This is a genomic window from Psychroflexus montanilacus (genome assembly GCF_020164535.1).
Lineage (GTDB): Bacteria > Bacteroidota > Bacteroidia > Flavobacteriales > Flavobacteriaceae > Psychroflexus > Psychroflexus montanilacus.
This window is the reverse complement of record NZ_JAIQZC010000001.1, coordinates 1-115343: the sequence shown is the minus strand read 5'-3', so window position 1 is coordinate 115343 and position 115343 is coordinate 1. Positions and strand designations below refer to the sequence as shown.

The 115343-nt window shown below is 35.8% G+C and carries 111 protein-coding genes, 1 tRNA gene and 1 rRNA gene (1 of these 113 running past the window's edge); 51 read left to right on the top strand and 62 right to left on the bottom strand.

All coding sequences use genetic code 11. The features are described 5' to 3' along the window. Window positions 1-15 carry the start of a transglycosylase domain-containing protein gene (locus LB454_RS00565; protein ID WP_224462363.1) on the bottom strand. The gene continues 2298 nt to the left of window position 1, outside the view, so 15 of the gene's 2313 nt are visible here — the first part of the coding sequence; its start codon is at window positions 13-15; its stop codon lies off the left edge, out of view. A gap of 123 nt (window positions 16-138) precedes the next feature. Here LB454_RS00565 and LB454_RS00560 point away from each other — a divergent pair, with 123 nt between their 5' ends. Next, window positions 139-852 (top strand): SDR family oxidoreductase, encoded by a 714-nt coding sequence (locus LB454_RS00560; RefSeq protein WP_224462362.1) that lies wholly within the window; start codon window positions 139-141, stop codon window positions 850-852. 243 nt (window positions 853-1095) lie between these two features. Here LB454_RS00560 and LB454_RS00555 read toward each other — a convergent pair whose 3' ends face one another. The 5 genes from LB454_RS00555 to LB454_RS00535 all read right to left on the bottom strand — a co-directional run bounded on the left by LB454_RS00555 (window position 1096) and on the right by LB454_RS00535 (window position 4095). Continuing rightward, a complete protein-coding gene (locus tag LB454_RS00555) occupies window positions 1096-1962 on the bottom strand; it encodes a sigma-70 family RNA polymerase sigma factor (RefSeq protein WP_224462361.1) in 867 nt (288 codons plus the stop codon). Between the two features lie 116 nt (window positions 1963-2078). Further along, window positions 2079-2507, bottom strand: a complete 429-nt coding sequence (locus tag LB454_RS00550; protein WP_224462360.1) for a hypothetical protein — start codon at window positions 2505-2507, stop codon at window positions 2079-2081. Further along, window positions 2504-2893, bottom strand: a complete 390-nt coding sequence (locus LB454_RS00545; protein WP_224462359.1) for an alkyl hydroperoxide reductase — start codon at window positions 2891-2893, stop codon at window positions 2504-2506. Before LB454_RS00545 ends, LB454_RS00550 begins: the two co-directional genes overlap by 4 nt. A 113-nt stretch (window positions 2894-3006) precedes the next feature. Then, complete coding sequence (locus LB454_RS00540) at window positions 3007-3552, bottom strand: carboxymuconolactone decarboxylase family protein (RefSeq protein WP_224462358.1); 546 nt, start codon at window positions 3550-3552, stop codon at window positions 3007-3009. 108 nt (window positions 3553-3660) lie between these two features. Then, window positions 3661-4095, bottom strand: coding sequence for an FKBP-type peptidyl-prolyl cis-trans isomerase (locus LB454_RS00535; protein WP_224462357.1), 435 nt, complete (start codon window positions 4093-4095; stop codon window positions 3661-3663). A 184-nt stretch (window positions 4096-4279) separates the two neighbouring features. Here LB454_RS00535 and LB454_RS00530 point away from each other — a divergent pair, with 184 nt between their 5' ends. Then, the gene (locus LB454_RS00530) at window positions 4280-4723 is read left to right on the top strand and encodes a DUF2452 domain-containing protein (protein ID WP_224462356.1); all 444 of its coding nucleotides are present in this window, start codon (window positions 4280-4282) and stop codon (window positions 4721-4723) included. Next, complete coding sequence (locus tag LB454_RS00525) at window positions 4720-5574, top strand: dienelactone hydrolase family protein (protein WP_224462355.1); 855 nt, start codon at window positions 4720-4722, stop codon at window positions 5572-5574. The genes LB454_RS00530 and LB454_RS00525 overlap by 4 nt, the downstream gene beginning before the upstream one ends. 78 nt (window positions 5575-5652) lie before the next feature. Here LB454_RS00525 and LB454_RS00520 read toward each other — a convergent pair whose 3' ends face one another. Together LB454_RS00520 and upp are read right to left on the bottom strand one after the other, a co-directional pair. Beyond that, the gene (locus tag LB454_RS00520; RefSeq protein ID WP_224462354.1) at window positions 5653-6498 is read right to left on the bottom strand and encodes an OmpA/MotB family protein; all 846 of its coding nucleotides are present in this window, start codon (window positions 6496-6498) and stop codon (window positions 5653-5655) included. Window positions 6499-6543: 45 nt separating this feature from the next. After that, a complete protein-coding gene (gene upp / locus LB454_RS00515) occupies window positions 6544-7206 on the bottom strand; it encodes a uracil phosphoribosyltransferase (protein WP_224462353.1) in 663 nt (220 codons plus the stop codon). Window positions 7207-7351: 145 nt separating this feature from the next. On the opposite strand from upp, the gene LB454_RS00510 reads away from it, so the two are divergent. Beyond that, a complete protein-coding gene (locus tag LB454_RS00510; protein WP_224462352.1) occupies window positions 7352-9313 on the top strand; it encodes an aconitate hydratase in 1962 nt (653 codons plus the stop codon). A 72-nt stretch (window positions 9314-9385) separates the two neighbouring features. On the opposite strand, the gene LB454_RS00505 is transcribed toward LB454_RS00510, so the two are convergent. Then, window positions 9386-9802, bottom strand: a complete 417-nt coding sequence (locus LB454_RS00505) for an arsenate reductase family protein (RefSeq protein WP_224462351.1) — start codon at window positions 9800-9802, stop codon at window positions 9386-9388. A 117-nt stretch (window positions 9803-9919) separates the two neighbouring features. Between LB454_RS00505 and LB454_RS00500 the strand changes: the two genes are divergently transcribed. Together LB454_RS00500 and LB454_RS00495 are read left to right on the top strand one after the other, a co-directional pair. Then, on the top strand, window positions 9920-11164 hold the full coding sequence (locus tag LB454_RS00500; protein ID WP_224462350.1) for an NAD(P)/FAD-dependent oxidoreductase: 1245 nt from the start codon (window positions 9920-9922) through the stop codon (window positions 11162-11164). A gap of 21 nt (window positions 11165-11185) precedes the next feature. Continuing rightward, window positions 11186-11758 carry a DUF4251 domain-containing protein gene (locus LB454_RS00495; RefSeq protein WP_224462349.1) on the top strand — a complete coding sequence of 191 codons (573 nt, stop codon included), beginning with the start codon at window positions 11186-11188 and terminating at the stop codon, window positions 11756-11758. Between the two features lie 270 nt (window positions 11759-12028). On the opposite strand, the gene LB454_RS00490 is transcribed toward LB454_RS00495, so the two are convergent. After that, window positions 12029-12754, bottom strand: a complete 726-nt coding sequence (locus LB454_RS00490; RefSeq protein ID WP_224462348.1) for a class I SAM-dependent methyltransferase — start codon at window positions 12752-12754, stop codon at window positions 12029-12031. 490 nt (window positions 12755-13244) lie between these two features. On the opposite strand from LB454_RS00490, the gene LB454_RS00485 reads away from it, so the two are divergent. Both LB454_RS00485 and LB454_RS00480 read left to right on the top strand, forming a co-directional pair. Beyond that, a complete protein-coding gene (locus tag LB454_RS00485) occupies window positions 13245-13814 on the top strand; it encodes a Crp/Fnr family transcriptional regulator (protein WP_224462347.1) in 570 nt (189 codons plus the stop codon). 69 nt (window positions 13815-13883) lie between these two features. Next, window positions 13884-14624 carry an acyl-CoA desaturase gene (locus LB454_RS00480; RefSeq protein WP_224462346.1) on the top strand — a complete coding sequence of 247 codons (741 nt, stop codon included), beginning with the start codon at window positions 13884-13886 and terminating at the stop codon, window positions 14622-14624. Between the two features lie 257 nt (window positions 14625-14881). Here LB454_RS00480 and LB454_RS00475 read toward each other — a convergent pair whose 3' ends face one another. From LB454_RS00475 to ychF, 6 genes are all read right to left on the bottom strand, one after another. Further along, window positions 14882-15262: a GxxExxY protein gene (locus LB454_RS00475; RefSeq protein WP_224462345.1), complete on the bottom strand. Its 381-nt coding sequence runs from the start codon at window positions 15260-15262 to the stop codon at window positions 14882-14884. A 285-nt stretch (window positions 15263-15547) separates the two neighbouring features. Further along, window positions 15548-15994, bottom strand: coding sequence for a KTSC domain-containing protein (locus tag LB454_RS00470; protein ID WP_224462344.1), 447 nt, complete (start codon window positions 15992-15994; stop codon window positions 15548-15550). A 333-nt stretch (window positions 15995-16327) separates the two neighbouring features. Next, complete coding sequence (locus LB454_RS00465; protein WP_224463849.1) at window positions 16328-18139, bottom strand: ABC transporter ATP-binding protein; 1812 nt, start codon at window positions 18137-18139, stop codon at window positions 16328-16330. A 315-nt stretch (window positions 18140-18454) separates the two neighbouring features. Next, window positions 18455-19771, bottom strand: a complete 1317-nt coding sequence (locus LB454_RS00460; RefSeq protein WP_224462343.1) for a DEAD/DEAH box helicase — start codon at window positions 19769-19771, stop codon at window positions 18455-18457. Between the two features lie 7 nt (window positions 19772-19778). Next, window positions 19779-21107 carry a DEAD/DEAH box helicase gene (locus LB454_RS00455; protein WP_224462342.1) on the bottom strand — a complete coding sequence of 443 codons (1329 nt, stop codon included), beginning with the start codon at window positions 21105-21107 and terminating at the stop codon, window positions 19779-19781. 315 nt (window positions 21108-21422) lie between these two features. After that, complete coding sequence (gene ychF, locus LB454_RS00450) at window positions 21423-22517, bottom strand: redox-regulated ATPase YchF (protein WP_224462341.1); 1095 nt, start codon at window positions 22515-22517, stop codon at window positions 21423-21425. 502 nt (window positions 22518-23019) lie between these two features. Here ychF and LB454_RS00445 point away from each other — a divergent pair. Both LB454_RS00445 and LB454_RS00440 read left to right on the top strand, forming a co-directional pair. After that, window positions 23020-23259 carry a ribbon-helix-helix domain-containing protein gene (locus LB454_RS00445; protein ID WP_224462340.1) on the top strand — a complete coding sequence of 80 codons (240 nt, stop codon included), beginning with the start codon at window positions 23020-23022 and terminating at the stop codon, window positions 23257-23259. Continuing rightward, a complete protein-coding gene (locus LB454_RS00440; RefSeq protein ID WP_224462339.1) occupies window positions 23252-23539 on the top strand; it encodes a type II toxin-antitoxin system RelE/ParE family toxin in 288 nt (95 codons plus the stop codon). The genes LB454_RS00445 and LB454_RS00440 overlap by 8 nt, the downstream gene beginning before the upstream one ends. Before the next feature lie 9 nt (window positions 23540-23548). Here LB454_RS00440 and LB454_RS00435 read toward each other — a convergent pair whose 3' ends face one another. From LB454_RS00435 to LB454_RS00425, 3 genes are all read right to left on the bottom strand, one after another. Continuing rightward, complete coding sequence (locus LB454_RS00435) at window positions 23549-24865, bottom strand: Y-family DNA polymerase (RefSeq protein ID WP_224462338.1); 1317 nt, start codon at window positions 24863-24865, stop codon at window positions 23549-23551. After that, window positions 24865-25317 (bottom strand): LexA family protein, encoded by a 453-nt coding sequence (locus LB454_RS00430; protein ID WP_224462337.1) that lies wholly within the window; start codon window positions 25315-25317, stop codon window positions 24865-24867. The genes LB454_RS00435 and LB454_RS00430 overlap by 1 nt, the downstream gene beginning before the upstream one ends. 139 nt (window positions 25318-25456) lie before the next feature. Continuing rightward, a complete protein-coding gene (locus tag LB454_RS00425; protein WP_224462336.1) occupies window positions 25457-26785 on the bottom strand; it encodes a DUF2254 domain-containing protein in 1329 nt (442 codons plus the stop codon). A 77-nt stretch (window positions 26786-26862) separates the two neighbouring features. On the opposite strand from LB454_RS00425, the gene LB454_RS00420 reads away from it, so the two are divergent. Continuing rightward, window positions 26863-27429: a class I SAM-dependent methyltransferase gene (locus LB454_RS00420; RefSeq protein ID WP_224462335.1), complete on the top strand. Its 567-nt coding sequence runs from the start codon at window positions 26863-26865 to the stop codon at window positions 27427-27429. A 1-nt stretch (window position 27430) separates the two neighbouring features. Here LB454_RS00420 and murA read toward each other — a convergent pair whose 3' ends face one another. From murA to LB454_RS00405, 3 genes are read right to left on the bottom strand one after another with little or no spacing between them, the layout of a single operon-like run. Then, window positions 27431-28744 carry a UDP-N-acetylglucosamine 1-carboxyvinyltransferase gene (murA, locus tag LB454_RS00415; RefSeq protein WP_224462334.1) on the bottom strand — a complete coding sequence of 438 codons (1314 nt, stop codon included), beginning with the start codon at window positions 28742-28744 and terminating at the stop codon, window positions 27431-27433. After that, window positions 28745-29389 (bottom strand): DUF4290 domain-containing protein, encoded by a 645-nt coding sequence (locus LB454_RS00410; RefSeq protein WP_224462333.1) that lies wholly within the window; start codon window positions 29387-29389, stop codon window positions 28745-28747. A 53-nt stretch (window positions 29390-29442) separates the two neighbouring features. Further along, a complete protein-coding gene (locus LB454_RS00405; RefSeq protein ID WP_224462332.1) occupies window positions 29443-29739 on the bottom strand; it encodes a DUF493 family protein in 297 nt (98 codons plus the stop codon). A 65-nt stretch (window positions 29740-29804) separates the two neighbouring features. Between LB454_RS00405 and LB454_RS00400 the strand changes: the two genes are divergently transcribed. The 5 genes from LB454_RS00400 (at window position 29805) to LB454_RS00380 (ending at window position 34330) form a co-directional block, all read left to right on the top strand. Then, on the top strand, window positions 29805-30356 hold the full coding sequence (locus tag LB454_RS00400) for an AAA family ATPase (RefSeq protein WP_224462331.1): 552 nt from the start codon (window positions 29805-29807) through the stop codon (window positions 30354-30356). After that, window positions 30353-32269, top strand: a complete 1917-nt coding sequence (locus LB454_RS00395) for a RecQ family ATP-dependent DNA helicase (RefSeq protein ID WP_224462330.1) — start codon at window positions 30353-30355, stop codon at window positions 32267-32269. Before LB454_RS00400 ends, LB454_RS00395 begins: the two co-directional genes overlap by 4 nt. Then, entirely contained in the window at window positions 32266-33219 is a 954-nt protein-coding gene (gene fmt / locus LB454_RS00390) for a methionyl-tRNA formyltransferase (RefSeq protein WP_224462329.1), read from the top strand. The genes LB454_RS00395 and fmt overlap by 4 nt, the downstream gene beginning before the upstream one ends. Window positions 33220-33384: 165 nt before the next feature. After that, window positions 33385-33657, top strand: a complete 273-nt coding sequence (locus LB454_RS00385) for an HU family DNA-binding protein (protein WP_003438613.1) — start codon at window positions 33385-33387, stop codon at window positions 33655-33657. Window positions 33658-33766: 109 nt separating this feature from the next. Continuing rightward, on the top strand, window positions 33767-34330 hold the full coding sequence (locus LB454_RS00380) for a YqgE/AlgH family protein (RefSeq protein ID WP_224462328.1): 564 nt from the start codon (window positions 33767-33769) through the stop codon (window positions 34328-34330). Here the strand turns inward: LB454_RS00380 and LB454_RS00375 are convergent. Both LB454_RS00375 and LB454_RS00370 read right to left on the bottom strand, forming a co-directional pair. Next, a complete protein-coding gene (locus tag LB454_RS00375) occupies window positions 34327-35181 on the bottom strand; it encodes an aminotransferase class IV (RefSeq protein ID WP_224462327.1) in 855 nt (284 codons plus the stop codon). The genes LB454_RS00380 and LB454_RS00375 overlap by 4 nt on opposite strands. Before the next feature lie 13 nt (window positions 35182-35194). Next, a complete protein-coding gene (locus LB454_RS00370; protein ID WP_224462326.1) occupies window positions 35195-35587 on the bottom strand; it encodes an START-like domain-containing protein in 393 nt (130 codons plus the stop codon). Between the two features lie 129 nt (window positions 35588-35716). Here LB454_RS00370 and LB454_RS00365 point away from each other — a divergent pair. Further along, window positions 35717-35790, top strand: a tRNA-Met gene (locus LB454_RS00365). Window positions 35791-35871: 81 nt separating this feature from the next. On the opposite strand, the gene LB454_RS00360 is transcribed toward LB454_RS00365, so the two are convergent. The 6 genes from LB454_RS00360 to rpsF form a co-directional block, all read right to left on the bottom strand. Beyond that, on the bottom strand, window positions 35872-36066 hold the full coding sequence (locus LB454_RS00360; RefSeq protein ID WP_224462325.1) for a hypothetical protein: 195 nt from the start codon (window positions 36064-36066) through the stop codon (window positions 35872-35874). Between the two features lie 69 nt (window positions 36067-36135). Then, window positions 36136-37512: a histidine--tRNA ligase gene (gene hisS / locus LB454_RS00355; RefSeq protein WP_224462324.1), complete on the bottom strand. Its 1377-nt coding sequence runs from the start codon at window positions 37510-37512 to the stop codon at window positions 36136-36138. 38 nt (window positions 37513-37550) lie between these two features. Next, window positions 37551-38024, bottom strand: coding sequence for a DUF6495 family protein (locus LB454_RS00350; protein WP_224462323.1), 474 nt, complete (start codon window positions 38022-38024; stop codon window positions 37551-37553). Between the two features lie 119 nt (window positions 38025-38143). Then, on the bottom strand, window positions 38144-38593 hold the full coding sequence (gene rplI / locus LB454_RS00345) for a 50S ribosomal protein L9 (RefSeq protein WP_224462322.1): 450 nt from the start codon (window positions 38591-38593) through the stop codon (window positions 38144-38146). A 12-nt stretch (window positions 38594-38605) separates the two neighbouring features. Next, window positions 38606-38902, bottom strand: coding sequence for a 30S ribosomal protein S18 (gene rpsR / locus LB454_RS00340; RefSeq protein ID WP_003438584.1), 297 nt, complete (start codon window positions 38900-38902; stop codon window positions 38606-38608). A gap of 2 nt (window positions 38903-38904) precedes the next feature. Then, complete coding sequence (gene rpsF, locus LB454_RS00335; RefSeq protein WP_224462321.1) at window positions 38905-39243, bottom strand: 30S ribosomal protein S6; 339 nt, start codon at window positions 39241-39243, stop codon at window positions 38905-38907. Window positions 39244-39383: 140 nt separating this feature from the next. Between rpsF and deoC the strand changes: the two genes are divergently transcribed. The 3 genes from deoC to LB454_RS00320 are packed head-to-tail and all read left to right on the top strand — an operon-like array spanning window position 39384 to window position 41587. After that, the gene (gene deoC, locus LB454_RS00330; protein WP_224462320.1) at window positions 39384-40040 is read left to right on the top strand and encodes a deoxyribose-phosphate aldolase; all 657 of its coding nucleotides are present in this window, start codon (window positions 39384-39386) and stop codon (window positions 40038-40040) included. A gap of 10 nt (window positions 40041-40050) precedes the next feature. Beyond that, a complete protein-coding gene (gene deoD / locus LB454_RS00325; protein WP_224462319.1) occupies window positions 40051-40752 on the top strand; it encodes a purine-nucleoside phosphorylase in 702 nt (233 codons plus the stop codon). Continuing rightward, complete coding sequence (locus tag LB454_RS00320; protein ID WP_224462318.1) at window positions 40742-41587, top strand: DUF1853 family protein; 846 nt, start codon at window positions 40742-40744, stop codon at window positions 41585-41587. The genes deoD and LB454_RS00320 overlap by 11 nt, the downstream gene beginning before the upstream one ends. A 4-nt stretch (window positions 41588-41591) precedes the next feature. Here LB454_RS00320 and LB454_RS00315 read toward each other — a convergent pair whose 3' ends face one another. Beyond that, entirely contained in the window at window positions 41592-42152 is a 561-nt protein-coding gene (locus LB454_RS00315) for a pseudouridine synthase (protein WP_224462317.1), read from the bottom strand. Between the two features lie 49 nt (window positions 42153-42201). Here LB454_RS00315 and LB454_RS00310 point away from each other — a divergent pair, with 49 nt between their 5' ends. The 5 genes from LB454_RS00310 (at window position 42202) to LB454_RS00290 (ending at window position 46294) form a co-directional block, all read left to right on the top strand. Then, a complete protein-coding gene (locus LB454_RS00310; protein ID WP_224462316.1) occupies window positions 42202-42837 on the top strand; it encodes a Crp/Fnr family transcriptional regulator in 636 nt (211 codons plus the stop codon). 148 nt (window positions 42838-42985) lie between these two features. Further along, window positions 42986-43255, top strand: coding sequence for a heavy-metal-associated domain-containing protein (locus LB454_RS00305; protein ID WP_224462315.1), 270 nt, complete (start codon window positions 42986-42988; stop codon window positions 43253-43255). 17 nt (window positions 43256-43272) lie between these two features. Next, complete coding sequence (locus LB454_RS00300; RefSeq protein WP_224462314.1) at window positions 43273-44616, top strand: rhodanese-like domain-containing protein; 1344 nt, start codon at window positions 43273-43275, stop codon at window positions 44614-44616. 73 nt (window positions 44617-44689) lie between these two features. Beyond that, on the top strand, window positions 44690-45739 hold the full coding sequence (locus LB454_RS00295) for a TlpA disulfide reductase family protein (RefSeq protein WP_224462313.1): 1050 nt from the start codon (window positions 44690-44692) through the stop codon (window positions 45737-45739). A 33-nt stretch (window positions 45740-45772) separates the two neighbouring features. Beyond that, window positions 45773-46294, top strand: coding sequence for an outer membrane beta-barrel protein (locus LB454_RS00290; RefSeq protein ID WP_224462312.1), 522 nt, complete (start codon window positions 45773-45775; stop codon window positions 46292-46294). Here LB454_RS00290 and LB454_RS00285 read toward each other — a convergent pair. Further along, the gene (locus LB454_RS00285) at window positions 46260-46568 is read right to left on the bottom strand and encodes a carboxypeptidase-like regulatory domain-containing protein (protein ID WP_224462311.1); all 309 of its coding nucleotides are present in this window, start codon (window positions 46566-46568) and stop codon (window positions 46260-46262) included. The genes LB454_RS00290 and LB454_RS00285 overlap by 35 nt on opposite strands. Window positions 46569-46598: 30 nt before the next feature. Between LB454_RS00285 and LB454_RS00280 the strand changes: the two genes are divergently transcribed. After that, a complete protein-coding gene (locus tag LB454_RS00280) occupies window positions 46599-48251 on the top strand; it encodes a M1 family metallopeptidase (RefSeq protein ID WP_224462310.1) in 1653 nt (550 codons plus the stop codon). Window positions 48252-48253: 2 nt separating this feature from the next. Here the strand turns inward: LB454_RS00280 and LB454_RS00275 are convergent, their stop codons facing one another. From LB454_RS00275 to LB454_RS00225, 11 genes are all read right to left on the bottom strand, one after another. Then, complete coding sequence (locus tag LB454_RS00275) at window positions 48254-49348, bottom strand: AMP-binding protein (protein WP_224462309.1); 1095 nt, start codon at window positions 49346-49348, stop codon at window positions 48254-48256. Between the two features lie 72 nt (window positions 49349-49420). Then, window positions 49421-50365 carry a CPBP family intramembrane glutamic endopeptidase gene (locus LB454_RS00270; RefSeq protein ID WP_224462308.1) on the bottom strand — a complete coding sequence of 315 codons (945 nt, stop codon included), beginning with the start codon at window positions 50363-50365 and terminating at the stop codon, window positions 49421-49423. Beyond that, the gene (locus tag LB454_RS00265; protein WP_224462307.1) at window positions 50362-51402 is read right to left on the bottom strand and encodes an o-succinylbenzoate synthase; all 1041 of its coding nucleotides are present in this window, start codon (window positions 51400-51402) and stop codon (window positions 50362-50364) included. Before LB454_RS00265 ends, LB454_RS00270 begins: the two co-directional genes overlap by 4 nt. Before the next feature lie 73 nt (window positions 51403-51475). After that, a complete protein-coding gene (locus tag LB454_RS00260) occupies window positions 51476-53428 on the bottom strand; it encodes an endonuclease (RefSeq protein ID WP_224462306.1) in 1953 nt (650 codons plus the stop codon). 113 nt (window positions 53429-53541) lie between these two features. Further along, complete coding sequence (ettA, locus tag LB454_RS00255) at window positions 53542-55233, bottom strand: energy-dependent translational throttle protein EttA (protein ID WP_224462305.1); 1692 nt, start codon at window positions 55231-55233, stop codon at window positions 53542-53544. 15 nt (window positions 55234-55248) lie between these two features. Further along, complete coding sequence (locus LB454_RS00250; RefSeq protein ID WP_224462304.1) at window positions 55249-55425, bottom strand: CAL67264 family membrane protein; 177 nt, start codon at window positions 55423-55425, stop codon at window positions 55249-55251. A gap of 87 nt (window positions 55426-55512) precedes the next feature. Further along, window positions 55513-56199: an N-formylglutamate amidohydrolase gene (locus LB454_RS00245; protein WP_224462303.1), complete on the bottom strand. Its 687-nt coding sequence runs from the start codon at window positions 56197-56199 to the stop codon at window positions 55513-55515. Then, window positions 56196-57419, bottom strand: a complete 1224-nt coding sequence (locus LB454_RS00240; RefSeq protein WP_224462302.1) for a glutamate-cysteine ligase family protein — start codon at window positions 57417-57419, stop codon at window positions 56196-56198. Before LB454_RS00240 ends, LB454_RS00245 begins: the two co-directional genes overlap by 4 nt. Further along, complete coding sequence (locus LB454_RS00235; RefSeq protein WP_224462301.1) at window positions 57416-58876, bottom strand: RimK family protein; 1461 nt, start codon at window positions 58874-58876, stop codon at window positions 57416-57418. The genes LB454_RS00240 and LB454_RS00235 overlap by 4 nt, the downstream gene beginning before the upstream one ends. Window positions 58877-58944: 68 nt before the next feature. Beyond that, on the bottom strand, window positions 58945-61440 hold the full coding sequence (locus LB454_RS00230; RefSeq protein WP_224462300.1) for a hybrid sensor histidine kinase/response regulator: 2496 nt from the start codon (window positions 61438-61440) through the stop codon (window positions 58945-58947). Window positions 61441-61443: 3 nt separating this feature from the next. Further along, window positions 61444-61800, bottom strand: a complete 357-nt coding sequence (locus LB454_RS00225) for a response regulator (protein ID WP_224462299.1) — start codon at window positions 61798-61800, stop codon at window positions 61444-61446. Between the two features lie 264 nt (window positions 61801-62064). Between LB454_RS00225 and LB454_RS00220 the strand changes: the two genes are divergently transcribed. Beyond that, on the top strand, window positions 62065-63423 hold the full coding sequence (locus tag LB454_RS00220; RefSeq protein WP_224462298.1) for a sigma-54-dependent transcriptional regulator: 1359 nt from the start codon (window positions 62065-62067) through the stop codon (window positions 63421-63423). A gap of 15 nt (window positions 63424-63438) precedes the next feature. Continuing rightward, window positions 63439-63999, top strand: a complete 561-nt coding sequence (locus LB454_RS00215; RefSeq protein ID WP_224462297.1) for a hypothetical protein — start codon at window positions 63439-63441, stop codon at window positions 63997-63999. A gap of 128 nt (window positions 64000-64127) precedes the next feature. Here LB454_RS00215 and LB454_RS00210 read toward each other — a convergent pair whose 3' ends face one another. Both LB454_RS00210 and mtaB read right to left on the bottom strand, forming a co-directional pair. Beyond that, entirely contained in the window at window positions 64128-64754 is a 627-nt protein-coding gene (locus LB454_RS00210) for a peroxiredoxin (protein WP_224462296.1), read from the bottom strand. Between the two features lie 150 nt (window positions 64755-64904). Next, the gene (gene mtaB / locus LB454_RS00205) at window positions 64905-66239 is read right to left on the bottom strand and encodes a tRNA (N(6)-L-threonylcarbamoyladenosine(37)-C(2))-methylthiotransferase MtaB (protein WP_224462295.1); all 1335 of its coding nucleotides are present in this window, start codon (window positions 66237-66239) and stop codon (window positions 64905-64907) included. 102 nt (window positions 66240-66341) lie between these two features. Between mtaB and LB454_RS00200 the strand changes: the two genes are divergently transcribed. From LB454_RS00200 to LB454_RS00180, 5 genes are all read left to right on the top strand, one after another. Further along, window positions 66342-67943, top strand: coding sequence for an ABC transporter substrate-binding protein (locus LB454_RS00200; protein WP_224462294.1), 1602 nt, complete (start codon window positions 66342-66344; stop codon window positions 67941-67943). A gap of 60 nt (window positions 67944-68003) precedes the next feature. Further along, window positions 68004-69329 carry a DNA recombination protein RmuC gene (gene rmuC, locus LB454_RS00195; RefSeq protein ID WP_224462293.1) on the top strand — a complete coding sequence of 442 codons (1326 nt, stop codon included), beginning with the start codon at window positions 68004-68006 and terminating at the stop codon, window positions 69327-69329. A 12-nt stretch (window positions 69330-69341) separates the two neighbouring features. Further along, entirely contained in the window at window positions 69342-69884 is a 543-nt protein-coding gene (locus LB454_RS00190; protein WP_224462292.1) for an acyl-CoA thioesterase, read from the top strand. Window positions 69885-70101: 217 nt separating this feature from the next. Next, window positions 70102-70440 carry a P-II family nitrogen regulator gene (locus tag LB454_RS00185; RefSeq protein ID WP_224462291.1) on the top strand — a complete coding sequence of 113 codons (339 nt, stop codon included), beginning with the start codon at window positions 70102-70104 and terminating at the stop codon, window positions 70438-70440. Window positions 70441-70446: 6 nt separating this feature from the next. Continuing rightward, on the top strand, window positions 70447-71673 hold the full coding sequence (locus LB454_RS00180) for an ammonium transporter (protein ID WP_224462290.1): 1227 nt from the start codon (window positions 70447-70449) through the stop codon (window positions 71671-71673). 1 nt (window position 71674) lies between these two features. On the opposite strand, the gene LB454_RS00175 is transcribed toward LB454_RS00180, so the two are convergent. After that, window positions 71675-72436 carry a DUF4294 domain-containing protein gene (locus LB454_RS00175; protein WP_224462289.1) on the bottom strand — a complete coding sequence of 254 codons (762 nt, stop codon included), beginning with the start codon at window positions 72434-72436 and terminating at the stop codon, window positions 71675-71677. A 71-nt stretch (window positions 72437-72507) separates the two neighbouring features. Here LB454_RS00175 and LB454_RS00170 point away from each other — a divergent pair, with 71 nt between their 5' ends. Continuing rightward, window positions 72508-73578, top strand: a complete 1071-nt coding sequence (locus tag LB454_RS00170; RefSeq protein ID WP_224462288.1) for a M42 family metallopeptidase — start codon at window positions 72508-72510, stop codon at window positions 73576-73578. Between the two features lie 67 nt (window positions 73579-73645). Here the strand turns inward: LB454_RS00170 and LB454_RS00165 are convergent, their stop codons facing one another. From LB454_RS00165 to aroC, 3 genes are read right to left on the bottom strand one after another with little or no spacing between them, the layout of a single operon-like run. Beyond that, window positions 73646-74617, bottom strand: coding sequence for a T9SS type A sorting domain-containing protein (locus LB454_RS00165; RefSeq protein WP_224462287.1), 972 nt, complete (start codon window positions 74615-74617; stop codon window positions 73646-73648). Window positions 74618-74646: 29 nt separating this feature from the next. Next, entirely contained in the window at window positions 74647-75960 is a 1314-nt protein-coding gene (locus LB454_RS00160; protein ID WP_224462286.1) for a dicarboxylate/amino acid:cation symporter, read from the bottom strand. After that, window positions 75961-77019 carry a chorismate synthase gene (gene aroC / locus LB454_RS00155; protein ID WP_224462285.1) on the bottom strand — a complete coding sequence of 353 codons (1059 nt, stop codon included), beginning with the start codon at window positions 77017-77019 and terminating at the stop codon, window positions 75961-75963. It lies immediately after the preceding gene. Window positions 77020-77243: 224 nt separating this feature from the next. On the opposite strand from aroC, the gene LB454_RS00150 reads away from it, so the two are divergent. Together LB454_RS00150 and LB454_RS00145 are read left to right on the top strand one after the other, a co-directional pair. Further along, window positions 77244-78077, top strand: coding sequence for a UDP-2,3-diacylglucosamine diphosphatase (locus LB454_RS00150; RefSeq protein ID WP_224463848.1), 834 nt, complete (start codon window positions 77244-77246; stop codon window positions 78075-78077). A 32-nt stretch (window positions 78078-78109) separates the two neighbouring features. Further along, window positions 78110-78910, top strand: a complete 801-nt coding sequence (locus LB454_RS00145; protein ID WP_224462284.1) for a hypothetical protein — start codon at window positions 78110-78112, stop codon at window positions 78908-78910. Here the strand turns inward: LB454_RS00145 and LB454_RS00140 are convergent. Continuing rightward, window positions 78905-81826, bottom strand: coding sequence for an FAD-binding and (Fe-S)-binding domain-containing protein (locus LB454_RS00140; protein WP_224462283.1), 2922 nt, complete (start codon window positions 81824-81826; stop codon window positions 78905-78907). The two genes, LB454_RS00145 and LB454_RS00140, sit on opposite strands and share 6 nt — an antisense overlap. A gap of 283 nt (window positions 81827-82109) precedes the next feature. Here LB454_RS00140 and hpf point away from each other — a divergent pair, with 283 nt between their 5' ends. Next, the gene (gene hpf / locus LB454_RS00135) at window positions 82110-82412 is read left to right on the top strand and encodes a ribosome hibernation-promoting factor, HPF/YfiA family (protein WP_224462282.1); all 303 of its coding nucleotides are present in this window, start codon (window positions 82110-82112) and stop codon (window positions 82410-82412) included. A gap of 66 nt (window positions 82413-82478) precedes the next feature. Here hpf and LB454_RS00130 read toward each other — a convergent pair whose 3' ends face one another. After that, complete coding sequence (locus LB454_RS00130) at window positions 82479-83747, bottom strand: tetratricopeptide repeat protein (protein WP_224462281.1); 1269 nt, start codon at window positions 83745-83747, stop codon at window positions 82479-82481. A 36-nt stretch (window positions 83748-83783) separates the two neighbouring features. Further along, entirely contained in the window at window positions 83784-86297 is a 2514-nt protein-coding gene (gyrA, locus tag LB454_RS00125; protein WP_224462280.1) for a DNA gyrase subunit A, read from the bottom strand. Between the two features lie 220 nt (window positions 86298-86517). Here gyrA and LB454_RS00120 point away from each other — a divergent pair, with 220 nt between their 5' ends. The 5 genes from LB454_RS00120 to LB454_RS00100 all read left to right on the top strand — a co-directional run bounded on the left by LB454_RS00120 (window position 86518) and on the right by LB454_RS00100 (window position 91609). Further along, window positions 86518-89067, top strand: coding sequence for an ATP-dependent Clp protease ATP-binding subunit (locus tag LB454_RS00120; RefSeq protein ID WP_224462279.1), 2550 nt, complete (start codon window positions 86518-86520; stop codon window positions 89065-89067). A gap of 309 nt (window positions 89068-89376) precedes the next feature. Then, window positions 89377-89676 carry a phosphoribosylpyrophosphate synthetase gene (locus tag LB454_RS00115; protein ID WP_224462278.1) on the top strand — a complete coding sequence of 100 codons (300 nt, stop codon included), beginning with the start codon at window positions 89377-89379 and terminating at the stop codon, window positions 89674-89676. 2 nt (window positions 89677-89678) lie between these two features. Next, window positions 89679-90167, top strand: a complete 489-nt coding sequence (locus tag LB454_RS00110; protein WP_224462277.1) for a Dps family protein — start codon at window positions 89679-89681, stop codon at window positions 90165-90167. 34 nt (window positions 90168-90201) lie between these two features. Then, entirely contained in the window at window positions 90202-90690 is a 489-nt protein-coding gene (locus LB454_RS00105) for a Dps family protein (RefSeq protein ID WP_224462276.1), read from the top strand. A gap of 7 nt (window positions 90691-90697) precedes the next feature. After that, entirely contained in the window at window positions 90698-91609 is a 912-nt protein-coding gene (locus LB454_RS00100) for a mechanosensitive ion channel family protein (RefSeq protein WP_224462275.1), read from the top strand. Between the two features lie 72 nt (window positions 91610-91681). Here the strand turns inward: LB454_RS00100 and bshA are convergent, their stop codons facing one another. From bshA to LB454_RS00060, 8 genes are all read right to left on the bottom strand, one after another. Further along, window positions 91682-92800 carry an N-acetyl-alpha-D-glucosaminyl L-malate synthase BshA gene (gene bshA / locus LB454_RS00095; RefSeq protein WP_224462274.1) on the bottom strand — a complete coding sequence of 373 codons (1119 nt, stop codon included), beginning with the start codon at window positions 92798-92800 and terminating at the stop codon, window positions 91682-91684. 65 nt (window positions 92801-92865) lie between these two features. Further along, the gene (locus LB454_RS00090) at window positions 92866-95742 is read right to left on the bottom strand and encodes a glycoside hydrolase family 3 N-terminal domain-containing protein (protein WP_224462273.1); all 2877 of its coding nucleotides are present in this window, start codon (window positions 95740-95742) and stop codon (window positions 92866-92868) included. A gap of 41 nt (window positions 95743-95783) precedes the next feature. Next, window positions 95784-96266 carry an ABC transporter ATPase gene (locus tag LB454_RS00085; protein ID WP_224462272.1) on the bottom strand — a complete coding sequence of 161 codons (483 nt, stop codon included), beginning with the start codon at window positions 96264-96266 and terminating at the stop codon, window positions 95784-95786. Between the two features lie 5 nt (window positions 96267-96271). Then, the gene (locus LB454_RS00080) at window positions 96272-97063 is read right to left on the bottom strand and encodes a (Fe-S)-binding protein (RefSeq protein WP_224462271.1); all 792 of its coding nucleotides are present in this window, start codon (window positions 97061-97063) and stop codon (window positions 96272-96274) included. Between the two features lie 10 nt (window positions 97064-97073). After that, the gene (locus tag LB454_RS00075; protein ID WP_224462270.1) at window positions 97074-97481 is read right to left on the bottom strand and encodes an LNS2 domain-containing protein; all 408 of its coding nucleotides are present in this window, start codon (window positions 97479-97481) and stop codon (window positions 97074-97076) included. Between the two features lies 1 nt (window position 97482). Then, on the bottom strand, window positions 97483-98826 hold the full coding sequence (locus LB454_RS00070; RefSeq protein ID WP_224463847.1) for a (Fe-S)-binding protein: 1344 nt from the start codon (window positions 98824-98826) through the stop codon (window positions 97483-97485). Between the two features lie 5 nt (window positions 98827-98831). Continuing rightward, window positions 98832-99764: an MlaD family protein gene (locus LB454_RS00065; protein ID WP_224462269.1), complete on the bottom strand. Its 933-nt coding sequence runs from the start codon at window positions 99762-99764 to the stop codon at window positions 98832-98834. A gap of 42 nt (window positions 99765-99806) precedes the next feature. Then, window positions 99807-100922 (bottom strand): N-acetylmuramoyl-L-alanine amidase family protein, encoded by a 1116-nt coding sequence (locus LB454_RS00060; protein WP_224462268.1) that lies wholly within the window; start codon window positions 100920-100922, stop codon window positions 99807-99809. 112 nt (window positions 100923-101034) lie between these two features. Between LB454_RS00060 and LB454_RS00055 the strand changes: the two genes are divergently transcribed. Genes LB454_RS00055 through LB454_RS00045 form a run of 3 tightly spaced genes read left to right on the top strand, consistent with a single transcriptional unit; the run spans window position 101035 to window position 105846 of the window. Next, the gene (locus tag LB454_RS00055; RefSeq protein WP_224462267.1) at window positions 101035-103728 is read left to right on the top strand and encodes a putative LPS assembly protein LptD; all 2694 of its coding nucleotides are present in this window, start codon (window positions 101035-101037) and stop codon (window positions 103726-103728) included. A gap of 6 nt (window positions 103729-103734) precedes the next feature. Next, on the top strand, window positions 103735-104118 hold the full coding sequence (locus tag LB454_RS00050) for a Rid family detoxifying hydrolase (protein WP_224462266.1): 384 nt from the start codon (window positions 103735-103737) through the stop codon (window positions 104116-104118). Between the two features lie 6 nt (window positions 104119-104124). Further along, a complete protein-coding gene (locus tag LB454_RS00045) occupies window positions 104125-105846 on the top strand; it encodes a sodium:solute symporter family protein (RefSeq protein ID WP_224462265.1) in 1722 nt (573 codons plus the stop codon). Here the strand turns inward: LB454_RS00045 and LB454_RS00040 are convergent. After that, entirely contained in the window at window positions 105839-110287 is a 4449-nt protein-coding gene (locus LB454_RS00040) for a translocation/assembly module TamB domain-containing protein (protein ID WP_224462264.1), read from the bottom strand. The genes LB454_RS00045 and LB454_RS00040 overlap by 8 nt on opposite strands. Before the next feature lie 109 nt (window positions 110288-110396). Between LB454_RS00040 and tsaD the strand changes: the two genes are divergently transcribed. From tsaD to LB454_RS00010, 6 genes are read left to right on the top strand one after another with little or no spacing between them, the layout of a single operon-like run. Next, complete coding sequence (tsaD, locus tag LB454_RS00035; RefSeq protein WP_224463846.1) at window positions 110397-111422, top strand: tRNA (adenosine(37)-N6)-threonylcarbamoyltransferase complex transferase subunit TsaD; 1026 nt, start codon at window positions 110397-110399, stop codon at window positions 111420-111422. An 8-nt stretch (window positions 111423-111430) separates the two neighbouring features. Then, on the top strand, window positions 111431-112048 hold the full coding sequence (locus LB454_RS00030) for a peptidylprolyl isomerase (protein ID WP_224462263.1): 618 nt from the start codon (window positions 111431-111433) through the stop codon (window positions 112046-112048). Beyond that, complete coding sequence (locus LB454_RS00025; protein ID WP_224462262.1) at window positions 112048-112749, top strand: 16S rRNA (uracil(1498)-N(3))-methyltransferase; 702 nt, start codon at window positions 112048-112050, stop codon at window positions 112747-112749. The genes LB454_RS00030 and LB454_RS00025 overlap by 1 nt, the downstream gene beginning before the upstream one ends. Then, window positions 112746-113396 carry a DUF4159 domain-containing protein gene (locus LB454_RS00020; protein ID WP_224462261.1) on the top strand — a complete coding sequence of 217 codons (651 nt, stop codon included), beginning with the start codon at window positions 112746-112748 and terminating at the stop codon, window positions 113394-113396. The genes LB454_RS00025 and LB454_RS00020 overlap by 4 nt, the downstream gene beginning before the upstream one ends. Window position 113397: 1 nt before the next feature. Beyond that, window positions 113398-113898: a TrmH family RNA methyltransferase gene (locus LB454_RS00015; RefSeq protein WP_224462260.1), complete on the top strand. Its 501-nt coding sequence runs from the start codon at window positions 113398-113400 to the stop codon at window positions 113896-113898. Then, complete coding sequence (locus LB454_RS00010; protein WP_224462259.1) at window positions 113882-115084, top strand: SAM-dependent methyltransferase; 1203 nt, start codon at window positions 113882-113884, stop codon at window positions 115082-115084. The genes LB454_RS00015 and LB454_RS00010 overlap by 17 nt, the downstream gene beginning before the upstream one ends. 133 nt (window positions 115085-115217) lie before the next feature. On the opposite strand, the gene rrf is transcribed toward LB454_RS00010, so the two are convergent. Next, window positions 115218-115326, bottom strand: a 5S ribosomal RNA gene (gene rrf / locus LB454_RS00005). Between the last annotated feature and the right edge of the window lie 17 nt (window positions 115327-115343).

Genomic DNA, 115343 nt, shown 5'->3' with positions numbered 1-115343 from the left:
CTTCGATTTAGACATATGCAGAAATTTAAATCAAAAGTAGTTTTAAATCTATAATTGATGACGTTAAAACTATTTAAAATGAGAATTGACTTAGGTACTAGACCGTAACTTTAAATCGAATAAAAAATTATAATCAAAATGAAAAATAAAGTAGCATATATTACGGGAGGTAGTAAAGGAATAGGCTTTGGAATTGCAGATGCACTGATGAAGCAGGGCGTGAATGTAGCCATCACCAGCCGGTCTCAATCTTCTGCAAATGAGGCAGTTGAATTACTAAAAAGTTCCAATCCTGAAACTAAAGCCATTGGAATTGAAGCCGATGTAAGACAAATGGCTTCTCAACAAAATGCAGTCGATAAAATTTTAAAAGAGTTTGGTCAGTTAGATTACGTTATTGCTAATGCTGGACTTGGTCACTATCACAGTATTGAAGACCTCACCGAAGACCAGTGGAGAGAAACTATAGATACCAATCTTACTGGTGTATTCTTTTCCATTAAAGCTAGCGTTGATGCTTTGAAGAAAAGCAAGGGTTACTTTATAACTATATCCAGTCTCGCTGGAACCAATTTCTTTGCTAAAGGTTCTGCTTACAATGCGAGTAAATTTGGATTAACAGGGTTTACCCAGGCGGTGATGCTAGACTTAAGGGATCATGGTGTAAATGTTTCTACGATTATGCCAGGTTCTGTCGCCACCCATTTCAATGGAAATACACCTGATGAAAGTGACGCCTGGAAGATTCAGCCAGAAGACATAGGTGAACTCGTGGTCGATTTATTCAAAATGAATCCAAGAACTCTACCAAGTAAAGTAGAAGTGAGACCCTCTCAGCCTTCTAAGAAATAGGCCATACTATTCAAATATAAAGTAGATAATAAATAGGTAAGTTTTGATAGGCTATGAGTTTTAAAAGGTAGGAAAAATAGCAAAGGTTTAGTTTTCAAATTTGGATAGTATTAATGAAATTTGAAATTAATCTTTAAGTAATCTCTAATTTTTTACTTTCTAAAGTCTATCCTTACAGAATCATAAAAATTAAAAAAGCCATTCAATTTTGAATGGCTTTTTTGTTGAATAAAAGTAAAGGGATTACCCTAAATACTTTTTAAGCATCTTATTCTTGGATTGATGTTTCAAACGTCTAATGCCTTTTTCTCTAATTTGTCTCACACGTTCACGACTTAAATCGAAAGTGTCTCCGATCTCCTGAAGTGTCATGGCTGGCTGATTGCCGATTCCATAATTTAAACGAATAACATCGGCTTCACGCTGAGATAAAGTTTCCAAGGCTCTATTGATCTCGATACTCAGCGAATCTCTCATCAACTGATCGTCTGGAGTAGGGGATTCTGCTGAACTCAATACATCGTACAGGTTGGAATCGTTTTCGCCTTCTTTGAAGGGAGCATCCATGGATAAATGGCGTCCAGAGTTTTTGAGAGCCACTTTTACCTGAGATTCACTCATGTCCAGTTCCTTAGCAATTTCAATAGCAGAAGGTGGACGTTCGTTCACTTGCTCTAGGTGTGAAAAAGTCTTATTGATCTTATTGATGACTCCAATTTTATTCAAAGGAAGTCTGACTACACGAGATTGTTCGGCTAGAGCTTGCAAGATGGATTGTCTTATCCACCATACCGCATAAGATATAAATTTGAAACCACGGGTTTCATCAAATCGTTTGGCAGCTTTTACAAGACCAACATTTCCTTCATTGATTAAATCAGGGAGTTTTAGCCCTTGATTTTGATATTGTTTTGCAACTGAGACGACAAACCTTAAATTGGCATTAGTTAATTTTTCCAAAGCCACTTGATCGCCCTCTCTGATACGCTGAGCTAACTCCACCTCCTCTTCAGCAGTAATTAAGTCTACTTTACTAATATCCTGTAGATATTTGTCTAAAGACTTAGATTCACGATTGGTGACTTGTTTGGTAATTTTAAGCTGTCTCATATATAATTTTTATATAATAGTTAATAACTGAAATCTTGCTATAATACGACTTTAAACTCAGAAAGTCAAGTATTGTTGCCTTATAAAGTCATCAATTCCAGTATTTTATTATATAATTAAGAATAGAGAAGATATAAGCCAAAAACAAAGGTCAAAGTCCATTGAAACGTTCGTATCCAATTCCCAGAAGTTAGTTTTTTAGCTGAGGGTTTAATTTCTTGATTTGCTTCAATTTTTTGATGTAAAGGCACAAAATAACTGAATGTGCCTACCCATGTTGAAAGTACGAGTAAGGAATAAGTTAAGTTTGGTATTGAATATTCAAAAAGTAATAAATAGATAGCTATTCCCATTTGAACAAACATCATGGGTGCCACAACTACAGTAATTCTCGGTGTGTAGTATTTATGCCATTTTAAAAGATTCTCATCACTGTAAAAAGAATAGCCTGGATAAACGATAAGCTGCACCATCCATATTAATACTACCAATCCAAAATCTATGACTATTCTGATAGAATGAATATGCTCTAAAATTGGATTCATTTTTCAGAAAGTTTCCAGTTGTAATCTTGATGAACTCTTTTTAAAATAAGGAAAAAAGGGATCCACCAAATGAAATCATTAGTGATTAAAGTGTAAAAGAATTCAAATGGAACTTTGCCTTCGTAGTAATTAAACACAAAACCCAATGGTCCAAATATCTTTCCTAAAAATCCTACGGCAACAATAGGCCAATGCCTTAACGGATCAAAAGAAGCCCACCAATAGCCCAATCCGTAAACACCTATGACCATTCCCATTCCCTGCCAAATCATAGGTTGGGAGGGAAGCTCCATGCCTACAAGTTCAAAAAAATGGTTGGGGAAAATAACTACCCAGGCTCCCCAGAGTATATTGTAAACTGCTGCAAGTTGTAATGTTAATTTCATGCTGGCAAAAATACTCAAGCTGTCATAAACAAGTTTAAATATTTTATAAATTGTTTGAACAAAAAACGCTCAACGTAAAGGTTGAGCGTTTCAATCAGTAAAAGATGCTGAGACTATCTCTCCCATTTAAATTCAGAAAACATGTCGTCTACCTCTGTTTCTGCGATATGATTGATGTAGTTACTCATGGTTTTCATTCCTACCCCCGTAAGAACTCCTGCAATATGCTCATCTGTATACCCTGCATCTTTTAAAGTTTCCATAGTATCTTTTGATGGATACCCTCTTTCTTTGGCTACAGAGATGGCGAATTTTGAAAGAGCATCCAGCTTTGTATCTGGTAATTCTTTTTGTGCTCTTAAGGCTTCCAGGACTTCCGGAGAAACATTACTTTGGTTTTTAGCAATAAAACTATGCGCAGCTACACAATAGCTGCAGCCGTTGTAGGCAGCAACCGATAAAAGAATCACTTCCTGTTCTTGTGGGGTAAAACCTGAATTAGTTCTAAAGGTTTCATCAGCTTTGGTGTATGCATTAAGTAAAGATGGGTTATTAGCCATCATTTTGAACATAATAGGAACGGCTCCCATCTTTGATTTTGTGGCTTCCAAAATTCCTTTAGCAGGTTCTTTAGCATCGTTTATTTCTATAGGTCTCATATGAATATGTTTGTATTTATACTTTTAGTCGAGATCTCTTAAATCATCTTACAAAAAAAAGCCACTCAATTACGAGTGGCTTTAAATAATAATAATTTGAATTTATGTCTAGCTTTTGATTTCTACTAATTCTAATTCAAATGTAAGGTCATGTCCAGCTAAAGGATGATTAGCATCTACTACAATATGATCATCATTCACTTCAGCTACTCTTAATTGACGCTCAGAACCATCAGGATTTTGAGAAACTAATCCCATTCCTACTTCTGGCTTTATTTCTTCTGGAAGCTGATCTTTACCGACTTGTTGAAAAAGATCTTTTCTTACTTCGCCATAAGCTTCTTCTTTAGGAATTTCTATGGTTTTTTTCTCGCTTTCTTTCATATTGAGAACACCTGTTTCAAAACCTGGGATGATAGTACCTTCTCCAAGTGTAAATTCAATTGGTTCTCTTTCCAAAGAACTATCAAATACTTGACCTGTGGAAGCTAACTTACCAGTGTAATGTACTTTTACTGTGTCTTTTTCTTTTACTTGACTCATAATAATAAATTATTGATTTCTAATTAATTAGATTTCTACTTAAATTCATTGCAAAGGTATGATTATGACACCCAAACCCAATTTTATCACTACTTAATTCCTGATTTTAAAGGAATTTTAACCTTAGCGAAGAGGATAGTTGGTATAATTGAATTTAATTTCGCTCAATATATTTAAATATTTTATGGGAGAAAACAGCAAAAAGCCAGATCAGGTGGTTTATAATGAGGAAACCAACAAATACGAAGCAGGGCTATTGCCATATGCAACCAATTCTGGTGCTCCCAAAATTACTCCAACCGACTTAACTGGCTGGAAAAATTCGAATGTGAGTAAAGTCAATCATCAAATCAAAACTGAATACGAAGAGCTAAAAACCAAATATGAGAAGTTGATGGCTCAATATGAGTACAACAATCTTATTTATAGTGCTCAATTTAGTTTTGAACCAATTGTTGGCGAAATTTATCACCTCTACGAAAAGAAAAATGGAAGTATATTTTTATCTATCATTTCCCCTAACGAATGCAATTTTCAGTTTAAGGGTAGTTTTAAATTAAATGAAGATAAAATGTGGATCCACCTTGATAAAGAAACAAACCAAAAACCTATAAACCAAAACTCATGAAAAATTATAAATGGACACTCCTAGCTTTAGCGATAGTTTTCGCAGCTTGCAAATCTGAAACAAAAGATAAAGACAAGGAAGAAGAAAACGTAGAAGTCATTCAGGAAGATAATCCTGTTGAAGTAGTAGGAAAAGAAATTTCTTATGAATCAAATTCAACTGTTATGAATGGATACATTGCTCACAATAGTGTGCTGGAAGGTAGGAGACCTGGGATTATTGTTGTCCATGAATGGTGGGGACACGATAACTTTGCCAGAGAAAAAGCAGATGAACTCGCAGAAATGGGATACGTAGCTTTAGCTGTAGATATGTATGGTGAGGGTAAACAAGCCGAACATCCGGATGAGGCTATGGAGTTTTCTGGTAACGTGATGAAAAATTTTGATACTGCAAAACAAAGGTTCAACGCAGCCATGGAAACCCTAAAAGAAAGTGAATATGTAGATTCTGATAAGATATCTGCTATAGGATTTTGTTTTGGAGGTAGTGTTGCATTAGCCATGGCTAATGCTGGTGCAGATTTAGACGCTGTTGCAGTTTTTCATAGTGGTTTAGGATTGCCAGTAATGCCAAGTGAAGACTTAAAGGCCAAATTATTGATTCAGAATGGTGCAGAAGATATGATGATAACAGATGAGCAAGAAAGTGAGTTTAAAGCTCAACTGGATGCTGTCAATGCCGATTACGAGTACATTGCGTTCGAAGGTGTTAAGCATTCGTATACCAATAAAGATGCTGACAGTATAGCTAAGGAATATGATTTACCTTTAGCTTACGATGAAGAGGCTAGCAAAAAATCATGGGAAAATATGACTTTCTTTTTCAATGAAATTTACAATAGCAACTAGTTAAGTTTGTTGCAAATGAAAAGCCTGCTTGGTATCCTCTAAGCAGGCTTTTCTTATTTTCAAGTACAATTGTGAATTTTATTTATTTAAAATTTCCATGTACCTGTCAATTTTTGGAAGCAATAGAATGGTAGTTCGTCTATTTTTCGCTCTTCCTTCACTTGTAGAATTATCGGCTACAGGGTAATAATGAGATCTCCCGGATGCGATGAGACGATCGCCACCTACTTCAAATTTGTTTTCTAAAGTTCTTACCACAGATGCAGCTCTGCGAATACTTAAATCCCAATTATCTACGATGTAAGATTTTTCCGATAATTTCATATTATCTGCATGGCCTTCCACGCGAATATCCATATTTGGCTCGGAGTTTATAACTTCTGCGATTCTAGCCAGCAAATTATACGCCTTTTTGTCTACCCAGTAACTTCCGCTTTTAAATAGAACTTTATCTGTAAGCGTAATTCTCACTACAGGTTCTGCAACACTTACCTCTATAGCATCGTCAGCTTCTTTGTCTTCATCCTTCATTTGAGTTAGCAAATTGGACTTGATGTTGTAGCCAACTGCCAGGTTGATTGAGTCCTCAAGTGTTTTGGCTTTAGACCTTTGGTCTGCTGGCATTTTTGAAAACACCTTCCTCACATTAGCCTTGGTCGTTTCAGAAACTACTTGACCGTTTTCTGTCAATTCAATTTTGTTTTCTGAGTCTCCTTGCAACTGCGCAATTTTTTGTTTGTAAGACATTACCTCATCTTCAAGCTCAGCGTAATTTTCATTACATTCTTTACTGTCAGATTTCAAATTCGAAATCTCTTCCTGTAAGGCTGTTTTTTGGTTTTCAACTTGATTGTATTTCTTTTTTGATACACAAGCCGTCATTAAAACAGCAAATAAAACTGAAATAGTAGCAATTTTGGTCATAAGTAGTTAGTTTTGAGATAAATGTAAATATTTTTTTAAGAATAATCACAATTTTTTACCATAAGCCAGATCTCCAGCATCACCAAGCCCTGGAATGATATATCCTTTGTCATTCAATTTATCGTCTATAGCAGCAATCCAAAGATGAGCATCATCAGGTAAATAATTATTAATCAAATCAATTCCTGGTTGAGCTCCTACCACAGATAAAACGTGCACAGATTTTGGTTGTCCCATTTTTTGCAGGGCTTTCAATACATTGAGCATCGATAATCCTGTGGCCAGCATAGGATCTGCCAACACCAATATTTTCCCTTCCAGGCTAGGTGAGGAGAGGTATTCCACAATTATTTCAAATTCATCTTCAGTTGTTGCGTCTTCAGAAGTTTTCCTAAAAGCAGAGACGAATGCGCTGTCTGCTTCGTCAAAATAATTTAAAACTCCGTTATGTAAGGGCACTCCAGCTCTTAATATTGAACAGACAACTAAGTCATTGTTGATTTGATTGAAGGTTGATTCGCTTAAAGGTGTTTTGAAAGCTTGGGGTTGAAACCTTAAAGATTTACTCATTTCGTAACTCAAAATTTCACCAATGCGTTCAATATTTCTTCGGAATTTCATTCTGTCTTTCTGAATATTTTCATCTCGAATTTGATGTAGAAAATGATTCAATATAGAGTTGGTTTGACTTAGGTTATGAACTTTCATAGAGTGTTTTTTTTCAAAAGTAATTTATTTTAAGTCCAGAAACCAATGGATCTCAATTGATCTTAAGAGTTTAATCTTTGTTAATTGAATTTGGAATTGTCATGTATTTAGTAATTTGATGATCATTCAAAAAGAAACTAAAGTCATGGCAAAAAATGTAACTCAAAAACTAATTGAATCTCACCTAATTGAAGGTAAATTAAAGCCTGGAGAGGAGATTGGAATCAAGATAGATCAGGCATTGCTTCAGGATGCTACAGGTACTTTAGTACAACTGGAACTTGAAGCTATGGGATTGGACAGAGCAAAAACTGAAGTCGCTGTGCAATATGTGGATCACAACTTACTTCAGACAGATTTTAAAAATGCTGATGATCACAAATTCTTGAAATCAGCAGCTCAGCGATTTGGCCTTTGGTTCAGTCGTCCAGGGAATGGCGTGAGCCATCCTGTACATATGGAACGCTTTGGAAAACCTGGAAAAACTTTGGTGGGATCAGATTCTCACACCTGTGCGGCTGGATCTCTTGGGATGCTGGCCATTGGTACAGGAGGATTAGATGTAGCAGCAGCTATAGCAGGTCAGCCTTATTTTGTTAAAATGCCAAAAGTGATGGGCGTAAAGCTTACAGGAAAACTACCTGACTGGGTGAGTGCAAAAGATGTGGTTCTGGAAATGCTGAGACGACACGATGTCAAAGGTGGCGTAGGTAAAATCATCGAATATTATGGTGACGGACTAAAAGAACTCAGTGCCATGGACCGCCATGTCATCGCCAATATGGGTGCAGAATTGGGTGCTACAACCTCTGTATTTCCTAGTGATGAAGAAACCAAACGATTTTTGAAATCTCAGGAAAGAGAAGATGACTGGATAGAACTTTTGGCAGATGAAGGTTGTGAATACGATTTTCACGAGGAAATAGTTCTAGATGATTTGGTATCGCTTATCGCTTTACCAACCAGTCCTGGCAACGTAGTCCCAGTATCTGAAGTAGCAGGCAAAGCCATAAGCCAGGTAGTTATTGGTTCTTCAGCCAATCCGGGATTACGAGATTTCTGGGTAGCAAGTGCTATCGTGAAAGACAAAAGTGTGAGTCCGGAAGTAAGTTTTGATATTAACCCAACGTCTAGACAAATCATGCAAAACATGATTGAAAATAAAACTTTTGGGAACCTTATAAAATCTGGTGCAAGGTTCCATCAGTCAGGTTGCATGGGATGTATAGGAATGGGACAGGCACCAGCTAGTGGTACCATCAGTTTAAGAACTATGCCACGTAATTTTCCAGATCGTAGTGGGACCAAAGACGATCAGGTTCACCTTTGCAGTCCCGAAACTGCGGCCGCTTCTGCATTGATGGGAAAAATTACAGATCCCAGAGATATGGAAAAAGAATTTGATATGACTTATCCTAAATTTGAATATCCTACCTACGAAATCATTAATACAGATATGCTTGTAGCACCAATTGAGGATAATCAAAATGTGAAGCTGGAAAAAGGACCGAATATCAAGACATTACCAGAAATTCCAGAATTGGAAGATTCCTACAAAGTGCCTGTCTTACTTAAAATGGGAGATAACATTTCAACAGATGAAATTTTAAAGGCCGGAGCAGAAGTACTGCCTTTCAGAAGTAATCTACCAGAAATAAGTAAATATTCATTCATCGTTATCGATGATTCATTTTATGACAGAGCGATGGAAGCCAAAGTTTCCAGAGGTGGACATGTCGTGGTCGCTGCAGAAAATTATGCACAGGGATCTAGCCGTGAGCATGCGGCTTTGGCTCCTAAATATCTGGGTCAGGTGGCAGTCATTGCAAAAAGTTACGCCAGAATCGCGTGGCAAAACTTAGTCAATTTTGGTATTTTACCACTAGAATTTATAGATAAAAGTGATTATGATTTGATTGATCAAGGTGATGATATCGAACTAAAAAACGTTATCAATTCAGTTAAATCAAAAGAACCTATTGAAGTGGTTGTTCATAAAGCTGAAGGTGCCAACAAAGCTTTTAAAGCAAAACATACACTGAGTGATCGCCAAATTGAAGTACTTATCAGGGGTGGAATCATCAATGATTTCAAAGAGAAACTTTAATAGGTGAAATCATATCTCATAAAAAAAGCGCTCAGACGAGCGCTTTTTTTTTGCTATAAATTATTTTAGCTTCTAAGGAAGCTTAGCATCTTTAGAATCCATCTCCTGTAATTTCATAATATCATTGATACCTTCAACTTCAATGACTTTTTTTCCTCTCATCGCAATAGGATGCCTTAAAACCTGCGGATCGTGAACCAAAATCTTCAAAGCCTGATTTTCATCCAAAACAGGCTGCTCACTCAAAGTTTTCTGTATGTAGGGATGGTCTGTGTTAATAAGTTCTGAAGGTTGCTTGTCGAGTAATCTCGAAATTTCTCCCCACTGAGTTTCAGTAAGTTTCACTTCAGCCAAATTGATCAATACCTTTTCAGCTTTTGTAGCCTCCGCGACAGCGATGCTTTGTTTTGCAATTCTATTATCTGGATGATAATATAGTTTTAATTCATTATCACTCTTTGCTATAACTCCCATATCTTTGTTGCTCATGGTTAATACTATTTTTTTTCTAAAATAAACATTAATCCAGGGGTTCAGAAACTTTTAGGAATACTTTGAGGTTTAAAAAGATTAAGATTTTCGAACTTACACTTAAAAGAAAATTCAATGCAAGATCAAAACATAGCAATAGTAGGAGCGGGTCTTAGCGGCCTGGTAGCCGCTATAAATTTGGAACAGGCAGGGTTTAAGCCACAAATTTTTGAAGCAACAGATAGAGTAGGAGGCCGGGTCAAAACAGATTATAGAGACGGCTATCATTTCGACCATGGTTTCCAGGTCCTGCTCACCCAATATCCTGCAACACAGAAATATCTCAATTATGACTTACTGGACCTGCAAGCATTTTATTCTGGAGCTATTATATATAACAAAGGACGAGTCGATAAAATTGGTGATCCATTAAGACAATTCAGCTTGTTATTTCCAACCTTGACCTCCAAAATTGGAAGTGTAGCTGATAAACTGAAAGTTTTAAAACTCAACACCGAACTGAAAAAGAAATCTTTTGATGATATTTTTCTGGCCGAAGAAAAAACCACACTTCAATACCTGAAAGACTATGGTTTTTCTGAAGACATCATTCATAACTTCTTTAAGCCCTTTTTTACTGGTATTTTTCTGGAACATGAATTGAAAACCTCCTCTAGAAAATTTGAATTTGTCTACAAAATGTTTGGTGAGGGGAGTGCTACCATTCCCAAAAAAGGCATTCAGGCTATTCCAAACCAACTGATGGCTCAGCTCAAGCATACTAAAATTCACTTCAACACACCTGTAAAATCCATTCAAGATCAGGAAATTACATTTGGAAACGGTTCAACAGAAACTTTTGATTATGTGATTATCGCTACAGAAGCTTCACACCTCATTTCAAATCTGAACAATCAGCATACACTTTGGAAAAGCGTTGATAATTACTACGTTAGCGTTAAGCAGCGTGCCTTCAAAGAACCTATGATTGCTCTTATTGCTGATGAAGAAGCTCTGGTTAACAACATTTATTATGTATCAAAACCAAATGCTGAAGAACATCTGCTTTCTGTAAGTATTGTGAAACCTCACGAGTTATCCAAAGAAGAGCTGAAAGCTCGAATTACAGCAGATTTAAAAACTTTTGCAGATATTGAAACGATAGAATTTAAACAGTTTTATCACATCGAAAAAGCTTTGCCCGTTATGCAGACGGTAAATTATATGCTGCCAAAGTCGGAAACTCAGCTCAAAGATCAGGTGTTTTTAGCAGGAGATCATCTGGCCAATGGTTCGTTGAATGCGGCTATGCTAAATGGAGAATCTGCTGCTCAGGCGGTGATTTCCAAAATTAAAGACGGCATTATCAATTTGGGCTAATCTTAAAGCTTAACTTTAGGTATGAAATTTAACTTTAAATCTATCCAACTTTTTTTCACCTTACTCGGTGTAGTGGCCATGTTTTCATGTGAAATTCAACGGGAAGTATCATCTGAAGATAAAGCACGTTTAGACAAAATAATAGAAGACAGGTATTTTGAAATTGAAGCTGATGTTGCCAGACCTTTAGTGACTAATGCCTTAAACCAACTGGCAAACGCTGGTTTGTACAGACCAGGTGATAATGCCGCACAAATCAATTTACAGGGCAATTCCAATTATTTCAGATTTGAAGGTGACAGCGTTTCGGCCGATTTACCATACTATGGGGAACGACAAATGGGTGGTGGATATAACAGTAATTCAGGAATTGAGTTTGAAGGCGTTCCCAAAAACCTGAAGATTGAAAAGGAAGCGGATAAGAATGAATATTCTATAAAATTTGATATTAAAGAGGATTCCGAAAATTACCAAGTAACTTTGACGATATACTCAAACCTAAAAGCTTTAATTAACGTGAACAGCTCACAGCGGTTTCCAATTCGCTATGACGGAACCATAAAAGCTTTAGAACTTCCAGAGGAGAAGAAATAAATATAGATTACACAAATGCTGTTGGTTTATAATATTTCTATTTTACATAATATAAATTATAGGACAAACGTATAATTAACGCCATACAGCTAATAGAACTTTTTAAGGTCTGTTTGACATAGTTACAGACATGACTGCCTTTAGGCTCAATCGATTGTAATTATGTAATAGCGGTTAATGCTGTTCAAAATTAAAGATTGTAAGCAAAACTGTAATTTGTAGTATTTAGCGCATGGTAGAATCTTCTCCTATTGACAATTATAAACTAATTTATTTCACTCCAAATATCATACAATGCTGCCACGGTAGATTATCTATATTCTCAATCAGTTGGAATCCGTTAGCTCTAAATTCTTTGACGGCCTGGTCTTCACTCATTTTATGCAGGCGTTTGATAGGCACTGTGGGATCTTCAGCTCTGTATTCGATAAGATAAATTTTACCATCAGCTTTTAGAGCTTTTTTCATAGACGCCAGCATTTCAACTGGATACTCAAACTCGTGATAGACATCCACCATCAGGATTTTATCCACCGAGTTTTCAGGTAAATTCGCACTTTGTTCTGTGCCTTTGATGAATTGAATGTGGTCTTCTTTTGCTTTTTTATTTTTTTCGTTCATCGCCTCTATCATCTCCGACTGGATATCGACGGCAAACACTTCACCATCACTGACTTTAGGAGCTATTTTGAAGACATGATAGCCTGAGCCGGCACCAATATCGGCTACGGCATCGGTGGATTTGAGTTGCATGTTTTTTAAAAGGCTGCTGGTTTCTTCTTCCTGTTCCCGGTCGGAACGTTCCAGCCAGGCCATGCCCTGGTAACCCATAACGTGGGAGATTTCTCGGCCTTTGTACCATTTTCCAATCCCCGAAGGATCGCCATTTTTGAAGTCGTAAGGGTAGTTTTGGGAGTCGGTTTGAGCCTGAACTTTAGTGAGTGGAGACATCAACATCAAAAGGCATAATACAAACAGAGCTTTATTTAGCATCATCGTTTTAATTTTTAGAGGTCAACTAAGTTAAGCACTAGGCGGTGAAAAATTATTAAGGGGAATATAAATTAAAAGTATTGACCACGGAGTCACAGAGGTCACAGAGAACTTTTCCTTTGTCTTCTTTATGCCTTTGTGGTAAAAAAATCATTTGAAAATTATCCAAGGACCTGCCTGCGTTCCATTTTAAACCGCAGACTCGCAGAGGATACAGAGTTAAGTTCACCACGGAGTCACAGAGGTCACAGAGAACTTTTCCTTTGTGTTCTTTGTGCCTTTGTGGTAAAAAAAACATTTAAAAATTATCCACGGATCTGCCTGCGTTCGATTCCGACAGGTAGTGTCACGGAGGCCACAGAAAACTTTAATCCCATTGTGTACTTTTTGGTGGTTTAAAAACTAGTTAGAATATTGCTTTCAATTTGTTAATCCCTCCCTGTAACGACTCTCAAACATTTATATTTATCCTTTCAAATTCGAATGCAACACAGTGGAACAAATCAAAGCTTTTTTAGATCAAATCGTTGACATTTCTCCTTCAGATTGGGCATATTTCACCTCAAAACTACAACCCAGGTCCTTTCCAAAAAAGACTAACTTCTTAAAGCTAAATAAAGTGGAAAATCACATCTCCTTTATAGAATCTGGCGTTGTTCGTCTCTACATCCCCAAAGAAGATCCCGATAAAGAAATCACTTTTGGCTTTTGTTTTAAAGATGAATTTGTAAGTGCTTACGATTCATTTCTCACTCGAAAGCCTTCAGCCTATCAGTTGCAGACCCTTACGGATACAAAAATGATGAGCATTACTTACGAAGACTTGCAGCAAGTCTACAAGCACACGCAAATTGGAAATTTCATTGGTCGGCTCACAGCAGAACGCCTGTTCTTGATCAAATCCAAGCGTGAACAACACCTGCTCAACCTTTCTGCTAAAGAGCGGTATTTGAATTTATTCAAGGAACGACCAGAATTGTTAAAAGAAGTACCGTTGAAGTATATTAGTTCTTACATCGGAGTCACCTCACAAGCCTTAAGCCGAATCAGAAAGCAGCTTTAAGTATCGCTTTTATTGATCTAGGTTCATTGTTTCGGGATCAACAAGCCACTACCTTTGCAAAAAAAGATTATGTGGATCCTTCTTTTCGTTGCGGTACTGTGGTATGGAGGTTTGTTTTTCCAATCCTTCTTTTTACACCGTTACGCAGCTCATCAGGTGTTTACGATGTCCAAATCTATGGAACGCCTTACTTATGTATTAACCTGGATTTTTCAAGGCCCTAGCTATTTGAGTGCTTACGGGTATGGTATTATGCACCGTATGCATCATGCTTACACCGATACCGAAAAAGATCCCCACTCACCTTCTCATGACCCCAATTTGTTTGCGATGATGTGGAAAACCAAAAAAATCTATCAGGAGATCAATACTCAGCAAGTCCCTGTGGATGATCGATTTACGAAAAACGTTCCGCAATGGGAGGGTTTTGACTTGTTTGCCAGTTCCAGGCTGTCGCGTTTACTCTGGGTTGGAGCCTATATTACTTTCTTTACGTTTTTCGCCACAACTTGGTGGGAATGGGCTTTATTACCAATTACTTTTTTGATGGCCCCGATTCACGGAGTGATCATCAATTGGTTTGGTCATATTTTTGGTTATGTGAACCATCAGATGAAAAACACCAGCAAGAACCTCTTTCGTTTTGACTTTTTAATGATGGGGGAAGGTTATCACAACAACCACCATAAACATGCAAGCCGAGCTAATTTTGGAGAAAAGTGGTATGAGATTGACATCACCTACTTAATCATAAGGGTTTTGGATACATTTGGCTTAATTAAACTAAAATCGATAAAAGTTAAGGATTAAGTTTATTTTGAACTTAGTACAAAGACTAGTAATACAGAAGAATTGTTTAACCGCGGAGGCACAAAGAACACTGAGGTATTAAGAATCATAAATATCCATTCAAAACTCCTTTTAGACTATTCTTTAAAAGTAATTCGTAAAATTGATTAGTACTTAATTAAAAAATAATTATTAACTCACCACAGAGGCACAGAGCACACAAAGAATTTTAATCAAATATTAATCGTTGGTTTAATTAGTGGCTTTGCGGTCAACTTTCACAAATAACCGTTCAAAACTCTTTTTAGTCCGTTTTTGAGTAGTACTTCATTGAAATTGATTAACAATCCGAGCTTTAAGTCTTTTAATTTTAAGTAGGTCAATAACTGTGCTGTGTGAATATCAGCAAGTACTTCAACACTTTTAATTTCAATGATAATTTTATTTTCTACCAAAAGGTCAATACTATAATCTGCATTGAGTCTCACCTCTTTGTAAATAACTGGTAAGGCTACTTGTTGCTGTAGGTTAAGTCCGATTTGCTTAAGCTCATAAGCTAAACACGTTTCATAAGTGCTTTCAAGTAATCCTGGACCAAGTTGCCTGTGAACTTCTATAGCAGCCCCAATAATTTTTGTAGCAAGATCATTTTCATACACGAGTTAGAGTATTAAAAGAAAGTCTAATTTACAAATTTTATCTATTTGATTATAACCACAGAGAAACTGAGTTCACAGAGGTTTGAATGTAAAGTTCATTTTTCCCTCTGTGTTCTCCGTGACCCTGCCTTCCAAAGTGAAATGCAGGCAGGTTTGTGGTGAATTAATACTTTATTTAACCAGATAAATATTGAATTCGAAAAGCTTTTTTTAAAGGTTCAGATTCCTATGTGCTATCCTTGAATCTGCAGTGAAACAACTTTTATAAAAAAATAAACTAGAAATCTAAGCCTCTACATTTTCACGTTTGGCCATTCTAAAGGTATAATTTGGATAAATCGAGCGTTTAGCAAAACGGTTCAACTTATTGCTATTAATCATTTTGATAAAGACAGGTTTAGTCACTCCGAAATATTCATAAGTTGTTCCATCCATAAATGTAATTTCCAGCAACATACCTTTATGTTGAAAATCGGCAATTCCTGAATTTATGCTTTTAGAATACTGTTCAGCATTGGCCAAAATCGTTTCTGGTGCAATACTTACTAAAAAATGATACCCGTCGATGATACGTCTGCTTTGGATTTCGGCTTCGGCCTGACGTTCATCACCTGCCTGAAACTTATCTGGATGCCATTCCTTTACCAGAACTCGGTATGCCTTTTTCAAAGGCTTTAACTCGATTTGCCTTTCAACTCCAAAGAGTTTTTTGTATTCTGCTATTCGTTTCATTCGTGTGCTATTAAAGTTTGCAAAAGTAGGCTTAAAAAGCCTATGAAAAACATCCAGTGAATTTTAAGTCTAAGATTTATTTTAATCATAATTCCTCCGCTTTCCGTGGCTAATTAGGCGCTTAAATCAGTATTTAAAATTTACCACAGACCTGCCTGCATTTCACTTCGGAAGGCAGGGACATAAAGGCTACTGAGTTTCTCTTAGCGAACTCAGCGCCATTGCGGTAAAATTATTTTTCAAAGTATCATCACAAAATTACTACGGAACCGTAGTGAGCGTAGGGATAAATTCACCACGGAAGTGCTAAGTAAGTTATTCAACTAATAGCTATTACTCCCGATACCCTTCAGCTTGTAATTCGAATAACTCGGCGTACAATTGTGGTTTAGCCAGTAACTCTTCGTGGGTGCCCATCTCCAGGATTTGTCCATTTTTTAAGACTAAAATTCGATCTGCCATTCTCACCGTGGAGAAGCGATGCGAAATAATGATGCTGGTGCGGTCTTCGGTTAAGGCAATAAATCGCTGAAACACCTGTGATTCTGCTCTGGCATCCAGGGCTGAAGTTGGTTCATCGAGTATGATAATCGGCGCATCCGACATATAGGCTCTGGCCAAAGCGATTTTCTGCCACTGACCACCAGAGAGCTCTGCTCCTTTCCGGAAACGCCGTCCCAAGCCCTGGTTATAGCCTTCGGGCAGACTTTCGATCACATCATTAGCCAGACTTTGCACCGCGGCATTTTTGATTTTTTCGGTATTGTGTTCTTCCTCAATATTCCCCACTGCTATATTGATTTTAGCCGTTAAGTAATACTTCACAAAGTCCTGAAAAATAGCACCTAACATTTTCTGATAGTCTTGTTTGCGGTACTCCTGAACAGGAACGCCGTCCATCAAAATTTGACCTTCAGTGGGATCGTATAGCCGGAGTAACAGTTTAATCAAGGTTGTTTTTCCAGCACCATTCTCCCCTACCAGCGCTAATTTCTCACCTTTGATCAAGTCAAAAGAAATGTTGGTCAACACATTTTTATCTGACTGTGGATACCTGAAACTTACATTTTCAAATCGGATGCTGTGCTTAAACTCCGTCGGGCCTTCACGATACTGCTCTGGATTCTCTCCGCTGAAATCCATATCGATAAACTCAAAGTAATCCTGCAAATACATGGCGCTTTCTGTAATATTAGAAAATCTTGAAAACACGGTCTGCAATTGACTTCGAAGTCGGCTGAACGACCCTGCTAAGAAGGTTAAGTCACCGATAGTGACAAAACCAGCTACAGCTTTAAGTACAATAAATACATATGCGCCATAATAGGCCAAATCTCCTAGGATGTGAAAGGTACCGCCCCACAAACTCTTCTTGATGGATAGTTTTTTGTTCGCTTTGTAATATTTATCGGAGATGCGTTTAAAGGTGTTGCTGATAAAATCTGCCAGACCAAACAGTTTAATTTCTTTAGCGGTGATATCACTGGCACCAATCATTCGCATATAATCCAACTCCCGACGTTCAGGCGTCCAGCTCTTTTGAAGGGAATACGTCGACTGACTGTATTTTAGTTCGTTGATAAACGATGGGATAATAGAAATGACTAATAATAAAATCAGAATAGGATAGAAATAAATCAGTCCGGAAATCAGCGAAATGATGGTAATGATATCCTGAATTTGTGCCAAAACATTGGACATCAGCGACACTCGGCTAGTGGTTTGCTGTCTCGCCCGCTCGAGTTTATCATAAAACTCGGAGTCTTCCAGACTGGCTAATTCAACCTTAGCTGTTTTCTGAATCAGTTCTATGGAGGACGTATTGGAATACAAATCCCCTAAAAGACCATCAGTCAGACCAATTAATCGATTGAACACATCACTGAAAATCGCCAGAACTAGCTCAATACCAATGAGCCAGTAGAGACGTGTTAGGTCTTTGTCATCTAGATCTACCTGAAAAATAACTTCGTCGATGATTTCCTTACCCACCCATAACAAGGCGATAGGAATCAAAGATTTCAGTAGTCTCAAGAACACATTGGCAATAAAAAGCCCCGGATGCGTACGGTAGACTTTACTTAGGAACCTGGGAACAAATTTGAGAGATGCAAAATTGCTCTTTTTCTCGCGAGCTTTAGCCATATATGGGTTATCAATTGTATTGAGTAATTTCACGCAAAGAACGCAAAGCTTATCGCAAAGGTATAAAAGTCAGAAGCATTTCAACTTTACTTTATGCTTTGATGCGTATTTCAAAAATGAATTCTTATAAAATCACTCCATCTACAAATTCACTCACAAACTCACTGACTCAATAACTACTTACTTTAAGTTCATCACCGCTTCACCCATCAAAGCAGACTCTTTGCATTTAAAATTCAGTATGGTCATTTTGAGATGTCTTTTCTCTTTGTTCTATCCTCTTTGTTCTTTTCTCTTTGTTCTTAATTCTCATTCTCAGTCAAGAATCCTAATGCGCACTTTTTTAGTTTTCAACCTGGAGTTGTTTAATTTATCTACTAATTCCTCAGCCAGACTAGAAGGAACACCTACAAATGCACAGTCGGGTTTCAGTTCTATAGTCCCAAGCTGATCTTTATGGAGTCCACCTTGTTTAAAAAACAATCCGGCTATATCGCCTTTTGAAATCTTATCTCTGCGGCCTCCTGAAACAAACAAAGTTTCCCAATGTCTGGGTTTCAGGACTGCTTTTTTAGAGATATCGGCACTGCTCACCTCACCAATAAAATCTGGTAAAGACTCGCGTTCTCCTTTTAAGATATAAGCCGTTCCTTTAGCATCCACTCTGGCTGTTCTCCCATTTCTGTGAATAAATTCTTCCTCGTGACGCGGGAGTTCGTAGTGAATGATAAACTGCATTTCCGGAATATCAATCCCTCTGGAAGCCAGGTCGGTAGCCACTAAGAGTTGTGAGCTTCCATTTCTAAATTTAATCAAGGCCCGTTCCCGGTCTTTTTGCTCCATCATCCCTGAAAAACAGGTATGACTGATATCGTGCTGATTCAGGTAAGTACTCACTTTCTCTATGCTTTCTCTCAAATTACAGAAGACAATGCCCTGACGATTGCCTACATGCTGAACCAGTTCTACCAAGGTTTTTAATTTGTTTGGGTTTGGAGAAATCACTGTTCTAAGGCTTAATTTAGAATTGCGTTTGTTGTCTAAATAGTTCACGATTGTCGGCTTTTCTAAACCCACGAAATTTGGAATTTTAACGCCTTGGGTTGCGGAGGTTAATATCCGCTTAGAGAGGTTGGGCAACTGACCTATAATCGATTTCATGTCCTCTTCAAAGCCCACTTCCAAAGATTTGTCAAACTCATCCAGAACCAGGGTTTTAATGCTTGCTTTAGAAAATTGATCGCGGTTAAAGTGATCTAAAATTCTTCCTGGTGTTCCAATAAGTATAGCGGGATGGTGTTTGATTTCGATTTTATCCTTGGATACAGGCCTGCCTCCGTAAACGGCATTAACTTTATAACCTGAGCCCATCGAACGAATCACCTGTTCAATTTGAATAGCCAATTCTCTGGACGGTACCAAAATTAAAGCCTGAACGTCTGGAGATTCTGGATCCAGCATTTCCAATAAAGGCAATGAAAAGGCCAAAGTTTTACCAGTTCCTGTTGGAGACAACAGCAAGGTATTCGCTTTGGTTTCTATCAAGGGAATAGCTTCCGCCTGCATGGGGTTCAACGTCTGTATATTGAGTTTTTGTAAAATCTCTTCCTGTGACTTTATAGAATTTGCCATTGGCTTTTTATTTTTTAGAAGGTTCAGTGCTTGTGTGCTCAGTCTTAGCTTGCGCCAACTGATAAGCCAGTACTTTATCGATGAGTTCTTCTTTGGTTAAATGATGGAAGATCGATTGGATCTTAGTTCTGAATTCGGAAGAGACCTCCCGATTGGGTTTGGTTTTAAATATCTTTTTAGCCCATAATAAGGCATTGTTTTCTTCAAGACTTTGAGGGTCTGCTTTGGTCACTTCGTGAAAGGTTATTCCCAATTCACTTTCGAAGTTAGCCAACTCCACGACTTCATCCTGCTGTAAAACCGTAAATGAAAGTCCTTCTGCTCCTGCTCTGGCAGTCCGTCCGCTTCTATGGACATAGGCTTCGTATGTATCTGGCAAATGGTAATTGACCACAAAGGAAACCGCCTTCACATCAATGCCCCGAGCTGCGAGATCGGTAGCGACCAAGATGTCAATATGCCCTTCTCTAAACTGTCCCAAAACACGATCCCTTATCCCTTGCGTAAGACTCCCGTGTATAGCTCCTGAAGAAAATTTATTGATGGCTAACTTTTTCGCCAGTTTATTGACCGCCGCTTTAGTCTTACAAAAAATGATGCCTCTTTGCCCAAGTCTGGAATTTAAAAAATACAGTAATACCTCCAGCTTTTCTATGGGTTCCACAACGACATAGCGATGGTCAATGCCTTGGTGACCTACTGTGGACATACCTACATTGATTTGGAGAACATCCGGAGACATGGCATTTTGTATGATTTGTTTTAGGCTTCCTGGAAGCGTAGCTGTAAACAGGAATGTTCTTCTCGTTTTAGGCAAAGCTTTAAGGATCGAGTCCACTTCTGTCTTTAGAGCACTTAGCATTTCGTCCGCTTCATCTAAGACCAAATGTGTAATGCAACTCAAATCTATAGCCTCTCGTTTTACAAGATCCAATAAGCGGCCAGGTGTAGCCACAATAAGAGAGGGAGTCTGCTTTAGGGCTTCTACTTGAGATTTTATAGGCGTTCCGCCAGTTAAAGCTAGCATGGGAAGCGGGTCGGAATACTGAGCAAATGCGACCAGCTGCTGATGAATTTGTTGAGCGAGTTCTCTGGTGGGAGCCAAAACAAGCACCTGCATTTCACTTGTTTTTAACTTGAGTAACTGAAGTAAGGGCAAACCATAGGCCGCTGTTTTTCCTGTTCCCGTTTTGGATAAAACGACAAGATCTTGGTTTTGATTTAAAATATGAGGAATGGTTTCTTTCTGAACCTCCGTAGGTATACTGATCCGTAACTCCGATAAAGCTTTTTGTAAAGACTCCTCTATGTTTAATTCTGAAAACTGCTTTGACATGTAAAAATTTTTGCAAAGGTAAGACTTTGCAAGCCTTAAAAAGCGTTCAGATCAATAATGAATCTAACTGGTTCACAGTTCTTCGTTATCAGTTTATCGGTCGACTTTAATCAGGGAAGTTCAGCTTGTTACTGAGCGTTAAGGATTGAAGCGCTGTAAGTTGTATACGTGTCATTGAGTTGTAGTAATCAGCACCCATTTCTAAGTAATTCTGGTTCCAAAAGTCCTGATTCCTGATTCCTAATTCACAACAGTCAAGACTATTTAGGGAAGCTCAACACTCTTATTACCCAATACCTACAGCCTAAAACCTGTTTAAACGTTAAACCTAAAGTTCATAATATCTCCGTCTTTCACGATGTACTCCTTGCCTTCTACATTTAGTTTTCCGGCATCACGCACTTTGGCTTCACTGCCAAAGTGAACGAAGTCATCATACTTGATCACTTCCGCACGTATAAATCCGCGTTCAAAATCTGTATGGATCACTCCCGCAGCCTGTGGAGCGGTGGCCCCTACCTTCACTGTCCAGGCTCTTACTTCTTTTTTACCAGCAGTAAAATAAGTTTGTTGATTTAGCAATCTGTAAGCAGAACGGATCAATTTGCCGGCTCCAGCCTCTTCAAGACCAATATCTTCAAGGAACATGGTGCGTTCCTCATAGTCATCAAGCTCTGCAATATCGGCCTCGATGCCTACTGCCAGTACTAAAACTTCAGCATTTTCGTCTTTTACGGCTTCCCTCACGCGATCCACATGAGCATTGCCATTCACGGCAGAACCTTCGTCCACATTACAAACGTACATCACAGGTTTGTCGGTAATTAACTGCATTGGCCTTACAAAATCGGCTCTATCTTCTTCAGCTATGCTAAGTGCTCTCACGGATGTTCCGCTTTCCAGACCTGTTTTCAAAGCTTCCAAAACTCCAAATTCGCGTTGCGCTTCTTTGTTACCAGTTTTGGCAGCACGCTTGGTTTTATCCATTTTCTTCTCAACCGATTCCAGGTCTTTTAACTGCAATTCGATGTCGATGGTTTCTTTATCGCGAATCGGGTCGATATTTCCGTCCACGTGCACCACATTATCATCGTCAAAACAACGCAAAACATGCAAAATCGCATCGGTTTCTCTTATGTTTCCCAGAAACTGATTACCCAATCCTTCCCCTTTGCTTGCTCCTTTTACCAGTCCTGCAATATCTACAATCTCTACGGTGGCAGGCACCACACGCTCAGGATTGACGAGGGATTCCAGCTTCTCCAGACGTGGATCTGGCACGTTGACCACCCCGATGTTGGGCTCTATCGTACAAAAGGGAAAGTTCGCACTCTGCGCTTTCGCATTGGAGAGTGAGTTAAATAAAGTCGATTTTCCTACGTTGGGTAAGCCTACAATTCCTGCTTTCATCTAGTTATATTATTTTTTTCAAAGTTTAGATGTAATTCACCATTAATTAGTTTTTATAGAATGGCTCATTTCATATCAAATGATCTTCAAATTTTTAAAGCTGCAAAGCTAAGGTTTTTTGAGCATATGACATTCGGCTTAGGCTTGGCAAATTACAGGATATTTTTCTTCGGAAATTGATACTGCACTTCTTCATAATCTTACCAGTGAGCTTAATGCTTTTCGTTCATTTATTCCTCCGTCCAGACTGTAAAGGTTTTGACTGAAGGCTTTAAGGTGACTTGTAAGTTTGAATAATTTCAGTTCGTAGAAAATATTCTTCTTTGCGTACTTTGCGCATTCTTAGATTGCTTTGCGTGAAATCAAAAAGTTCTAAAAGCTGTTGGCCTAACCCAAGTCAATCCTGTTTCAAATTAATATCAAATTCTTGAAGTATATCAAATAGTTAAAAACTTTTGATTTGGTGCTAATTTGGTGTAATTTTACATCAAATATTTTAATTATGAGCAGACAAAGTATTTCACTTACAGAACCCAACGATGACTGGTTAAAAAATCAAATTGAAAGTAAAGAATACTCTAGCAAAAGTGAACTCATTAACGATTTGATTCGCCAAGCCAGAAATCAGCAAGTTCAAGTGAATTGGATTCAGGCCAAGCTTGAAAAAGCTGAAAATAGCGGATTTACCAATGCTACTAAGGCACAAATATTAGCAGAATCTAAGTCTTCGCTCAATGGCTAATTACAAATTAAGTCGTGTTGCGAAAGATGATTTGATAAGAATTCATCAGTTTGGTGTTCGAAAATTTGGATTGACTCAAGCTGATAAATATTTTGATTCTTTCTTTGAGTATTTTGAGATTATTTCCAAACAACCCTTTTCATTTGAATCTGTTGACTTCATCAAGAAAGGATACAGACGCTGTGTCTGTGGATCTGATAGTATATACTATAGAATAAATAATGATACTGTTGAGATAATGACTATCATTGGCAAGCAAGATTTGAGTAATATTTTATAATTTCTTAGTTTAAAACAAACCCACAAACCTTTCAGAATTGTTATCGCTTTTGTTCTTCTCGTCCTTGCCTACTTTCACTTCTATCACATGGTTCAGACTTGTCGTATAGGCTTGAGAAAGCCGTTCCCTCCGCATTTTCCAGACTCTGCCCAAATCTTGACTCCCCAAACGCACAGCGCCTGTGCCGTAAACTCCGTTTAATCGGTCGATCTTCTGCATCAGTTCTTTGTGCTTCGGATTTTCTGCTGTAAAAAACGCCAGCTGCCGCTGGTCTTCAGGTACCAGACCCATCACAATCACACCTGCTTTTTTGTAGTAATAATCAGGATGATAAATCTTCTTCAGCCCTTCTACAGCAAATTTCACCAAATCTATACTGGAATTGGTAGGATAACCCGTTTGCACCACAATGCTATTCTGATACTGCGGTAAGTCCTGACGAAATTTATTGGTTTTAAGAAACACATACACCATCTGGCAGCAACTCCCCTGCCGTCGCAACTTCTCCGCCGACTTGATGGCAAAACTACTCACCCGCTCCTGGACATAATCGAAGTCTTTGTACTGCTTGTCAAAAGAGCGTGTGGTCGCGATGGCTTTTTTGTTGGCAGGGGTTTCCAGCTCTAGGGTTCGTCGGCCCTGTAATTCTTTCTTAAGGCGTAAACCCACCACGCTCATCTGCTTTCTCACCCATTCGTCAGGCAGTTCTGAAAATGGGTAAGCGGTGTGAATATTGTGCTTTTTGAGGCGCAAGGCATGTTGACGACCAATGCCCCAGACGTCTTCAATTTTCAGCCACTTTAAAGCTTTTATTCTGGCGACATCATCTTTCATAACAAAAACACCTCCAGTGCGTTCGGCAAACTTTTTAGCAATACGATTGGCTATTTTACTCAAGGCTTTTGTAGGCGCTAACCCAATGCTTATGGGAATACCGGTCGATTTTTCGACCACATACTTCATCTTTTCGCAGTAAGCCTGCATGTCGTAATTTTCAAAACCCGTAAATTCTAAAAATGACTCGTCGATGCTGTAAATCTCAATATCTGGTGTAAAACTTGCCAAAATATTCATCACCCGAGAGCTCATATCGCCATACAAAGCATAATTGGAAGAAAACACATGGACACTATGCTGCTTGAATAGCTTTTCAAATTTGTGCGTTGGCGCTCCCATAGGAATGCCCAAAGCTTTGGCTTCATTGCTTCTGGCAATCACACAACCATCGTTATTGGATAGAATCACGACGGGTTTGTCTCGCAGACTGGGATTAAACACCCGCTCGCAGGAGGCATAAAAATTATTGCAATCGACCAGAGCAAACATCAGTCAACTTTTTTAATCACAGTAGTCACCACTCCCCAAATCACAAAGTCGTTGCTGTCATCCACCTTTATCGGGGGATACTCTTTATTTTCTGGCATCAACCAGATGCTGTCTTTTTCTTTTTTGATGCGTTTGACGGTAAATTCACCATCGATGAAACAGACGGCTATTTTTTTGTGTTCGGGTTCCAGACTTCTATCGATAATGAGCAAGTCTCCGTCTCTGAGTCCTGCTCCTATCATGCTACTCCCGCGAACCCGGGCGTAAAACGTAGAATTTGGGTTTTTGATAAACTCTCTGTTCAAATCGATCTTGATGTCTAGAAAATCATCTGCAGGACTAGGAAATCCAGCACTAATACCCTGATTTACAAATGGCAAATCCAGGCTTCTGGATAAATCTGGAGGATAAATTTCCAAGGCGCGCTGCGCCTGATGAACCAAATGCAACATATTGTTTTTTCTACAAATTTAGGATATATTCCATAATGTAGGAATATATCCTAGTTAATTAACGTTTGTAGAATTAAGGTCTAATTAGGAATAAAATCAGGTGAACCTTGAATCGGAAAAATTCAACTTAGAGGTAAATTTATTCTCCTTCAGTTTCTTCCAAAATACATCGACTTCGATCACGCATATCTTCCAGGTCATGGCTTTCTTCAAAAGAATCTTCAGCAACTTTTAGAATCATTTCCGCATGTTCTTTTATAGCTGTTTTATGAATGCGATGTGGTGTGAACTTATGAATTTTGATCATGGATTCCATGAGTCTGATTACAACAGCAGGGCTTCCTTTAGAAAACTGTCTGATCTGTAAAAAGGCTGCATCCAGCATGCTTTGATAAGTCAGGGGTTTAAAAGCATATCGCAACTGACCGTCATCGCCAAATTTATACTTGGAGGGAAATTTAACTTGAGTGAGGTAACACATGGTTGAAGTAAGGTTATCTATACAAGAAATGGCTGTAAAAGGATCGTTTACCCCCGGAGATAGGGCTCTGCAGGCAATCTCGACCATTTGATGAATAGAGTGTTCTGCGTCTTGCTGAGGCGTTCTGGAATTGCCAATGATAAAATTCCCTTCAAAATCAGTGGCAGATTCATCATTAAATTCATTTTTAGAATATATACTTAACAAAGATTCGCCTTTTACGATATAACTGCCAATTCGATGGTGTGAAACAATCACATAGTCGCCAGATAAAGCAGCATTAAAAAGCGACTGATTATGGAGGTATTGCAAATACCCACCTTTAGGAGAACGTAGAGTTTTGGAATTTGAAAACTCCTTTAAATGTTCATCTAAATCTTTAGTATTATGCCCAGCAGAATCGTCCTCTCCTTCTAGTTCTTCAGAAAAAATAGTTTCGATGTTTTTCATCAAAGCAATAGAAATATCAGAAACGACTTTATCTGCTTGAATACTAGTAGAAATGGAGTGTATAAAAATAACTAGCAAAACGATATTTCCAACGGCTGCTAATATGGCTATCAATATAGACAAGGTAGGAATAAAGACTTGGGCATCGTTGTCTTTGACAACATTCAAAACGATGAGACAGTAGACATAGGTAGAGACATAAGTTCCTAAAACGATCTGATTGAGACGCTCATGCATGAAATTTCTCAGCAAACGAGAACCAAATTGAGACGAAGCTAGAGTCAAAGCGACAAGCGTAATTGAAAAAACTGTTCCTGCCACACCTATCATCGCACCAGAAATGGTCGATAAAACACTTCTCGCAGAGTCTGCACTTTCGGTAAGGATATAATTTAAGAATCCTACTGACTTTATATCTACGGTCCTATCCACAAAAATTAGTGCAGAGGCTAATCCTATTGAAAATAAAATGATAAACATAGGAATGAACCAGAAGCTTCCAGTCAATTCTTGCCACAAAAACTTAAGTTTTCCCATAAATTGATTTTAATATTTAAATGTAAACTTTTTAAAGCGTTTATGCGTAGGTCTTTTTAGATTGCGAAAAAAATGACATGTCGTTCAACACTTGGATTACCAATTTTAAAGACAAGCGCAGAAATAGTTCAAAAGCGAAATTGATAGGTGGTTTTTTAAATGACAGCACGACAATTGTAGATATTGGCACTGGTAGCGGCGGATTTGCTCATTTTTTATCTCAAAACAACTTTAAGGTTACTCCTGTAGATGTTGTCGATAAAACAGCCCAAGACGGCATCACTCCTGTTATCTATGATGGTTTGCACCTTCCTTTTAATGATGAAACCTTTGATGCCTCCATGCTTATCACTGTTTTGCATCATTGCCCAAACCCTGAACAGGTGTTTGCTGAAGCAGTTCGCGTCTCCAAAACAAAAATTATTGTTCTTGAAGATGTGTATTCCAATAAAATAATGAAACGACTGACCTGGTTTATGGATTCACTGGTGAATATGGAATTTAAAGGGCACCCCCACTCCAATAAATCTGAAGCCCAATGGGAAGCCTTGTTCCAACAACACAACTTGAAGGTCAAAAAAAAGACCAAAACACAAGTTTTGGCCATTTTCACACAAGTGATGTATCATCTAGAAAAACAATAAGTTAATCGTGACGATTAATTTTTGCTCCGATAGCTTTTAATCTACCATCGATATCTTCATACCCACGGTCAATCTGTTCAATATTGTGAATGGTAGACGTTCCCTTTGCTGAAAGTGCAGCGATGAGCAGTGATATACCAGCTCTAATGTCTGGACTGGTCATAGTGGTAGCTTTCAGCTGAGACTGGAAATCGTGACCAATAACAGTGGCACGGTGTGGATCACAAAGTATGATTTTGGCACCCATATCGATGAGTTTATCCACAAAAAACAATCGGCTTTCAAACATTTTTTGATGAATCAAAACACTTCCTCTGGCTTGTGTTGCTACTACCAAAATAATGCTTAACAAATCGGGAGTAAACCCGGGCCACGGCGCATCGCTGATATTCATAATAGATCCATCAATGAACGTTGCGACTTCATACCCATCGGTATGTGCGGGAATATAGATATCATCTCCCCTTTTTTCGAGTTGAATGCCTAGTTTTCTAAAGGTGACAGGAATAATTCCAAGATTTTCCCAGCTCACATTTTTGATGGTAATTTCACTTTTAGTCATGGCGGCAAGGCCAATCCAGGAACCGATTTCAATCATATCGGGCAAGACCCTGTGAGTACAACCCGTTAATTCTTTAACACCTTTGATCTTCAATAAATTGGAGCCAATGCCTTCGATGTTGGCACCCATGGACACCAGCATTTTGCATAGTTGCTGAATGTAAGGTTCACAGGCTGCATTGTATATAGTTGTGGTTCCTTCAGCGTGAACAGCTGCCATCAAAATATTGGCGGTTCCAGTAACCGAAGCTTCTTCCAGAAGCATGTCGGCCCCTTTTAAACCTTCTGGGGCTTCAACTCCATAAAAACGCTCTTCTTTGTTGTATCTAAATTTTGCTCCAAGATTGATGAAACCACCAAAATGCGTATCTAAACGTCGTCGGCCAATCTTATCTCCGCCCGGTCTTGGAATATATCCCTTACCAAATCGACCAAGGAGCGGACCCACAATCATAATAGACCCTCTAAGGCTACTTCCTTCCTCTTTAAATTTCTGACTTTCCAGATACTCTAAATTCAATTCGTCTGATTTAAACGAATAGCTTCCTTTGCCTAACTTTTGAATTTTTACACCCAGATTTCCGAGAATCTCAATAAGTTTATTGACATCTCTTATGTCTGGAATATTGTGAATTTTGATTTCATCTGGTGTCAATAATACAGCACAAAGGATTTGTAAAGCTTCATTTTTTGCGCCTTGAGGTTGGATTTCACCTTTCAGTTGGTGACCTCCTTCAATTTGGAAAGTTGCCATTTAATATTTGCGTTTGCGGTTGCGGTTGTTGTTATTTTTGAAGTTTTTCTTTTGTGGCTTAGAGCGCTTATTGGCTTGTTTTACCAAAGCATTGGCATCGCTCAACTCCTCATCATCCGCTTTCAAATCTAGTTTACCATCGCTTAAATCCCTTAAATGATCAAAGATAATTTTATCTGAAACAGAATCTTTATTCCAATTCAGATAACATTTTTTCATGTGGTTAGCGATATTGAACATTAAGCCATCTTTCATCTCTCCGTCTTCAATTTTGATGGCTTCATCAATCATACGTTTGATGTTATTGCCATAAAATCTATACTTTGGAAAGTTTTGAGGATAAGCTAAAGGCTCTGGGCGAGCATAAAGCTCTTCTCTGGATGGTTTTGGAAATGGAGATTCCACATCTAGCTCAAAGTTGCTGATAATGAATAATTGATCCCAAAGTTTATGTTGGAAATCTGGCACATCTCTCAAGTGGGGATTCATATTTCCCATCACATCAATGATGCCTTTGGCGGTTCTATTTCGCTTCTCGTCGTCCTCAATGGTTTTGGCGTATTCTACCATTTTTTGGATATGTCTTCCGTATTCAGGTATCTTCAGTTCGTTTCTTTCAGAATTGTATTCAAGATAAGTTATCAATGGTCTTTGTTTTAAATAAGAATTGCAAAATAAGCAATTAATTTTTAGTCTGGTTACAGAGAAATCACATTCTCAATTTTTTCACCAACTTCTTTATACTTTTCTATGACAATATCTGGAGATTTTAGTGTGACATTTATAGAAACGCTGGTATATTTGCCTTTTGAAGATTTTTTTGTTGAAATAACAGCTCCAAGATTATCAAAAATGGAAATCAATTGATCTACATTTTTTTGATCTGAAGATGGTAAAATAAATTTATACAAATAAGGTGCAGGCCAGTCACTCGTTTTTTTGAGTCTTTTGCGCAGCGTTTTATAAAATTCCTCTGAAGATTTATCGGACTTCATTTTCAATAGTTTTATGCAAATATACTGTTATTACCTATTTTTATAAATCTTAGTATCATTAATCTATGTCCAAATTAAAGCCAGTCAAAAATCTACTTATAGGAGGTCCAAGCACTGGAAAATCTACTGTTCTGGAAGCCCTGTCTGATAGAGGCTATTGGTGTTTTTCTGAAATTTCTCGAGAAGTCACCCTGGAAGCCAGACAATTAGGAATTGAACATTTATTTTTAGATGAGCCTCTCAAGTTTAGTGAAATGCTGCTTAAAGGGAGAATCAAACAATTTGAAGAAGCAGAAACTAAAGATACCCATCATGTTTTTATAGACCGGGGCATTCCAGATGTAACAGCTTATATGGATCATTTTGGCGAAACCTATCCGGATGAATTTGTAAAAGCAAATCAAAACTACAGGTATGATAATGTCTTTCTCTTCCCCATTTGGAATGATATTTACATCCAAGATAACGAACGCTTTGAAGATTTGGAACTGGCTAAAAGTCTTCAAGAAGCTTTGAAGAAAACTTACCAGGACCTGGGCTATGAACTCATAGAAGTCCCCAAGTCGAAAATAAATAAACGTATTGACTTCATCTTAGAAACCATTCAGAAAAAATGACACCCACTCCCCTGGACATATTAAAAACCTATTGGGGATACGAAAATTTCAAATCTTCCCAGGAAGTTGCTATATCTTCTGCACTAGAAGGCAAAGACACCTGTGTGTTTTTGCCCACAGGCGGTGGTAAATCCATTTGCTTTCAAGTTCCTGCTTTAGTTTTACCCGGTATTTGCATTGTGATATCGCCTCTAGTCGCGCTGATGCAAGACCAGGTAGAAAATCTTAAGTCCAGAGGTATAAAAGCCCAGTTGCTGAAAAGTGGTATGCCTTATAAGGAAATCGACCAAAAGCTGGACAATTGTGTTTATGGTAATTATAAATTTTTGTACTTGTCTCCAGAGCGTCTTCAGCAAGACTTAGTGCAGCAACGCATAGCCAAAATGAATGTGAACTTTATCGCTGTAGATGAAGCCCACTGTATTTCTCAATGGGGACATGATTTCCGTCCAGCTTATCGTCAAATTCAAATTGTAAAAGAATTACATCCCCAAGTGCCTACCATTGCATTAACGGCTACAGCAACTACTCAGGTCAAAAAAGATATCACTGAAGAATTGGGGCTTAAAGTGCCAACTCTGGTTGAAGATAGTTTTAAAAGGATAAATATTTCTTTTCTGAATGAGTTTTCGAATGATAAAATGAACGATCTATTCATTTTGCTGGAACATTCTGAGCCTAGCAGTATTGTTTACGTAAGAAACCGCTCAGCTTGCATGGAATTATCAGATTTTCTCAATAAAAAAGGCCTGAAATCTACTTTTTTTCACGGAGGTATCTCACAAACTGAAAAACAAAACCGATTAGCATCCTGGCTGAATGAAGCACATCACATCATGATTGCTACCAATGCTTTTGGGATGGGAATAGACAAGGCAAATGTAAGACAGGTAATTCATTATCATCTGCCAGAAAGCATGGAAAGTTATTATCAGGAAGCCGGAAGAGCTGGTAGAGACGGCTATGCATCTAAGGCCATTATTCTTTATAATGAAAGTGATAAGCTAAGACTCAACAATCAGTTCGTGAAGACCATTCCAACCTTTGAAGCGGTACAAGTGGTATATAAAGCGATGATGAGTAATTTTAGAGTGGCTTATGGTGAAGGAGAAAATAAAGTCTTTGATTTTAATTTCCATGAGTTTTGTTCCAGATACAACCTTCATACAATTTTGACCTATAACACTCTTAATTTACTCGATAGATTGAGTGTTATAAGTCTGGACAAGTCCTTTCAGAAAAAAACAAAATTAAAGTTCCTGGTCTCTAGTGAACAGCTGATTCGTTTTATCGACAATCATACCCAATATGCTTTGCTTGTAAGAACCCTATTGAGAACTTACGGTGGCGTTTTTGAACAGGAATTGACTATAAATACTCAATTACTTAAGAAAAAGACAGGCTTAAATGACGCTGAAGTATATTCACAGCTGGAAGATTTAGAAAAGCATGGACTGCTTTCTGCTGAATTTATTAAACAAGATTTAAGCATTACATTGATTCCCCCTCGGGAAGACAAGTATACCCTAAATCCTTTGCGTAAATATGTCGTACAGTATCAGGAAAATAAACTTCAAAAAGCTGAGGCAGTCCTAGATTACATTGGAGAAAGCAACTTATGTTTACAAGCTTTTATCCTGAAATACTTCGGCGAAAAAGACTTCAGCGCTTGTGAAAATTGTAGTAATTGCAACAAGAATCAGGTAAACGCGATAAGAGACCCCAGTTCTAATTATTATAAAAATATTAAGCTGGATATCTTAAAACTATTGAATGGAACGGAATTAAATTCAAAAGAAATTATTCAAAAGATTGAATATCCAAAACAGGCGATTCTTGAGACTTTGCAATGGTTGCTGGATTATGGGAAAATAAAATTGACATCAAAAAACACATACAAGGAAAATCTATGAATACACTTCGAATACTTTTTATGGGAACCCCGGAATTTGCTGTTGGCATTTTAGATCATTTGGTCGCTTCCAAAGTAAATGTGGTAGCTGTAGTGACCGCTCCAGATAAGCCTGCAGGACGAGGGAAACGCTTGCATTCATCTGCTGTAAAGCAATATGCTGAACAACATGATTTGGAAGTTTTACAGCCAACCAATTTAAAATCTGAAGAATTTCAGGACGATTTGAAGAGATTGAACCCAAATCTCATGGTGGTTGTGGCGTTCAGAATGCTTCCAAAAGTAGTCTGGAGTTTTCCAGATTATGGAACCTTCAACCTTCATGCTTCTTTGTTACCTCAATATCGTGGCGCAGCGCCTATCAACTGGGCAATTATAAATGGAGAAAAAGAAACTGGTGTCACCACTTTTTTTATTGATGAAGAGATTGATACAGGACACATCATAGACTCTAAAACAATTCCGATTGCTGCCGAAGACGATGTAGAAAGTCTCCATGATAAGTTAATGGAACTAGGAGCTGGACTAGTTCTAAAAACTGTAAAAGCCATAGAAAGCGGAACTGCTAAAGCAAAAACCCAGAAGTTGAATGCAGCTTTAAAATCAGCTCCAAAATTGACTAGAGAGAACACTAAAGTCAACTGGAATCAATCTGCAGAACAAATTGTTAACTTCGTGAGAGGCCTTACACCTTTCCCAACTGCCTGGACAGAGTTGACGAAAAAAGATGAAATATTGAAAGTGAAAGTCTTCAAGGTATCACCCGAACCAGTAAAACATAATAAAGAGGTAGGAAGTACTTTCTATGATAAAGAGAAGAAAACAATCTGTGTAGCTGTAAATGATGGTTATGTTCACATCAAGGAATTGCAATTACCTGGGAAAAAACGCATGACGTCTCATGCACTAGTTAACGGAATGGGCTGGGAAGCTGACTTTCGATTTTTATAAAATCAGGCAATTAAAGGTATAGATTTACAGAAATCTAACTCAAAAGCCTGTTTTTTGCCTATTCTGCAAGGATTTTATGGGGAAATTCTTGCACAGTAATATTTTCCATATAAATTTGTAATGTGTTAATAAAATGTTTAATCAACAAAATCTAAATTTTACATTATGAACAAAACGAATTTAATCGATGCCATGGCAGAAGATGCTGGTGTTACTAAAGCTGAAGCTAAAAAAGCATTAGAGTCTTTCCTAGAAAACGTTGAAGGTGCCCTTAAAAAAGGAGATCGCGTTTCTTTAGTTGGATTTGGATCTTGGTCTGTATCTAAAAGAGCTGCACGTGAAGGTAGAAACCCACAAACTGGTAAAACTATCAAAATCGCTGCTAAAAATGTAGTAAAATTCAAAGCTGGATCTGATTTGCAAAAAGCAGTCAACTAAGCTGAATTTCTTACATTTCTTTAGAATTTAAAGACCTTTTACTAAAAGGTCTTTTTTTGTTATAATTTTTTATACATTTAGTTAAATTGTTAAATCTAAAACACAAACTATGGAAAGACTTGTACTTAACAGAGGAGATGTATTAGTTTCGGAACCTTCTACAATTGGTGATTTAACGTTTAATCGATCTGTGATATTACTAGCACATCTGGATTCGGAAGGTGCAGTTGGTTTTATAATCAACAAGCCTCTGGACTTTAACCTTGAGGAATTAATTCCAGAAATAGAAGAACACTTCAAAATATTTAATGGCGGACCTGTAGAGCAGGAAAATCTTTATTTTATTCATGATGTCCCCCATCTTATTACTGACAGTATTGAAATAAAAGACGGAATTTATTGGGGAGGTTCTTTTGACACTATCGTAAATCTGATCAATACAAAACAAATTACTCCTGAAAACATTAAATTTTTCCTGGGTTACTCAGGTTGGGATCCAGCACAATTGGAATCTGAAATTGATTTAAAGACTTGGATCATCGATTCTGAAACGACATCCAATGATATCCTTAATTCATTTAAAGATGGTCAATACTGGCAGGAAAAAATGAAAGATCTGGGAGGAGAATATTTGCTATGGTCCAATGCACCGGATAATCCAAATTACAACTAAACCTCTACCAATCTGGCCTTAGCATTGAGTTTGCCAACTAGACTCTTCGCAACCGTATTTGTATAGGTTTTTTTTCTATACTTGGTAATCGACTGAACGCCTTGTATCGCATTGGTATAAAAAATTTCATCAGCCTTCTGGAGTTCAAATGGAGAGATAGATTCTTCTTTCAGAGTGTATTCTTCAGATTTTCCGAGAATTTCTATAAGTTGTTTACGAATGATTCCATTTAAGCAGCCATCAGACAAAGGAGGCGTTTTAATCACATCCCCTTTTACCATAAATATGTTTCCGTTAGTAACTTCAAGAACTGATTTCTTTTCATTGATTAAAAAACAATTGTCAAAGTCATTTTCTTTAGCATAAACACCTGCAAGAATGTTAACCAACTTGTTATTGGATTTAATCGTTGATAACATTCCTGATAATACATAATGGTCTTTAAACAGTTCAACCTCGTAAGGCTCCTCATTTAAAGTAAAAAATGCATTTTCGAGAGGTTGAGTAGAAATTACATAACCTATAGAATTGTCTTCTGGAGTATAATATCCTCCCTCGTTTCTATGGATATTGATCTTTACGCGTACTGAAGCTTTCTCTAAATGATTAGCTTTGATGAGTTCAGCTATTTTCTCTTCTAGATATTCGGGTGAAAATTCCATCGGAATGGTCATTCTCAAAATTCTCATAGAGGACATTAATCTAAAATAGTGTGCTTCCCAAAACATGATTTTGGAATTGATTACTCTCATCGTTTCAAATAAACCATCTCCATAATTATAACCTCTGTTGGTAAGGTTTAATGATGAATTTTCAGTTGATTGTATTTCGCCGTTTACAAAAACGTTCATAGACTCCTAATATTTATGATGAACCTAAAATTTGTTTCAAATCAGATACCATATTTTCCCAAAGCATCTTGCCTTCATCCACTTCATCTTCTTCAGCAAAATCGGTGATCATTAATGACACATCTTTGGTAATTTCATCTACCTGTATTTTCATTTCAAAGTAGTAGCTCAAGCCATCTTCATCATCGGCCGTCCATCTTAACTTCATGCGATCATCTGTTTTTTTAGATAAAAGTTTGGCTTGTTCTTCACTACCTTCCCAGATGAAGGTAAAAAGCTCACCTCTGGAATTGACATTATCAGCAAACCATTCACTCAAACCTGAGGGAGTTGATATATATTGAAATAGTAAAGATGGAGAAGCTTGTATTGGAAATTCTAATTCGTATTTAACTTTATCACTCATTTCACTCTATTTTAGATTGAAAAGCAATATATGGATAATTGAGTGAAGTATAAAAACTTTAATTGAAATTATTCCATAAACAAATTTGCTAAAGCAAAAGATAATATTATCTTTGCAATCCTTTAAAACGGCGTGGTAGCTCAGTTGGTTAGAGCGTCGGATTCATAACCCGGAGGTCACGAGTTCAACTCTCGTCCACGCTACAAAAAAACCCTGCAATCGCAGGGTTTTTTTATATATTATTCCAAAATTAATTCAGCTCAAAACCTATAAAATAAAGGATTTCAACTGTTCTTCATTATGTTTTTCTTTCTCTGAGCTTTTTCAGCTTTTTCCTTGTTGATTTGTTTGTTCCGCTTTGCTTTAGCTAGAATAGACCTGTCAAAATGAACTCCGTCTCCATGCATATCGGCGAGATGCACTTCATTTTCATCTTTAGCGGCATCTTCCCAAGGTTTAATGTTCTTATTTGCTCCCATAATTTTATTTTAAATGTAAAATTAAATTCACATTTACACTACATAAAGAAGCGTTAAAAGCATCAATACTTATGAAATCGTCAACTTTTTAATTAAATCATCCTTTGTATAGGATGCTTGTTCTCCCGTTTTCATATTTTTTAAATTGTAAACTTCAGATTGCATTTCGCTGCCGCCTGCTAAAACTACGTATGGGATACTTCTTTTATCCGCGTAAGTCATCTGTTTCTTCATTTTAGCTGCGTCTGGATACAATTCAGCAGAAACAGATGCCGTTCTCAACTCTGTAATAGCTTTGAGGGCATATAAAGCTTCTTCTTCCCCAAAGTTGATGAATAAGACTTTAGTGGTTTCTTTGATTTCTTCTGGAAATAAATCCAATTCTTCCAGAACTAAATAAATTCTGTCCAAACCGAAAGAGATACCAACTCCACTCATGTTTTTGAGTCCAAAAATACCAGTGAGATCATCGTATCTTCCTCCACCGCCAATGGAGCCCATTTTCACCTTGGCTGGAGCCGAAATCTCAAAAATAGCTCCAGTATAATAATTAAGTCCGCGAGCTAAGGTCACATCAAGATCCAAGGTCGCTGTTTTTAGAGGTAATTCCTGTAAGGCCTTCTGAATGAATTCTAGTTCCTCAATTCCTTGTTGTCCAATTTCAGAGTTTGAAAGAAGAGACTTAAGCAAACTGATTTTAGTTGCAAAATCACCATTAAAATTGAAAATAGGTTGGATGTTTTCGATGGCAGATTCTGAAATGCCTTTGTCCAGCATTTCTTTTTTAACGCCCTCCTCACCTATTTTGTCCAGCTTGTCTAAAGCAACTGTAAAATCGATGAGTTTATCGCTTTCGCCAATGACTTCAGCCAGACCAGAAAGAATTTTTCTGTTGTTCATTTTGATCGTGACCCCTTCTAATTTTAAACTTGTAAAAACCGAGTCGTATAATTGAATAAACTCTACCTCCTGCCATAGACTGTCGCTGCCAATCACATCGGCATCACATTGCGTAAATTCTCTGAACCTTCCTCTCTGTGGACGATCTGCTCTGTATACGTTTTGAATTTGAAAGCGTTTAAAAGGAAAATCAATTTCATTTTGGTGCTGAACGACGTACCTGGCAAATGGAACAGTAAGATCGTACTTCAAGGCTTTTTCTGAAATGGATGAAGCTAACCTAACACTGTCTTTTCCTTGGTATGCTTCTGAATTTGCTTTCTTCAAATAATCCCCAGAATTCAAAATTTTAAAAATCAAGCGATCGCCTTCCTCTCCATATTTACCCATCAAGGTGTCTGAATTTTCAAAGGTTGGGGTTTCAATAGGTTGAAAACCAAAGGTTTTGAAATGTTCTTGAATCGTTGAGCTTATGTATTGTCTCTTGCTGACTTCCAGAGGTGAAAAGTCACGTGTTCCCTTAGGTATTGACGCTTTACTTGCCATGTTTAATTTTAAAAAATTATAAAAACGCTAAAATAAATTTACTTTTCTACCATACCATCAAAATACTGGTAAAGTTTGCCTTTGGTAATGTGCGCTCCTTGCTTGATAAGTGCAAAAATATCTTTATTTCTGTCTTCACTTATGGCTTTTTGTGAGGTGTAAATCTGAACATCTTCATTTAGGAGGTTATCTCGAAGCCATTGGAAACCCTGTTTGGTATTGATATCTATAGCCTCATTTTCGATTTTAAGACCAATCAAATTGATGAATTGATCTGTAAATTCGAATAAAAATAATTGCTGCGGAGAGAAATGCTCAAGATAATTGACGTTGTTGAGCACACCTTCCCAAACCAAATCACTAAAGACATCGAGTTCATCCTCCGCCACCTGAGGTTTGTTGACTTTGATGTTTTCCCACTCCTCTTTGGTGATGGACTGACTCGCCAAAAAATTGATAAATTCTTTGTGCATTTCTTTAAGCTGCTCCTGTGTAAGTCTTTCGTATTTCATGAGTGCAAAAATAAAAAAGATTCATTCCTTCATCCAAATCTGGACAATAGAAAGAAAAATTTGGTTATAAAAAAAGCTGACTCGAAAGTCAGCTTAGTAATTTGATAATTTATAAAGTCTTAGTTCTCTGCAATCACTTCAAAAGTGAAATCCAAAATCACATCTCTGTGAAATCTTAATTTTGCGTCGTACTGACCTAAACGCTTGATGTTACCACCAAGAATAGTAATGTATTTTTTGTCGATGTCTACATCGTGCTTAGCTAATACTTCCTGAAGGTTACCAGCTGTGATGCTTCCGAAAAGTTTATCACCAGCACCTGTTTTAGAAGGTATTTTAATATCAAGATCTTTTGCTTTTTCGGCTAAAGATTTAGCCTCGTCAACAATTTTCTTTTCTTTATAAGCACGTTGCTTAAGGTTTTCTGCCAAAACTTTTCTAGCTGAAGGTGTTGCAAGAACTGCAAGACCTTGAGGAATCAAAAAGTTACGACCGTATCCATTTTTCACAGATACTAAGTCATCGGCAAAACCAAGATTATCTACGTCTTTCTTAAGTATAATTTCCATTTTTTTGCCTTTTTATTTTAATAAATCACCTACGTATGGCATCAAAGCTAAGTGGCGTGAACGCTTGATAGCTTGAGATACTTTTCTTTGGTATTTTAAAGAGGTTCCTGTTAAACGTCTTGGTAAAATTTTACCTTGTTCGTTTACAAATTCCATCAAGAAGTCAGCATTTTTGTAATCTACATACTTGATGCCAGCTCTTTTAAAACGACAAAAACGGGTTTTACTTTTAGTTTCAATGTCTAACGGGGTTAGATATCTGATCTCACCGTCGTTCTTTCCTTTTGATTGTTCTTCAATTGTTGCCATAATTACGCGCCAGTTTTAATTCGTTTAACTCGTTCTTTAGCCCAATCAATAGCATGTTTGTCTAGTTTAACGGTCAAATAACGCATCATTCTCTCGTCTCTTCTGAACATGACTTCCAAAGGCTCGATGGTAGTTCCATCTACTGTGTACTCAAATAAGTGGTAAAAACCACTCTTTTTGTGCTGGATTGGGTAAGCCAATTTCTTTAGGCCCCAATCTTCTTTGTTTACCATCTTTGCACCTTTCGAAACAAGAAAATCTTCGTATTTCTTTACTGTTTCCTTTATCTGGTCTTCAGATAAAACGGGATTCAAGATGAAAACAGTTTCATAATGATTCATAAATATCTATTTTATTTTAATGCCTGCAAAAGTACAACATATTCTTAATATTGCAAACCCCTGCTATTGATATATTTTAGCGATTAGTATTCAGATTCATTTCAAACTTTTATCTTTACTTCAAAATCATTCAAACCCCTATGAATACTTATATAGATCATACTTTACTAAAGGCTGACGCTAGCCTCACCCAGATTCATAATCTCTGTGAAGAAGCTATCGCTTATAAATTTGCTACCGTCTGTATCAACTCCAGTTACGTTGAATCTGCCGTAGACATCCTTAAAGATTCTAATGTGAAAGTTTGTACCGTCGTAGGCTTTCCTCTTGGTGCTTGTTCTACTAAAACTAAAGTTGAAGAAGCCAAACAAGCGATCGCAGATGGGGCTTCAGAAATAGATATGGTCATCCACCAAGGCAAAGTCAAAGAAAAAGACTTTCAATATGTTGAAAATGATATTCGGTTTGTGAAGCAAGCTATAGGAAATCACACCTTGAAGGTTATTCTCGAAATTTGCAATCTTACCAACGATGAAATCGCTAAAGCCAGCCAGCTCGCAGAAAGTGCTGGAGCTGATTATGTCAAAACATCTACTGGATTTGGAAGTTACGGCACTACCGAAGAAGCTGTGGAAATCATGAAAAAAAACACCTCAAGTCGTGTAAGGATAAAAGCCTCTGGAGGCATAAGAGACGCTGAAACTGCCAAAAGATACATTGATCTGGGGGTTTCCAGAATTGGTGCTTCGGCTGGCATCGCTATCGTAGAGGGAACTTCATCTGATTCAAACTATTAAACCTACTATAATGAGTGTACATATCGACGCTAAGAAAGGCGATATCGCCGAAACTATACTTTTACCTGGAGATCCATTGAGAGCCAAATGGATAGCTGAAACCTTCTTAGAAAATGTTACCTGCTACAATGAAGTTCGAGGAATGCTAGGCTATACAGGAACCTATAAAGGGCAACCCATCTCAGTGCAAGGTACCGGGATGGGAATTCCCTCCATAAGCATTTACGCGCACGAGTTGATTTCTGAATTTGGTGTAAAAAACTTGATTCGCGTAGGTAGTGCAGGCGCCATCAAAAAAGAAGTAGAAATGCGTGATGTCGTCATTGCTATGTCGGCCTCTTCCAATTCTTCTCTGAATCGCAACCGATTCAATGGAGGCGACTTCGCCCCTACGGCCAGCTTTAAATTATTCGATAAAGCCATACAAACCGCCAGAGAACTTGATATTTCCTTCAAAGCTGGAAATGTGCTATCCTCAGATTTGTTTTATACCGACGATCCTTTGGATCATGAAATGTGGGCGGCCTACAATGTGCTATGTGTGGAGATGGAAGCTGCCGGGCTCTATTCTATCGCAGCCAAACATAATGTGAATGCTTTGGCGATTTTAACCATCTCTGACTCTTTAATCACTGGTGAAAAAACCTCTGCTGAGGAACGCGAAACTACCTTCAATCAAATGATAAAAATCGCTTTGGAGCTTGGAGACTAAAGATACAGATCTACAGGTTCTAAAGCAATACCAAGGATTCTTGACTACCCGGTTGATGATAGATCAACTTCCAGGTTCCAAAATCACTGCTTTTGAATTTGAGGCTTTGAGCGAAACAAGAGTCATTGAAGACTTCCCCTATGATGAAGCCAGGGTCTTTAACTTTTTGGGGAAACGTGCTGAGATTTTTTTTAAGTATTATCTTCAGCTCTCCAATCCTTATAAACAAATAGCCTACAGCCTTCAGGTGATTGATGAAAAAACCACCCTTGGCGAGTTTGATTTTATTTGTGAGGATAAGGTTTTGGAGGAAACCCTTCATGTGGAATTGGTCAATAAAATTTATCTGTACGATGATAACCTTCACGAGAACCCAGATTATTGCTGGATTGGCCCTAATCGGCGAGATCGGTTTATCGATAAATTGGAAAAATTAAAAACGCAACAATTCCCTTTGCTTTATCATCCCCTGGCAGAATCTTCTTTGAAAGAACTTAATATAGATCCTTGGAAAGTCAAACAAAAACTGTGTTTTAAAGCCATTCTATTTCTTCCAGAATACTGTAATACGCGCTTTTTTACAACCAATCTGGAAGCCGTTGCTGGCTACTTTTATACGCTTGAAGAGTTTTTGAATAAAAAATGGAAAAACAACACATTTTTCATTCCGAAAAAAATAAATTGGTTTACAGACGAATCTCAGCATACCAAATGGAATTCTTACTCAAAAACCCTATTTCAATTGCAGGAATTTATGGAGCAAAAGCAATCTGTAATGCTCTTCAGAAGAAATAAAAAAGGAGAAACTCGCAAATGTTTTGTTGTCTGGTGGTAATTCGCTACTTCAGAATTCGAACTTCTCCTACCTTCATATCTTCAATGGTCTCCTCTCCTATTCTATAACGTATGAGCCTCAAAGTAGGCAACTCTACCTTGGCCGTCATTTTTCTCACTTGTCTGTATTTTCCTTCTGTGAGTGTTATAGACAACCAGGAAGTTTTTCCATGATCATCTTCGTTTCTAATATCTTTGGCCCGTTTTGGTAAATCTTCTGGAGGCTTTATCAATTGGACTTTACAGGGTCTGGTTTGGTAGGGCTTTCCATAAATGCTTATCTCTACACCTTTGGAAAGTTGATCGGCATGATTTTGTGTAGCCACTCCATCTACTTGCGCCCAATATTCCTTCTCGATACCTGTCGATGTAATCTGATGACTGAATTTACCATCGGTAGTTAAAAACAACAAACCTTCAGAATCTTGGTCCAATCGCCCTACAGACATGGTTCCCTCTGGAAAGTCACCAAGCTCACCAAGAAGCCGTTTATTTCTTCTTCGCGACTGGTTATTCACAAACTGACTTAACATGCCGTAAGGTTTAAATATTTTGAAATTCGCCATTCAGTTAAAAGTTCAGGTTTTATCTTTATGCAAAAATACAATTAAGATCATGTTGGAAGAAATAAAAAGAAATTACGGACATATTTTTGAGGAAGATTTACTTCAGGAAATCAATGACATAGCAACAATCAAAACTGTGAACGCAGGTGATGAGTTGATTAGGACAGGTCAATATTTATCGGCCATGCCATTGCTTATAGATGGGGTCATCAAGGTAATGCGAGAAGATGAAGATGGCTTTGAGCTTATGCTTTATTACTTAGAAAAAGGTGAAACCTGTGCTATGACTCTATCCTGTTGTACCGGTTCTGCAGTAAGCGAAATACGAGCCATAGCAGAAACCGAATCTTCTTTGCTGATGATTCCCATTGAAAAGATGGAAGAGTGGCTTGGAAAATATAAATCCTGGCGGAATTTCATTTTTGATAGTTACCATGAACGATTAATGGAGGTTATGGCAACGATTGATAACATTGCCTTCAAAAAAATGGATGAGCGCTTAATAGAATATTTAAAGAATAAGTCTAAATATTACAACGATTCTGAAATCAAAGTGACTCACCAGGACATAGCTTTCGATTTACATACCAGCAGGGTTGTTGTTTCCAGACTTCTAAAACAACTCGAAAAAACAAATCGTATTAAGTTAAACAGGAATTCTATCAAATTGATAGACATCGACTAAAGCGTAACTTTTGTTACTGTATTCATCTCAAAAATTCCATTACTTTGTTTAAAATTTAAAGTGTACTGATTTTTATAAAATCAAATTCATTTTCATTTAAAATTTGAATTTCGAAAATCACATATGCTTTAGTTCAAAATCAAAAACAATGCAAAAAAAAATAGTAGTTCAAAATCTGAAATGTGGAGGTTGTGCAAATACGATTTCAAAACACCTTACCACACTTGAAGATGTATCTAATGTAAATGTGGAAGCTGAATCTTCTTTGGTTTCTTTTTCTTATGAAAACGAATTAGCCGTTTCAAAAGTTGAAGATAAACTGAAACAACTTGGTTACCCAATTATAGGTAATGCCAATACATATCTGAACAAAGCAAAATCATTTATTAGCTGTGCTACAGGTAAGATGAATCAATAATTTTTAAAACAATCAATATGACAATTAAACAATATAACGACAAACCTTTATCTCACCTTTCTTATGCTATCGTAAGCAACGGGAAGATGGCAGTTGTCGATCCTGCCAGGGATCCACAACCATATTATGAATTTGCAGAAGAACATAAAGCCAAAATTGTAGCAGTGTTTGAAACTCATCCACATGCTGACTTTGTAAGTAGTCATTTACAAATTCATAAAGAAACAGGCGCTACTATTTATGTTAGTAATCTCGTGGGTGCGGATTATCCACACCAGGCTTTTGATGAGGGTGATGAATTCAAAATGGAGGACATTACTTTTAAATGTATTCACACTCCTGGTCATTCTCCTGATGGTATTACCATACATGCAGTAGATGACTCCACTACCAAAGAAGCCATCTTCACTGGTGACACTTTATTTATAGGGGATGTAGGTCGTCCGGATTTAAGAGAAAAAGCTGGTAATATGACAGCCAAACGAAAAGAACTGGCACAGGCGATGTACAAAACCATGACGACTAAGTACAATCATTTGTCTGATAATGTTTGGGTTTATCCAGCACATGGAGCGGGAAGTTTGTGTGGCAAGAATATGAGTTCTGACACAACAAGTACATTAGGTAACGAACGTATAGGAAACTGGGCCTTTCAAGAACAGACTGAAGAAGAGTTCTTGAAAGAAATCTTGGAAGGACAACCCTTTATTCCTTCTTATTTTGGACATGATGTCGACATCAACAAAGCTGGAGCTGCCAATTATAAAGCATCCATTTCTGATATTCCTGTACATTTGAATGTAGAATCTTTTGAGGGTGATGCTCCAATTATTGATACAAGGGCTCAAGCTGCTTTTAAAGCCAATCATATAGCGGGAAGCATTAATATTATGGCAAGATCTGAAAATGATAAGATAGAAACCTGGATAGGAGCTATAATTCAACCTAAAGAAGAATTTTATTTGGTCCTGGATTCCATTTCAGATTACGATGATATTGTGTCAAGAATTGCAAAAATTGGTTATGAATCTCAAGTTAAAGGTATATTAACTTTAGGACAAACGCAATTTGAATCCTCTGATGATTTAGACTACTCTGATTTTAAACAGCATCCAGATCAATACACAATTATTGACATAAGAAATGTTAGTGAATTTGAAGAATCTCAGAAATTCGATTCAGCAAAGAATCATCCACTCAATGAATTAAGAGAGTCTGCTAAACATATTCCTACAGATAAACCTATATTGGTACACTGTGCTGGTGGCTATAGAAGTGCTGCTGGAAGTAGTATTATTGAGCGAATATTACCAGAGGCTAAGGTTTATGACTTAAGTGAACGTATCAACGATTTCAATTAAAATAAACCAAATATTCTTTCTAAAAGGGCGATGAAATTTCATCGCCCTTTTATTTTTGCCGTAATTTTGACCTATGGAAAAAATAGCTTTAATACTTTTAAGTTTGGTTCTAGTTTCCTGCATGGAACCCATGAAAGAAAAATCTACAACGCAAAATTATGTTCTAAAAGGCACTATTAATGGCGATTTTGATGAGTATATCAAAATTAAATATAACGATCAAATGGATAGTGTCCAGGTTGATAACAATGCGTTTCAATTTGAAGGTGAGGTAAGTTCTCCAAAAGCTTTTCAATTTGAATTCGATACAATCACCACTTCAGATGTGTTTTATCTCGAAAATGATACGTTGATTTTTGATATAGTCGTGGATGAAGTTAAAGTTGATGACGAATACTTCAACGAATATCAGGTCAAACAGTTAAGTGGTGGAAATACTCAAAAAATTAAGTTAGAAATAAAAGGCTTTTTGAGCGAAATTTCGAAGTCGAAGAAGAATCGGGATATATTATTGAACAAAACTGATAGCTTGATAAAAGCAAATCCAAACCACGATTATTTGGGTAAACTTATTTCACAATTTAGTATGAATCAAGATTTGCTTTATAATGATGTGCGAAGTCTTATTTCTAAACTAGACGTGGACGAATTAAACCCACAAGATGTGTCCATTTTAGAAAATTATCAGCAGAAGCGAAGAAATTTCCAAATCGGTAGTGAAATCCCTGAGTATGAATTGATTTCTATTACTGGTGATAAAGAAAATCTAAAATCCAATTTCGCGAAATACAATCTCATCCAGTTTTGGAACAGCTACTGTAACGACTGCAAATCTCAACAGCGTCAGTTAGTGGAAATCTATGAAAGGTTTAAATTTAGGGGATTTGAGATTATAGGAGTTTCGGTGGATACCAATCAGGAAGATTGGATAAATGATGTTTTAGAAGAATCTGTTCCGTGGAAGTCTTATAGAATTGATAATGGTTTCACAGGAGAAATGGCTTCAGAAATGGGTGTTGTAGATCTGCCTCAGTATTATTTGGTAGATGCGAAAGGAAGAATTATCGAGATAAATCTAAGTATTAACGAACTTAGCACGATTTTGTCTGCCCTGCTAAACTAATTTTGAAATATTGACGTTAATTATAAAAATCTTATGAAGAATTTCATCAAATATTTTGCTTTTAGTATTTGCTTACTCACAGCCATAAATTCAAATTCTCAGAGTCTAAGCCTTGGTGTTAAAGGAGGTATTAACTACGCGTCTATTTCAAATATAAATGCTGATGGTCGCCTTGGATTTACGGGAGGTGCTTTTATTGGGTTACGATTCAACGCCCTAGCTCTGCAAACTGAATTTTTATTTTCTCAACAAGGCGGAAGATTCCTTGAAAATGATATTGAGACCGATTATGCATTGGTACCAGTCATCATGAAACTTCATTTTTTAAGAATTTTCAATCTACAGTTTGGTCCACAATTCAGTTATTTAATCAATGGGTCCCCATTTTTGGAATCCGAGAAGCTTGATTTATCTGGAGCAGTTGGCCTTGGACTGAGTCTTGGGTCTTCACTTCATATTGATGCGAGATACAACTTTGGGTTTACAGATGCCTTTAAAGGTGCTTCAGGAAATAACCGTTTTATTTCTCTGGCACTGGGTTTGTCTTTTCTATAAGTTCAATAGAAAAATCTGATTTGTCACCGATTTCAATTCTAGACATCTCGTATTCAGGATGCGTAAAAATAAGTTCCTCACCCCTATTTTTGGTATTTATTCTGAAATTTCCTTCTGCATCTGTTTTAGAATTCAAATCTGTTCCCATGACCTGAACGAGAACATTTTCAACTGGGTCACCACCCTCATTCATGACTCTCCCATCCAAAAGGTTACTATCTTTTCCGCAGGAAAGAAAAGTAATGGAAAGCAATAAGAAAACAACTTTTTTCATAGTTTTATTGATCTAAATAGTTACAATTTTATGAAACGAATATACAGCTTACTTTTCATCTTTTTCACCACATTTACAATGCAGTCTCAAGTTTTATCGGGGCATACAGACAAGTTCACAAGAGCTGATACTCTTCGTGGAAGCCTTCGGCCGGAACGCACAAGCTTTGATGTATTGTCCTATAATCTCGATATCAAACTAGATCCTGAGAAAAGATATTTGAGCGGCTTCAATGAAATTGAATTTGACGTTACAGAAAAAACCTCCAAAATTCAGCTGGATTTATTTCAAAATATGCGCATTGATTCTATTGTTTTCAATAATCAAATGCTGGAGTATAAAAGAGAGGATAATGCTGTTTTTATTTCTTTTGAAAAACCTTTAAAGGTCGGAAAGACTGAACGCGTGATAGTCTACTATTCTGGTAAGCCAGTAGTTGCAAAAAATGCGCCTTGGGATGGTGGCTTTGTCTTCTCAAAAGATATGAATGGAAAACCATTTATTGGAGTTGCAGTACAAGGAACAGGGGCGAGTTTATGGTTTCCAAATAAAGACCACCAAAGTGATGAACCCAATACAGTCAATATAAAAGTTAGCGTTCCAAACGGCTTGATGAATGTTTCTAATGGAAGACTCATTGAAGAAATACCACAAGATGATGGTTATACCAAATGGCATTGGAGAGTAGAACAGCCTATCAATAACTACAATATTACGTTGAATGTAGCCGATTATGCTCATTTTGAAGATAAATATAAGGACCTAACTTTAAATTATTATGTTTTAAAAGAGAATTTAGAAAAGGCCAAAGAACAATTTCAACAAGTCAAACCTATGATGGACTGCTTCTATGAAAAATTTGGAACATATCCTTTTCAAAGAGATGGTTATAAGCTTGTGGAAACACCGTACCTAGGTATGGAGCATCAAAGTGCTGTTGCTTATGGGAATGGGTATCAAAACGGCTATTTAGGCAATGATATGTCCGGGACTGGAATCGGTCTTAAATGGGATTTTATAATTATTCATGAGTCTGGTCACGAGTGGTTTGGTAATTCTGTTTCGGCAGCAGACATTGCAGATATGTGGATTCATGAGAGTTTTACCGCCTATTCTGAAGCTGTTTTCGTGGAATGTGAATATGGGAAAAAAGAAGCCATTTCATATTTATATGGCTTGAGAAACGTGATTTCAAATGACAGGCCTATTATTGGTGATTACGGAGTGAACCACGAGGGCTCGGGTGATATGTACTACAAAGGAGCTAACATGTTGAATACCTTAAGAAGTGTTGTAAATGATGACAAGAAATGGTGGGAACTTTTAAAGAAATTTCATGAGACTTTTAAATACCAGACTATACATGCAGACGATGTGATTGAATTTTACAATAACAACACCGATTTTAACCTAAAACCTATCTTTGATCAATACCTGAAGTATACTTCAATCCCAAAGTTACAATTGAAATTCAATAGTAGTAATGAGTTACTTATGCGGTGGGAAACTGATGTAAAAGATTTTGCAATGCCTATTGACTTTCAAAATTCAGATGAAAAGCTTATTCAAAGAGAAATTATAGACAATACTTGGAGGCGTGTGGATGTTGAACTGAACAGTATCGACGAGTTAGCCATTAATAAATATGGTTACTACATTACCATTGAAAACTTAAGCCTGTAAAATTAGCTCATCAATTTTGATAAAGTTTTTTTACGATGAATTTTTCCTGAATTTGTCTCTTCAAATTTATCAACAAAGTAAATATGCTTAGGCTTTTCATATTTACTTAGTGACTTTAAACGGTCAATTGCCTGTTTAAGATCACTTAAAAATTTTTGATTCTCTGGAGCTTCGATAAACAAGACAACCTGTTCTCCAAGTGAATCATGAGGTAATCCAGCAATATAAAATCTATGTGTAATCAGTTTTTGAAGTTTTTTCTCCAGGGTTTCTGGAAATATTTTAATTCCTCCAGTGTTTATGATATTATCCAGTCTTCCCTTCCAAAAAAATTTTTTATAAGTCAGGACCTCTACAATATCATTAGTTACAAGCTCTTTTTCCAAAATTTTTGGTGCTTTTACAACAAGGCAATTGTGTGCATTTTGGGAAACACTCACATTGGGTAAGGCTTTGAATGGCCTTTTCTCAGTGTTATCCGTTTTAGGGTTCAGTTTTCTTGCAGCAATGTGAGATATTGTTTCAGTCATTCCATAGACTTCAAAAACTTTGGTGGGTATTCCTTGAATTAAACCAATTAGGTTTTCTGTAACTGTTCCACCACCAACGATAAGTTTTTTTACTAAATGAAGTCTCCCTAGTGAATTATCCATCTGGAACGGTGTCATCGCACAAAAATCGTAGGTTTTGAAAACTTCATCCAGTGGATTTGATTTAGGTTCTACGATGTCCAGATCCCAGCCTAATACCATCGCCCTTACAAGCATCATTCTGCCACCAATATAGTCAGATGGCAAGCACAATAAAGCCTTGGTTCCTTCTCTTACTTTAAAAAATTTACCTGTTGACAATGCACTATTAACCATTTTTTGCTTATCTAAAAAATAGGTTTTTGGATCGCCAGTAGAACCAGATGTTCTAACCTTTATAGTTTTATAATCATCATTAAGCCAATCCAATAAAAAATCACCTATTTTCTCTTCAAATGGTTCACCTTCTTTTACATAACTATAGGCTACAGTACGTAAATCTCTTCTACTAAAATGATTCCCGTTAATTTTAAAGTGGGGATGAATATCATGTGGATGATTTATCATAAGTCTAATTTTAACCATACCAATACTAGATATTATAAAAATAATAATCAATATTAATATGTTAAATTATCATTACGAGACTGTTTCAGGTAATTTGACTTTTCCGAACAACTTAGATTTCCAGTTTTTCCAATTAAATATCCTTGCCATCACTAATAGATAAATGGGGTAAACAACTAAAACAGGAATAAAAACATCAAATCCCACGGTTGGTTCTTCAGTATAGATCAAAATAGACTCTGTTTGGAAAGCAGTCCAGTCCGCCGTTACTAGTAAAGCTGTAACCAGGTTATTACCGGCGTGAAACCCTATTGAAAGTTCCAGGCCCTCGTCCATGAGGGCCATAATACCTAGCAAAAATCCCGTGCCAATATAGCTCACCATGATGATGTAGCCCATTTTACCAACTTCTGGATTACCAATATGTAATAGACCAAACCCCACAGACGTTACTATCAACGGTAACCATCTGTTTTTGAAAATGATTCCTAAACCTTGCATAAAATACCCTCTGAAGTAAAGTTCTTCAAAAGTTGTTTGAATGGGCACCATGATGATTCCTATAGCTGCCAAAATTAAGAATTGATCCCATTTTAAGTTCCACAAGTAATCATCTGGATTCATCTCATAATCTATTATTGTCATAGCCGCAATGAAGAAACCAACGATACTAAACCCAACAAATACTCTCTTCCAGTCAAACTTAGCTCGTGTGGTAAGCAAATCTTTGAATTTCTGGTTATGAAAAAATCGTACAATGAGCCAGACACCAAAAAATCCAACAGCAAAAGACAGAAGCATTAGAAAAAAAGTGAGATTAGAATCTAAGGTGCCCATTAATGTTTCATAATTACTAATACTTGAAAGATCGGCACCCTCCTTAGTTAATTTAAAAATGACAGCTCCTAAAAATGGTATTGATCCTATTTGCCAAATGACAAAAATCAAAAATGCTCCCACTAAATATCTCCACCATTCGTGGTAACTTTTTGCTGCTAGAGCTATATAATCCTTCATAAATTAAATTTGTTTTCCCATTTTAAATTGGGTTTATACATAATTTTCTCTCCTACAATAGTAAGTGGGCTTTCTATATTATTGGTATAAAGTCCGCCAGTTCCAAGACCCTGAGGCATATTACTATCTTGCACAAACGTAAACTGGGCTATGGCATTCAAACCAATATTACTTTCCAGCGCACTGGTCATCCACCAGTTTATGTTATTTTGATTTGCTAAATCTATCCATTCCTTAGTTCCTTGAAAGCCGCCAATGAGACTTGGTTTCAAAATAATATAATGTGGCTTTATGGTTAGTAAGGCTTCCTGCTTATTTGTTACATCTTTAAGACCAATTAATTCTTCATCGAGCGCAATTGGCAAAGGTGTTTGTTTGCAAAGTTCAGCCATTAGATCCCATTGACCCATAGCAATCGGCTGTTCGATACTATGCAACTCATAATCACTCAGGCGTTTAAGTTTGTCTAAGGCATCATCAATAGCAAATGCCCCATTGGCATCAACTCTAATTTCAATATCGGAAGAAGAAAATTCGCTTCTGATGTACTTCAGCAATTCCAATTCAGCTTCAAAATCAATAGCACCTATTTTGAGTTTGATGCAGCTAAACCCTTGTTGGATCTTATCCTGAATTTGTGTTTTCATAAATGACTTTTCCCCCATCCATATCAATCCATTGATGACCATGCCTTGCTTTCCATCTGTAAATTCTGACGGATATAAAAGGTAAGGATCTGCTGAAGCAAAAGACTGAAAAGCCATTTCTAAACCAAACTGAATAGAGGGATAATCTCTAAGTTCATCATAGAGATTTTCCAGACCAAGATGAATATGATCACAGGTCCATTTCAATACATCTTCAAACTTGTCAAGAGGGTCAATACTAAGGCCTTTTAGAAGTCCACACTCACCAATACCAAATTTATCTTCTGTTTCAATTTTAATGAACCAGGATTCTTTGGTTTTCAAAACACCTCTCGAAGTTCCGCTTGGGCGTTTAAATTTTAATGTATGTTTAAAATATGATGCTTTCATTTTTAAGTTTTAGTAAAATTAAAAAAGCCACTCAAGTGTGAATGGCTTTTGAATAATAATTAAGAATACTCTATTACTTAATGATTAGTTTTTTAGTTACTGCTTTAGAATCATTAATGATTCTCACGAGATACACCCCAGCATTTAAGTCTAAAGACAACTGGGTTTCTTTTTGAACTTTACTTTCCAATACTTTTTTGCCTGTCATTGAATAGAGTTCAACGTTTGTGTTGGGACTGATTCCCTTAAATTTAATATAGCCAGTCGCCGGGTTGGGATAAATGGAAACCTCTTGAAATTCATTTTGATTAATAGAAAGAGATTGATTCCAGACCTCACCCTGTTTATCACCCCAGACATAATCCACCAATTCTGGATAATCTATAAAAGGATTTCTATTGTTTTGCCAGGTATAAACCACGTTATTTCTATTCATTTCAAAATCATCGGCAGGATCTTCTTCATGCCATTGTAAAAGTGTCTGTAAATCTCCTAGTTGTCCACTAATATCAGGAAATCCATCTACGACTGATAAATCATTATATCGTACAGATAAGTAAAATAGAGCTCTCGCTACATCCCCTTTGAAACTTCCCTGAGTTCCGCTTGGACCTACATATTCACCAAAATGCTGATTCCCTCTAGAGCTATTTTCGTTGGCATCTGTAGCTCTTAATCCATGAGCGTCTGAATTTGCATGGCGCAGTGAATCTGCATTGGTTTCCCACCACTCGTTAATGCCTGTTGGGATTTCATCCTCTTCAATACTAAAAAAATCACCTCTAGATCTTGGAAACACATGTTCTCTATTCCAGAACCCAGTTCCAGAAGAACCTTGCTGAAAGAGGTACTTTGGACTAGACTGTTCTCTATAAAGCAACCAAACCTGATTACTATTACTTGGATTTTGGTCTGCCGCTTTTAGAATATCTATAACGTCTGCATAAGTATGAATTTTTACCACACCTTCTTCAGCGATAACATCCTGTATAGCTTCTCTTAATTCCTGACCAGACTTACCGTTTAAAGTTTCAAAATAATTTTCAGGCCCAGATGGTTCAACAAATTCATAAGTAGGGTCTGTGGGAGCTCCCCAGTCTGCAATGCTAAAATCATTATCAACAACAATGATTTCTATAAAATTACTGTTTAAGAAGTATGGATCCCCCAATGACTGAACAGCCAGGTTGATAAACTTATCCCCATCATCAATATCATCATCTATTATTGTGATGGTTGTACTTCCAAATACGTCGCCTTCTGCAATTGTAACCGATGTTGATCCGGAATAATTTTCTTCTCCAAAAGTACTTGAAGTCAACGAAAAGTTGATTGTAAGTGGTTCAGTTACGGGTGAGGACAATTCAAAATCAACATTGAAACTCTCACCTTCATTTACCAAAGTTGTGCTAGGAAGGACATCAATAAAAACAGGGACAATGCCAGAGCCGTCATTGAGTTGTCGAGGGGTTGGATCTGCAATAAACCATTCATTTAGATTGTCAACACTTCTTTGAATAGATTTACCTTGGTCTGTATTAATAATTATGCCTGGCTGAAAATCTAATAGTTGTGGAAGTTCCTGTCCATCACTATCTGGATTCCGACCATAGACAAGAGCATCTACCAAATTTGTAGTTGTGGCTAATGTCCCATCAGGGAAATCATCTACACTTCCTTCATAAATGCCTACAGCATCATTCCCTATCTGAAAAAAATTAGTGGGTATAACCACGTTTGGACTTGGTGTCATTTCTGGACCACCTAAGACAAAAAGTCCATTAAAATCTGTCACAAATCCATCCAAGCTTAAAACATCATAACTTGAATTTCCTCCTGAATTAGATCCATTGAAAAGAACCATAACATAACCATCCAAAGAGACTTCTGGTTCATCAGTCTTTAATTCTATAAATTGTTTATCATTTACTCCTGGATTTCTGAAGTATAATTCATTAATAATCACCTCTTGCGAAAAAATAATCTGACCTAAAAATAAAAAGGCCAGCAAAGTAATTTTGTTCATTCTTATATAATTTTAGCAAAAATAAATTAATAAATCTTCATATAATAGTAAACTGAGATTACTAAAACATTAATAACCAAAAAGGCTCCCAAATTATGGGAGCCTTTTTATATTTATCTGACCAACTTTTTATACTTGATCCGTTTTGGCATGGTATCTCCACCGAGCCTTTTCTTTTTATTTTCTTCATAATCGCTAAAACTTCCCTCAAAAAAGTATACTTCAGAATTACCTTCGAAAGCCAGAATATGTGTACAGATTCTATCCAAAAACCATCTATCGTGAGAGATGACTACCGCACAGCCAGCAAAGTTTTCAAGACCTTCTTCCAAAGCTCGAAGTGTATTGACATCCAAATCGTTGGTAGGCTCATCGAGCAGCAATACATTTCCTTCTTCCTTTAGTGTCATCGCCAAGTGAAGCCTGTTGCGCTCCCCGCCAGAAAGTTTGTCGACTTTCTTATTTTGCTCACTACCATTAAAATTGAACCGGCTTAAGTAGGCTCTGGAATTCACCTTCTTTCCACCCATCATCACTAAATCCTGACCATCACTGAAATTTTCCCAAATGGATTTATCAGGATCTATATTGGAATGCGCTTGATCAACATAAGCGATTTTAGCCGTTTCACCTACTACAAATTCGCCTTTATCTGGCTGAATCTCACCCATGATCATTTTGAAAATAGTAGTTTTACCAGCACCGTTAGGACCAATGACACCTACAATCCCAGCTTGTGGTAAATTGAAATTCAGATTCTCATATAGTAATTTATCATCAAATGCTTTGCTTACCCCTTTGGCATCAATAACATTGGTTCCTAAACGGGGTCCATTTGGGATATAAATTTCAAGTTTTTCATCAAGTTTGTCTTGATCTTGACTCATTAATTTATCGTAGTTATTAAGCCTTGCTTTTTGTTTAGATTGACGTCCTTTTGGAGCCATCTTCACCCATTCTAGCTCTCGCTCCAGGGTTTTTTGGCGTTTACTAGCTTGCTTTTGCTCCTGTGCCATTCGCTTAGACTTTTGGTCTAGCCAGGAAGAATAGTTACCCTTCCAGGGAATGCCCTCTCCTCTATCGAGTTCCAAAATCCAGCCAGCGACATTGTCTAGGAAATACCTATCGTGAGTTACCGCGATAACGGTTCCTTTATATTGCTGGAGATGATGTTCCAGCCAATGCACAGATTCTGCATCTAAGTGGTTGGTGGGCTCATCGAGTAATAGTACGTCGGGTTCTTGTAGCAAAAGTCTGCACAAAGCCACTCTACGCTTTTCACCGCCAGAAAGGCTTTCAATTTTTTGGTCGGATGGAGGAGTTCTAAGCGCATCCATAGCTACGTCTAGTTTGTTGTCAAGCTCCCAGGCATTGGTGGCATCAATTTTATCTTGAAGCACGGCTTGCCTGTCCATCAACTTCTGCATTTTATCGGCATCTTCATACACCTCTGGAAGACCAAAATCATCATTGATTTTGTTGTATTCATCAAGAATTGCCACCACATCAGCAACTCCTTCCTTTACAATGTCAAGTACAGTTTTCTCTGGGTCTAGTTCAGGTTCCTGTTCTAAGTAGCCTACAGAGTAATCCTGTGAAAATACAACATCACCCTGGTAGTTTTTTTCCCTTCCAGCTATGATTTTCATCAAGGTGGATTTACCAGAACCATTAAGTCCAAGTATGCCAATTTTAGCACCGTAGAAAAAACTTAAGTATATATTTTTTAAAACAGGTTTGTCTTCACCTGGATATGTTTTGGATACTCCCGACATGGAAAATATCACTTTTTTATCGTCTGCCATTTATTTTATTTTAAATTAAACTCTTCCTTTTAGGGCGTTAAAGACCCATGCAATAGCGAAAAAACCAATGCCTACTGAAGCAAATCCCCAACCTGCAATTTCATTATATCTGAAAGCACCAAGGGCAATCAATGCTAATCCAACAATTACCATTATAAAAGTAGCCCACGCCAAAACAGTATTTTTATTCATCAATTATCAATTTTATGATTTGCTAAATTACGAAAACGATTTTTAATGCCAATTTTAGCGTTAGCACTTATCAGAAAAACTTCAGTTTTATGACTTTATGTAATGTTTCAGAATCTCGCATAATTTTTCATTAAAATCGAAATGATCAAAATCTGCCTCAAATAACTTCTGATTGATTTCGATCTCAATTCCTAAATACTGTTTCGGAAATTGGTTTCTCAAATTGGTTGTGAGTCCATCTGATTTGCCTAGATACGGGTAATTCATTCTAATTCTAAAATTTGGAAATATTGATTTTAATTCAGTTTTAAAATTTTTAGCAAAGTCTTGTTCTACTTTACGACTTGGATCGTATAAAATTCCAATTTCAGCATTCCTATCAATTTCGTTCCATACTGGTGTAAAACTATGAATGGATAAATGCAGCACTGTTTCTCCTTTAGCTATAAATTCATCTATGTTCTGCTGAATTTGATTCCGGTAAACTTGATAATAATCATTTATTAATCGATTCTTTTCTGTTTTGCTCAGAGTTGATGAAATACTTGAAAATAAGTTAGGATGCGACAATGACCTATTCACTTCAATTAAAAGCCTGCTCCAGGGATAATGAGCTGAATAATCTGCTAAAAATTGTAAAGATTTATAAACCTCAAAAGCACCAATATCATAGCCTTCGTGAGTATTTAATCTAATTTGATGCGTTTCAAAAAGAGAAATATACTGTGATGGCAGTTCGTTACTGGCGTGCTCACAAGTCAGAATCAATTTCAAGATAAAAACAGTTTGTTTTTTGACAGAGCAACTCCTATGTTTTGATATACTTTTAGGATATTTCTTTCAGAAAAATCATTTTGAATCGCTTTTAAAATTCTTGTAGATAAGCTTCCATGTTCCAAAATCAAGGCGATAGCAGATGCATGATCAGCGGTTAATTTTGACGACACTTTTTCAAATAAATGTTTGAAGATGTTCTTAATACTCATCGATTCTGCATCGATTCCAAATAAATTTAAATAAGCTTTATTATGAATAACAGCATTTTCAGCACTTTCTATACTTTGATTTAAAATTTCAAAAAGCGAGTCTTCATGCCATTGCTTTTGCTCTTGTAAAGTTGAATAAGTTTCACCGACTAAATCTTTTAGAATTTCAACAATAAAGCTAGCTATAGCTACATCTGCTAAAGGACATTCCTGTAAATCTAAAACACGAATTTCTATTGCATTCCTGTCAAATCTTGCAATAGCTCCTCTAGAATTGAGAAAATGATGTTCTAAAATTTGATCGTGATCATACGGAGCAATAGCAGCGTTGATGGGTTCGAAAATTATAGCTTTATACTCTTCGTAACTAAAAACCTGCTCAGGAATGACTTTTCCTGTCATTTCTGGAATTTGCTTTTGATTGGTCAAATATAGCTTCATCCTTGAATCCATAAACGCTCCAGATTTTCCATCTAATATCGGTGAACTTGCACTTAATCCAGGTAAAATGGGAAGTAATATTCTAATCGCTGCATGTAGTTTTTCAAACTCTACATCATCATAAAATGGCAAATTGATGTGCATACTTTGCACATTGGACCAACCATGACCGCGACAATCAAATATTCTGTTATATAGTGCATAGACATCGCTATAAGAATGCTGCCAAAGCTTCATTTCTAATTCTGGATTCATCAATGGATGTGCAGCTGTTGGCCATAAACTAAGGCCTATGGCTTTTAGTAAATGATTGATTTCAACAATGTTTTCATGAAACTTTTGGTCTAAGGTATTCAAATCTTTTGTTGGTCCGTTGGTTTTCAATTCAACCACATGTGCTGCCAGTTCATTACTCCATTCTATGTCTCCATTATCTACATCAGACACAATTTGTCCAGTCTTTAGCTTCATCAATTCATCTACTGAAGCGTGTATTTTACCTGTTTTGGAGTTGACAAGCATATATTCTAATTCAATTCCAAAAACTTCAAAAAGATGGTATTTCATAAGTCTTGTTTAGAATTTAGCCGATTTTTTAAAGCCTGGAGAATTGTTGTATAAACAGCATCACCATAAAGCCCATCTTCAACGCCAACATCAATATTAGGATTATCATTGATTTCTATAACCAAAGCTTTTCCATTTACTTCTTTTACATCGATACCATACAAACCTTTTCCCATTATTTTTGCGGATTTTAGAGCCGCTTTCATCACTTGCTGGGGAACATCTTCTATCGCAAAGCAGTCTGCATTACCGTCTTGGTCATTTTTCTTACTTGCCGACCAGTTGTAGATTTGCCAGTGTCCTTTTGCCATAAAATAACGACATGCATAAAAGGGTTTTGAATCTATAATCCCGATTCTCCAGTCGTATTCAGAAAAAGTATATTCTTGAGCAATGACCAAATCTGATGTTTTAAACATTTCTGTGATTAAAGCCTCATATTCTTCTTTAGTTTTCGCCTTTTTTACACCAAATGAAAAGGTGGAGTCTGGAGATTTTAAAACACATGGTAAGCCCGTTATTTTCAGCACTTCGTGTTTGTTGTCTTTATGAACAATCATGGTTTTTGGGGTAGGAATTCCATTCTTACTTAACGCTTCTGCCATAAATACTTTGTTGCAACATTTCAAAATAGCATCCGGGTAATCAACAATCGCAAGACCATCTTGAAGTGCTTTTCTAGCAAAGGCATAAGCTTCATTATTCACTTCTGTACTTTGTCTAATGAATAAAGCATCAAAAGAAGAAAGACGGTATAAATCTTCAGGGGAAATCAATTCCACATAAAAATTCATTTTTTCTGCCAGATCTATAAACTTTTTTAAGGCCTTTGTATTGCTAGGTGGTGCAGGATCATTCTTTTGGACAAGAATAGCTAAATCGTATTCAGATTTATCAATTTTCGGTGTATCGTAGCGCTTTTTTGCAAAATACTGAGATGCAAAATAATGCATGCTTTCCAAATGCTCCTCAGGAATTTCAGAAATTGAAATGGCTTTTATAGATTTGATATTCCATTTGGTAGTGTGTTTAAAAACCACTCTGAGGAATGGTATTTGAAAATGTCTAAATATCAATCTGCTCAATTCTCGGTACTTCTGAGCTACATTTTGCCCAAAATAAATACTCAAAGTAAATTCTTGAGATTTTATTGATTTTAAACTCTTTTGAATTTCCTCTTCAAAATCTTCTGAAACAATTTTGACGAGCTTCTTTTCACCAAGATCCACCAAATTACTGATGGTAGGAATAGATGTATGTCCGCGAGCTTCTGCCAGCAAAGATACATAGTAACCTTTTGATTGGTAGCTGTATTTATCGCTCAAATTAAAAACTCTAGCGTTTTTTAAGTTAGCATAATCAGGTTTTGTGAGGTAATCTTGTGAAGTTATAATGGACGTATGGTCCATTTCAATTGGCCATTTCTCGGGTTGGCTCACCACAATAAGTTTGTTCATTTATAAATTAAAAACCAATCAAAAATACACTAAAATTGAATCCAAATTATAAAGTATAAAAATAAAGATCAAGAGACTTTTTCTAGATAGGTTTTCATCTCTTCATTGACTTTTTTCCAAAAAAGATAGAGATCTTCTAGGGCAGACACGTCCATTTCTAAAGAATCATCTCTTAAAGAAAGCTCTAATGCTTTAGGATCATGAATAGGTTTTGCATTGACCTGAGCGAACCTTGAGGATAATTTGTGAATAATTTCTGCCAGCGAATTTGTATTCTTGCCTATCAATGCAATTTTGAAATTGGAGAGCTCTTTATCATTTTCGCTTACTAAAGTTTGAACAAGGTCATTTAAGATGTCTTCATCGTCTCCTGCATAAACTCTAAGGTCTTTAAAATTAAATGACTCACTATTCTGTTGTTCTGAAACTGATTTAGAATTGAATTGTCCTTGAATATTTAAAAGTTTTGCTGCTTTTTCTAAGATGATATCTCGCTTTATCGGCTTAAATGCTTGCTCATCAAATATTTTAAGCTTTTGCTTTTCTTCTTCATTCAGCATCACATTGGCAGTTGAAACTATGGTGTTTTTGAGATAAATACCATTCTCTCTTAATTTCATAATCAATTCATAACCAGTCATAAATGGCATCTTAAAATCTAAAATATAAAGATCATACGCATGATTATCCATAAGGTGTTCCAGTCCTTTATTGGCATCATTAAAAACTTTTAACTGTGGTCCATAAGGTTCAAATAACTTCACATAAAGTCTGGATATCAAGACATCGTCATCTAAAATGAAGATTCTCTTATCTTTAAGAGCATTGACTGGAAAATCAAATTTTTTAATCTCTGGTGCGATTGCCTCCTTCTGAGCTAAATCGAATTCAAAATTAATTTTGAAAATTGATCCCTGGTTTGGTTCACTTTCTACTGAAAGCTTTCCTCCCATTTCCTTCACAAGTTTCTTCACGATTCCAAGGCCAAGTCCTGTTCCTTTCATTTTGTTTTTGTGGGTGCCAGCCTGCTGATAATCCTTAAAAACAGATTTTATTTCTTCATCTGTCATACCAATGCCTGAATCTTCAACTTCAATTGTTACATCAATCTTATCGTTGATCACTTCCGTATTTACATTTAATTTAATATACCCTTCTTCAGTATATTTCAATGCATTATGCATTAAGTTGTAAAGTATTTGTTGAAGTCTTTGTGCATCTGTCTTTACATACAAATCCACAACAGGAATTTTGAAAATAGGATCCAATTTCTGGTTCTTAACCAATTCTTTGAATCCTTGCTCTATATCTCTGAAGACCTTTGACAAATTACAAGGTACATTGTGTATTTCTATAATACCAGCCTGAATTTTTGCCATGTCCAAAATTTCGTTGGTCATCTGGTACAAATAATTAGAGGCTACTTTGATGGATTTTACATTCTCATCTTTATCATCGAGCAAGTCAGAATACCCAATTATTGAAGTTAAAGGTGTTCTGAGCTCATGGCTCATTGTGGACAAAAATTTTTGCTTTTCAAGTGCGTTGCGTTTAGCCTTAGCCTCACTAGCTTTTAATTTCTGCTGATAATAAATGTTTTTATTGATATCGTTTAAAATGATAAACAGTGAAATTAAGCTCACCAGAATGAGAACGGCAATAATAACTCCCAGTTCAAAGAAATAGGTGATGTAGTCCTCTTTCAATCCTTTAATGGATTTATTGTAGTACTCATATTCCTCGAATAGTATCTCATTCAAAGTGTTTTCGACATAATTATTTACTTCAATGTTTTTTCGAAATATTTCTTGTTCTTGACTTTTTAAAGCATTTAAAACATTAATTCTTTTTTGCTGATAATCCTGAATAGCTGGAAAAATACTCGCCTTTTCTGTTGGAGTATCACTTTTGGTAAATAATGTGTCTATAGATTGTTTGATTAAAGTATCCCTGGTGGAGCTTACTCTAGTTTCTGTAGTGTCTGGTTCTGGCTTTGAAGCCCCAAATAAGCGCTGAAAAAAACTCCGCTCATCTTCTTCTTGAGCATTTTCTTCTATTTTTTCATAAATCTCTGAATTGATTTGTTTGATGATTGTAACAGAATCTGAAGGCTTTGCCTCAATTTTAGATAGTTCTTTATTCACCAATAATTTCAAATCCTCCACAAATACCTCCTGACTTTGCTCACGCCTGTTTTCAAGTTCAAAATAATCATCTCTTATTTGCCTTAGCAAACTTGGTATCGTGTCTAGATTTCTGTTTTCAAGGATTCTATCTTGATTGAAATTGCTTTTCACCGAGTCTACATTCATTTCGATAGATAGGATCAAACTATCAGATTTCATAGAATTAAACCTTTCAGAATCGACTAAGTATAAATTATTCAACTTATTGAGATCAACCATTATTTTTTTAAGATGATCAGATCTTTTGTTAGGAGTCAAAGTGTTTTCTACCTTATTTCCAAGGGCGTTAAGACTATCGTAAAAATAAAATCCAATAGCTAAAAGGCTTACAGAAAATAAGGCAAAGAGCCACATCATTTTTCCCTTTAGTTTGAACATAAGTTATACTTTAGAATTTTGTTTTATAATACCCAAAAGATCTTTGGGATTCAATGGTTTCTTAATAAAATCAATGATTCCAAGTTTTTTGCCCTCAGACATCAATTCTTCGTCTAATATTCTGCTCATAAGGATGATTTTAACCTCATCGTCACGATCAATAAGCCATTGAGAAAACATGAGGCCATTTGCACCTGGTAATCTATAATCTATGATGACAAATTTGAATTTTTGATTTTCTATAAGCTGTTTTGCAGTAAATACATCTTGTGCATCTTGGGTAAAATAATTTTCTTTGTTAAGATATTTTGTGAGTAACTTACAAAAAACCACATCGTCTTCTACTATAAGAATATCCATCTGAATTAGATTAATTTATAAATGTATAACAAATTTCATGCTTCTTATATCTGCAATTGATCTAAAACCTTCAAAGCCAACAATTACTCTGAAATTTTTCAATAATCACTAAGATATGACTAGACATTAAATAGTTTGAAAGGGCCTCATAAGTGTAGGATAAATCCACACTTTATATAATGTGTTTTACAAATATAAACTCTAAATTTTTACTTTTTTTTGTACACTGTAGACTAGGTTTATATATTTTAGCAAGAAATTCTTGTGAGTAAACTATTAATTGTTGATGATGACCCGTTTTTCAATAAAACGTTGTCTAACTATCTAAGACGGTTCGATTATAATATTGATACGGCCACTTCTGCAGAAGAGGCTATTGAGCTTTTAAAAGAATTTACCTTCGACCTTGTCATTACAGATTACAGACTTCCAAATATGGATGGCCTGCAGCTGGTAGAAAAAATCAAAACAGAATGGAATTCTCCAGTAATTCTAATCACCAATTACTCCGACATTCGTACAGCCGTCAAATCTATAAAACTTGGTGCTTTTGAATTCGTGTCTAAACCCATTATTCCTGAAGAATTTAAAATTGTTATTGAAAAAGCTTTAGATACTCCAAACACTAAAACTACAACAACAAATAAAAATAAAACCAAAGCCTCCTCTGATTCCTCACTTTCGATTGTGAAAGGAAATACTGAAAAAGCAACAGAATTATGGTCCTACGCAAAACAGGTAGCTCCTACACAGATGTCTGTTCTTATAACAGGAGAAAGCGGAACAGGAAAAGAATATGTTGCCAAGTATATACACGAAAACAGTAAACGAAAAGACAAACCTTTTGTCGCAATAGATTGCGGTGCTCTTCCAGAAAGTATTGCTTCCAGTGAATTATTTGGTCATGTGAAAGGTGCTTTTACAGGTGCAGATCGAGATAAGAAAGGTCAATTTGAATATGCTAACGGTGGGACTTTGTTTCTTGATGAGATTGGGAATTTATCCTATGAATCTCAGGTAAAATTATTAAGAGTACTACAAGAACGAAAAATAAGACGTGTTGGTGGTAATCAGGAAATAGACATTGACGTGAGGATTATTGCTGCAACCAATGAAAACCTAGATTCCGCTATTGCTGAAAATGAATTCAGAAACGATTTATACCACCGACTTAATGAATTTTCATTGAATATTCCTTCATTGAAGGATAGACAAGAAGATCTTAAAGAATTCGTGGATTACTTTATTCAAGAAGCTTGCGAAGAACTTGACAAAGAAAAAGTAAGCATAGATAATCAAGTTTTAGAAGACCTTAAGAGTTACGACTGGCCTGGTAATCTTCGTGAATTGAAAAATCTGATGAAAAGAGCAGCGTTGCTTTGCCAGAATGGAACCATAGAACATAAACATCTACCACCTTCTATATTTGAAAAACAGGAAAAGGAAGCTAAACAGGTGATAAATTCTAACGATCTGAAAGAAGTGAAAGAACATCATGAGAGAGAAATTATCTTAAAATGTTTGGAGAAAAACAAATTCAATAAAAGTAAGACTGCTAAAGAATTGAATATTGACAGAACAACGCTTTATAATAAAATAAAAAGCCTTGGATTAGATGTTTAGAAAATAGTTTAGTCGATGAAACTTTTAAAATTCATTATATTTTTTTTGTTACTCGCTTGCATTCAAGCCTGCGGTCCCAGAAAATTACCTGATCGTTCCGTTAAGATTTATGAAGATCAGCTAAATTTAATTGATGGGAATTACCTCATAAATGCTTACGAAAGTCAATCTTTCTCTCCAAAACTTAAAGGCATTGATGAGTTTTTTGATATTCAAATTCCGCTTTCTGTAAGATTCGTTCATTTAAAATTTATAGATGATAAAACCTTGCAATTAAGTTACGATAGCGATGGATTAGATTTCAAGAAAACATTTAAAGGAGAACATAAGAATGGCTTTTTTTATTTTTCTAGTAAACGAAATTTTATCGGTATACCACTTACGGTTTATACCAAAGTCAATCAATTTGAACGCCTGGTGATGGGCAGTGACGATAATCTCATCTTAGAACGTTTTGATGAGAAGGTCTCCAGAGTTTTCAATTCAGTAGAAGAATCTTATTTCTGGGAGTCTTACTCCTACGATCGCCTTTACAAAGGCATACATTTAGATAATGCAAGACAATTGATTGAATAAAAAACTGCCTTGAAGCTTATTTGTCACACTGAACTAGTTTCAGTGTCTAGCAATACTAAGATTCTGAAATAAATTCAGAATGACAATTAAATATGCTTCAAGACAGTTATAAAGTCTTAACCTATCTACTAGTATGAAGTCGTTCTCAAGTAAGGCTTCACTTCTTTATAGTTTGGAAACTTTTCTTTTGCTTCTTCATCACTTACAGAAGGTGAAATAATCGCATCATCTCCCTGTTTCCAATCTGCTGGAGTAGCCAACTTATGATCTGCCGTCAATTGCAAGCTGTCTACTACACGTAATAGCTCATCAAAATTTCTACCTGTAGATGGTGGATAAGTCAACGTTAGTTTGATTTTTTTATCAGGTCCAATCACAAAGACAGAACGTACTGTCGCTTTTTCTGAAGTATTAGGGTGAATCATATCATACAGTTCAGCTACTTTTCTGTCCCCGTCAGCAATGATTGGGAAGTTGACTGTTGTGTTTTGTGTTTCATTGATGTCTTTGATCCATTCGTGATGATCTTCTACGGGATCAACACTCAATGCAATCACCTTCACTCCCCTTTTATCAAATTCATCTTTCAGCTGTGCCGTTCTACCAAGTTCAGTCGTGCACACCGGAGTGAAATCTGCTGGATGTGAATAAATAATTCCCCAGCTATCTCCTAACCAATCGTGAAATGAAATCTTTCCTTCGGTGGTTTCTGCGGTAAAATCTGGTGCAGTATCCCCCAATCTTAAATGTGCCATAATCAAATAAATTATAATGTTAGTATTCAGTTTTTAAATTGAAAATAAATTACGATCTAAAATTAAAGAATGATTCTGTAGGCTAGACCATTTATATCAAGTTTAGCGTTTTGTTTAGACTTGATTGAAAAAAAGACTGAACTGACTAATTTATTCTGCAAGTATAGCTGAATTCACGAAATCAACTTTCACTAATCCATCATCATCAATCTCATTCAAGATCACCTGATGTTTGGTATTGACCAATTCTGGGTTCCAAAAGGTTTTTACTTTCACGTAATTTTCTGTAAACCCATGGATGTACCCCGATTTATTTTCACCTTCAAACAAAACCTCGTGGGAGGAATTCAACTGACTTTCATAAAACGCCCGTCTTTTTTTAGCTGAAAGACCTCTTAGCATTTTGCTGCGTTTTTTTCTCACTTTTAGGGGAACTTCGCCTTCCATTTCGGCTGCTGGCGTGTTGTCCCGTTCAGAAAAGGTAAAGACATGCAGGTAAGAAATGTCCAATTCGTTTAAAAAATTGAAGGTTTCCAGAAATAAATCATCGGTTTCTCCTGGAAAACCGACAATAACATCAACACCAATACACGCGTTTGGCATTTTACTTTTGATGCGTTCTACTCTGTCCACGTAGAGTTCCTTCATGTAGCGGCGGCGCATTTTTTTCAAAAGTTCATTACTTCCGCTTTGAAGTGGAATATGAAAATGCGGTACAAAACAGTTGCTTGACGCCACAAAATCTATGGTTTCATCTTTCAATAAATTGGGTTCTATAGAAGATATTCGCACTCTATCGATTCCTTCTACATAATCCAGGGCCTTGACAAGATCTAGAAACGTATGTTCGTGTTTTTTGTTCCCAAATTCACCTTTTCCATAATCACCAATATTGACGCCAGTTAAAACAATTTCTTTGATGCCTTGTTCAGATATTTCTTTGGCATTAGAAAGTACATTTTCCAATTTATCTGATCTTGAAATGCCTCTAGCCAACGGAATGGTGCAGTATGTACATTTGTAATCACAACCATCCTGAACTTTCAAAAAAGCTCTGGTTCTGTCTCCGATAGAATAAGAACCCACATAAAAATCAGCTTCATCAATTTCGCAAGAATGCACTTCTCCAAAGTCATTTTTAGACAGATCTGTGATGTAGTCGGTAACTTTAAACTTTTCTGTGGCTCCTAGTACCAAATCCACACCATCAACCTCCGCAAGCTCCTCGGGCTTCAATTGCGCATAGCAACCAATGCCAATTACAAAAGCATCAGGATTGGTTTTCTGGGCTTGTTTCACGATGGTTTTAAAGCGTTTATCTGCATTTTCGGTCACGCTACAGGTATTGATTACCACCACATCCGGATCGTTTTCAAATTCCACCCGCTCGTAACCTTCGTCTTCAAAATTCCTGGCAATGGTGGACGTTTCAGAGAAATTCAGCTTACAGCCTAAGGTGTAAAATGCAACTTTGGGTTGGGACATAATTTAGTTTTTGAGGATTAAATCTCTCGGAGACAAATTCAGAAGAAACCTCTATATTCGCAATTGTTTGCAAAGATACCAACTAAAATTTATTCCCGAAAATTGAACTCCCACTCTATTTCATTTTTACTGTTTCTGCTGAATGTCATCCTGCTTACGTCATGCTCCAACTCCAATTCTAACGACCGCGATCACCTTGTCTTTAGGTACAATGAACACGCCAACATCACTTCTCTGGATCCCGCATTTGCCAAAGATCAACGAAACATCTGGCCAACGCAGCAGCTTTACAATACTTTGGTAAAGCTCGATAAAAACTTAACTCCTGAAGGTGACATTGCCCAAAGCTGGTCGATTGCTGAAGATGGGTTGACTTACAGGTTTCAATTAAGAGAAGATGTGTTTTTTCATAAACATGGAGTTTTTGGAAAAGATTCCACTCGCATTGTAGAAGCCTCCGATGTAGAGTACAGCCTAAAACGGCTTACAGATCCTAAAGTAGCCTCGCCAGGAAGCTGGGTGATGGCCAATGTGAAACGCATAGAAGCCATTGATGACTCAAGAGTTGAAATCGAATTAAAACAGAAATTCCCAGCCTTTCTTGGCTTATTGAGTACTAAATTCTGTTCCATCCTGCCTGTAGAAATGGAAGACTTGGATTTTCAAGAAGCGCCGATTGGTACAGGGCCTTTTAAATTTAAACGCTGGGAAATTGGAGAAAAATTGGTGTTGAGAAAAAATGAACTTTACTTTAAGACGGATGCTGAAGGTCAGCAATTACCATATTTAGAAGCAGTTGCCATCACATTTTTGCCCGATAAACAAAGTGAGTTTTTAGCCTTTGTACAAGGAAAACTGGATTTTATAAGTGGTCTCGACCCTTCTTACAAAGATGAATTGATAACGATGAATGGCGATCTTAACCCAAAATTTGCAGCTGATATCGCTATGGAAAAAAGTCCGTACCTCAATACAGAGTATCTGGGCTTTTATCTGGACTCGGAGACTGAAGAAGTAAAATCCAAACCCTTCCGTCGAGCTATCAATCTCGCTTTCGACCGGGATAAGATGATGAAGTTCCTCAGAAATAACATTGGAATTCCTGCTCACAAGGGTTTTATTCCTGAAGGACTAGCAGGACGTTCCAAAACCCAAGGCTATACTTATCAACCAGAGAAAGCACGCCAATTGATACAAGATTTTAAGGATGAGACTGGGATTTCCAGACCAAAACTCAGCATCAGTACCAATCCGTCTTATATTGATTTGGTTGAGTTTATTCAGAAGGAAGTTCAGAAAATTGGCGTCCGCGTGGAAATTGATGTGATGCCGCCTTCCACCATTCGCCAGAAGCGATCGGCTGGACAATTGGATAATTTTAGAGCGAGCTGGATAGCAGATTATCCAGATGCAATCAACTATTTGTCTTTGTTTTATAGTGACAACTTCTCGCCAAACGGGCCCAATTACACGCATTTTAAAAATGAAACTTTTGATGAGCTTTATGAGGAAGCCTTAAGCATTACCGAGGATTCCTTGAGATATGAGCTCTATTCACAAATGGATTCTCTACTTATTGAGGAAGCACCAGTGATCCCGCTTTATTATGATGAAGTCGTAAGATTTCGATCAAAGGCTGTTGAAGGCCTGGGCATCAATCCGTTTAATCTTTTGGACCTTTCTGAAGTCAAAAAAACTAAGTAGAGCTATAATTGATGGTGCTTTACTAGAAATTCCTTTTCTATATTTGAAAAAATCTATTGTATGGACCTTTCAAGTTTGATTTTCGTGGGTGTGCTGGCTTCAGTTTTGGGAGTTGTCATCACCAAATTGATAGACCGCACGACAATATCCAAATGGAAAACCACTTCGTCTCATTTTGAAACGCTTTACACGGAAAGCCTTCAGAGAGAGGAAAAAGCCAAAGACGATTACTTGAAAACCACCGAAAAGCTTCAGGCTGAATTGAAATCTGAATTAAGTGAACGTTATCACATTCAGAATAAATTGACCCAAAAAGAAACTGAAATTGAAGGTTTACAGCGGCAGTGGGCAGAACAAAAGACAGAAATGCAGGCCTTGCAGAAAAAATTTGGTGAAGAGTTTGAAAACTTAGCCCAGCGAATTTTGGAACAGAAATCTGAAAAGTTCACGCTGGAAAACAAACGCAACCTCTCCCATATTTTGGACCCCTTGAAGGAAAGGCTCACTTCTTTTGAAACCAAAATTGAAAAAACAAATACTGATTTCCTTAAAGGTCATTCCCAACTAGGTGAACAGCTGAAACACTTAAATGAGCAGAATTTAAAAATTTCTGAAGAGGCCAATAACTTGACTAAAGCCTTGAAAGGCGACAATAAAACACAGGGCAACTGGGGAGAAATGATTTTGGAAAAGGTATTGCAAAAGTCTGGTTTGGTGAAAGGGCGTGAATATGAAATCCAAAAGCACTTTAAAGATGAGCAAGGCGTAAGTCAACTGCCTGATGTGGTGGTGTATTTGCCAAACGAAAAGCAGATGGTGATTGACTCCAAAGTAAGTCTGAAAGCTTATGAACATTATGTGAATGCTGATAATGAACAGGAGAAACAGCTTCATTTGAAAGCTCACGTGAAATCGCTGGAAAATCATCTTAAGGGCTTAAAAGAGAAACGCTATGAGCTTTTGGGCGGTGAAGCTTCTCCAGATTTTATCCTGATGTTTATCCCAGTAGAACCTGCACTGTTTCTTGCGCAGAGTGAAAATTCCAACTTTTTTTATTCTGCGTTTCAGGATAATATTTTGATGGTGAGTCCTACGACTTTACTATCGACTCTACGAACGGTAGATATGGTGTGGAGCAATGAAAAACAGCAGCAAAATGCGCTTGAGATTGCTAAACATGCAGGGGATTTATACGATAAATTCGTGAACTTGATAGAGGGATTGGATGCCGTAGGCAACCGAATTGACTCAACCAAAACGGCTTACGATCAGGCAATGAAGAAATTGACAGGACAGCAGAATCTCATCAAAGACGTGGAAGCCTTGAAGGAATTTGGCGTGACCACCAAAAAAAGCATTAACTCTAAATGGATTTCTAAATCATAAAAACCAACACTAATGACCACTAAATTTAAACATAGTTCTGAATCCGCTGTGATTCTAAGTCAATTGATGCTTCCCTCCCATTCCAATTTTGGAGGAAAAATACATGGAGGATTTATCTTATCACTTCTGGATCAAGTTGCTTTTGCATGCGCTTCCAAGCATTCTGAAAACTATTGCGTCACCGCTAGTGTAGACAGAGTTGATTTTCTAAACCCAGTGGAAGTTGGAGAGCTACTCACCTTAAAATCCACAGTCAATTATGTTGGTCGAACATCTATGGTAGTAGGCGTAAGAGTAGAATCTGAGCATATTCATGATGGTTCCAAAAAACACTGCAATTCCTCCTATTTCACGATGGTCGCTAAAGATGAAAGTGGAAAATCTGCAAAAGTTCCAGGCTTGAAATTAAAATCTGAAGATGATTATAGACGTTTTATAAAAAACATAAAGCGAATGGAAAACAGAAAAAGACATGATGAAATTTTTTCAAATTTTGAATTTGATAAAAAAGAGTATCAAAAAGTATTGAAAGATTATAATGTAATTATGAAATAATTTAAACTTATTCTAAATTATTTAATAGTTTTAAGATTTAAATACCTAAAAACCATTTTTTTTAATAAGATGTTAAATTCAATTCAAAAACTACATCTTAATTTATCAATCTTAAAGCGTGAATAATATTATAAAAGTAAAAAGACCCCTTTTTATAAAGGGGTCTTTTTACTTTTATAATACTTTGTTGTAGTTTTACCTCTAAAATTTAGGGGTAATGAAAAAAATAGAAGCAATTATTCGGAAATCACGCTTTGACGAAGTAAAGGAAGCTTTGCATAGCATTAAGGTGAATTTTTTCAGCTATTGGGATGCCACTGGTGTGGGAAATGAACAGCAAGGACACGTTTACAGAGGGATTTCTTATAGTACTACAGATATTCAGAGGCGATATTTAGTCATTATCATCTCTGATGAATTTGTAGAAAAAACGGTAGATACACTTATAAAACATTCTAAAACTGGTGATGTAGGAGATGGTAAAATATTCATCTCGAATATTGAAGATTGCATTAGAATAAGAACTAACGAAAGAGGAACAAAAGCAATAAACTAAAAAATTATGGATCAAGCTTTATTTACAGCAAACAACCTTTGGATGATGATTTGTGTTGCATTAGTTTTTATAATGCATTTAGGATTTTCACTATTAGAAATTGGTTTAACACGACAAAAGAATTCAATAAATATACTTTTTAAAAATTTTTTTATCATTTGTTCTGGTCTTGTACTGTATTATATCATAGGATTTAATTTAATGTATCCCGGAGAATTTAATGGCTGGTTAGGCTTGAGTGGAATTGGACTTGAATTACCAGAGAATGGACTAACTGAAGCTTATGCTGACGGAGGGTATACCTACTGGACAGATTTTCTCTTCCAAGGTATGTTTGCAGCAACTGCAGCAACAATCGTTTCTGGAGCTGTCGCAGAGCGAATCAAAATTGGAGCTTTTATTATATTCTCTATTATTTATGTAGGAATTATCTATCCAATAAGCGGATCATGGCTTTGGGGAGGTGGTTTTTTAAGTGATTTTGGATTTTACGATTTTGCCGGCTCCACCCTTGTGCATTCTGTAGGTGGATGGGCAGCACTTATGGCAGTGGTTTTTCTAGGACCTAGAATTGATAAATTTAAAGACAATAAAATATTTGCGATTCCAGGGCATAACATTCCATTAGCAGCTACAGGAGTTTTTCTACTCTGGTTTGGTTGGTTTGGTTTTAATGGTGGTTCTGTGCTTTCTGCAGAAACTTCAAGTACATCATTAGTACTAGTGACAACCAGTCTTGCTGCAGCTGCAGGAGGCCTTGGAGCCTGTGCTAGTAGCTATATGGTTTTTAAAAATTTTGATGTAACCATGTTCATGAATGGAATTTTGGGTGGTTTGGTAGGAATTACAGCAGGTGCAGATTTGATGTCACCAATGGAGGCAATTATAATTGGTCTTATTGCAGGTTTGATTATTGTCTTAGCTGTAAAACTTATGGATATTTTGAAAGTAGATGATCCTGTAGGGGCTATTCCAGTCCACTTATGTTGTGGTATTTGGGGAACTCTGGCTGTTGGGATTTTTGGGAGTATGGCAAGTTTAAATCAATTTTTTATTCAATTTGCATCATTGATGACGGTGGGTGGTTTTTGCTGTCTTAGTGCTTGTGTAATTTTGATACCACTGAAAAAAATCTACGGATTAAGAGTTTCTTCAAAGCACGAAGTCGAAGGATTAGATATCCATGAACATGGAATGGATGCTTACGCAGACTTTGGCTTAAATCAACATTAAGTTAATGTTTCACATTATACCTTCTTGCTGAAGGCGGACTTGTAGCAGAATCCTTTTGCCATTTATTCATAAGCTCCATAAGTTGTATATCAATTTTTGGAGCTTGTTCTTCCAGTGAACCAGACTGAAACTCTCTTTGCAAAATATCTTCAATATAAAAATCTTCTTTATTTTCAGCTGGGTTGTACTCCTCCTTTAAGGATATACTAAAAAAGTTGGCTGTAGAATTGTACCAAAATGCTCTCCAGCCTGAGCGTAAATCCTTAACAACATCAAATGTAGTTTCTCCTGTTTGGCGATGAATCAGCTTCACTAAAATTTGACCTTCAATTTTAGTAAGTTTTTTTAATTCATCTGTAAATTCTTCCTCTACATATTTTTGAACCACTTTGGTATACTTCCGCTTACCCCTTTTGGATTCAATATTTTCGAGACGCTGGTTTAAAACTTCAAAGCGTTCTGAAGCCAATTTAGCATAAGGCCAAACTTTTTTTGTTTTGCGTTTCAAAATAAGATAGCTCCTAAAGTCATCTCTGCTTTCAAATCTCAGTTTTGGAAGAATGAGAACTTCGTCGAGTTCCACCTCACTTACCCATGAAGAATCTTTACTCATGATTAGAAACTTTTTATTCTGCTGATCTGGAACAGTGGAAATTTCTTTGTATTTCAATTCTTGAGCACTGAGCGAAACACCTAAGAGCAAACAAAAATAAAAGGCATTTTTCACTACAATTGAATTTACCATCATATAAACTAAAATCATTCCAAAATTAAGGATTCGTTTTCAACTATATCTCAATACTTTACTAAATTAGCGCAACAAAACAGAGAGATATGAACGAAAATTCGCTAAAATTTTTAGAAAAATACTTAAATAATGCTGCACCGACAGGATATGAGTCTGAAGGACAAAAATTATGGATGGAGTATCTTAAACCCTATGTAGATGAATTCATTACCGATACTTACGGTACTGCGGTAGGAGTTATCAATCCAGAAGCTGAATTCAAAGTTGTGATAGAAGGCCATGCCGATGAAATTTCATGGTATGTTAATTATATCACAGATGATGGGTTAATTTACGTGATAAGAAATGGTGGTAGCGATCATCAAATCGCAACTTCTAAACGCGTAAATATTCATACTAAAAAAGGAATTGTAAAAGGCGTTTTTGGTTGGCCTGCAATTCATACCAGAGATAAGTCGAAAGAAGAAACTCCCAAAATCGAAAACATTTGTATTGATGTAGGCTGTTCCAACAAAGAAGAAGTTGAAGAACTTGGTGTACATGTAGGCTGTGTGATTACTTATCCTGATGAATTTTTTATTCTGAATAAAAATAAATTTGTTTGCAGAGGTCTGGATAATAGAATGGGCGGTTTTATGATCGCTGAAGTGGCCAGAATGCTCAAAGAAAACAAAATAAATTTACCGTTTGGTCTATACATTACCAATTCAGTTCAGGAAGAAATTGGCTTGCGTGGAGCTGAAATGATTAGCAATACCATCAAACCTAACGTTGCGATTGTAACCGATGTTTGTCACGATACCACTACTCCAATGATTGATAAAAAGAAAGAAGGCTTAACCAAAATTGGAGCTGGACCAGTTATCAGCTATGCCCCAGCAGTTCAAAATAAATTACGAGAATTGCTCATTGACACTGCAGAAAAACACAATATCCCTTTTCAACGATTAGCAGCAAGCAGAATGACAGGAACTGACACAGATGCTTTTGCATATAGTAATGGCGGTGTCGCTTCAGCATTAATTTCTTTACCATTACGATACATGCACACCACAGTAGAAATGGTTCATCAAGAAGATGTTGAAAATGTCATTCAACTGATTTACAACTCTTTATTAGAAATCAAAGAGGGAGAAAAATTTAGTTATTTTGATTAAATTGATTTTTTCATAAACCAAAAAAAGCAGCCCATTTGGGCTGCTTTTTTTGGTACTTGAAATTCTTTTAATTTTTGATGATTTTTTTTGTAAAAGTTTTGTTGTTAGAGTTTATTCTCACCAAGTAAGCACCTTCTGTTAGATTCGAAATGTTTATTTCTTTATGATTTGAACTTTTTATTACAGTTTGACCTAACAAATTAAAGATTTCAATTTCAAATTTTGATAACTCTGTTTTTACATTAATGATATCAGTTGCTGGGTTTGGGTATAAATCAAAATATAAATCAGTGAAATTAGAAATATCTAATGTTGTATTCCGGAATTCATAAACAGTATTTTCTGGTATTGTACCACTAAGCACGTAAGGTTCATCTAAAAACTGTCCTGCTAGTATGGTTAATACCGTAGGATCTTCAGGGAGTTCTGTTAGAAAATAGGCATTATCTAAAAATCCATCATTTAAAAGATCATAAGAAGAAGCAACAGCGACGGTTGTTCCACCTAAGGAATCATAAACCTCCTCAACATTATTGATCTGAACAGGACCATAGTGATATTCAATTTTATTTAAATTCTCATAAAGCCACATTTGAACATTCATAAAATCCTCTCCTGTTTCGTCATCAAAAAAACCAACATTCTTCCATTGAATTTTTAGAATTTTACCGTCAGGCCCATTTTCTGACTTGTAAGATATCTCTGACTCTGACACATTAGTACTGAACCCCCTATCGATGTAATCCAACGTAGTCGGGACAAAAATAGGAGAATTATCGAAATCATTTGAGCTTAGGGTGACTTCGGCTCCTAGTGAAAACTCACTATCAATATATAATGTATTAAAAACATTGGTACTTAATACAAAGTCAAATCCAAGTGGAATAACTAGATCCGGATCATCCCACACCTGACCGTTTGTAAGTGAAATAGGATTATCCAAATCTTCGTAAGTTTCTGAACGTGTAATAACTTCAAAATCAGTTTGAGCAAAAAATTTGAAGGTTAAAAAGAAAACACAGATGTAAAGTTTTTTCATGATTTTTATTGTAAAAATATGATAAAAACTTATTCAAAATTCTCCTTTTTATATTTATCATCCCAATTTTTAATTTGGGGCTCACCTAATTTGTTTTGTGATTTCGCTACCAGCATAGAAACAGCTGCATCTCCAGTGACATTCACACTTGTCCTCAGCATATCCAAAGGTCTATCTACTGCAAAAATAAGAGCTAAACCCGCCTCAGGAATACCAGCCTGACCCAAAACAATGACGAGCATTACCATTCCAGCTCCTGGTACAGCAGCAGACCCTATAGAAGCTAAAGTAGCAGTGGCTATAATGCCTAATTGTGCAGCAAAACTTAAATCCATTCCAAAGGCTTGTGCGATGAATACAGCAGCAACAGCCTGGTACAGACTTGTCCCATCCATATTTATAGTTGCTCCAATTGGCAATACAAAGCTAGAAACTTGTGGATGAACGCCTAAATGTTCTTCTACTCGTTCCATGGTAACTGGCAAAGTTGCAGCACTGGAGCTTGTTGAAAAAGCTAGTAGCTGTGCCGGTGAAATTCCATTGAGAAAAAATCGTGGTGACTTCTTTGTAAAAATTCCTACAATCAATGCGTAAACAAATATCATAAGTAACAAACCACCAACAACACATAAAGCATAATAACCTAGAGCGATAAATAAATCTGTACTGGGAGCTTCAACAACTAAAGCAGCAAGTAGTGCAAACACCCCATATGGGGCTGCCAGCATTATCAAATCTATCATTTTTAAAATGACTTCGTTTAGAGAGTCAAAAAACTCCTTGATAGGCTGGGATTTTTTTTCGGGAATAAGAATCATCCCTATTCCAAAGAAGATAGCAAAGAAAATCACCTGAAGCATATTTGCATTACTAGATGCTGCACCAAAAATATTGTCCGGCACGAGATCTTCAAGAGCCTGAAGAGGTCCCGACTCTTTTTGCTTTTCTGCATTTTGTCTTGTCATCTCAGCATCGCCACCATAGCTTTCTACCAGTTCTTCTCTCGTGTCGCTTTCAATACTTTTTCCAGGTTCAAAAACATTTACAATAATAAGTCCAATACTTACGGCAATAATTGTAGTCGTCAGGTAGGTCAGTATAGTTCTCAATCCCATTTGGGATAAACTTGAGATATCTTTCAAGTCGGAAACTCCTTTGATAAGTGAAGCTAGAATTAAAGGAACAGCAATGAGCTTTAGAGCATTTATGAAGATAGTACCAAAAGGTTTTATCCAATCTGTTATAAATCCACTTCCCCATTGGAAATTGGATAAAATAAAAGCAAATACGATCCCTAGGCCCATTCCAATAAGAATTTGCCAGTGTAATTCTAATTTTTTCATTTAATTGAGAGATTTGTTTAGTAAATAAGCATCTGCAAGGACTAGAGCCGCCATAGCTTCTACTACGGGAATAGCTCTTGGAACTACACACGGATCATGTCTGCCTTTACCATGCATTTCTACTTCTTCTGAATTTTTGTTGATGGTTTGTTGTTTCTGCATTAAAGTAGCAACTGGTTTGAATGCAACTCTGAAGTTAATATCCATTCCATTAGAAATCCCACCTTGGATGCCTCCACTATGATTCGTTTTGGTACTTCCATCAGTATTAAACAAGTCATTGTGTTCGCTTCCTTTCATAGAAATACCATCAAAACCAGAACCATAATCAAAGCCTTTAACAGCGTTTATGGTCATCATAGCTTTTCCAAGATTGGCGTGTAATTTTTCAAAAATAGGATCTCCCAGGTTTTTGGGAACGTTAGAAATTATACATTTCACAATTCCACCGATTGTATCTCCTTGCTTTCGGATTTCTTTAATATAATCTTCCATCTGTGAAGCCATTTGTTCATTTGGACACCTCACAGGATTATTTTCTATTTCAGAAAAATCAATAGAATCCTGTTCAGTAAGTTGTAACGAGCCAACTGAGTGAGTATAAGCAGTAAAGGTAACTTCACTTAATATTTGTTTTGCGATGGCTCCAGCAACCACCCATGAAGCGGTTTCTCTGGCGCTAGACCTTCCTCCTCCTCTATAATCCCTTTGCCCATATTTTTGATCATAAGTATAGTCTGCGTGATTTGGCCTGTATACATCTTTAATATGACCGTAGTCTTTAGATTTATTGTCTGTATTTTGAATTTCAAATCCGATAGGTAATCCTGTTGTTATTCCTTCAAAAACACCAGACTTGAAATGAACGATATCTGATTCCTTGCGCTGGGTTACAATAGAAGATTGACCAGGTTTTCTTCTGTCCAATTCTATTTGAATTTTTTCCAAATCCAGTTGAATTCCCGGCGGAACACCATCAAGAATACCACCGATGGAAACTCCGTGAGATTCACCATAAGTGGTGAGTTTTAAAAATTTTCCGAAGCTATTTGATGCCATGTGATGTTTTGAACAAATGTAATCGTTTTGAACAAATGTAATCGTTTTAGGCAATAATCAAAAAGCATTCAAAACAGATTACTTGATTTATGTAGCAATTATGCAAAATAAAGTAAAATTAAAGTTAACTATGACTATAAATACATAACGTGTAGCTTAAGCTTTGATAATCTAAAGTTTACTGTAATACATAGTTATATCTGTTACTTTGATCAAAACGACACATTTTGAAAAGAAGCGTAGATTTAATTGTTTTATCCGATATTCATCTTGGGACTTTTGGCTGTCACGCGCAGGAGCTGCTTAATTATTTAAATTCTATTCAGCCCAAAAAAATAATCTTAAATGGAGACATAATCGATATTTGGCAATTCAGAAAAAACTACTTCCCTAAAACTCACCTTGAGATTATTAAAACACTCATAGAATTTTCGATGTCTGGATCAGAAATTGTCTACATAACTGGTAATCATGATGAAATGTTGAGAAAATTGAGCGATTTTGAAATTGGGAATATAAAACTAGTTGATAAGTTAATTTTGGATCTTGATGGCAAAAAAGCATGGTTTTTTCATGGAGATGTCTTTGATATATCTGTTCAAAATGCCAAATGGATCGCAAAACTGGGTGGATGGGGTTATGATTTCTTAATTTTAGGAAATAGATCTTTAAATTTTTTTCTAATGAAACTGGGGAAAGAAAAATATTCTTTATCCAAAAAAATTAAAAATTCAGTTAAGAAGGCGGTCAAGTTTGTAGATGATTTTGAGAAAACTGCGACTGATCTGGCAATTGAAAATGGATACCATTACGTCATCTGTGGTCATATTCATCAGCCCCAGATATCTCGTAAGGTGAATAAAAACGGTACGTGTTTGTATCTAAACTCTGGTGACTGGGTTGAAAATCTTACTGCCTTAGAGTATCACAATAAGCGCTGGGAACTATTTCATTACAGCAAATTTGAAAAAGACTCCAAAGAGTCTTCATCAAATGGGCCTGTTGATTTTATAAGTGCTTTTGCAGTTTTTTCAAGTAAGAATATGAAAAGCGGATAAATTAGCGTTATTTGTATACATACTATTACATTATGAAAAAGCTCAATTTAATTCTCATATTAATATTTACCACATTACTCATAATATCCTGTTCGGATGAAGATGATACTTTTTTAGTTTCAGATACAGATTATTTCCCTTTAGAAGTAGACAACTCCTGGACTTATGAAAATGAATTGAATCAAAATTCAGAAAGCCTGGAAGGGCTAGAAACCTTGACTGTAAACGAACAAAGCCAAAATCGTTTCAGCTTTACTCAAACAGTCACAAACCTTGGTGGATTTTATACTGGGGTTTTGTCTTCTGGCGAAGTCTATAAACAAGATGGAAATCGTAAAATTATCTACGATGGAGAATTTTCAATTCAACTAGAGAATAATTTACCCTCCCTTAATATTCCTCTTCAGGAGGTGGTTCTCTATGATGCCAATTTGTCTCAGGCAAGTATAATGTCTTCCAATTCTGGAGAGTTTCAGCAAGATATCAATGGATTTCCAGTAGATTTTAATTATGAAATCAATTCTATTCATAATGGGTTTTCTGCTGAAGAAATCATAAATAACGAGACCTATCAAGATGTTTTTGTTTCAGAAATTCAAGTTTTGCTCTCGGCAAGTGCATTCTTAGTTTTTACAAACTTTACAATTTTGCAAGAACAAACTGTAACAACGATAACCAATTACTATGCTAAAGACATTGGTTTAATCTCCAGTGAGGTATCTACTGAAATAATTTTTGAAGATATACCTGAACAATTGGAGGTTGAAGTACCGGATGTGAACTTCACCTCTACCCAGCAGTTGCAAAGCTATTCTCTAAATACAAATTCATAATACATATCTGTTTAAAATTGAAACAGGATGCAATGCCTCTTTACCAGTTCCGTCTTTGATTTGATGTCTGCAGCTCGTACCATTGGCACAGATTGTTGCATCTGATTTTCTTACCGCAGGGAACAAAACCAATTCTCCTATAGCCTGGCTCACTTCGTAATGCTCCTTTTCATAACCGAAACTTCCAGCCATACCACAGCAGCCAGAAGGTATTAAGGTCACTTTAAAGTTTTTAGGTAAATTCATCAGGTTGAAAGTATGAATCTGACTAGACAAAGCCTTTTGATAGCAATGGTTGTGAATTTTGATTTCTTTATTTTCTTCTGAAAATTGATCTGAACTTATATTTCCAGCTTTAATTTCTGCATCCAAAAATTCTTCAATTAAAAATACATGCTTGGATAATTTTTCAGCCGAAGGTTTATCCGAAGCAAGCTTCAAATATTCATCTCTAAAGCTTAGCACAGTAGAGGGTTCGATACCAAGCAACGGGATTTCGTCTGTGACCACCGGTTCAAAGATCTTGACATTTTTATCAATAAAGGTTTGAGCTTCGTCCAATAATCCTTTAGAAAAATAGGCTCTACCACTTTCTTCGTGTTTTAATATTTTAACTTCATATCCCAGCTTGGTGAGCAGCTCTATGGCATCTAAACCAATGGTTACATCTAAATAATTTGAAAATTCATCTATAAATAAGTAAACTGATTTTTTCTTTTTTCCAATTGCCTTAAGAGATACTTGGCTCTTATTAATTTCAGCTCTTAAAGACTTGGAACTCAATTGTGGCAAGCTTCTTTCTTTAGCAATTCCAGCCGACTTTTTTACTAAACTTGAAGTCAATGAATTAGAGTTAAGCCAATTATAAATTGGGGCTACTGGAGAGGCAAGTTTATTGATCAGGTTGTTTTTTGCAAATACCTTGGTTCTTAGCTTGATTCCATTTGCCTTTTGGTATTGATAAAGAAATTCAGTTTTAAATGCACCAACATCTACGTTGCTAGGGCATTCATTCTTGCATGCTTTACAACTTATACATAAATCAAAAATTTCCTTGAGATCTTCATTATCAAAAGCATTTTTATCTTGATGATTGCTCGTAAGAACCTCTCTCAATAAATTAGCTCTTGCCCTAGTGGTGTCTTTTTCATTTTTGGTAGCTTGATAACTTGGACACATACCTCCTTCAAATTCATGAGATTTTCTGCAATCACCACTTCCATTGCACTGCTCGGCAGCTCTCAAAATTCCTAAGTTATTGGAAAAGTCCATTTTTGTAGAAATATCAGGCTCCACTCTATCCACTTCATATCGTAAATCTGAGTCAATAGGTTTAGGATTCACAATTTTCCCAGGATTGAATATATGATTGGGATCAAATACCCTTTTTATTTCCTGAAATACTTTATAACATTCTTCCCCAACAACAAGCCCTGTAAAAGGAGCTCTTACTCTACCATCACCGTGTTCTCCACTTAAAGCACCTCCATAAGATTTTACCAGGTGAGCAACGTCAGAAGAAATATGCTTAAACTCATCAACACCTTTAGAGGATTTTAAGTTTAAAATAGGTCTTAAGTGAAGTTCACCTGCACCAGCATGAGCGTAATAGACTGCTTTTTGATGGTAGGATTCCATGATTTTGGAAAAGTCTGATATATAATGTGGTAAATCTTCAACTGCAACTGAAGTGTCTTCAATACATGCTACTGCCTTGCTGTCACCTTTAAGATTGCCCAAAAGACCTAAGCCTGCTTTTCTCAATTCTACCGCAAGATCTATTTCTCCGTCCTTGAGGACTGGAGTAGCATATGCTTTGGTCGTTACTTTCAGGTCTCTTAGAAGAGACTTTACCTGACTAGAAAGGTCTTCAAGTGAATCTGACCTTAATTCAAGCATTAAAATAGCTTCGGGGTCTTTTTCAATGAAAAATCGATGATCTCTATACTTCATACTGTTTTTAGTACAGTCGAGTATAGTTTTATCCATCATCTCACAAGTATAGAGATTATGAGTCATTGTTGTTTCAACCGACTCGAGACAATCTGAAATACTGTGGTAATGAGCAGCAACCATAGCTGAAAATTCAGGCTGCAATTCATCTAATTTCAGCTCAAGTTCTGTGGCTATGAATAAGGTTCCTTCACTTCCGCTGAGAAGGTGGTTGAGGTTGAAATATTGATTTGAAGTATCTTTAAAAAAAGATTTATTATAAAGTTCATCAATAGCATACCCCGTATTTCTCCTGTGAATAGAAGATTTCGGAAATCCTTTTTCTAAGAGTATGTTGATATCCTCTCTTTGGAATAAATCATTAAAAAACTTGTATATATTCCCTTCGAGTGTATCCAAGTTCAGCTTTTCCTGAAATTCATTTTTATTAAGTGATTTTACCTCAATAAAACTACCATCAGATAAAAACCCTTTAGAAGAAATTATTTTATCTCTTGTAACACCATACTGGATAGAAGTTGTGCCTGATGAATTATTGCCAAACATACCACCTATGTTGCAGCGATTACTCGTTGAAGTGTTAGGACCAAAAAACAAATGCTCTGGCTTCAATCGTCTATTTAAAGCATCACGAACAACACCTGGTTGAAGCTTAATGCTCTTATTTTTTGTGTTGAATTCAATCTCGTTCGTAAAATATCGGCTTAAGTCTAAAATAATTCCATCTGTCACACATTGACCCGCTAAAGATGTTCCTGCAGCTCTTGGAGTTATTGACAGCTTATGCAGTTGAGCAAATTCTATGACTTTCTTAATGTCAGAATCATTTTTTGGATAAGTGACCGCTATAGGAATTTCACGATAAACTGAAGCATCTGTGGCATAAATTGACTTATGAAGATGATCAGTTTTAATTGAACCTGAAAGAGAATGGGATAAAGTTTTAAAAAGTGAATTTTCCATCTGGATATTATCTTCGTTCAAAAATACTATAGTTAACTCAATTTTGAACGTAAACAAACGATAAGATATGAGCTATAATGTTTAAAAATAAAACACAAAAGGAAATTGAGATTATAAAATAAAATTAAAGGTTAAATAAATTAATTTAGAATTAAAGTTTTGAAAAAAACGAATATGATAACATTAATTTCTTAAATTTATAATCCTTGCTTAACATTCGATTATGCAAGGTATTAGGACGATTGAGTCATCAATAAAAATAGACAACCAAAAATTTTAAATTATGGACATTAATTTTAATTACGTACACGTTACTGCAAGTGAAAGACTGGAAGCTCTGATTTCAAAAAAACTAGACAAACTTGAAAATAGATACGACTGGATTGTAAGAGGCGAAGTGTTTTTTAAAACTGAAAACACATCTAGTCCAGAAACAGGAATGATCTGTGAAGTAAAATTGAGTGCACCAGGTCAGAATGTATTTGCTTCATCTAATGAGAAAAGTTTTGAGGCTGCTATAACTAAAACGATAGATGATATCACAAGACAACTTCAAAAGAAGAAAGAAAAAATGTCTACTAGATAGTATCATATTTGTGATATAAAAAAAGCCAAGCAAATGCTTGGCTTTTTTTAGTCAGAATAATTTGAATTATTCTTTCATCTCGTTTATTTGCTTTTGCAGATCGTCGGCTTCTTCATCTTTTCCTAACTGGTAATAAATGTTGAGTCTGGTTTGCATAGCATCAATATTATCAGGATCTAATTCACTAGCTTTTTCGAGGTAAGGTAGTGCATCCTTATAGTACTGTTTTTTCTTTTCATTCAATTCCTGATATTTTTTATTATCAGCCTTAGAATTACCAAGCTTATTCATTTCCTCTACAATTTCTCTTTCTTCACTAAGAGTTAAAGCAGCTAAATTGATGTAAGCATTTACCATTTCAGGATTTAGTTCAGTTGCTTTTATATAAAAATCTTTTGCGGAATCTTTATCTCCAAGTTGCTCTGAAGCTACTCCCAAGTTGTAATAGAGCGAAGGATTTTCAGGATCCATCTTCACAACTTCCTGCATCACTTCATTGTATTTATCTACCTTACCAATTCTATAATATAAGTCAGCTTCAGCCTGCATAATGCTAATGTCGTCAGGATTTTCCTCTTTAGCTCTTTCTATAGCTTTCAATGCTTTTTCAGGTTCATCTTCCTGAATGTAAATCAAAGAAATATTTTTTGCTATCTCACCTGTAAGTCTTGGTGTCTCTTTTTTATCTGGATCAGTATACTCACCTGTTTTCACAGCAATATCTCTCATGTTTTCTGACTCAAAAATTTCTTCTTCTCCAGTTTCTTTACTAATAGCAACAAATTGTGTTGTTGATCCATCAAATCCTAGTTCCAGAAGCTTATTGTAATGCTCCAAAGCTTTATCATATAGTTTACCGTTAACAGCAGCTGATGCAGCATAATAAAGCATAACAGTATCATTTTTATCTAGCTTATAAGATTTGTACAATAATTTTGAAGCAGAATCAAAATCACCGTTATTTTGACCTTCAATAGCAGTTTGAACCATTGTTTGCTTAACCTGAGCTTGATAGGTCAAAGCATCTTCATTTCCACTATCCATTTCTAAAACCTGATTTAAAGATTCTAAAGCTGTGTTAATGTTTTTCATCATTTCTTCACCAGACTGACTAGAAGCCATATTTCCGTGAGTTTTAGCTTTTGCTAAATGATAACGAATCACCCATTTGTCTTTTTCATCAGCGATTTCTGACTTGGCTTTATTTAATTCAGATAGAGCTTCTTCGTAATCTTCACTATCCACAGCTCTTTCAGCGCTTCGAATCTCACCTCTCTGTGAAAATCCTAAGCTTGTTATACCTATTAAGGCTATTGCTAAAATTGACTTTTTCATGATATAATCTATTTAGTTTAAAGTTTATATTAATTATTAATTATTCGTTTCCTCGTGTGGGTCTAATGTATCAGAATTATCATCATCCTCATCTTCATTGAGAATTTTGGCTACAGCAGCAATTTCATCGTCTCCTTTTAAAGATATTAATCTAACACCTTGAGTGGATCTTCCCATAGTTCTGATATCTGAAACAGACATTCTTATCGCAACCCCAGATTTCTTGATAATCATTAAATCATCATCGTCATGAACCGTTTTGAGAGCAACAAGCTCGCCTGTTTTATCTGATATTGAAATCGTCTTAACACCTTTTCCTCCCCTGTTTGTAATTCTGTAAACAGGTTCTCCATCTTCATCATCAATAAAAGTTCGTTTACCATAGCCCTTTTCAGAAACTACTAAAACTGTTTCATCCTGCGGATTTTTTACACAAATCATGCCAATGACTTCATCCTTGTCTGATGCTAAAGTGACTCCCTTCACACCAGCTGCTCCACGTCCCATTGGTCGAATATGTTTTTCTTCAAATCTCAAGGCCTTACCACTTCTAAGACCTAACATAACTTGGTTTTCACCATCCGTTAAAACTGCAGAGAGCAATTCATCGCCATCTTTGATTGAGATAGCATTAATTCCATTGACTCTAGGTCTTGAGTATTGCTCAAGTACTGTTTTCTTAACCTGTCCTTTTTTGGTAACCATCAATACATAATGATTGTTGATGTACTCTTCATCTGAAAGGTTTTCAACCAATATAAAAGCATTGATTCTGTCATCTGGATCTAGATTCATTAAATTTTGAATCGCTCTACCTTTGCTGGTTTTACTTCCTTCCGGAATTTCAAAAACACGCATCCAGAAACATTTTCCTTTTTGAGTAAAAAATAAAATGTACTGATGATTGGTCCCTGAAAATATGTATTCTAAGAAATCTTCATCTCTGGTAGTTGAAGCTTTTTGGCCAACTCCTCCTCTATTTTGAGTTTTATATTCTTTTAATGGTGTTCTTTTAATGTACCCCGCATGAGAAATAGTGAGCACAACGCTTTCATTTGGAATCATATCTTCCATACTGAAATCTCCACCAATCATATTGATTTCGGAGCGACGCTCATCCCCGTATTTTTCTCTTATTTCTACAAGTTCATCTTTAATGATTTCCATTCTGCGAGGTTCATTTGATAATATGTCTTTAAGATCCTCGATAGTCTTCATCAACTCATCATACTCTGTTCTCAGCTTGTCTTGCTCAAGGCCTGTAAGCTGTCTCAGGCGCATTTCAACAATTGCTTTTGCCTGAATTTCTGAAAGTTTAAAACGCTCAATCAATTTTTCCCTGGCTTCCTCTGCATTCTGAGAGCCTCTTATTAAAGCAATTACTTCATCAATATTATCTGAGGCAATGATTAAACCTTCAAGAATGTGAGCTCGCTCTTCCGCTTTTCTAAGTAAGTATTTAGTCCTTCTTATAACCACCTCATGTCTATGCTCAACAAAATTGTAAATGATATCTTTCAGATTAAGCATTTGAGGTCTGCCCTTTACAAGAGCAATATTATTTACACTAAAGGTCGATTGGAGTGCAGTGTGCTTATATAAGGTATTTAATACAACATTTGGCAAGGCATCCTTTTTCAAAATGTAAACGATACGCATACCGTTTCTATCAGACTCATCCCTAATAAGAGAAATGCCTTCAATTTTTTTATCGTTGACCAGGTCAGCAGTTTTTTTGATCATATCTGCTTTATTCACCTGGTAAGGAATTTCAGTAACTACTATGCATTCTTTACCTTTTACTTCTTCCACTTCAGCTTTAGCACGCATGACAACTCTTCCGCGACCTGTCATAAAGGCATCTTTCACTCCTTCATAGCCGTATATGATACCCCCGGTTGGAAAATCTGGCGCCTTGATGTAGGTCATTAACTCTTCAATCTCAATATCTCTATTGTCGATGTAAGCACAGACACCATTCACGACTTCAGTTAAATTATGTGGAGGCATATTGGTAGCCATACCTACTGCAATACCACTAGCTCCATTGACCAAAAGGTTTGGGACACGTGTAGGAAGAACGGTTGGCTCTTCTAGAGTATCATCAAAATTAAGTTCAAAATCAACAGTTTCCTTATCAATATCAGCTAGCATTTCTTCGCTGATTTTTTGCATTCTGGCTTCTGTGTAACGCATAGCAGCAGGACTGTCTCCGTCTACAGAACCAAAATTACCTTGGCCATCCACAAGCTGGTATCGCATACTCCATTCCTGAGCCATTCTTACCATAGCGTCGTAAACAGATGTATCACCATGTGGGTGATATTTACCTAATACTTCTCCAACTATTCTTGCTGATTTCTTGTGAGATTTGTTAGAAAAGATTCCAAGTTCTTGTAAACCAAAAAGAACCCTTCTGTGTACGGGTTTCAAGCCATCTCTTACATCGGGAAGTGCTCTAGAAACAATAACAGACATCGAATAATCGATGTAGGCTGTTTTCATTTCATCTTCAATATTAATTGGTATTAGCTGTTCACCGTTCGCCATTTATTTCAATTTAAATTAATACGTTAGATAATTATTTTAGTAGTGTAAGCATAAGTTGCTAATTAGCAAATATACAAAACCTATCAAATCCTTAAAGACCCTTATTCTCTAATTACAACATTTTTTTGCAAGGCATATTTAATAAGATTTTCACTATTGAAATGGCATATATCAGCAATAAGGTATTATTTTTGAGTAATGTCTAATAAATATAAAGACTATGGATGATAATTTCTCACCGAAAGTAAAAGAAGTAATTGCATATAGTAAGGAAGAAGCTTTGCGATTGGGACACGATTTTATAGGGACTGAGCATCTAATGCTAGGTCTTCTTCGTGATGGTAGTGGTAAAGCTATTAATATTCTAGATGCAATGAACGTTGACCTAGAGCTGTTGAGAAGAAAAGTTGAAATCTTAAACCCTTCAGATCATACTAATACTGATATATCTCAAGAAAAAAAGAATCTTCATTTAACAAGACAAGCTGAAAGAGCGCTTAAAACTACTTTTCTTGAAGCAAAACTATTTCAAAGTTCTTCTATTAATACTGCACACCTTTTATTGTGCATTTTAAGAAATGAAAATGATCCAACAACTAAGCTTTTAAACAAGCTTAAGGTTGATTATGATAACGTCAAAGAAGAATTCAAAGCAATGATTACTCAGGATGGCGATTACATTGACACACCAACTGATGCATTTTCAGATGATACGTCAACTCCAGGAGATTCTGGAAGAGAGTCTTTAGGTGGCTCTGGAAATTCTAAAGGAAAAACGGCTAAAAAATCTAAAACACCTGTGTTAGATAATTTTGGTCGTGATCTTACTGAAATGGCTCAGGAAGGAAAACTGGATCCAGTAGTTGGTCGTGAAAAAGAAATTGAAAGAGTTTCACAGATTTTAAGTAGGAGAAAGAAAAACAATCCTCTTTTAATAGGAGAACCTGGTGTAGGTAAAAGTGCCATCGCAGAAGGACTCGCACTTAGAATTGTCCAGCGTAAAGTATCAAGAATACTCTATGATAAACGTCTGGTTACTCTTGATCTGGCTAGTTTGGTTGCCGGTACTAAATATAGAGGACAATTTGAGGAACGAATGAAAGCTGTAATGAATGAGCTTGAAAAGAATGATGATATTATTCTTTTTATTGATGAAATTCATACAATTGTTGGAGCTGGAGGTGCTACTGGTAGTTTGGATGCAAGTAATATGTTCAAGCCTGCTCTGGCAAGAGGAGAAATCCAATGTATTGGTGCTACTACTCTTGACGAGTACAGACAACATATTGAGAAAGATGGTGCACTTGAAAGAAGGTTTCAAAAAATAATTGTAGAGCCTACTTCCATTGATGAAACCATAGAAATTCTTCATAATATCAAAGATAAATATGAGGATCACCACAACGTGCTTTACACAGAAGAAGCGATTAAATCTTGTGTATCCTTAACAAACAGGTACATGACAGATAGATTTCTCCCAGATAAAGCTATTGATGCCTTAGATGAAGCTGGTAGTAGAGTTCATATTACCAACATAAATGTTCCAAAGCGTATCTTAGAACTTGAAAAAGAGTTGGAAGCTATTCGTGATGAAAAAAATTCTGTAGTCAAGAAACAGAAATATGAAGAAGCTGCAAAGTTAAGAGATGATGAAAAGAGAATAGAGAACGACTTACAACAAGCTCAGGAAGACTGGGAAAAAGATTCTAAGGAAAATAAAGAAACTGTTACAGAAGACCATATTGCTGATGTAGTGTCGATGATGACTGGTATTCCTGTAAAAAGAATTGCTAAAACAGAGGGTAATAAATTAGCTGAACTTCCTGAAACTATCAAAAATAAAGTGATTGGTCAAAGCGAAGCTGTAACCAAAATTGTAAAAGCAATTCAACGCAACAGAGCTGGTCTTAAAGACCCAAATAGACCTATTGGCTCATTTATCTTTTTAGGACAAACTGGTGTTGGTAAAACTCAATTAGCTAAAGTGTTAGCTAGAGAGCTATTTGATAACGATGAAGCTCTCATCAGACTTGATATGAGTGAATACATGGAAAAATTTGCTGTATCGAGATTAATTGGAGCACCTCCGGGTTACGTTGGTTACGAAGAAGGTGGACAATTAACAGAAAAGGTGAGAAGAAAACCTTATGCTGTCATTCTTCTTGATGAAGTAGAAAAAGCGCACCCAGATGTTTTTAATATGTTACTTCAAGTCCTAGATGACGGACATTTAACAGATAGTTTAGGACGTAAAGTTGATTTTAGGAATACTATTATCATCATGACTTCAAATGTAGGTGCCAGAAAACTAAAAGATTTTGGTACAGGTGTTGGCTTTGGTACTCAGTCCCAAAAACAACAGGAAGATGACAATACCAAAAAAGTTATTGAAGGTGCACTCAAAAAAGCATTTGCTCCAGAGTTTTTAAACAGAGTGGACGATGTAGTAATCTTTAATGCTCTAGAAAAAGATGATATCAAAAAGATTATCAATATTGAATTGGAAAGATTGTTTTCAAGAATTAAAGATGTTGGCTACAATTTTTCACTAAGTGAGTCTGCTAAGGACTTTATTGCAGATAAAGGTTTTGATAGACAATATGGAGCAAGGCCACTCAATAGAGCTATTCAAAAGTACATTGAAGACGCTTTAGCTGAAAAAATTATCAATTCATCTATTGTAGAAGGTGACACGTTATACATGGACTTTGATGAAGAAAAGAAAGAGCTAGTCATTGATGTTCAAAAGACTGTTGACAATGAATCATAATCTAATCAAAGACATAAAAAAACTCCTTCATGGGAGTTTTTTTATGTCTTTGGTATAATAACTCCATTCAAAACAAGCTTATGAAAATTACTAAATTGACTTGGATTTATGTTATTGCTGCACTCATAACTTTGTATGGAATTGTTACCCGACAGTTTATTTTTTTACTATTAAGTTTTCCACTAGGAATCTATTATTACACGAAAGATAATAATAAAGACAACGAGTAGTTAAAAATTGATTAAAGCAATTAGATTTTTATACTTATAGTGTAATTAGCTTTACATTTAGCATAAATACTAATAAATAATGAAAAAGAAAGATACATTATCAGAAACTATGAATGCATTGAGAGATCAAGGGTATGTTGATGATTTAAACCTTCTTGATGACCAAATAGAAAACAGAACAAAAAGTAAAAAATATCCCATAGAAGAATTTGAAGTTGATCATTATTTCAGATTTGAAGGAATGGCAAATCCAGCAGATAATTCTATTCTTTATGCCATTACAACGAAAGATGGACATAAAGGAATGCTGGTCGATGGCTACGGAAAGTCCGGAGGCCAGGTTTCAGAAAAAATGCTTAACAAATTACAGATAAAATAAATATGAGCTACTTAAATTTAGATAAATCCAAAACAAAGGATACGGTAAAAGAATTAAACGTTTTACTTGCAGATTATCATATGTATTATCAAAAATTGAGAAATTACCATTGGAATATAGTTGGACATAATTTCTTTGATCTACACGAACAATTTGAAGTCATGTACGATGATGCAAAATTAAAAGTAGATGAAATTGCAGAGCGTATACTTACGTTAAGATTTCAACCTGAAAGTAATTTATCAACTTATTTGAAATTATCGAATATTAAAGAATCTACTTCGGAGAAATCTGATGTAGAAATGGTAGAAGATCTTTTACATGATCACGGTTTGATTATCAAACAAATGAGAAATGTAGTAGATGTTGCTGACAAAAATGAAGATGAAGGTACTATAGATCTAATTGGTGCTTACATCAGAGAGCTTGAGAAAACAAGTTGGATGTTAGATGCATGGAATATGAAATTAACAGACAAGAGAAACGCCTAAAACGAAGTTTAACTAAATTCAAAAATTAATATTTATGAGTTATTTAAATTTAGATACAACCAAAACAAAAGATACTGTAAAAGAACTTAATGTTCTCCTTGCAGACTATCATCTATATTATCAAAAATTAAGAAATTTTCACTGGAACATTATTGGTCAGAATTTTTTTGACTTGCATGAGCAATTTGAAGATATGTATAACGATGCTAAGGTAAAAATCGATGAAATTGCCGAACGTATTCTGACGCTTAGATTTCAGCCTGAAAGTAATTTCACTGATTATCTAAAATTATCAAATCTTCAGGAAGCATCTTCGGATGTTGAAGACCATGAAATGGTAAGTGCTTTACTGAATGATCACGGTAAAATCATATCTCAAATGAGAAATGTGGTAGATGTTGCAGAAAAAAATGAAGATGAAGGTACAATTGATTTAATAGGAGCTTACATAAGAGAGCTCGAGAAAACTAGCTGGATGCTAGATGCATGGATTATGAAAATAGAAGAAAAACAACATTCATAATTTAAAAATGCAAGATTCTGAAATTGTACAAAAGACAGAAAAGTCTTGGTCTGAATTAACAAATAAAGTTTTAGGTTGGGTAGATTCGATAGTATTGAATCTACCCAATCTTATTTTAGCAATTATTGTACTTATCCTGTTTGTCATATTTGCAAAATATGCCAGTAGACTGGTAGATAAATTATTTAGGAAAAGTACTGCACAAGACTCTATAAGAACTGTTTCCGTAAAAGTATTTAAAGTTGTCATCATTGCGATAGGTATTTTTCTATCCTTGGGGATTTTAAATTTAAATACAGTTCTAACCTCCATACTTGGTGCGGCAGGTGTTGTGGGTCTGGCTGTAGGTTTTGCATTGCAGGGAACATTACATAATACTTTCGCAGGAGTAATTATTAGTTTTATACCCAAACTTCAAATTGGTGACTGGATTGAAACCAATGATTATAGTGGTTTTGTAGTAGACATTAATTTAAGAAGTGTTATCATACAAACCGTAGATTATAACTTGGTCGTCATTCCAAACTCCAAAATAGTAGACGCGCCTTTCAAGAATTTTAGCAGGACTCCAAGAGGGAGAATAATACTTGAATGTGGGGTTGGATATGAAAGTGATTTGCCTAAAGTTCAGGAAGTTACCGAAAATGCTGTTAAAGAAATATTTGAACAGCAACCTGGAGAAAGTATTCAATTTTATTATACTGAATTTGGTGACAGTTCAATTAATTACCAACTAAGATTTTGGGCAGATGTTGCAAATCAAGGGGATGTATACAAATCTCAGCATAAAGCGATTTTAGCGATAAAAGCTGCTTATAACAAAAATGATATTAATATTCCATTCCCAATTCGTACTCTGGATTTTGGCAAAAACAAATTCAGATCCGAAAAAATTGATATCAGGAATATTCAAGATTAAAAAAATAACCCCGAAGAATATCTTCGGGGTTATTTATATGCTTTTGTTTGATTATGTACACTTAAAATTAAATCATAACATGTGTTGATATAATTTCTCGTATTGACAAACTATCTTTTCAACATCAAATTTTTCTGCAATTTTCCTGGCTCCTTTTTTAAAATCATCTAAAGTTTTTTCATCAGATAGAATTTTTATTCCGTTGGAGGCCATACTTTCCACGTCTCCTATTTCACTTAAGTAGCCAGATACACCATGAATATTAACTTCTGGCAAACCACCAGCATTTGATGATATTATTGGAACCCTGTGGGCCATTGCTTCTAAAGCGGCAAGACCAAAACTTTCCTTTTCTGAGGGTAGTAGAAACAAATCTGAATAGCAAAGTATTCTTTCTACTTCATTGCTTTTCCCTAAAAAAATCACCCTATCTTTAATTTTTAGATTTTTAGCAAGTTCTGCAGCTTTCTCTCTATCTGGACCATCACCTACGATAATCAGTCTGGATTTAACTTTGGATTGAATTCTATAAAATATTTCAATAACATCTGTAAGTCTTTTTACTTCTCTAAGATTACTTACATGGGTAATTACTTTTTCATCTTCAAAAGCAACCATATGCCGTTTACAATCTTCAAAAGTCTCATTCAAATTAGAAATATCGATAAAATTTGGAACAACTTCTATTTTCTTTTTAATATCAAAAATTTCAATAGTATCTTTTTTAAGACTTTCTGAAACTGAAGTAACTACGTCACTTTTATTAATACTGAAATTTACAGCAGGTTTGTAGAATGAGTGACTCCCTACTAAAGTAATATCAGTCCCATGAAGGGTTGTCATCATAGGAAGTTTTATACCCTCTTCCAGAAGCATCTGTTGAGCCATAAAACCTGCATATGCATGTGGGATGGCATAATGCACATGCAGAATATCTATATCATGCTTTTGAACCACTCTTAACAGTTTGCTAGATAGAGCTAATTCATAGGGCTGATAATGAAAAAGAGGATAGTCTGGAACCAAAACTTCGTGATAATGAATGGACTTGCTTAAATACTCCAGTCTAACAGGCTGCTTATAGGTGACAAAATGTATTTCATGACCGCGTCTTGATAAGGCAATTCCGAGTTCTGTTGCTACTACTCCACTCCCTCCAAAGGTGGGATAACACACTATGGCTATTTTCATATGCTTTAATATAGATTTCAAAAGTAGAAGATTAAGACCTATCTGTCTCTTAAACTCATCTCAATTTAATCTTCCTTTATCAAACTTTCGTAAATAATCAGTTGAATTTTAGTTCTAATATCTTGTTTGATTAGTTTGTCGTTGGATACATTCGGATGAATCCTATTGGATAAAAACACGTAAATTATTTCTTCTTCTGGGTCGGCCCAGGTATAAGTCCCTGTAAAACCAGAGTGCCCAAAACTTGACATAGATACACATCCACAAGTAGGGCCAATATCTTCAAGCTGGGGTTTGTCAAAACCAACTCCTCGTCTTACCTCTTGTTCACAGTAATAACAGGTATTGAATTTTGACATTGTCTCTGGAGAAAAATAATTTTTTCCTGCAAAATTTCCATTGTTTAAATAAAGCTGCATAAAAGAAGCTACATCACGAGCATTGCCGAATAAACCAGCATGTCCTGCTACTCCACCTAGCATTGCTGCTCCTTGGTCATGAACAGTCCCGTGAACCAACTCATTTCGCCATTCAACATCAAATTCTGTAGGAACGATTTTATTTTTATCATAATGATTGAGTGGGAAGAATTTTAGATTGTTTAATCCCATAGGTTTATAAAAATAATTTTGAGCGATAGTATCTAGTGAAGTTTGGGCCTGCTCTTCAATATATTCTTTAAGAAAGTAATACGGTAAATCAGAATATTTATATTCTAAGGTATCTCTCAAATCACTTTCAATAATACTTTTATAAATCGAGTCTGTATAATCAGTCCTTAGGTACATATTATTGGCTACTTTGATGCTAAATTCTTTTGAAGATTCTGTAGCATAATAATCTGTTTTATTCTCTAGAGTTTCTTTATAAAATGGAATCCATGACTTAAGCCTTGCATAGTGAGAAAGCATTTCTAAGACACTAATATTAGCTTTATTTGAAGCGGCAAGTTCTGGCAGAAGTTCGTGTAACTTAGAATCGAGAGTCATTTTTTTTGCTTCTTCCAGAGTCATGAGTATTGGAAGTGTAGTCAATATTTTTGTAAGCGAAGCAAGATCATAAACGTGGTCACTTTCTACTTTTATATCTTTATCGTAAGTATGGTAACCAAAATTTTTATCATAAATAACCTTTCCCTTTCTAGCTATCAAAATTTGCATGCCTGGAGTCATTTCTTCTTCTAATGCATAGTTGGCAATCGAGTCAATTTTTCTTTCTAGGCTTGCATCAAATCCAAGATTTTGATAAAAATCGGTTGCAAGTCTTCCGTTAGATTTTAGTTTATAACCCGTGCCAATCGGAAATGCTGATGTAATACTAACAGGAAGTTTACCATTAATGTTTAAAGCTCCAAAAACTTGCTGTGCAGCCACGGACTGAGCTATGTCACTATTTTGATAAGCTTGAAGTATCGCATCAATATTGATAGTACTCTGCAAATCCAACAAACTATAAGGCCTTGAAAAATTCACTAAAGTTACTTTGTTATGTTGCGATATTTTTTCAATCAACTTAATTTCAAAAGGAGTAAACTTATAATTGGTCCAGGGATTTGCATTAGATTTATGATAACCGATGATAATATGATCGTAGTTTAGCTTACCATCCGTTTCCAAAATAGGATCATCATGCCCTATTTTTTGAACTGGTGCGTAACTCTTTAAAGTTTCAAAAAACTGTTCTCCAGATGCTTCTCCAAGTTTCAGATAAGCTATTTTCTGGTGTTCAACATCATTGACTGGTAATAGACCTAAATCATTTTTTAATAAGGTAATTCCATTTTCAATGGCAGACTGGTAGATGGCATCATTTTCTTCTGAATTTAATTCTTTAGTCAAGTTGGAAGTCTCAATAGGATTAAATTCATTTAGACCTACTTTATATTTAGCATACAGAATTTTTTTAACTGAAGAAGCCAATCGTTTTTCAGTTATTTCACCACTTTCGATAGCTTTTTTTATCAGTTGTATTGCTTTGGGAACACTTTCTGAAATCAAAAGAATATCACTTCCCGCCTTAAAGGCTCTTAAATCAACTTCACCTGGCGTATTATTGTCCGAAGCTCCTTTCATGTTTAAAGCATCTGTAATCACTAAGCCTTTAAAGTTTAATTCATCTTTGAGTAATTTTGAAACAATCTTTGGCGATAAAGAAGAAGGAAAATTAGGCCTGTTTTCCAAACTTGGCACGTTAAGATGAGCCACCATAATACTGCTCACTCCTTCTTGAATTAAAACCCTGAAAGGTTCAAGTTCAATTTCTCTAATGCGTTCTTCAGAAAAATTAATTGTAGGCAGGGTTTTATGAGAATCCTGCTCTGTGTCTCCATGCCCAGGAAAATGCTTGGCACTTGTCAGGATTCCAGCTTCATGCATTCCTTTCATAAGAGCAACTGAATGAGAAATTACAATTTCCTTACTTTCTCCAAAAGATCGATTACCTATAATTGGGTTGTTTGGATTTGTGTTGATGTCTGCTACCGGTGCAAAATTGATGTGCACACCCAATCTTCTGTTGTGCTTACCAATTTGTCGACCAACCTTTCTTACTATCGCTGTATCTTGAATTGCTCCTAAGGTCATATTCCACGGAAAAGCATAAGTGGAATCCAATCTCATAGAAAGTCCCCACTCCGCATCCATACCTATAAGTAAAGGAATTTTATTTTCCTTTTGTATTTTATTGGTGAATTTTGCCTGCTTATAAGGACTACCTTTAGAAAAGATGACTCCACCTATGTGATTCGATTTAATAAACTTCTCTAGTTTTTCAAGCTCTGCATCAGACTTATTTGTAAACACATCGATCATAAATAACTGACCAATTTTTTCTTCGAGACTCAAGCTTGAGTATATGGAATCTACCCATTCACTTTGTGACTTGACATCATCAGCAAAAAGACTGTTTTGTGATAAAACACAATTGAATGAAAAAAAAGCCATCAAAAAGACGACTTTTAAAAAACGTTTATAAACCATATATTTTATAATAATCGGCTATGCCAGCTTTCAGTCATTGGTACTTCCCAAAACTCTTTATATTCTTCTTTCGTATTTACAAGATTGTTGAACACAATAGTTTGAGGAGAAACTGCTTTCTGTTTAACCATTTTTTTAAAGTCTAACAATGGCTTATAAGCTACAAATTCACCATTTTTAAAACTTACATTCATCTTATCTAACAAATCTACATTGTACTCTTTTTCCAAACTTTGTATGAAATGGACAGAAGCGTCTATAGAACATCCACTCGCATTGGCCTGGGATTCATCAAGACCCAAAATGATGAAACGGTTATATCGTATCTCAAACCCAGCTTTTAAAGATTGACCATGAACAGTCCAACCTTCTAAGAAGTTTTCTATTTTGGGTTTTATTTCTTTCAGTTCATCTTCGCTAAACCCTCTGTTGGCTTGAAAAATCCATACCCGAGAGGAATCTGGCAACTCTTTAAAATCTACTACCATATTATTTATAAATCTTCAGCATTTGCTATCATTTCTACAACATCTAATACTTCTATTTCGTCCTGCTTTTCTTTATTTTTAACTCCATCTGTCATCATGGTATTACAAAATGGGCAACCGGCAGCAATTACTTCGGGCTTAACATCAACGGCCTGTTCGGTTCTGTGAATATTTACTTCTTTATCGCCTTTTTCTGCATCTTTAAACATTTGGGCTCCACCTGCTCCACAACAAAGACCTTTGGACTTGCAGGATTTCATTTCAACAAGTTCAACTTCAAGTTTGCGAAGAAGATCTCTTGGTGCCTCATATTCACCATTTGCTCTTCCCAAATAGCAAGGGTCGTGATAAGTAATTCTTTTTCCTTTAAATTTTCCTCCCTCAACTTTGAGTCTGCCTTCGTTCAACAGTTGCTTCAAAAATTGGGTATGGTGAATGACTTCATAGTCTCCTCCCAAAGCAGGATATTCATTTTTAATCGTATTGAAACAATGTGGACAAGCAGTAACTATTTTTTTAACTTCATAAGCATTCATCACCTCAATATTAGTCATGGCTTGCATTTGAAACAAAAATTCATTTCCAGCTCTTTTGGCAGGATCTCCCGTGCAGCCTTCTTCGGTACCAAGCACCGCGAAGTCAACATTGGTATTGTTTAAAATTTTTACAAATGCCTTAGTGATTTTCTTTGCTCTATCATCAAAACTACCAGCACAACCAACCCAAAATAAAACTTCAGGTTGTTTTCCTTCTGCTAAATAAGACGCCATCGTTGGCACTTTTAAACTATCACTCATTATCTGTTTTTTAATCTTTAAATACTTGAATTATCTCTTTTTTATCTACTAAATCTGTAAAGTTACCTTTATATCTTGTTGCTTTCACAATGTGGTTATCTATCCAATGATAATTGCCACCTCTTGGTTTACCCATAAGCAAACTATGAAACTTGAAACCATGTTTATTTAGCCAGTCCTCTGTGATCTTCCTGTGTTCCTCTACTCTGGAAGTAAAAAAACAGATTTGATGCCCGTCTTTATACCATTTATTTATGGTTTCCAGAGCATCTGGAAATGGCTCACAGGTTGCCATTCTTTCTGGTTCTTCATTGGGCACATCATCAGTAATTGTACCATCGATATCTATGAGGTAGTTTTTCACTCCTTCTGGCAAGCTAGGACTTACTGTTTGACCTTTTGAATCTTTTTGTGACATATTATGCTTCTTCTTTTGCCCAATCCAATCTATCCTGTTGGTTGTATGGCCATGGTGCAGAATTATTCTCAATATTGGACATAGCGTTATTTAGTTCTGCTGGAGCTGCACTTTGTTCCATCACCAGGTATTGTCTCATGTCCATAATAATGGATAAAGGATCAATTCCTACAGGACAAGCATCTACACATGCATTGCAAGTAGTACAAGCCCACAACTCTTCTCTTGTGATATAATCATCCAAAAGCTGCTTATCTGTTGATACCTCTTCTCCTTTATCTATTTGTTTTCCTACTTCTTCTAGCCTATCTCTGGTATCCATCATAATCTTTCTTGGAGACAATTTTTTACCAGTTTGGTTGGCAGGACATTCTGAGGTACAACGACCACATTCAGTACAGGTGTATGCGCTTAGTAACTGAAACCAATTTAAATCCTGCACATCACTAGCCCCGAATTTTTCAGGAATATCTTCTTCATCTCCACCTTCAGGCTCTGCAAAGGGATCAGCATTAGGATCCATCATAAGTTTAACCTCATTAGTCACGGCTTCGAGATTTTTGAATTTACCTAGTTGATCCAAATTTGAAAAGTAAACGTTTGGAAAAGCCAATAGAATATGAAGATGTTTAGAGTAGTATAAATAATTTAAAAATATTAGAATCCCCACTATATGCAACCACCAACATGCTCTTTCTATCACGATGAGTGTACCCACACTCATTCCATCAAAAATTGGAAGTAAAAATTGACTTATAGGAAATGAGCCTACAATTCCAGCATCACTAGCATAATGTGAGGCTCCGAGAAGTTGTAATTGATAATCTGTCGCATTCATAGTTAAAAATAAGACCATCAATACTACTTCAAAATATAGAATATTATTTGCATCGTTTTTAGGCCAACCTTTTAACTCACGTGCCAGAAACCTTCTGATGTTCATCATATTTCTTCTTATCCAGAATACAATAACACTCACAAGTACAAGAAAAGCTAATACTTCAAAACTAGCAATCAACACATCATAAACAGGTCCCAGAAAACCAAAAATTCTGTGAGTTCCTGCGACACCATCAATAATGATTTCAAGTACTTCAATATTTATGATGACAAAACCAACGTACACAATGATATGAAGTATACCAGCTATAGGCCTTGCTACCATTTTAGACTGCCCAAGGGCAACTCTCATCATTTTTTTGAAACGCTTATCCTTTTGATCAGTTCGATCTACATCTCTACCAAGGTTAATGTTGCGTTTTAGTGAGGATACATTTTTCGCAAAAAATATAATTGCTCCTATTAAAACTAAAGTAAATAATACTTGCGGCAAAAATTCTAACATCATATTTATTCTTCAGGGTTTTCGTACTCTTTATTTTTCTTTCCAAACACAGAGAAATGCACGTATCGTTTAGGGTTTAACTTTATATCTCTCATGAGTTCTTCCATTTCTTTAGTGGCATTTTCCATGTTTTGATACATCTGCTCGTCATTAAGTAATTTACCTAAACTACCCTGTCCGTCATTCAATTTATTTGAAATTTCGTTAAGGTTTAACAGTGTTTCATCTGCGCTTTGTACAATTCTATTGAATTCAATTTTTGATAGAGAATCGGATAAAACTGACAAGCTATTGGATGTTTCGCTAAACTTATCAATAGATGTATTGATTTGCTCAGTATTGTTATCTAATATATTTTCAATTTTGGAAGAAGATGAATTCAAGGAAGCAAGGGTTCCATTCAAATTTTCTATAGAACCTCTCAAATTATTTCGGGTGTCTTTATCCAAAATATAATTGATGGATTTCAATAGTGTATCTACTTCTACCACAGCTCCAGATATTTTATCTTTAAGCGGGGTCAATTTTTCATTTACCAATTCGATAAGACCTTCTTCAACTGAAGACTGAAGGGTATCTCCAGATTTTGCAAGTTGTTCATAATCTTCATCAAGTTCAATTTGCATCGATTTACCTCCTATCAACCCACCTCCATAAATTTGAGCGACACTTTTTTTAGAAAATTGAAAGTCATTATTGACATTCAAAGTAACTAAAAGTTGCCCGGAATTGATAAAATCTATACTGGTTACAGTACCAACCTGAAATCCATTAATGGTAACCGGAGCAGATGGGCTTAAACCTTCTACATTATCGTAAACCGCGTAAAAAACACGAGATGAGTTAAATAAATTATTTCCCTTCAAGAAATTATAACCAAATATGAGTAAGGCGACGGCTACTATAGCGAGTATACCTACTTTAAATTCTTTTTTCAAAAGATTTTGTTTTGTTTCAAATGTAGTAAACTTTAATGAAAACTAGTCGTTGTCTCTTGTATTGAGAGCCTCTTTTATTGAAATTTTTTCTCCCGAAGAATTAAATGCAACAATAAAAGCAGATGTATAGCCTTCTGCCTTAGCTTTATCTCTCAAAGTTTGTGCATTTAAATAATTACTAGTCTCTCCAAATAAATATTTAAATAAATCATTCTCCTGATAACGAGTTATCGGAGATAATTTTTTAAAATTTTGTGGACTCGGCTCAATTTTTCTAGAACTGGCTGCTAGTTGTATTTTGAAAGTGACTGAAGAAAAGTCTTCTAAAACATCACTTGAACTTACCCTATATTCGCTTAGCTCAGATTCAAGAGCCTTTACGTTAATGATGTTTTTATAATTATTAATACCATCGACAATAGCCTCTGATAATTGATTTTGACCTTTTTTGGAATTTAAAAAAGCACCTTCATTTTTATTGGTAAGAAATCCTGTTTCAATAAGTACACTTGGCATGTAAGTTTCTCTTAATACAAGAAAACCAGCTTGCTTAACTCCCCTATTTTTTAAATTTAAAGTACTTTGAAATTGTTTCTGAACAAAGTCAGCTAGTAGCACACTTTGGTCTAAAAATTCTTCCTGCATAATTGTAAATCCAATATAAGACTCCGGTGACTCAGGGTCAAAACCATCATACTTGACTTCATAATCTTCCTCAAACTTAATTACTGAGTTTTCTTTCATTGCTATTTCCAGATTGTCCTTGTTTCTATGAAGCCCTAAAACAAAGGTTTCAGTTCCAGAAGGCGCACTATTCGCAACTCCATTACAGTGAATTGACACAAATAAATCAGCATTAGCTTTATTAGCGATATCTGCTCGTTTATCCAACGGAATAAAAACATCTGTTTTTCTTGTATAAATGACATGCAAATCTTCATATTTCTCGAGCTGTTCACCTACTTTCAATACTATATTCAAGGCAATATCCTTTTCAAGATAATTATTGCCCATATTTCCAGCATCCTTACCACCATGTCCGGCATCCAAAACCACGACAAATTTACCGGAGTTATTTTGAGAGAAGCCAAAATTAATGCAGAAGCTTAAAATAAAAATAAGTAATAATAATCGTAGACTGGAGTTTGGTCTAAACATAGATTTTACAATTGTAGATGTTATTCGAAACTTTTTTAGGAAGCATAAAAATAAAATGTAATTTTGGAACTTCTAAATATTGGCCTCTTTTACAAAAATAGTACTAAAAGCATTGCGTACAAATTTACTTTACATACTTTTTTTTATTGGACTTCTTGTCAATTTTGGCCTTTATGGACAAGAAAAAGAATCTGAAAAAATAGATTTTAGCTACCTGATCAAAAACAAGGCCGATTCTATAACCCAACAGGTGAAATATGCAATAGGTGATACTATTGTACAACAGCAAAAAACAAAAAAAAGAGAAACCCTTACCGATGTTGTAGATGCTTTTGCGAAAGACTACAAAAAACTTTCCAGGAAAAATAACACCATGGAATTATACAATGAGGCTGTTGTAGAATATGGTGATATGACCATAAACGCTGGTAGAATATTATTAAATAATTCCACAAGAGAAGTCTTTGCAGCGGGGATAATAGACTCTGCTGGCACATATACTCAGTCTCCAACTTTTAAGCAAGGTAATAATATTGTAGAACCCGATAGTTTGATTTTCAATTTTGATTCTCAAAAGGCTTTGGTCTTCAATTCAAGAACCGAACAAGGTGGTTTTAAAGTGAAAGGAGAAATTTCAAAACGTCAAAACGATTCCATCTATTATTTGGCAAACGCAAAGTTTACAACAGCAGAAGATGTCGATGATGCAGATTATTATTTTTTCGCAAGGAAAATCAAATTTGTTCCAGACAGCAAAATCGTTACAGGGCTTGTCAATATGTATATTGCCGATGTACCAACACCCCTTGGGTTACCTTTTGGTTACTTTCCTCTCACAGACAAACAAGCCTCTGGCTTTATCATTCCTGCCTATGGAGAAAACCGAAATAGAGGCTTTTTTCTTATGAATGGAGGCTACTATTTTGCGATAAGTGATAATGTAGATTTAGCTGTACAGGGAGATTATTATACCAATGGAAGTTATGGATTACGGATGGAAAGCAATTATAATGTACGCTATCGCTTCAATGGTAATGCTGCCATACGCTATGAAAAACTATTACTGGAAGAACGTGGATTCCCAAACTTTAGTGAAACCACTGTGTTCAATATAAGATGGAGCCATAACCAAGATCAAAAAGCAAACCCATCTTCCAGGTTTTCTGCATCTGTAAATTTAGGCTCAAGCGACTATTACCAACAGTCTGTAAATCAAAATAATACAGGTAATTTCTTAAACAACACTTTAAATTCTTCGGTATCATATTCTAAAACATTTGATGTTGAACCTGCTATGAATCTCAACATTTCTGCTACTCACAACCAAAATACAAATACGCAGGTCATCAATATGACGTTGCCTACTTTGCAGTTTAGTATTGGTCGTGTATTTCCTTTTGAACCTAAAACCGGTGCAAAGAAAGGTGCTATCGAGAATATAAATTTACAGTATAATTTGAGAGCGGAAAATCGAATATCCACAACGGACTCTTTATTTTTTAGACCTGAAATGTTTGAGTCAGCCGACGTTGGTGCTAGACACACTATTCCTATATCAACAAACTTCAAAATCTTCAATCATTTTAGTGTAAGTACCAGTGCAAACTTCAATGAAGTTTGGACCTTAAGAACCTTTGACCAGCGTTTTGATGAGCAATTAAGGCAAGTAGAACGGGATACTGTAAATGGATTCGATTCTTATAGAACTTATGATTTTTCCACGTCTGTTGGTACAACCGTATATGGAATGTTTGACTTTGGAGATAACAAAAAAATTAAAGCCATAAGGCATGTGGTAAGACCTTCAGTTTCCTATAATATAAGCCCTGCCTTTGACCAGTACTACGATGAATATACTAGAACAGGAATTGCTGGACTAGAAGACGAAGTTGTTGAATTTTCAAGATTTGAAGGTACTTTGAACGGAGCTCCTGGTAACAATTTTGCCAGCAGTATGTCTTTCAATGTCACCAATGACATCGAAGCCAAAGTAAGAAAGAAAGATTCAACACTCACAGGAGAAGACCGTTTTGAAAAACGAAGCTTATTAAGCAATTTTGGCTTAAGTACCAATTATAATTTTGCGGTTGATTCTCTAAATTTAAGTCCAATTTCTGTAAGAGGAACACTTCCTATCGTAAAAGACAAATTGGCTATCAATTTTTTAGGGACTTTAGATATGTATGCTTTAAATAGCAACAACAGAAGGATTAACACGCTCAACATAAATAATGGCGGCAGCTTGTTTAGACTTACAAGAGGTAATGCCAGTTTTAGCTATTCGTTTTCGAATAAAGATTTTCAGAAAAAAGATGATGATGAGGACGAAGAAGATGAAGATGAGGAATTCGATTCTGAAAGCTTTAGAAATGGTGGTCGACCCGATGACCTTTTTGGAACAAGTGAAATGATGAATCGACCCGACCCCAATAAAGACCCTGTGTCTGATGAGAATGACAGGTACAATTATGCAATCCCCTGGAATTTGAATTTATCTTACACCATGACTTATGCCAATGCTACTAGAGAAAATGAAATAAGCTCACACTCAATCATGTTCTCTGGAGATGTGGAGCTTTCTCCAACCTGGAAAGTAGGTGTATCTTCTGGCTATGATATCAGAAATAAAGGGTTTTCTTTTACTCAGCTAAGATTTGCCAAAGATTTAAAAAGCTGGCAAATGAGTTTCAACTGGACACCATTTGGTGTAAGAAGGTCTTGGTTTTTCTTTATTGGTATAAAGTCAAATATTTTGCAAGATGTGAAATATGATAAAAACAGAGAACGCGATAGAACCTTACAATAGACAATTATGAAAAAAATTATCAAAACTAAACACGCTGCAGCACCAATTGGACCATACAACCAAGCGATTTTAATAAAGGGGTTTCTTTACACCTCTGGTCAAATTGCTATTAATCCAGAAACGGGAGAAACTGAATTTGATTCTATAGAAAATGAAACCCAACGGGTTATGAAAAGTCTTGAAGCTATTTTAAAAGAAGCCACTATGGATTTTTCTAACGTCATCAAAGTTTCTATTTTTATTTCTGACATGGATAACTTTTCGAAAATAAACAAAATCTATGGTTCTTATTTCGACGAAAAAAATGCACCTGCCAGAGAAACTATTCAAGTCGCCAGACTACCCAAAGATGCTAATGTAGAAATAAGCCTGATAGCTTATCAAGAATAAAAATATATGCTTCTTAGCCCCATAGACTGGATCATTATAATTTCTTTTTTTGCACTAAGTCTTGGCATTGGTATATATGTTTCAAAATCCAGCGGAAAAAGTGCTAAGAATTTTTTCCTGTCTGGAAGGAATATGTCCTGGTGGCTACTTGGAATTTCCATGGTGGCTACCACCTTCGCAGCTGACACTCCCGGGCTGGTTGCTGGTATAGTAAGAAATGACGGCGTATACGGCAATTGGGTTTGGTGGAGTTTCTTGCTTACGGGAATGCTTACCGTTTTTTTTTATTCTAAACTTTGGCGTAAAAGTGAAATCTCAACAGATTTAGAATTTTATGAGTTGCGTTATAGCGGAAAGAGTGCTGCATTCCTGAGAGGTTTCAGAGCTATTTATTTAGGCGTTTTTTTCAACATAGTAATTATGGCAACGGTCTGTTTAGCAGCTATCAAGATTGGTCATGTCATGTTCAATTTCTCTGCAGTAGAATCTTTGGTCATATCGTGTTCAGTAACAGTGCTATATTCAATGCTGGGTGGTCTAAAAGGAGTCATCCTTACTGATTTTATTCAATTTGCCATTGCTATTGCTGGAAGCATCTGGGCAACGGTTTATATTGTAGAAATGCCAGAAATTGGTGGGCTACAGGAGTTATTATCTATTCCAGAAGTTCAGATTAAAAGTTCAATCTTCCCAGATTTTACCAACCCTGAGGTATATGTTCCAATTCTTGTTGTGCCCCTGGCTGTTCAATGGTGGAGTGTTTGGTATCCAGGAGCAGAACCCGGTGGTGGTGGCTATATTGTACAGCGTATGCTGGCAGCTAAAAATACAAAACACGCTACCCTTGCTACACTATTATTCACTGTTGTTCATTATGCCGTTAGGCCCTGGCCTTGGATTATTATTGGGCTCGCCTCTATTGTTTTGTTTCCAGATTTACAAAGTCTTGCTTCAGCCTTTCCAGATCTAAATGAAGAATTTATAAAAAATGATTTGGCCTATGCAGCAATGCTTTCTTACTTACCTGCTGGTCTTTTAGGCCTTGTTGTTACCTCACTCATAGCAGCATTTATGAGTACAATTTCTACTCATCTCAATTGGGGAAGTAGTTATGTGGTCAATGATTTTTATGTCAGATTTATTAAGCCTAACGCTTCAGAGGGAAATAAAGTTATGATTGGAAGGTTATCCACTTTTTTGATGATGATTTTTTCAGCACTATTGGCACTAGTTTTAGAAGAGGCAAAGGAAGCTTTTGATTTGTTACTTCAGATTGGTGCGGGAACTGGGTTACTTTTTATCCTTAGATGGTTTTGGTATCGTATCAATCCCTATAGCGAAATAGCTGCCATGCTCTCTTCATTTGTCATAGCAGTAATTTTCTTCATTGGAAAAACCAATAACTATTGGCAAATAGATTCATATGTTGAGCTTGTCATTGGTGTTTTAATAACAACTTGTATTTGGGTTGGTATTACTTTGATAACAAAACCATCCTCCAAAGAAACACTATATTCTTTTGAAAATAAAGTATTTGACAATGGTAAATTTGAAGGATTTAAATTTAAAATAGTTGGATTTGTAGCAGGAGTGGCTGGGGTTTATTCATCTTTATTTGCGACAGGATATCTTATTTATAACAATATACTTCTGTTTTCTATATCTTCCTTTATTTCTTTATTAGCTATTGGTATTTTAATAAGGTATTGGAAAAGGATAATCAATTAGAGGTTCTATTGGATGGAAAATTGATATAAGAAGGTAATTCTATATTTTTTTCATCTGGATTCTTATCTCTCGCTTTCTTTTCTTTTTTGACGTACTTTTCATCCAATATTTTGTTCATCAATTCTTTAAAGGTGTCAAAGTCGACCGTATAAGTTAGCCCAATGCCTTGAGTATATCCAAGCTCCTCACCTATGAACTGTATGTCGCTTTCTCTATTGAATACGCTCGCTCTCAAATTTCCTGTTTCATTCAACAAGAAATTGACTTCTACATCTCCAAAAACGACTGATTCTGTAACCCCACCCACAGGAACACCAAATCTTCCATTGATAAGTACTCTGTCACTTATTTTAGTTTTGATAGAAAGTCCTACTCTGTCTGCCAAGTTATTCTGGGTTAGGCTTCTGTCATTTTGCTGGTAGTTCAATCCAAGTTTGAATTTGTTATCGTCTTTAGATATGATATCATCTACAATTCCAGATGCTCTCTCAATTAAATTTCCAGTAATAGCGTTTTGTCCAAGTCCAGATTGACTATAAAACGTACCCTGTGTTACTAATGATAATGCCTGGAGCTCAGTATTTTCTCTGCCTTGAACTCTGTATTCCAATTCACTTTTTACTACAGAAGAAAGATTGGGATAGTTCAAACTAAACTCAATGTCTGGCTGTACGATCTGGCCTCCCAGATTTATTAAAACTTCTACAGGAATATCGCGATTTACGGATGGGTTTTCCAGTAATATTGCTGGATTAGCTTCAGTGACATATTTGGCTTGAACATCAATGTTGGCTCTCACAGGATCCCCATTCCATGTTAAATTGGATCCTGGAACCACCTCAAACCGCTTTTGTACTAATCCTGAATATTTAAAATTATATTCTCCCTCATAAGCAACAAAATCTCCGTACATATTAAATTTACCGTTGGTATTGATTTCAATTAAAAGTGTCCCTGCTCCTCTTCCTTTCAAACTACTTCCATTTACAGGATCTACAACGATTTCAACTTCTGCATCTCTAGTAATATCAAGGTCAAAATTAAGACTTAAGCCTTTTACTTCTCTGGTCTTTAATTTGCGTCCTGCCTCTTTGGAAAGTTTATCTTCCGAAGTCAAAAAGTAAATGAACGAATTATCACCAAGAGATTCAGAATCATCTAATGGAATTTTGAAAACAGTATTCTTCTGTGTAATAGCATTTACATTGATTTCAATCTCATCTGTAGGGCCAACTATAGAGGCGTTTCCATCAATAAATGCGGTCCCATAATATAAGTCCCCTTCTTTAAATTTTGTATCAAGCGCCACTAGATTGTTAGAGCTAATATTCAAATCAATAAACCAATCTCTCAGGTTGTCATTACTTATTGTTCCATTAAGAGAGCCTTGGGTTTTATATTTTACATCAGTTACCCCTATATTATCAAATACAAAATCTTTATTATCAAATCCAATTCTAGAATTATCATCAAAATCAAAGTCGATGTTGAGATAAGGGACATTAAGGCCGGCATCTTTAAGCAATAATTCTCCATTAAAAAAAGGATCATCAATCTTTCCACTCACGTCTACTTTTCCAGTTGCAAAACCCCTTATTTTTGAAATTACATCTGCACCAAAAACGCTAAATGAACTTAGATCAAATTTGTCAAAATTAACATTCACATCGAAGTACTGATCGTTTTCTATTGTAAATACAGAGCCATCGGCTTTGAATAATGACTCGCTGTCTTTGGTTAATTCAGAAATAAGGTTGAAGGAACTTAGGTCTTTGTTTCCATCAGCTTCTAAACTGAACTGACCATATTTGACATCATTGAATTCAAAATCTTGAATCACTACATCAAGATTGGGGGCATAAATCTTATCTTCCTGAAATATATCCAATTTACCGTCAAGAACACCTTCAAATTGGATGCTATCTTTTTTTGGAAAAATATCAGCTAATTTGATCTTATCAAAATTTAGTTTTAAATCTTTATATGTAGAATCTCTTAGGATTCCATCAAGAAGTATCGATTGTTTTCCGCTGGAAATTTTTAAGGAATCAATATTGAAATTTTGAAAACCTCGTTCTATCTCTACTTTATTGTTGTCGTCAGAATCCCTGTTGACGAACCATAAATTATCATTATAAACGATACTCGAACGCTTAAATCCAAAAGTAGATCTATTCTCGTCATTAACCGTTTGATAAATACTCAGGTTGAAATTATCTTTTTGAAGTTGCCCTCCTTTGAATTCTGTCCTTACAAAAAGGGTATCTTTCAAGTTTACATTTATCATATTGAAATCTGAAATATCATAATAGGAGGTCATTATTTTTTCAATCTCCACGTAAGAATTATAAAGTGGACTATCTGTATCTATCTGAATGTTGATATTGTCAAAAGTATTATCATATACCTTTAGATGTGGTGACCTAAAGTTAAGTGAAAAGTCGTCCTGACTTGCATCAATACTTCCTCTTATGAAAGTATTGGGAGCTACTTCTATTTCTGGAAGAAAGACTTCTACGATTTTGTTGTAAACGTTGAGATCAAAATCAATGTATTGGTAACTTTCACTTGGTTTTGACTTGCTTCTAAAATATAAGTTTTCAACTGCATCCGAAAATAATTGAGGTAATGAAGTTAATTTAAATTCACCTTCCAATTTGCCACTGATCACGTCTGGACTGTCGATATTGATAGTTTGTTTTGAATCTCTAAAGGAAGATTCTACAATTAAATCCTCAAAATTGTAAATTTCTTGAGTGTTCTCATACGTAAATGAACTAAAATTGAGATTGCCTTTAAGTTCGTCAATAGAATTTCCTTTTAAATCAACCTTCAGATTTCCTTCAAAATCTGCCATGGTATCCCGCTTAACAATATTAAGGGCGTATAAATCAGCATAATCTACATCAGCTTGAAAATTAAAGGCATTTTCTTCTTTAGAAGCATCAAGTAAGCCTTCAAAAGAGAATAAAAAATTTGGATCCAGACTTTCTATCTCTCCATTAAAATAGGGGGCCTTAAAATTACCGTTCAATTCAATATTTCTGTAAGTATACCCGTTTATGCCAATAGAATTGATGGTTCCAATAGCCAAAGTATTCAGAGAGGACTGGGTGAAACCAGAACCGTTTACATTAAAACTAAAAGTGGCATCACCAAGAATTTTGGAATCGAAAAATTTTGAAAGATTGAATTCTGTGACATCAATGAAGCCACTATATTCAGCAGATTCTGGACTTTGAAAGTTTTCAAAGTTCAAATTTACAGCAGCTCTGCCAAGCTCAGTGTTTAATTTCAAAACGGTAAATAAATTGCTTTTGGATAAATCTATTTTTCCTGAAAGTTGAGTAACACCAAACTTTTCAAAATACGGTGGCAGATTAGGTTCCAAATCTGATGGTAGTAAATCTATTAAATCCTGATAATTTGTAGTAATGTCTAACGAATATCCATCCATCTGGAAAGGTGAGTCGCCGAAAGAATTTATCAGGGTCAAATCCCCTGTTATTTTAGTATTTTTTAGTCCATTAATGTTTAGAGACTGTAAATTTAGGTTGTTGAGTTGACCTGTAGCTCTCCCTGTTAACATCATTTGATTACCATAACCAAAACCGCTATAATATCTCCTTAGGTCTGTGCTGGATAGCAATGATTTATTAAAATCAGCTTTAATATTTACTTTGTCAAGAAAATTTTTAAGATCTTTTCTTTCATAGTCAAATTGAAGTTCACCTTGAATTTGAGAATATGGGGTTTCAAGCATTAAATTCTTTAAGTGCATATGCTCAGGACTATAGGTAAACTGAGTACTAAAGTCTTCAACAATAATTCCTTCTTTGAGAATCCCAGACATGCGCCTCAGGTTGAAGTTAAGATCGGGGCCTTTTATTTTAAAGTTTGAAATATTAAAGTCTAAGTCACTCACAGAGAATGTCGGGTCAGAACCAATATTTTCATTTATGATAACAAATTCACTTTCAAAGGCAAGTGCCCTGTTAATTTTTAATTGAAATGCTTGAGTTGATGTAGAGGTCGTATCATTTAACTTATCCAGGAACTTTGTGAATTCATCAAACTCTTCTCCTTTGTATTGTTTCAGCTTGAATTTAAGTTGATCTAATTCAGTATTTGAAAAATGAAGATTTCTTCCTGAAATATTAGTAAGATTTATCAAAGAAGTCGTCAGTGATTTTGCATAAACGATGGTGTCTTCATAATCATCTTTAAGCAAAAGCTCATCTAAAACAATATTCCCTTTATAGTTAATCTTGACACTTCTTACACTTAAATCTGTCTGGTAAGCTTCATTAAAGTTATCAGTAAGTTTCTTACCATAGTAAGTTTGAACTTGAGGAATCAAGAAAATAAGTACAACTAGCAAAAGCAACAACACTACTGCTATAAAAATTTTCTTTATAAAATTCCAAACCTTTCCGAGCACTCTGATGATTAAATTTTTTCAAAGATATATCAAATACTAATCCTAAATGCTTTTAACCAAGCCACAAATTTATTTAGATTTGTCTTTATTATTGAATTCTAGCTTATACATGACAAAAAAGGAAAACGTTTACATACTTGCGATAGAATCCTCCTGTGACGATACGTCCGCTGCTGTATTTTGTAATGATGAAATTCTCAGCAATATTGTTGCAACTCAGCAAGTTCATAAGGAATATGGTGGAGTTGTACCAGAATTGGCTTCCAGGGCACATCAGCAACACATTGTTCCTGTTGTAGACCAGGCCATCAAAAAAGCAAATATTTCTAAAAGTGATTTGTCCGCAATAGCTTTTACAAGGGGTCCAGGTCTTATGGGTTCTTTGCTCGTAGGTAGTTCCTTTGCTAAATCTTTAAGTCTTGCTTTGAGTCTTCCTCTTATAGAGGTGAATCACATGCAGGCTCATCTATTAGCTCACTTCATAAAAGATAAAGACAAAAAAAAACCTGATTTTCCATTTTTAGGAGTAACCATAAGTGGGGGTCATACTCAAATTGTAAAAGTTACAGATCATTTTGAAATGGAGGTTATTGGTGAAACATTGGACGATGCCATTGGAGAAGCCTTTGATAAATGTGGTAAAATGCTAAATCTGCCCTACCCTGCAGGCCCCGAGATTGATAAGCTTTCAAAACTTGGAGATCCGTACAAGTTTGAGTTTGCAAAGCCCAACGTAAAAGGATTGAATTTTAGTTTTAGTGGCTTAAAAACCTCTGTGCTGTATTTTCTTCAAAAGCAAACGAAAGATAATCCGGATTTTATAGAAGAAAATATAGAAGACCTTTGTGCTTCCTTTCAAAGAAAAGTAGTTGACATTTTAATGTCCAAATTGCAAAAAGCTGTTAAGGAAACTGGCATCAATGTGGTTGCTATTGGTGGTGGAGTTTCTGCTAACTCGGGCATCCGAACTGCATTATTGGAAAAACAAAAAACTAATCATTGGAATGTATTTATTCCAAAATTTGAATATTGCACAGATAATGCTGCAATGATTGGAATTGTTGGTTACCTTAAATATAGAAAACAACTATTTACTGACTTAGCCACAGCATCAAAGGCTAGGTACGCAATCTAATTTTTATTATGAAATCAATTATCCTATTACTTTCATTTTTGAGTCTTCAGGCCTATTCTCAAAACAATTTGTTTCGTCACAATCAAGATGTTTATGCAGATTTCGGATATTCTAAGGAGGAGTTATCAGAATTTAGATCACAAGGAACACTTTCAGTTTTCAATAAAGAAAGACATAATTCAAATTTAGCGAATGAACTATTTGAGCTTAAACAAGGTGGAACTTTAAAGCTAAATAATGCTAATAACAAGAAAATCAAAGTTTTGAAAAAAGTAAACGTTGAGCATTTTAGAATCAATTATATATTTTTTGATGGCCAGGAAATGAGCTATGAGGACTTAGACCATTTGAGAGATCAAATCATCCAGATGTCAAAAAATCAGGATTTTGAACACTTGGCTCAAAGATATTCTATGGATATGAATAAGAATAAAGGTGGTGATTCTGGATGGTTCAAGAAAAGAAGTGTTCCAGAAGATTTCAAAAATGCTGCTTTGTCTAGCATAAGAGCTGCCAACGAAACCTTCAAAGTAGATCTTGAGGATAAGGATTGGTATTACTTAGTTTCAAAAAGTTATTCACCCAAAAATATAGAAGAAATTTTAGTATTAGAAACTCAAGATTAATGCAGTTATTCTACGAACCCAATTTTGATCCTAACACACAACTTATAGCAGTAAATGCTGAAGAGAGTAGACACATTTCTAAAGTGCTCAGAAAGAAAATAGGGGAAGTAATACATATTACAAATGGTTTTGGGAGCATTGCTGAAGGAATATTAAGGAGCAATCACCCAAAAAAATGTGAGATTGAGGTCATTAAAACTGAAGTTTTAAAACCTGTTTCTAAACATCTTCATATTGCCATAGCACCAACCAAAGCAAACGACAGATTTGAATGGTTTTTAGAAAAAGCAACCGAAATAGGGATTCAGGAAATTACACCTTTACTTTGTGAGCACAGTGAACGAAAAGTAATCAAAAGAGAGCGCTATGAAAAAGTATTACTAGCAGCTATGAAGCAATCTTTAAGTTCATTCTTACCCAAACTCAATAAACTAACTCCTTTTTCAGACTTTATTAGTTCTGACTTTAAATCAACAAAATTAATTGCTCACTGTGAAGATTTACCAAAAGAGAATCTATCAAAATCAATAGGTGAAAATAATTTAATACTGATAGGGCCTGAAGGTGATTTTTCAACTTCTGAAATTGATTTCGCTTTATCTAATGGCTTTAAAGCCGTTTCACTATCACAATCAAGATTAAGAACAGAAACTGCTGGTATGGTTGCCTGTCATACTGTAAATTTAATTCAATCTTTATGAGAATATCATTTTGGTTTTTATTTACTTTCATAGTTGGATTTCTCAACCTAAATGCTCAGGAGATAGCCCTTTTAAAATACGATGGTGGTGGTGACTGGTACAGCAACCCTACTTCACTTCCAAATCTTGTTGAATTCACAAACGAAACAACCAAAAGTAAAATTAACTCAGTGATAAAAGAGGTAAAACCGGAAGATCCTGAGTTATTTAATTATCCGTTTGTTCATCTTACAGGACATGGCAATATTTATTTTTCTGATGAAGCTGCTAAAAATCTGGAAAACTATTTATTAAGTGGAGGATTCCTTCATGCCGATGACAATTATGGATTGAAGCCTTATTTTGAAAAAGCTATAACAAAAGTTTTTCCAAATAGGAAGCTTAAAAAGCTCTCAAACACTCATCCTATTTTTTCATCAGAATTTAGATTTGAAAGCGGACTGCCAAAAATTCATGAGCATGACGGTAAACCTGCTGAAGCTTTTGGCATCGAAGATGACGAAGGAAGGTTGATGGTATTATTTACTTACGAGAGCGACTTAGGAAATGGCTGGGAAGATTCTTCAGTTCATGGAGATCCGGAAAATATAAGGCTTGAAGCCCTTAGGATGGGAGCAAATATTCTCAAATACGCATTCAATCAGTAATATGAAAGAAAAGCAGCTTCAACATCATCAAGTTAAGTTTGATAAAGATTCAGACATTGAAATAAGTATCTTTTTGGATCAAATAGATAGTCCTGCTAATTTAGGAAGCATATTTAGAAATGCTGAAGCCTTTGGAGTAACAAGGATTTGGATAAATCAAGCGAATAAAAAAGAATTAGAAAGCAATCGTTTTAAGAGAACTTCAAGATCTACGGAAAAGAATTTAGATGTCATATTTTATGAAGATCCAAACGAAGTTTTAAATAAGTTTAGCGGCTATAAAATAGGTTTGGAAATAACAAATAATAGCAGGGGCATATTGGCACTAAGTGGTACGGAAGCCAAAAATATTCTCGTGGTATTAGGTAATGAAAAATCAGGAATTCCTGATAGCATACTTCATGAACTAGATCAAGTTTACCACATAAATATGCACGGTAAAAATTCTAGTTTAAATGTATCACAAACTTTAGGTATTGCTTTATATGAAATCAGAAGGTGAGTATAACAAACTATCAAGCCCTGAAGTTATTCAATTTATTGAAGACCAATTAACTACACCTATCCCAGAACTTGTCTTGAAAGGCAGTCCGTTCCCCTCTATACCTATAAACTTATTAGTAAACCAAGTTGTAGGTAAAAATAAAGCAAGGAAAAAACTCCCAACCTGGCATAAAAATCCAAAAATAATATATCCTCCTAAACTAAATCTAGAACAGACATCTTCAGAAATAACAGCAAGGCACAAGTCAAAGTTAATAGAAGGAGATACACTTATTGACCTCACTGGAGGTTTTGGAGTAGATGATTATTTTTTTTCTAAACAAGTAAATAGCCTCACTTATTGTGAATATAATTCAGACTTATTTGAAATATCAAAATATAATTTCAATGTTCTCTCGGTTAAAAATATAAAATGCCTTAATCAAGATTCAATTGAATTACTTAAAGAATCAACTCATAAATACGATTGGATTTACGTAGATCCTTCACGAAGAAACAAAAATCAAAAAGTGTTTTTAATCAAAGATTCTTTACCCAATTTATTAGAACATCAAAAGCTTCTAGAGAATAAATCTCAACAAATGATGATCAAAACATCCCCAATGTATGACATCGAAGCAGGATACAAAGAGCTATCGGGTGTAAAAGAGCTTCATGTTGTGTCTATAAAAAATGAAGTAAAAGAATTGCTTTGGATCATCGATTGGAGAACTACTAGCAGTAGAAATATTAAGCTATACAATTACGATTCTCAAAAAAAATATACTAAAAACGTCTTACAGCACGATGGATTGATAAGTTCCGATAAAGTTGGCCTATCACCTTGTCTAAAGTATATCTATGAATTCAACTCGAGTATAATGAAATCAGGTTTGTACGATCGCCTGGCAATTAGATACGGTTTATTGAAATTAGAGCAAAACACAAATTTGTTTACTTGTGAAACTTTAATTAAAAGCTTTCCTGGTAAAATCTACAAAATGAATACTATAGAAACGATCAATTTTAAAAAACTTAAAAGAGAGTTTAAAGGCAGGTTTATAAATATCATCAGTAAAAATATAAAGCTAACACCTTCAAATCTGGAAAAGAAAATTGGCTTCAAAACTGGAACCGATACTGATTATCTAATTTTCGCAAAAACAATTGAAGGCAACAAGGTTATAAAAGCAACTAAATTATAATCAGATAGCCCATTAACTTATCTATTTACACCTGCATAATTAAGTTTGTGCAGGTGTTTTGTGTTTGAGTTTTGGAAGGGTATTATAAAATAAAAAACCCTTCATTACGGATGCAATGAAGGGTTTAGTATAAAGAAGGCGGCGACCTACTCTTCCACGGTATGTAGTACCATCGGCGCTAACGGGCTTAACTGCTCTGTTCGGAATGGGAAGAGGTGAGCCCCGTTGCTATAACCACCTTAAATCGTATCCCCTCTTG

What these genes read in the sequence shown, in the direction of transcription:
- LB454_RS00290 (WP_224462312.1), top strand. Translation starts at nt 45,773, where the DNA reads ATGAAGAATTTCATCAAATATTTTGCTTTTAGTATTTGCTTACTCACA.
- LB454_RS00010 (WP_224462259.1), top strand. Translation starts at nt 113,882, where the DNA reads ATGAAATCAGAAGGTGAGTATAACAAACTATCAAGCCCTGAAGTTATT.
- LB454_RS00090 (WP_224462273.1), bottom strand. Translation starts at nt 95,742, where the DNA reads ATGGCTTTTTTTTCATTCAATTGTGTTTTATCACAAAACAGTCTTTTT.
- LB454_RS00180 (WP_224462290.1), top strand. Translation starts at nt 70,447, where the DNA reads ATGGATCAAGCTTTATTTACAGCAAACAACCTTTGGATGATGATTTGT.
- LB454_RS00225 (WP_224462299.1), bottom strand. Translation starts at nt 61,800, where the DNA reads ATGGATATTCTTATAGTAGAAGACGATGTGGTTTTTTGTAAGTTACTC.
- LB454_RS00020 (WP_224462261.1), top strand. Translation starts at nt 112,746, where the DNA reads ATGAGAATATCATTTTGGTTTTTATTTACTTTCATAGTTGGATTTCTC.
- LB454_RS00115 (WP_224462278.1), top strand. Translation starts at nt 89,377, where the DNA reads ATGAAAAAGAAAGATACATTATCAGAAACTATGAATGCATTGAGAGAT.
- LB454_RS00420 (WP_224462335.1), top strand. Translation starts at nt 26,863, where the DNA reads ATGTCGTTCAACACTTGGATTACCAATTTTAAAGACAAGCGCAGAAAT.
- LB454_RS00405 (WP_224462332.1), bottom strand. Translation starts at nt 29,739, where the DNA reads ATGAAGTCCGATAAATCTTCAGAGGAATTTTATAAAACGCTGCGCAAA.
- LB454_RS00465 (WP_224463849.1), bottom strand. Translation starts at nt 18,139, where the DNA reads ATGGCTAAAGCTCGCGAGAAAAAGAGCAATTTTGCATCTCTCAAATTT.
- LB454_RS00160 (WP_224462286.1), bottom strand. Translation starts at nt 75,960, where the DNA reads ATGAAAAAATTAGAATTACACTGGCAAATTCTTATTGGAATGGGCCTA.
- murA (WP_224462334.1), bottom strand. Translation starts at nt 28,744, where the DNA reads ATGGCAACTTTCCAAATTGAAGGAGGTCACCAACTGAAAGGTGAAATC.
- ettA (WP_224462305.1), bottom strand. Translation starts at nt 55,233, where the DNA reads ATGGCAGACGATAAAAAAGTGATATTTTCCATGTCGGGAGTATCCAAA.
- ychF (WP_224462341.1), bottom strand. Translation starts at nt 22,517, where the DNA reads ATGAAAGCAGGAATTGTAGGCTTACCCAACGTAGGAAAATCGACTTTA.
- LB454_RS00235 (WP_224462301.1), bottom strand. Translation starts at nt 58,876, where the DNA reads ATGAACAAACTTATTGTGGTGAGCCAACCCGAGAAATGGCCAATTGAA.
- LB454_RS00085 (WP_224462272.1), bottom strand. Translation starts at nt 96,266, where the DNA reads ATGGTAGTAGATTTTAAAGAGTTGCCAGATTCCTCTCGGGTATGGATT.
- LB454_RS00265 (WP_224462307.1), bottom strand. Translation starts at nt 51,402, where the DNA reads ATGAAAGCATCATATTTTAAACATACATTAAAATTTAAACGCCCAAGC.
- aroC (WP_224462285.1), bottom strand. Translation starts at nt 77,019, where the DNA reads ATGGCATCAAATAGCTTCGGAAAATTTTTAAAACTCACCACTTATGGT.
- LB454_RS00490 (WP_224462348.1), bottom strand. Translation starts at nt 12,754, where the DNA reads ATGATGCTAAATAAAGCTCTGTTTGTATTATGCCTTTTGATGTTGATG.
- LB454_RS00305 (WP_224462315.1), top strand. Translation starts at nt 42,986, where the DNA reads ATGCAAAAAAAAATAGTAGTTCAAAATCTGAAATGTGGAGGTTGTGCA.
- LB454_RS00230 (WP_224462300.1), bottom strand. Translation starts at nt 61,440, where the DNA reads ATGTTCAAACTAAAGGGAAAAATGATGTGGCTCTTTGCCTTATTTTCT.
- LB454_RS00285 (WP_224462311.1), bottom strand. Translation starts at nt 46,568, where the DNA reads ATGAAAAAAGTTGTTTTCTTATTGCTTTCCATTACTTTTCTTTCCTGC.
- LB454_RS00385 (WP_003438613.1), top strand. Translation starts at nt 33,385, where the DNA reads ATGAACAAAACGAATTTAATCGATGCCATGGCAGAAGATGCTGGTGTT.
- LB454_RS00025 (WP_224462262.1), top strand. Translation starts at nt 112,048, where the DNA reads ATGCAGTTATTCTACGAACCCAATTTTGATCCTAACACACAACTTATA.
- LB454_RS00550 (WP_224462360.1), bottom strand. Translation starts at nt 2,507, where the DNA reads ATGAATCCAATTTTAGAGCATATTCATTCTATCAGAATAGTCATAGAT.
- rpsR (WP_003438584.1), bottom strand. Translation starts at nt 38,902, where the DNA reads ATGGCAACAATTGAAGAACAATCAAAAGGAAAGAACGACGGTGAGATC.
- deoC (WP_224462320.1), top strand. Translation starts at nt 39,384, where the DNA reads ATGAATACTTATATAGATCATACTTTACTAAAGGCTGACGCTAGCCTC.
- LB454_RS00505 (WP_224462351.1), bottom strand. Translation starts at nt 9,802, where the DNA reads ATGAGCAACAAAGATATGGGAGTTATAGCAAAGAGTGATAATGAATTA.
- LB454_RS00310 (WP_224462316.1), top strand. Translation starts at nt 42,202, where the DNA reads ATGTTGGAAGAAATAAAAAGAAATTACGGACATATTTTTGAGGAAGAT.
- LB454_RS00165 (WP_224462287.1), bottom strand. Translation starts at nt 74,617, where the DNA reads ATGAAAAAACTTTACATCTGTGTTTTCTTTTTAACCTTCAAATTTTTT.
- LB454_RS00360 (WP_224462325.1), bottom strand. Translation starts at nt 36,066, where the DNA reads ATGGGAGCAAATAAGAACATTAAACCTTGGGAAGATGCCGCTAAAGAT.
- LB454_RS00030 (WP_224462263.1), top strand. Translation starts at nt 111,431, where the DNA reads ATGAAATCAATTATCCTATTACTTTCATTTTTGAGTCTTCAGGCCTAT.
- LB454_RS00050 (WP_224462266.1), top strand. Translation starts at nt 103,735, where the DNA reads ATGAAAAAAATTATCAAAACTAAACACGCTGCAGCACCAATTGGACCA.
- hpf (WP_224462282.1), top strand. Translation starts at nt 82,110, where the DNA reads ATGGACATTAATTTTAATTACGTACACGTTACTGCAAGTGAAAGACTG.
- LB454_RS00525 (WP_224462355.1), top strand. Translation starts at nt 4,720, where the DNA reads ATGAAAAATTATAAATGGACACTCCTAGCTTTAGCGATAGTTTTCGCA.
- LB454_RS00185 (WP_224462291.1), top strand. Translation starts at nt 70,102, where the DNA reads ATGAAAAAAATAGAAGCAATTATTCGGAAATCACGCTTTGACGAAGTA.
- LB454_RS00400 (WP_224462331.1), top strand. Translation starts at nt 29,805, where the DNA reads ATGTCCAAATTAAAGCCAGTCAAAAATCTACTTATAGGAGGTCCAAGC.
- LB454_RS00075 (WP_224462270.1), bottom strand. Translation starts at nt 97,481, where the DNA reads ATGTCACAAAAAGATTCAAAAGGTCAAACAGTAAGTCCTAGCTTGCCA.
- LB454_RS00555 (WP_224462361.1), bottom strand. Translation starts at nt 1,962, where the DNA reads ATGAGACAGCTTAAAATTACCAAACAAGTCACCAATCGTGAATCTAAG.
- LB454_RS00215 (WP_224462297.1), top strand. Translation starts at nt 63,439, where the DNA reads ATGAAACTTTTAAAATTCATTATATTTTTTTTGTTACTCGCTTGCATT.
- LB454_RS00560 (WP_224462362.1), top strand. Translation starts at nt 139, where the DNA reads ATGAAAAATAAAGTAGCATATATTACGGGAGGTAGTAAAGGAATAGGC.
- LB454_RS00240 (WP_224462302.1), bottom strand. Translation starts at nt 57,419, where the DNA reads ATGAAATACCATCTTTTTGAAGTTTTTGGAATTGAATTAGAATATATG.
- LB454_RS00440 (WP_224462339.1), top strand. Translation starts at nt 23,252, where the DNA reads ATGGCTAATTACAAATTAAGTCGTGTTGCGAAAGATGATTTGATAAGA.
- LB454_RS00190 (WP_224462292.1), top strand. Translation starts at nt 69,342, where the DNA reads ATGACCACTAAATTTAAACATAGTTCTGAATCCGCTGTGATTCTAAGT.
- LB454_RS00120 (WP_224462279.1), top strand. Translation starts at nt 86,518, where the DNA reads ATGGATGATAATTTCTCACCGAAAGTAAAAGAAGTAATTGCATATAGT.
- LB454_RS00480 (WP_224462346.1), top strand. Translation starts at nt 13,884, where the DNA reads ATGTGGATCCTTCTTTTCGTTGCGGTACTGTGGTATGGAGGTTTGTTT.
- hisS (WP_224462324.1), bottom strand. Translation starts at nt 37,512, where the DNA reads ATGGCAAGTAAAGCGTCAATACCTAAGGGAACACGTGACTTTTCACCT.
- LB454_RS00530 (WP_224462356.1), top strand. Translation starts at nt 4,280, where the DNA reads ATGGGAGAAAACAGCAAAAAGCCAGATCAGGTGGTTTATAATGAGGAA.
- LB454_RS00460 (WP_224462343.1), bottom strand. Translation starts at nt 19,771, where the DNA reads ATGGCAAATTCTATAAAGTCACAGGAAGAGATTTTACAAAAACTCAAT.
- LB454_RS00455 (WP_224462342.1), bottom strand. Translation starts at nt 21,107, where the DNA reads ATGTCAAAGCAGTTTTCAGAATTAAACATAGAGGAGTCTTTACAAAAA.
- LB454_RS00170 (WP_224462288.1), top strand. Translation starts at nt 72,508, where the DNA reads ATGAACGAAAATTCGCTAAAATTTTTAGAAAAATACTTAAATAATGCT.
- LB454_RS00070 (WP_224463847.1), bottom strand. Translation starts at nt 98,826, where the DNA reads ATGTTAGAATTTTTGCCGCAAGTATTATTTACTTTAGTTTTAATAGGA.
- LB454_RS00280 (WP_224462310.1), top strand. Translation starts at nt 46,599, where the DNA reads ATGAAACGAATATACAGCTTACTTTTCATCTTTTTCACCACATTTACA.
- LB454_RS00470 (WP_224462344.1), bottom strand. Translation starts at nt 15,994, where the DNA reads ATGAAACGAATAGCAGAATACAAAAAACTCTTTGGAGTTGAAAGGCAA.
- LB454_RS00275 (WP_224462309.1), bottom strand. Translation starts at nt 49,348, where the DNA reads ATGATAAATCATCCACATGATATTCATCCCCACTTTAAAATTAACGGG.
- LB454_RS00380 (WP_224462328.1), top strand. Translation starts at nt 33,767, where the DNA reads ATGGAAAGACTTGTACTTAACAGAGGAGATGTATTAGTTTCGGAACCT.
- LB454_RS00430 (WP_224462337.1), bottom strand. Translation starts at nt 25,317, where the DNA reads ATGTTGCATTTGGTTCATCAGGCGCAGCGCGCCTTGGAAATTTATCCT.
- LB454_RS00545 (WP_224462359.1), bottom strand. Translation starts at nt 2,893, where the DNA reads ATGAAATTAACATTACAACTTGCAGCAGTTTACAATATACTCTGGGGA.
- tsaD (WP_224463846.1), top strand. Translation starts at nt 110,397, where the DNA reads ATGACAAAAAAGGAAAACGTTTACATACTTGCGATAGAATCCTCCTGT.
- LB454_RS00080 (WP_224462271.1), bottom strand. Translation starts at nt 97,063, where the DNA reads ATGAGTGATAGTTTAAAAGTGCCAACGATGGCGTCTTATTTAGCAGAA.
- rmuC (WP_224462293.1), top strand. Translation starts at nt 68,004, where the DNA reads ATGGACCTTTCAAGTTTGATTTTCGTGGGTGTGCTGGCTTCAGTTTTG.
- LB454_RS00300 (WP_224462314.1), top strand. Translation starts at nt 43,273, where the DNA reads ATGACAATTAAACAATATAACGACAAACCTTTATCTCACCTTTCTTAT.
- LB454_RS00110 (WP_224462277.1), top strand. Translation starts at nt 89,679, where the DNA reads ATGAGCTACTTAAATTTAGATAAATCCAAAACAAAGGATACGGTAAAA.
- LB454_RS00060 (WP_224462268.1), bottom strand. Translation starts at nt 100,922, where the DNA reads ATGTTTAGACCAAACTCCAGTCTACGATTATTATTACTTATTTTTATT.
- LB454_RS00540 (WP_224462358.1), bottom strand. Translation starts at nt 3,552, where the DNA reads ATGAGACCTATAGAAATAAACGATGCTAAAGAACCTGCTAAAGGAATT.
- LB454_RS00105 (WP_224462276.1), top strand. Translation starts at nt 90,202, where the DNA reads ATGAGTTATTTAAATTTAGATACAACCAAAACAAAAGATACTGTAAAA.
- rplI (WP_224462322.1), bottom strand. Translation starts at nt 38,593, where the DNA reads ATGGAAATTATACTTAAGAAAGACGTAGATAATCTTGGTTTTGCCGAT.
- LB454_RS00395 (WP_224462330.1), top strand. Translation starts at nt 30,353, where the DNA reads ATGACACCCACTCCCCTGGACATATTAAAAACCTATTGGGGATACGAA.
- LB454_RS00100 (WP_224462275.1), top strand. Translation starts at nt 90,698, where the DNA reads ATGCAAGATTCTGAAATTGTACAAAAGACAGAAAAGTCTTGGTCTGAA.
- LB454_RS00130 (WP_224462281.1), bottom strand. Translation starts at nt 83,747, where the DNA reads ATGAAAAAGTCAATTTTAGCAATAGCCTTAATAGGTATAACAAGCTTA.
- gyrA (WP_224462280.1), bottom strand. Translation starts at nt 86,297, where the DNA reads ATGGCGAACGGTGAACAGCTAATACCAATTAATATTGAAGATGAAATG.
- LB454_RS00510 (WP_224462352.1), top strand. Translation starts at nt 7,352, where the DNA reads ATGGCAAAAAATGTAACTCAAAAACTAATTGAATCTCACCTAATTGAA.
- upp (WP_224462353.1), bottom strand. Translation starts at nt 7,206, where the DNA reads ATGAAAGTTCATAACCTAAGTCAAACCAACTCTATATTGAATCATTTT.
- bshA (WP_224462274.1), bottom strand. Translation starts at nt 92,800, where the DNA reads ATGAAAATAGCCATAGTGTGTTATCCCACCTTTGGAGGGAGTGGAGTA.
- LB454_RS00535 (WP_224462357.1), bottom strand. Translation starts at nt 4,095, where the DNA reads ATGAGTCAAGTAAAAGAAAAAGACACAGTAAAAGTACATTACACTGGT.
- LB454_RS00435 (WP_224462338.1), bottom strand. Translation starts at nt 24,865, where the DNA reads ATGTTTGCTCTGGTCGATTGCAATAATTTTTATGCCTCCTGCGAGCGG.
- LB454_RS00270 (WP_224462308.1), bottom strand. Translation starts at nt 50,365, where the DNA reads ATGAAGGATTATATAGCTCTAGCAGCAAAAAGTTACCACGAATGGTGG.
- LB454_RS00500 (WP_224462350.1), top strand. Translation starts at nt 9,920, where the DNA reads ATGCAAGATCAAAACATAGCAATAGTAGGAGCGGGTCTTAGCGGCCTG.
- rpsF (WP_224462321.1), bottom strand. Translation starts at nt 39,243, where the DNA reads ATGAATCATTATGAAACTGTTTTCATCTTGAATCCCGTTTTATCTGAA.
- LB454_RS00250 (WP_224462304.1), bottom strand. Translation starts at nt 55,425, where the DNA reads ATGAATAAAAATACTGTTTTGGCGTGGGCTACTTTTATAATGGTAATT.
- LB454_RS00375 (WP_224462327.1), bottom strand. Translation starts at nt 35,181, where the DNA reads ATGAACGTTTTTGTAAACGGCGAAATACAATCAACTGAAAATTCATCA.
- LB454_RS00175 (WP_224462289.1), bottom strand. Translation starts at nt 72,436, where the DNA reads ATGATTTTAGTTTATATGATGGTAAATTCAATTGTAGTGAAAAATGCC.
- LB454_RS00015 (WP_224462260.1), top strand. Translation starts at nt 113,398, where the DNA reads ATGAAAGAAAAGCAGCTTCAACATCATCAAGTTAAGTTTGATAAAGAT.
- LB454_RS00260 (WP_224462306.1), bottom strand. Translation starts at nt 53,428, where the DNA reads ATGAACAAAATTACTTTGCTGGCCTTTTTATTTTTAGGTCAGATTATT.
- mtaB (WP_224462295.1), bottom strand. Translation starts at nt 66,239, where the DNA reads ATGTCCCAACCCAAAGTTGCATTTTACACCTTAGGCTGTAAGCTGAAT.
- LB454_RS00350 (WP_224462323.1), bottom strand. Translation starts at nt 38,024, where the DNA reads ATGAAATACGAAAGACTTACACAGGAGCAGCTTAAAGAAATGCACAAA.
- LB454_RS00295 (WP_224462313.1), top strand. Translation starts at nt 44,690, where the DNA reads ATGGAAAAAATAGCTTTAATACTTTTAAGTTTGGTTCTAGTTTCCTGC.
- LB454_RS00315 (WP_224462317.1), bottom strand. Translation starts at nt 42,152, where the DNA reads ATGGCGAATTTCAAAATATTTAAACCTTACGGCATGTTAAGTCAGTTT.
- fmt (WP_224462329.1), top strand. Translation starts at nt 32,266, where the DNA reads ATGAATACACTTCGAATACTTTTTATGGGAACCCCGGAATTTGCTGTT.
- deoD (WP_224462319.1), top strand. Translation starts at nt 40,051, where the DNA reads ATGAGTGTACATATCGACGCTAAGAAAGGCGATATCGCCGAAACTATA.
- LB454_RS00145 (WP_224462284.1), top strand. Translation starts at nt 78,110, where the DNA reads ATGAAAAAGCTCAATTTAATTCTCATATTAATATTTACCACATTACTC.
- LB454_RS00520 (WP_224462354.1), bottom strand. Translation starts at nt 6,498, where the DNA reads ATGACCAAAATTGCTACTATTTCAGTTTTATTTGCTGTTTTAATGACG.
- LB454_RS00210 (WP_224462296.1), bottom strand. Translation starts at nt 64,754, where the DNA reads ATGGCACATTTAAGATTGGGGGATACTGCACCAGATTTTACCGCAGAA.
- LB454_RS00495 (WP_224462349.1), top strand. Translation starts at nt 11,186, where the DNA reads ATGAAATTTAACTTTAAATCTATCCAACTTTTTTTCACCTTACTCGGT.
- LB454_RS00445 (WP_224462340.1), top strand. Translation starts at nt 23,020, where the DNA reads ATGAGCAGACAAAGTATTTCACTTACAGAACCCAACGATGACTGGTTA.
- LB454_RS00425 (WP_224462336.1), bottom strand. Translation starts at nt 26,785, where the DNA reads ATGGGAAAACTTAAGTTTTTGTGGCAAGAATTGACTGGAAGCTTCTGG.
- LB454_RS00370 (WP_224462326.1), bottom strand. Translation starts at nt 35,587, where the DNA reads ATGAGTGATAAAGTTAAATACGAATTAGAATTTCCAATACAAGCTTCT.
- LB454_RS00045 (WP_224462265.1), top strand. Translation starts at nt 104,125, where the DNA reads ATGCTTCTTAGCCCCATAGACTGGATCATTATAATTTCTTTTTTTGCA.
- LB454_RS00140 (WP_224462283.1), bottom strand. Translation starts at nt 81,826, where the DNA reads ATGGAAAATTCACTTTTTAAAACTTTATCCCATTCTCTTTCAGGTTCA.